This window comes from Nonomuraea sp. NPDC050547, assembly GCF_044457345.1.
GTDB lineage: Bacteria > Actinomycetota > Actinomycetes > Streptosporangiales > Streptosporangiaceae > Nonomuraea.
Window position 1 is genome coordinate 56,393 of the sequence record NZ_JBITGW010000025.1, and the last position, 113,625, is coordinate 170,017.

At 71.6% G+C, this 113,625-nt stretch carries 95 protein-coding genes (2 of these 95 only partly in view); 47 read left to right on the forward strand and 48 right to left on the reverse strand.

Annotated features, from left to right (window positions below; all coding sequences use genetic code 11):
- The 6 genes from ACIBHY_RS46695 to ACIBHY_RS46720 form a co-directional block, all read left to right on the forward strand.
- Positions 1-1,637 carry the 3' portion of a hypothetical protein gene (locus ACIBHY_RS46695; RefSeq protein ID WP_397257663.1) on the forward strand. It extends 262 nt beyond the left edge of the window, so the window shows 1,637 of its 1,899 coding nt (coding positions 263-1,899); the start codon falls outside the window, past its left edge; it ends in the stop codon at positions 1,635-1,637.
- A complete protein-coding gene (locus ACIBHY_RS46700) occupies positions 1,634-2,422 on the forward strand; it encodes an endonuclease/exonuclease/phosphatase family protein (RefSeq protein ID WP_397257661.1) in 789 nt (262 codons plus the stop codon). Before ACIBHY_RS46695 ends, ACIBHY_RS46700 begins: the two co-directional genes overlap by 4 nt.
- 44 nt (positions 2,423-2,466) lie before the next feature.
- The gene (locus ACIBHY_RS46705; RefSeq protein ID WP_397310120.1) at positions 2,467-3,054 is read left to right on the forward strand and encodes an RNA polymerase sigma factor; all 588 of its coding nucleotides are present in this window, start codon (positions 2,467-2,469) and stop codon (positions 3,052-3,054) included.
- A complete protein-coding gene (locus ACIBHY_RS46710; protein ID WP_397310121.1) occupies positions 3,051-3,644 on the forward strand; it encodes a hypothetical protein in 594 nt (197 codons plus the stop codon). Before ACIBHY_RS46705 ends, ACIBHY_RS46710 begins: the two co-directional genes overlap by 4 nt.
- 149 nt (positions 3,645-3,793) lie before the next feature.
- Entirely contained in the window at positions 3,794-4,186 is a 393-nt protein-coding gene (locus ACIBHY_RS46715) for a TetR family transcriptional regulator (protein ID WP_397310122.1), read from the forward strand.
- Positions 4,183-4,404 carry a TetR/AcrR family transcriptional regulator C-terminal domain-containing protein gene (locus ACIBHY_RS46720; protein ID WP_397310123.1) on the forward strand — a complete coding sequence of 74 codons (222 nt, stop codon included), beginning with the start codon at positions 4,183-4,185 and terminating at the stop codon, positions 4,402-4,404. The genes ACIBHY_RS46715 and ACIBHY_RS46720 overlap by 4 nt, the downstream gene beginning before the upstream one ends.
- A gap of 252 nt (positions 4,405-4,656) precedes the next feature.
- Here ACIBHY_RS46720 and ACIBHY_RS46725 read toward each other — a convergent pair whose 3' ends face one another.
- The 8 genes from ACIBHY_RS46725 to ACIBHY_RS46760 form a co-directional block, all read right to left on the reverse strand.
- The gene (locus tag ACIBHY_RS46725; protein WP_397310124.1) at positions 4,657-5,088 is read right to left on the reverse strand and encodes an ASCH domain-containing protein; all 432 of its coding nucleotides are present in this window, start codon (positions 5,086-5,088) and stop codon (positions 4,657-4,659) included.
- 191 nt (positions 5,089-5,279) lie between these two features.
- Positions 5,280-6,353 carry an SPFH domain-containing protein gene (locus ACIBHY_RS46730; RefSeq protein ID WP_397257655.1) on the reverse strand — a complete coding sequence of 358 codons (1,074 nt, stop codon included), beginning with the start codon at positions 6,351-6,353 and terminating at the stop codon, positions 5,280-5,282.
- A gap of 4 nt (positions 6,354-6,357) precedes the next feature.
- Entirely contained in the window at positions 6,358-6,789 is a 432-nt protein-coding gene (locus ACIBHY_RS46735) for an NfeD family protein (protein ID WP_397257653.1), read from the reverse strand.
- Between the two features lie 54 nt (positions 6,790-6,843).
- Entirely contained in the window at positions 6,844-8,037 is a 1,194-nt protein-coding gene (locus tag ACIBHY_RS46740) for an Ig-like domain-containing protein (RefSeq protein ID WP_397257651.1), read from the reverse strand.
- 73 nt (positions 8,038-8,110) lie between these two features.
- On the reverse strand, positions 8,111-9,223 hold the full coding sequence (fahA, locus tag ACIBHY_RS46745; RefSeq protein WP_397310125.1) for a fumarylacetoacetase: 1,113 nt from the start codon (positions 9,221-9,223) through the stop codon (positions 8,111-8,113).
- On the reverse strand, positions 9,210-9,965 hold the full coding sequence (locus tag ACIBHY_RS46750; protein ID WP_397310126.1) for a hypothetical protein: 756 nt from the start codon (positions 9,963-9,965) through the stop codon (positions 9,210-9,212). The genes fahA and ACIBHY_RS46750 overlap by 14 nt, the downstream gene beginning before the upstream one ends.
- Complete coding sequence (locus ACIBHY_RS46755) at positions 9,962-11,122, reverse strand: homogentisate 1,2-dioxygenase (RefSeq protein WP_397257646.1); 1,161 nt, start codon at positions 11,120-11,122, stop codon at positions 9,962-9,964. Before ACIBHY_RS46755 ends, ACIBHY_RS46750 begins: the two co-directional genes overlap by 4 nt.
- A gap of 77 nt (positions 11,123-11,199) precedes the next feature.
- Positions 11,200-11,829 carry an IclR family transcriptional regulator gene (locus ACIBHY_RS46760; protein WP_397257644.1) on the reverse strand — a complete coding sequence of 210 codons (630 nt, stop codon included), beginning with the start codon at positions 11,827-11,829 and terminating at the stop codon, positions 11,200-11,202.
- A gap of 90 nt (positions 11,830-11,919) precedes the next feature.
- Here ACIBHY_RS46760 and ACIBHY_RS46765 point away from each other — a divergent pair, with 90 nt between their 5' ends.
- On the forward strand, positions 11,920-12,549 hold the full coding sequence (locus tag ACIBHY_RS46765) for a hypothetical protein (RefSeq protein WP_397257642.1): 630 nt from the start codon (positions 11,920-11,922) through the stop codon (positions 12,547-12,549).
- Positions 12,550-12,590: 41 nt separating this feature from the next.
- Positions 12,591-13,697, forward strand: coding sequence for an NAD(P)/FAD-dependent oxidoreductase (locus ACIBHY_RS46770; protein ID WP_397310127.1), 1,107 nt, complete (start codon positions 12,591-12,593; stop codon positions 13,695-13,697).
- A 512-nt stretch (positions 13,698-14,209) separates the two neighbouring features.
- Here ACIBHY_RS46770 and ACIBHY_RS46775 read toward each other — a convergent pair.
- Entirely contained in the window at positions 14,210-15,457 is a 1,248-nt protein-coding gene (locus ACIBHY_RS46775) for an MFS transporter (RefSeq protein WP_397257638.1), read from the reverse strand.
- Between the two features lie 107 nt (positions 15,458-15,564).
- Here ACIBHY_RS46775 and ACIBHY_RS46780 point away from each other — a divergent pair, with 107 nt between their 5' ends.
- From ACIBHY_RS46780 to ACIBHY_RS46805, 6 genes are all read left to right on the forward strand, one after another.
- Complete coding sequence (locus ACIBHY_RS46780) at positions 15,565-17,187, forward strand: fatty acyl-AMP ligase (RefSeq protein ID WP_397257636.1); 1,623 nt, start codon at positions 15,565-15,567, stop codon at positions 17,185-17,187.
- Positions 17,180-20,032: an MMPL family transporter gene (locus ACIBHY_RS46785; protein ID WP_397310128.1), complete on the forward strand. Its 2,853-nt coding sequence runs from the start codon at positions 17,180-17,182 to the stop codon at positions 20,030-20,032. Before ACIBHY_RS46780 ends, ACIBHY_RS46785 begins: the two co-directional genes overlap by 8 nt.
- Positions 20,029-21,486, forward strand: coding sequence for an MFS transporter (locus tag ACIBHY_RS46790; protein ID WP_397310129.1), 1,458 nt, complete (start codon positions 20,029-20,031; stop codon positions 21,484-21,486). The genes ACIBHY_RS46785 and ACIBHY_RS46790 overlap by 4 nt, the downstream gene beginning before the upstream one ends.
- Positions 21,487-21,505: 19 nt before the next feature.
- On the forward strand, positions 21,506-22,699 hold the full coding sequence (locus ACIBHY_RS46795; protein ID WP_397310210.1) for a glycosyltransferase: 1,194 nt from the start codon (positions 21,506-21,508) through the stop codon (positions 22,697-22,699).
- Positions 22,700-22,750: 51 nt separating this feature from the next.
- A complete protein-coding gene (locus tag ACIBHY_RS46800) occupies positions 22,751-24,037 on the forward strand; it encodes a hypothetical protein (RefSeq protein ID WP_397310130.1) in 1,287 nt (428 codons plus the stop codon).
- 146 nt (positions 24,038-24,183) lie between these two features.
- Positions 24,184-25,038 carry a hypothetical protein gene (locus tag ACIBHY_RS46805; RefSeq protein ID WP_397257627.1) on the forward strand — a complete coding sequence of 285 codons (855 nt, stop codon included), beginning with the start codon at positions 24,184-24,186 and terminating at the stop codon, positions 25,036-25,038.
- Positions 25,039-25,098: 60 nt separating this feature from the next.
- Here ACIBHY_RS46805 and ACIBHY_RS46810 read toward each other — a convergent pair whose 3' ends face one another.
- Positions 25,099-26,196 carry an alpha/beta hydrolase gene (locus tag ACIBHY_RS46810; RefSeq protein ID WP_397310131.1) on the reverse strand — a complete coding sequence of 366 codons (1,098 nt, stop codon included), beginning with the start codon at positions 26,194-26,196 and terminating at the stop codon, positions 25,099-25,101.
- A 188-nt stretch (positions 26,197-26,384) separates the two neighbouring features.
- Between ACIBHY_RS46810 and ACIBHY_RS46815 the strand changes: the two genes are divergently transcribed.
- Together ACIBHY_RS46815 and ccrA are read left to right on the forward strand one after the other, a co-directional pair.
- Positions 26,385-32,183 (forward strand): SDR family NAD(P)-dependent oxidoreductase, encoded by a 5,799-nt coding sequence (locus ACIBHY_RS46815; RefSeq protein WP_397310132.1) that lies wholly within the window; start codon positions 26,385-26,387, stop codon positions 32,181-32,183.
- Positions 32,180-33,505, forward strand: a complete 1,326-nt coding sequence (ccrA, locus tag ACIBHY_RS46820; RefSeq protein WP_397310133.1) for a crotonyl-CoA carboxylase/reductase — start codon at positions 32,180-32,182, stop codon at positions 33,503-33,505. Before ACIBHY_RS46815 ends, ccrA begins: the two co-directional genes overlap by 4 nt.
- On the opposite strand, the gene ACIBHY_RS46825 is transcribed toward ccrA, so the two are convergent.
- Entirely contained in the window at positions 33,471-34,637 is a 1,167-nt protein-coding gene (locus ACIBHY_RS46825; RefSeq protein WP_397310134.1) for a helix-turn-helix domain-containing protein, read from the reverse strand. The two genes, ccrA and ACIBHY_RS46825, sit on opposite strands and share 35 nt — an antisense overlap.
- 63 nt (positions 34,638-34,700) lie before the next feature.
- Positions 34,701-34,901 carry an EF-hand domain-containing protein gene (locus tag ACIBHY_RS46830; protein ID WP_379618390.1) on the reverse strand — a complete coding sequence of 67 codons (201 nt, stop codon included), beginning with the start codon at positions 34,899-34,901 and terminating at the stop codon, positions 34,701-34,703.
- A 516-nt stretch (positions 34,902-35,417) separates the two neighbouring features.
- Here ACIBHY_RS46830 and ACIBHY_RS46835 point away from each other — a divergent pair.
- Positions 35,418-36,188, forward strand: a complete 771-nt coding sequence (locus ACIBHY_RS46835; protein ID WP_397310135.1) for a tyrosine-protein phosphatase — start codon at positions 35,418-35,420, stop codon at positions 36,186-36,188.
- Positions 36,189-36,492: 304 nt separating this feature from the next.
- Here ACIBHY_RS46835 and ACIBHY_RS46840 read toward each other — a convergent pair whose 3' ends face one another.
- Complete coding sequence (locus ACIBHY_RS46840) at positions 36,493-37,638, reverse strand: PucR family transcriptional regulator (protein WP_397257611.1); 1,146 nt, start codon at positions 37,636-37,638, stop codon at positions 36,493-36,495.
- 60 nt (positions 37,639-37,698) lie between these two features.
- Here ACIBHY_RS46840 and ACIBHY_RS46845 point away from each other — a divergent pair, with 60 nt between their 5' ends.
- Both ACIBHY_RS46845 and ACIBHY_RS46850 read left to right on the forward strand, forming a co-directional pair.
- Positions 37,699-39,039 carry an MFS transporter gene (locus ACIBHY_RS46845; RefSeq protein WP_397310136.1) on the forward strand — a complete coding sequence of 447 codons (1,341 nt, stop codon included), beginning with the start codon at positions 37,699-37,701 and terminating at the stop codon, positions 39,037-39,039.
- Positions 39,020-41,335, forward strand: a complete 2,316-nt coding sequence (locus tag ACIBHY_RS46850) for an alpha-L-rhamnosidase C-terminal domain-containing protein (RefSeq protein ID WP_397310137.1) — start codon at positions 39,020-39,022, stop codon at positions 41,333-41,335. Before ACIBHY_RS46845 ends, ACIBHY_RS46850 begins: the two co-directional genes overlap by 20 nt.
- Here the strand turns inward: ACIBHY_RS46850 and secD are convergent.
- Both secD and ACIBHY_RS46860 read right to left on the reverse strand, forming a co-directional pair.
- Positions 41,332-43,581, reverse strand: a complete 2,250-nt coding sequence (gene secD / locus ACIBHY_RS46855; protein ID WP_397310138.1) for a protein translocase subunit SecD — start codon at positions 43,579-43,581, stop codon at positions 41,332-41,334. The two genes, ACIBHY_RS46850 and secD, sit on opposite strands and share 4 nt — an antisense overlap.
- A 64-nt stretch (positions 43,582-43,645) precedes the next feature.
- Entirely contained in the window at positions 43,646-43,987 is a 342-nt protein-coding gene (locus ACIBHY_RS46860; protein WP_397257606.1) for a hypothetical protein, read from the reverse strand.
- A 37-nt stretch (positions 43,988-44,024) separates the two neighbouring features.
- Between ACIBHY_RS46860 and ACIBHY_RS46865 the strand changes: the two genes are divergently transcribed.
- The gene (locus ACIBHY_RS46865; protein WP_397310139.1) at positions 44,025-45,686 is read left to right on the forward strand and encodes an alpha-amylase family protein; all 1,662 of its coding nucleotides are present in this window, start codon (positions 44,025-44,027) and stop codon (positions 45,684-45,686) included.
- 48 nt (positions 45,687-45,734) lie between these two features.
- Positions 45,735-46,238: a hypothetical protein gene (locus ACIBHY_RS46870; protein ID WP_397310140.1), complete on the forward strand. Its 504-nt coding sequence runs from the start codon at positions 45,735-45,737 to the stop codon at positions 46,236-46,238.
- 78 nt (positions 46,239-46,316) lie between these two features.
- On the opposite strand, the gene ACIBHY_RS46875 is transcribed toward ACIBHY_RS46870, so the two are convergent.
- From ACIBHY_RS46875 to ACIBHY_RS46900, 6 genes are all read right to left on the reverse strand, one after another.
- On the reverse strand, positions 46,317-47,567 hold the full coding sequence (locus ACIBHY_RS46875) for an IS701 family transposase (protein WP_397310141.1): 1,251 nt from the start codon (positions 47,565-47,567) through the stop codon (positions 46,317-46,319).
- Between the two features lie 130 nt (positions 47,568-47,697).
- Positions 47,698-48,087, reverse strand: a complete 390-nt coding sequence (locus ACIBHY_RS46880; RefSeq protein ID WP_379618408.1) for a VOC family protein — start codon at positions 48,085-48,087, stop codon at positions 47,698-47,700.
- A gap of 3 nt (positions 48,088-48,090) precedes the next feature.
- Positions 48,091-48,828 (reverse strand): cytochrome d ubiquinol oxidase subunit II, encoded by a 738-nt coding sequence (locus ACIBHY_RS46885; protein ID WP_397310142.1) that lies wholly within the window; start codon positions 48,826-48,828, stop codon positions 48,091-48,093.
- 12 nt (positions 48,829-48,840) lie between these two features.
- Positions 48,841-50,094, reverse strand: coding sequence for a cytochrome ubiquinol oxidase subunit I (locus tag ACIBHY_RS46890; protein WP_397310143.1), 1,254 nt, complete (start codon positions 50,092-50,094; stop codon positions 48,841-48,843).
- Positions 50,095-50,192: 98 nt separating this feature from the next.
- On the reverse strand, positions 50,193-50,861 hold the full coding sequence (locus ACIBHY_RS46895) for a response regulator (RefSeq protein WP_397310144.1): 669 nt from the start codon (positions 50,859-50,861) through the stop codon (positions 50,193-50,195).
- Complete coding sequence (locus ACIBHY_RS46900) at positions 50,858-52,015, reverse strand: sensor histidine kinase (RefSeq protein ID WP_397257599.1); 1,158 nt, start codon at positions 52,013-52,015, stop codon at positions 50,858-50,860. Before ACIBHY_RS46900 ends, ACIBHY_RS46895 begins: the two co-directional genes overlap by 4 nt.
- Before the next feature lie 46 nt (positions 52,016-52,061).
- Here ACIBHY_RS46900 and ACIBHY_RS46905 point away from each other — a divergent pair, with 46 nt between their 5' ends.
- Complete coding sequence (locus tag ACIBHY_RS46905; RefSeq protein ID WP_379618418.1) at positions 52,062-52,280, forward strand: hypothetical protein; 219 nt, start codon at positions 52,062-52,064, stop codon at positions 52,278-52,280.
- A gap of 311 nt (positions 52,281-52,591) precedes the next feature.
- Here ACIBHY_RS46905 and ACIBHY_RS46910 read toward each other — a convergent pair whose 3' ends face one another.
- The 4 genes from ACIBHY_RS46910 to ACIBHY_RS46925 all read right to left on the reverse strand — a co-directional run bounded on the left by ACIBHY_RS46910 (position 52,592) and on the right by ACIBHY_RS46925 (position 56,516).
- The gene (locus ACIBHY_RS46910; protein ID WP_397257597.1) at positions 52,592-53,623 is read right to left on the reverse strand and encodes a fatty acid desaturase family protein; all 1,032 of its coding nucleotides are present in this window, start codon (positions 53,621-53,623) and stop codon (positions 52,592-52,594) included.
- 113 nt (positions 53,624-53,736) lie between these two features.
- The gene (locus ACIBHY_RS46915; RefSeq protein WP_397257595.1) at positions 53,737-54,945 is read right to left on the reverse strand and encodes an RNA polymerase sigma factor; all 1,209 of its coding nucleotides are present in this window, start codon (positions 54,943-54,945) and stop codon (positions 53,737-53,739) included.
- Positions 54,945-55,274 carry a YciI family protein gene (locus ACIBHY_RS46920; protein WP_397098625.1) on the reverse strand — a complete coding sequence of 110 codons (330 nt, stop codon included), beginning with the start codon at positions 55,272-55,274 and terminating at the stop codon, positions 54,945-54,947. Before ACIBHY_RS46920 ends, ACIBHY_RS46915 begins: the two co-directional genes overlap by 1 nt.
- 78 nt (positions 55,275-55,352) lie before the next feature.
- A complete protein-coding gene (locus ACIBHY_RS46925; protein WP_397257593.1) occupies positions 55,353-56,516 on the reverse strand; it encodes a low temperature requirement protein A in 1,164 nt (387 codons plus the stop codon).
- A gap of 98 nt (positions 56,517-56,614) precedes the next feature.
- Between ACIBHY_RS46925 and ACIBHY_RS46930 the strand changes: the two genes are divergently transcribed.
- Positions 56,615-57,889: an FAD-dependent monooxygenase gene (locus ACIBHY_RS46930; RefSeq protein WP_397310145.1), complete on the forward strand. Its 1,275-nt coding sequence runs from the start codon at positions 56,615-56,617 to the stop codon at positions 57,887-57,889.
- On the opposite strand, the gene ACIBHY_RS46935 is transcribed toward ACIBHY_RS46930, so the two are convergent.
- From ACIBHY_RS46935 to ACIBHY_RS46950, 4 genes are read right to left on the reverse strand one after another with little or no spacing between them, the layout of a single operon-like run.
- On the reverse strand, positions 57,826-60,792 hold the full coding sequence (locus ACIBHY_RS46935; protein WP_397310146.1) for a BTAD domain-containing putative transcriptional regulator: 2,967 nt from the start codon (positions 60,790-60,792) through the stop codon (positions 57,826-57,828). The genes ACIBHY_RS46930 and ACIBHY_RS46935 overlap by 64 nt on opposite strands.
- Positions 60,793-60,808: 16 nt before the next feature.
- Positions 60,809-61,939, reverse strand: a complete 1,131-nt coding sequence (locus ACIBHY_RS46940) for an amidohydrolase family protein (protein ID WP_397257587.1) — start codon at positions 61,937-61,939, stop codon at positions 60,809-60,811.
- A 44-nt stretch (positions 61,940-61,983) separates the two neighbouring features.
- The gene (locus tag ACIBHY_RS46945) at positions 61,984-62,613 is read right to left on the reverse strand and encodes an RNA polymerase sigma factor (RefSeq protein WP_397310147.1); all 630 of its coding nucleotides are present in this window, start codon (positions 62,611-62,613) and stop codon (positions 61,984-61,986) included.
- Between the two features lie 43 nt (positions 62,614-62,656).
- Positions 62,657-63,913 (reverse strand): FAD-dependent oxidoreductase, encoded by a 1,257-nt coding sequence (locus tag ACIBHY_RS46950; RefSeq protein WP_397310149.1) that lies wholly within the window; start codon positions 63,911-63,913, stop codon positions 62,657-62,659.
- A gap of 65 nt (positions 63,914-63,978) precedes the next feature.
- Between ACIBHY_RS46950 and ACIBHY_RS46955 the strand changes: the two genes are divergently transcribed.
- Positions 63,979-64,569, forward strand: coding sequence for a TetR/AcrR family transcriptional regulator (locus ACIBHY_RS46955; RefSeq protein WP_397257581.1), 591 nt, complete (start codon positions 63,979-63,981; stop codon positions 64,567-64,569).
- Positions 64,570-64,893: 324 nt separating this feature from the next.
- Here the strand turns inward: ACIBHY_RS46955 and ACIBHY_RS46960 are convergent, their stop codons facing one another.
- The 3 genes from ACIBHY_RS46960 to ACIBHY_RS46970 are packed head-to-tail and all read right to left on the reverse strand — an operon-like array spanning position 64,894 to position 66,102.
- Positions 64,894-65,106, reverse strand: a complete 213-nt coding sequence (locus ACIBHY_RS46960; protein ID WP_379618437.1) for a hypothetical protein — start codon at positions 65,104-65,106, stop codon at positions 64,894-64,896.
- Positions 65,107-65,145: 39 nt separating this feature from the next.
- Positions 65,146-65,493 (reverse strand): YybH family protein, encoded by a 348-nt coding sequence (locus tag ACIBHY_RS46965; RefSeq protein WP_397257579.1) that lies wholly within the window; start codon positions 65,491-65,493, stop codon positions 65,146-65,148.
- Between the two features lie 21 nt (positions 65,494-65,514).
- Positions 65,515-66,102: a hypothetical protein gene (locus tag ACIBHY_RS46970; RefSeq protein WP_397257577.1), complete on the reverse strand. Its 588-nt coding sequence runs from the start codon at positions 66,100-66,102 to the stop codon at positions 65,515-65,517.
- A gap of 258 nt (positions 66,103-66,360) precedes the next feature.
- Between ACIBHY_RS46970 and ACIBHY_RS46975 the strand changes: the two genes are divergently transcribed.
- From ACIBHY_RS46975 to ACIBHY_RS46990, 4 genes are all read left to right on the forward strand, one after another.
- Positions 66,361-67,107 (forward strand): GntR family transcriptional regulator, encoded by a 747-nt coding sequence (locus ACIBHY_RS46975; RefSeq protein WP_397310150.1) that lies wholly within the window; start codon positions 66,361-66,363, stop codon positions 67,105-67,107.
- Between the two features lie 22 nt (positions 67,108-67,129).
- On the forward strand, positions 67,130-69,181 hold the full coding sequence (locus ACIBHY_RS46980; RefSeq protein ID WP_397310151.1) for an FAD-dependent oxidoreductase: 2,052 nt from the start codon (positions 67,130-67,132) through the stop codon (positions 69,179-69,181).
- Between the two features lie 42 nt (positions 69,182-69,223).
- Positions 69,224-69,478 (forward strand): glycine cleavage T C-terminal barrel domain-containing protein, encoded by a 255-nt coding sequence (locus tag ACIBHY_RS46985; RefSeq protein ID WP_397310211.1) that lies wholly within the window; start codon positions 69,224-69,226, stop codon positions 69,476-69,478.
- A gap of 81 nt (positions 69,479-69,559) precedes the next feature.
- The gene (locus ACIBHY_RS46990) at positions 69,560-71,074 is read left to right on the forward strand and encodes a M28 family peptidase (protein ID WP_397310152.1); all 1,515 of its coding nucleotides are present in this window, start codon (positions 69,560-69,562) and stop codon (positions 71,072-71,074) included.
- 46 nt (positions 71,075-71,120) lie between these two features.
- Here ACIBHY_RS46990 and ACIBHY_RS46995 read toward each other — a convergent pair whose 3' ends face one another.
- The 4 genes from ACIBHY_RS46995 to ACIBHY_RS47010 form a co-directional block, all read right to left on the reverse strand.
- Positions 71,121-71,852: an SDR family oxidoreductase gene (locus tag ACIBHY_RS46995; RefSeq protein WP_397251907.1), complete on the reverse strand. Its 732-nt coding sequence runs from the start codon at positions 71,850-71,852 to the stop codon at positions 71,121-71,123.
- 353 nt (positions 71,853-72,205) lie between these two features.
- Complete coding sequence (locus tag ACIBHY_RS47000) at positions 72,206-72,820, reverse strand: bifunctional 4-hydroxy-2-oxoglutarate aldolase/2-dehydro-3-deoxy-phosphogluconate aldolase (RefSeq protein WP_397310153.1); 615 nt, start codon at positions 72,818-72,820, stop codon at positions 72,206-72,208.
- Between the two features lie 57 nt (positions 72,821-72,877).
- Positions 72,878-74,065, reverse strand: coding sequence for a DUF4437 domain-containing protein (locus ACIBHY_RS47005; RefSeq protein WP_397310154.1), 1,188 nt, complete (start codon positions 74,063-74,065; stop codon positions 72,878-72,880).
- Positions 74,049-75,503, reverse strand: coding sequence for a class I adenylate-forming enzyme family protein (locus ACIBHY_RS47010; protein ID WP_397310155.1), 1,455 nt, complete (start codon positions 75,501-75,503; stop codon positions 74,049-74,051). The genes ACIBHY_RS47005 and ACIBHY_RS47010 overlap by 17 nt, the downstream gene beginning before the upstream one ends.
- A 35-nt stretch (positions 75,504-75,538) precedes the next feature.
- Between ACIBHY_RS47010 and ACIBHY_RS47015 the strand changes: the two genes are divergently transcribed.
- A complete protein-coding gene (locus ACIBHY_RS47015) occupies positions 75,539-76,498 on the forward strand; it encodes a GNAT family N-acetyltransferase (protein WP_397310156.1) in 960 nt (319 codons plus the stop codon).
- On the opposite strand, the gene ACIBHY_RS47020 is transcribed toward ACIBHY_RS47015, so the two are convergent.
- Genes ACIBHY_RS47020 through ACIBHY_RS47030 form a run of 3 tightly spaced genes read right to left on the reverse strand, consistent with a single transcriptional unit; the run spans position 76,419 to position 80,280 of the window.
- Positions 76,419-78,110: an Hsp70 family protein gene (locus ACIBHY_RS47020; RefSeq protein WP_397251892.1), complete on the reverse strand. Its 1,692-nt coding sequence runs from the start codon at positions 78,108-78,110 to the stop codon at positions 76,419-76,421. The genes ACIBHY_RS47015 and ACIBHY_RS47020 overlap by 80 nt on opposite strands.
- A gap of 17 nt (positions 78,111-78,127) precedes the next feature.
- Complete coding sequence (locus tag ACIBHY_RS47025) at positions 78,128-79,960, reverse strand: dynamin family protein (protein ID WP_397310157.1); 1,833 nt, start codon at positions 79,958-79,960, stop codon at positions 78,128-78,130.
- Positions 79,957-80,280, reverse strand: a complete 324-nt coding sequence (locus tag ACIBHY_RS47030; RefSeq protein WP_397310159.1) for a hypothetical protein — start codon at positions 80,278-80,280, stop codon at positions 79,957-79,959. The genes ACIBHY_RS47025 and ACIBHY_RS47030 overlap by 4 nt, the downstream gene beginning before the upstream one ends.
- 15 nt (positions 80,281-80,295) lie before the next feature.
- Here ACIBHY_RS47030 and ACIBHY_RS47035 point away from each other — a divergent pair, with 15 nt between their 5' ends.
- The gene (locus ACIBHY_RS47035; protein WP_397310160.1) at positions 80,296-80,571 is read left to right on the forward strand and encodes a hypothetical protein; all 276 of its coding nucleotides are present in this window, start codon (positions 80,296-80,298) and stop codon (positions 80,569-80,571) included.
- On the opposite strand, the gene ACIBHY_RS47040 is transcribed toward ACIBHY_RS47035, so the two are convergent.
- Entirely contained in the window at positions 80,508-82,139 is a 1,632-nt protein-coding gene (locus ACIBHY_RS47040; protein ID WP_397251889.1) for a dynamin family protein, read from the reverse strand. The genes ACIBHY_RS47035 and ACIBHY_RS47040 overlap by 64 nt on opposite strands.
- Before the next feature lie 70 nt (positions 82,140-82,209).
- Positions 82,210-83,142, reverse strand: coding sequence for an endonuclease/exonuclease/phosphatase family protein (locus tag ACIBHY_RS47045; RefSeq protein ID WP_397310161.1), 933 nt, complete (start codon positions 83,140-83,142; stop codon positions 82,210-82,212).
- A gap of 320 nt (positions 83,143-83,462) precedes the next feature.
- Between ACIBHY_RS47045 and ACIBHY_RS47050 the strand changes: the two genes are divergently transcribed.
- From ACIBHY_RS47050 to ACIBHY_RS47080, 7 genes are all read left to right on the forward strand, one after another.
- Complete coding sequence (locus ACIBHY_RS47050; RefSeq protein WP_397251887.1) at positions 83,463-84,386, forward strand: slipin family protein; 924 nt, start codon at positions 83,463-83,465, stop codon at positions 84,384-84,386.
- Between the two features lie 291 nt (positions 84,387-84,677).
- Positions 84,678-84,767: a K(+)-transporting ATPase subunit F gene (gene kdpF / locus ACIBHY_RS47055; protein ID WP_184972245.1), complete on the forward strand. Its 90-nt coding sequence runs from the start codon at positions 84,678-84,680 to the stop codon at positions 84,765-84,767.
- A complete protein-coding gene (gene kdpA / locus ACIBHY_RS47060; protein ID WP_397310162.1) occupies positions 84,767-86,413 on the forward strand; it encodes a potassium-transporting ATPase subunit KdpA in 1,647 nt (548 codons plus the stop codon). The genes kdpF and kdpA overlap by 1 nt, the downstream gene beginning before the upstream one ends.
- The gene (gene kdpB / locus ACIBHY_RS47065) at positions 86,410-88,515 is read left to right on the forward strand and encodes a potassium-transporting ATPase subunit KdpB (RefSeq protein WP_397310163.1); all 2,106 of its coding nucleotides are present in this window, start codon (positions 86,410-86,412) and stop codon (positions 88,513-88,515) included. The genes kdpA and kdpB overlap by 4 nt, the downstream gene beginning before the upstream one ends.
- Positions 88,516-89,370, forward strand: a complete 855-nt coding sequence (locus tag ACIBHY_RS47070; RefSeq protein ID WP_397310164.1) for a potassium-transporting ATPase subunit C — start codon at positions 88,516-88,518, stop codon at positions 89,368-89,370. It begins immediately after the preceding gene.
- Positions 89,371-89,373: 3 nt separating this feature from the next.
- Entirely contained in the window at positions 89,374-91,914 is a 2,541-nt protein-coding gene (locus ACIBHY_RS47075; protein ID WP_397310165.1) for a DUF4118 domain-containing protein, read from the forward strand.
- Complete coding sequence (locus ACIBHY_RS47080) at positions 91,911-92,579, forward strand: response regulator (protein WP_379640196.1); 669 nt, start codon at positions 91,911-91,913, stop codon at positions 92,577-92,579. Before ACIBHY_RS47075 ends, ACIBHY_RS47080 begins: the two co-directional genes overlap by 4 nt.
- Before the next feature lie 304 nt (positions 92,580-92,883).
- On the opposite strand, the gene ACIBHY_RS47085 is transcribed toward ACIBHY_RS47080, so the two are convergent.
- On the reverse strand, positions 92,884-93,135 hold the full coding sequence (locus ACIBHY_RS47085) for an SAV_915 family protein (protein ID WP_397310167.1): 252 nt from the start codon (positions 93,133-93,135) through the stop codon (positions 92,884-92,886).
- A gap of 208 nt (positions 93,136-93,343) precedes the next feature.
- Here ACIBHY_RS47085 and ACIBHY_RS47090 point away from each other — a divergent pair, with 208 nt between their 5' ends.
- Positions 93,344-95,137 (forward strand): APC family permease, encoded by a 1,794-nt coding sequence (locus tag ACIBHY_RS47090; protein WP_397310168.1) that lies wholly within the window; start codon positions 93,344-93,346, stop codon positions 95,135-95,137.
- Here the strand turns inward: ACIBHY_RS47090 and ACIBHY_RS47095 are convergent.
- Positions 95,134-96,225 (reverse strand): epoxide hydrolase family protein, encoded by a 1,092-nt coding sequence (locus ACIBHY_RS47095; protein ID WP_397310169.1) that lies wholly within the window; start codon positions 96,223-96,225, stop codon positions 95,134-95,136. The two genes, ACIBHY_RS47090 and ACIBHY_RS47095, sit on opposite strands and share 4 nt — an antisense overlap.
- A 68-nt stretch (positions 96,226-96,293) precedes the next feature.
- On the opposite strand from ACIBHY_RS47095, the gene ACIBHY_RS47100 reads away from it, so the two are divergent.
- Complete coding sequence (locus ACIBHY_RS47100) at positions 96,294-98,918, forward strand: AAA family ATPase (protein WP_397310170.1); 2,625 nt, start codon at positions 96,294-96,296, stop codon at positions 98,916-98,918.
- Here the strand turns inward: ACIBHY_RS47100 and ACIBHY_RS47105 are convergent.
- Entirely contained in the window at positions 98,893-100,587 is a 1,695-nt protein-coding gene (locus ACIBHY_RS47105; RefSeq protein WP_397310171.1) for a hypothetical protein, read from the reverse strand. The two genes, ACIBHY_RS47100 and ACIBHY_RS47105, sit on opposite strands and share 26 nt — an antisense overlap.
- Positions 100,588-100,675: 88 nt before the next feature.
- On the opposite strand from ACIBHY_RS47105, the gene ACIBHY_RS47110 reads away from it, so the two are divergent.
- Positions 100,676-101,203: a hypothetical protein gene (locus ACIBHY_RS47110; protein WP_397251877.1), complete on the forward strand. Its 528-nt coding sequence runs from the start codon at positions 100,676-100,678 to the stop codon at positions 101,201-101,203.
- A gap of 15 nt (positions 101,204-101,218) precedes the next feature.
- Entirely contained in the window at positions 101,219-103,123 is a 1,905-nt protein-coding gene (locus ACIBHY_RS47115; RefSeq protein WP_397310172.1) for a hypothetical protein, read from the forward strand.
- Between the two features lie 170 nt (positions 103,124-103,293).
- Here the strand turns inward: ACIBHY_RS47115 and ACIBHY_RS47120 are convergent, their stop codons facing one another.
- Positions 103,294-104,010, reverse strand: coding sequence for an NUDIX hydrolase (locus ACIBHY_RS47120; protein ID WP_397251875.1), 717 nt, complete (start codon positions 104,008-104,010; stop codon positions 103,294-103,296).
- An 84-nt stretch (positions 104,011-104,094) separates the two neighbouring features.
- Between ACIBHY_RS47120 and ACIBHY_RS47125 the strand changes: the two genes are divergently transcribed.
- The 4 genes from ACIBHY_RS47125 to ACIBHY_RS47140 are packed head-to-tail and all read left to right on the forward strand — an operon-like array spanning position 104,095 to position 109,854.
- Positions 104,095-104,844, forward strand: coding sequence for a hypothetical protein (locus ACIBHY_RS47125; RefSeq protein WP_397310173.1), 750 nt, complete (start codon positions 104,095-104,097; stop codon positions 104,842-104,844).
- Entirely contained in the window at positions 104,841-106,037 is a 1,197-nt protein-coding gene (locus tag ACIBHY_RS47130) for a hypothetical protein (protein ID WP_397310174.1), read from the forward strand. The genes ACIBHY_RS47125 and ACIBHY_RS47130 overlap by 4 nt, the downstream gene beginning before the upstream one ends.
- Complete coding sequence (locus tag ACIBHY_RS47135) at positions 106,034-107,194, forward strand: OmpA family protein (protein ID WP_397251872.1); 1,161 nt, start codon at positions 106,034-106,036, stop codon at positions 107,192-107,194. The genes ACIBHY_RS47130 and ACIBHY_RS47135 overlap by 4 nt, the downstream gene beginning before the upstream one ends.
- Positions 107,191-109,854 carry an ATP-binding cassette domain-containing protein gene (locus tag ACIBHY_RS47140; protein WP_397310175.1) on the forward strand — a complete coding sequence of 888 codons (2,664 nt, stop codon included), beginning with the start codon at positions 107,191-107,193 and terminating at the stop codon, positions 109,852-109,854. Before ACIBHY_RS47135 ends, ACIBHY_RS47140 begins: the two co-directional genes overlap by 4 nt.
- 2 nt (positions 109,855-109,856) lie before the next feature.
- Here ACIBHY_RS47140 and ACIBHY_RS47145 read toward each other — a convergent pair whose 3' ends face one another.
- Together ACIBHY_RS47145 and ACIBHY_RS47150 are read right to left on the reverse strand one after the other, a co-directional pair.
- A complete protein-coding gene (locus ACIBHY_RS47145; protein WP_397310176.1) occupies positions 109,857-110,633 on the reverse strand; it encodes an ABC transporter permease in 777 nt (258 codons plus the stop codon).
- Positions 110,630-111,568 (reverse strand): ATP-binding cassette domain-containing protein, encoded by a 939-nt coding sequence (locus ACIBHY_RS47150; protein ID WP_397251869.1) that lies wholly within the window; start codon positions 111,566-111,568, stop codon positions 110,630-110,632. The genes ACIBHY_RS47145 and ACIBHY_RS47150 overlap by 4 nt, the downstream gene beginning before the upstream one ends.
- A gap of 49 nt (positions 111,569-111,617) precedes the next feature.
- Here ACIBHY_RS47150 and ACIBHY_RS47155 point away from each other — a divergent pair, with 49 nt between their 5' ends.
- Entirely contained in the window at positions 111,618-112,364 is a 747-nt protein-coding gene (locus tag ACIBHY_RS47155) for a TetR/AcrR family transcriptional regulator (RefSeq protein WP_397251868.1), read from the forward strand.
- Here the strand turns inward: ACIBHY_RS47155 and ACIBHY_RS47160 are convergent.
- Positions 112,357-112,881, reverse strand: a complete 525-nt coding sequence (locus ACIBHY_RS47160) for a DinB family protein (RefSeq protein ID WP_397251867.1) — start codon at positions 112,879-112,881, stop codon at positions 112,357-112,359. The two genes, ACIBHY_RS47155 and ACIBHY_RS47160, sit on opposite strands and share 8 nt — an antisense overlap.
- A gap of 99 nt (positions 112,882-112,980) precedes the next feature.
- On the opposite strand from ACIBHY_RS47160, the gene ACIBHY_RS47165 reads away from it, so the two are divergent.
- A protein-coding gene (locus ACIBHY_RS47165) for a PucR family transcriptional regulator (protein ID WP_397310177.1) crosses the window boundary here: on the forward strand, positions 112,981-113,625 show its start. 909 nt of this gene lie beyond the right edge of the window; 645 of the gene's 1,554 nt are visible here — the first part of the coding sequence; its start codon is at positions 112,981-112,983; its stop codon lies off the right edge, out of view.

A 113,625-nucleotide genomic window follows, 5' to 3' on the forward strand; every position in this document is an offset into this window, starting at 1 on the left:
ACCTCGGCTTCGCGCCCATGGTCTCCCCGCTGGGCGAGGCGGCCACGGCGACCGCCTCGTTCGCCTGCCCGGTCTGGCGCGACTGGCTGGCCGGGCACTACGGGCGTTTCTCCCGGCTGGGCTTCCGCGTGCTCTGGTTGGAGGACGACTTCCGCTTCCACAACCACGCCCCGCTCACCTGGGGCGGCGGCTTCGAGCCCGAGATGCTGGAGCGGTTCGCGCTGCTCGCGGGCGACAAGCCGACCCGCGAGGAGCTGGTCGCCGCGATCACCGCCACCGGCCCGCCGCACCCCTGGCGGGCGCTGCTGCAGCGCACCTGGCGCGAGGCGCAGCTGGAGGTCCTCGATCTGGTACGGCAGGCCGTGGCCGGCCGGGCCAAGCTCGGGCTGATGAGCTCCGGGCTGGGCGTGGCCTCGGTCGAGGGCCGGGACTGGGCGGCGTTCTTCGACCGGATCGAGGTGCACCGGCCGCACTTCGCGCCCTACGGGGACGCGCCGGGGCGGCGGCTGTCGTACTCGATCGCGATGCTGGAGCTGCAGCGGGGGCTGCGTCCAGCCGGGGTGGAGGTGGCGCCGGAGATCGAGAACTGGCCGCACACCGAGTGGACCAAGTCCGACACCCAGACGTGGTCGGAGATGGTGACGGCCCGGCTGTCCGGTGCGGGCGGATTGCTGCTGGACGTGCATCCGTTCGTGACCGGTGACCCGCAGCGCTATCCGCGCGTGGGCCGGATGTTGTCGCGGTCGCGCCCGGCCGTGGACCGGGCGTTCAGTCCGGATATTTCGGTTCATGGGGTGGGGGTGCCGTGGTGGCCCGACACCGCCGCCCACGTGTGGGGCGACGGCGGGCTCGACGGGCTGCGGGCCGACCCGCTGCGGGCGGCCGAGTACCTGCTGCCCTACGGGGTGCCCGTCCAGGCCGGGGTGGGCGCGGTCAACGCCGTGTTCGGCAAGGTCGCCTGGGGTGTGCCCGATGGCGAGGTGGAGACGTTGTTGTCCGGCGGGCTGCTGCTCGACGGGCACGCGGCGCTCGTGCTGGCCGAGCGCGGGTTCGGGGAACTGCTCGGGGTGCGCGTGGAGGAGGTGGCCGAGCGGGACGCGCCGGCGCGGCAGCCGTACAGCATGGAGCGGGTTCTGGACAGCGGGCAGTTGCTCAGCGTGAACGTACAGCCGGCCGTCGCGCGGCTCGCGGCCCTGCCCGGAGCCGAGACCTGGACCGAGATCCTCACCCCACGCGGCGAACACTGGGGCGACGGCCGCGTCGCCTTCACCAACCGCCTGGGCGGCCGCGTCGTCACCCTGGCCGCCTGCACCCCCGAGTCGCTCGGCCGCTGCGACGACGGACAGGCCCTCGCCCACCGCGCCCTCCGCTACCTGAACGCGGAGCTTCCCCTGGTCACCGGCGGCCCGCACCTGCTGCCGCACCTGGCCAGAACCGGCACGGGCTGGCGCCTGGCGATCGCCAACGGCTCGGCCGACCCCGCCCGCCCCGTCGCCGACCTCGACCGGGACGTCACCGCGACGCTCCTGGCCCCGCTCGCGGAACCCGTGTCCGTGCCCGTGCGGCGCGCCGAGGGCCGCGTCCACGTCGAGGCCGACGTCCCGCACCGGGGATACGTGCTGCTGGAGTGGCGTTGAGGGTCCTGTCGTGGAACATCTGGGACGGTGGCCGCGCCGACCTGCCCCTCATCGTGGAGCAGGTCGCCGCCGTCGCCCCGGACGTCTTCTGCTCCATCGAGACGTACGGCGCCGCCGAGACGATCCTGCGGGGTCTGCCCGGCTACACCGGAACCCGGATCACCGCCAGGGACCGCGACAACCTCTGGATCTTCAGCCGCCTGCCGGTGACGCACGTGTTCCCGCCGTCGTTCGACGACTTCCGCTTCGGCGGCATCCGCGTGAGCAGGCCCGGCTCGTCCGGTCGTCCCGGGTTGGCCGGCGGGGCCGAGGTCAATGTCTTCGTCACGTGGCTCAACTTCTCCGAGCCCTGGCTGGGTGACGTGATCGCCTCCGGCGCCGGGCCCGAGGCGATCCGGGAGGCCGAGCGGGTACAGCTGTCCGAGCTCGGCCGGATCGTCGGCGAGGAACTGCCCCGCCTGCTGGACGGCGACCCGTCACCGGTGGTGCTCGCCGGTGACCTCAACGTCCTGCCCGCCGCCGACTGGCCCCACCTGCGCACCACCCAGATCCTGGTCGACGCCGGATACACCGACACCTTCCGCGCCGTCTCACAGGACCCCGGCCACACCTGGAGCACCCAGCCCGACCGCGCCCACGTACGCATCCCCGAGCGCATCGACTACATCTTCGCCAAGGGCCTCAAGGCCGCCGGCTCCAGGATCATCACCGAACGCCTGCCCCACCACCCGCCGGGCCCGTTCTACTCCGACCACGCCGCCCTGGTCACCGACTTCCACCCCTGAACCCTGGAACCCCCGGACATCCACGGACAGTAAAGAGTGTGGATGTGACGACGCGTGCCCGGATCCGGGACGGAGACCAGCAGGCCTTCGGCAACCTGTTCGACGAGTTCGCCAAGGCCGTCTACAACCACGCCTACCGGCTGACCGGCGACTGGTCGGCCGCCGAGGACGTGGTGTCGCTGACGTTCCTGGAAGCCTGGCGGCTGCGGGAGCGGATCGAACCGGAAGGCGGTTCCCTGCGCCCCTGGCTCCTGGGCGTGGCCACCAACGTGGCCCGCAACCTGCGGCGTTCCGCCCGAAGACACCAGGACGCGATGGCCAGAATGCCCAGACCGGAGATCGTCCCCGACTTCGCCGACGAGCTGATCGAGCGGGTGGCCGACGCCCAGCGCCTGGACGACGCGCGCGAAGCCTTCGTACGGCTGCGCGAACACGAGCAGGACGTCCTCGCCCTGTGCGTGGGCGCGGGCCTCGACTACGCGGAGGCGGCCGAGGCGCTCGGCGTCCCCGTGGGCACGGTCCGCTCCCGCTTGTCGCGGGCCCGCAAGAAATGGGAACTCGCCGCCGCCCGCCGACAGGTAAGAGGTGACCGCGGTACCGCGGTCCGGTCCGTCAAGGAGAGCACCCCATGAACGTCTTCCCGGAGGAGCGCGACCTTCCCGGCGGCCGTCACCGTGACCTGAAGGAGTTCGTGATGGCAGAGATCCAGCCCCGGCCGCGCCGCAAGTTGTTCCGCCCGATGATCCTGGCCCCGGTGCTGGGCGCGGCCGCCGCGGCGGCCGTGGCCCTCCCGCTGGTCCTGGGCGGCGGCGCGCCCGCCCACGCCGTGGAGAAGAACCCCGACGGCACCCTCACCGTCACCATCAACGAGGCCAAGGACCCCAAGGGCCTGGAGGCCAACCTCAAGGGCATGGGCTACAACGTGGTGGTCGACTTCGTGCCGCAGGGCAAGCAGTGCAGCCCGAAGAAGCGCAGTGACAGCTGGGTGCCGCGGGAGCAGTCCAGGCTCACCGTCTTCCCGTCCACCGTGGACTTGAGCGACGACCCCGGCTTCCAGCTCGACCTCGCCAAGATCGGCCCTGGCCAGACGGGCGTGCTGATGTTCGCCGTGGGCAAGGACGAACGGCACGTGGTGGCCGGCATCTGGGACGGCATCTCCAACGGCCCCGTGACCCCCTGCGAACTGGTCGACAGCGACGGCGCCCCCCTCGAAGTCGACTGACGCGACCACTCCCCAGGCCCGCCGGCCCAGCACCCTCACCGGCTTCCGGATCTGGGCCTGGGGAGCCCGTCATCTGGGCGGTGTGATGCCACTCACTTGAACGACGTTCAGGATTGAACGGTGTTCAAGTTCCGTGTCACCCTCCCCGCATGCAACTGAAGCGTGCGGACGTCGTGACGGGAGCTCTGGCCCTCCTCGACACCGACGGCCTGGACGGGCTGACCATGCGCGAACTGGGCGCGCGGCTGGGCGTCCAGGCCGGCGGCATCTACTGGCACTTCAAGAACAAAGAGGCCCTGCTCGGTGCCATGGCCGACCGGATCATCGGCACGGCGACCGAGACCCCGCACACCCCCGGCCCGTGGGACGCCCAGCTGGCGGAGATCGCCCACCGCCTGCGCCGAGCCATGCTCGCCCACCGCGACGGCGCCCGCGTGGTCGCGGGTACGTACGTGACCGAGCCGAACACCGTGCGCGGCGGCCACCGGCCCTCAGTATCCTCACCGACGCCGGCTTCCCGCTCGACCGGGCCGGATGGGTGATCTTCACCGCCCTGTACTACGTGCTCGGCCACACCATCGAGGAGCAGGCCCAGCGCGAGGCCGGCGACTGGGAGCGGCGCGGAAGCGAACTGGCCGACACCGAACTGCGCCGCGCCGTCGAAGGTATGATCACCGCCGACCCCGAGGAACGTTTCGCGTACGGCCTGGAGCTCGTCCTCGGCGGTGTACGCCTCCGCCTGGCCGAGGCCCAGAGGTGATCCCCAAGGTCAAGCGGGCCAGAGGACGGCGTACCACCCCCTGAACGTCCTCGCCAACGTCCGGCTGAGCCCGTCGACCGGCACATCGAGAAAAGGGACATCGCCTTCATCGGCTACTGGCGCCACGGCCGCCCCAGCCCTGGCTGACCGACCCTCCCCACACCAGCCACCCTGCCTCTGGACGAACCCGCAGTGTTCGCCTTCCTCGCCACCCGACTCATCCTCGATACGAACGGCAACCCACGAATGCCTCTAAGGGGTGGCTTCGATGAGCTCGATCTCGATGGCCAGGACACCAAGGGCTTCCTTCTCGGGGCCGTAGATGCGGCGGATGTCGGCCAGCTGCTGCTCGCGCGAGCTGGTCGGGTTCACCTGCTCAGGCCCCTCGGCGTCCAGCATCTCCTCGAAGCTGGTGTAGCGGGCGACACGTGTGACGCGGGTGAGGGCGTCGTCGCGGCCGCACACGAACCGGATATGGTCGCCGGCCTTGAGCGTGCGCAGGTTGGGGTACCGCACGCGCACTTCGACGGTCTTGGAGCCGTCGGCGACCAGGTCGAAGTAACGGCGGTAGAGGTTCATCTCGCGGGCGCGCACGCCCGTCCTTGCCGAGGGGCGCGCGGTCATGATCCTGTCCAGTTCGGCGGAGTTATAGGAGCGGTAGAAGTGCTTGGGGTCGGCGAGCATCAAATGGGCTGCCTTCCAACGCGGAACCCACGCCGCCCAACTGGGTGGAGGGTGGGCTCCAACTGCCTGACCACCCAGATGGGCAAGGGGTGGGACCTCAGGAAGGCTGCCCGAGCGGAGCGAGGTCCTTCAGGGGTCGGGCCCCCGGCCCGACTGGAAGAACGCGCGGAGCGTAGCGGAGCTCCTTGCCTTTAGGGGTTGCGCGGTTGGGGGTCTTTTTCGAGGTCGGGGAAGGGGGATGGCTCCGGTACGGCCGCGCCCAACTGCCGGGGCAGCCCGGGCTTCTCGGCTTCCTGGGCGGAGGCCACGGCTTCGGCTGCCGCCTCCGAGGCCTTGGCCACTTCCTCATCGGCCGCCGACGCGTCCGTGATCTCGTCTCGGGTGGCGGCCGAGCGGGGCAGGGCTTCGGTGAACGCCTTGGACACGCCCTGCAGCGCGGAGGTCACCTCGCTGGGGATGACCCAGAAGGTGTTGCCTTCGCCCTGAGCGAGCTGCGGCAGTACCTGGAGGTACTGGTAGGCGAGCAGTTTGGGGTCGGGGTCGTTGCGGTGGACGGCCTGGAAGACCTGGTCGATGGCGCGGGACTGGCCTTCGGCTTCGAGGATGGCGGCGGTGCGCTGGCCTTCGGCGCGCAGGATGCGGCCCTGCTTGTCGCCTTCCGCGGTGAGGATCTGGGATTGGCGCTGGCCTTCCGCGGTGAGGATGGCGGCCCGCTTGTCGCGTTCGGCCCGCATCTGCTTCTCCATCGCGTCCTTGATGGTCTTGGGCGGGTCGATCGCCTTGATCTCGACCCGGTTGACGCGCAGGCCCCATTTGCCGGTGGCCTCGTCGAGGACGCCGCGCAGTTGGCTGTTGATGGTGTCGCGGGAGGTGAGGGTCTTCTCCAGGTCCATGGAGCCGACGACGTTGCGGAGGGTGGTGACGGTGAGCTGTTCGACGGCCTGGATGTAGTTGGCGATCTCGTAGGCGGCCGCGCGTGGGTCGGTGACCTGGAAGTAGAGGACGGTGTCGATCTCGACGACGAGGTTGTCCTCGGTGATGACCGGCTGGGGCCGGAAGGAGACGACCTGCTCGCGCAGGTCGATCATCGTGTAGACGCGGTCGACGTAGGGGATGACGAAGTTGAGTCCGGGTTTGAGTGTGCGGTGGTACCGGCCGAGCCGCTCGACGTTGCGGGCCCTCGCCTGCGGCACGATGCGTACCGCTTTGAGTACCGTGATCACCGCGAAGAGGGCGATGACCAAGCCGACGATCAGCAGCTCCATATGATCACTCCCGGGGATAGACGAGGGCGGTGGCGCCCTCGATCTCGATGACGTCGACGGTCGCCCCGGTGGGGATGACCAGCGTTTCGTCATAGGCGCGTGCGGACCATTCCTCGCCACCGATGCGCACTCTGCCGTCGCGGCCGGTGACCTCGGAGATCACGTACGCGGGCTTGCCGACCAGCGCCTCGATGCCGAAGCGCTTGAGCTGGGGCTGGCGGATGTGCCGCATGGCGATGGGCCGGACCGTGAACAGCCCGGCCGCCGACGACAGGGTGAAGACGAGCAGTTGAAGCGGAATGGGCAGGCCTAGTGCCGCGGTGGCGGCGGTCAAGAGAGATGCGACGCCAAGGATGCCCAGAGCGGCCGTGAGGGTGAAGATTTCCGCCACACCGAGCACGACGGCGAGGATTATCCAGATGACCCAATCTTCCATGCGTTGGCCCTCCTGACAGGTGAACGGGCCTAGGTCTGCTTGGTGTTCCCCCTCCTACGTTAAACCTGGAGCGGGCGCTTGTTGCACCCATCCGCCGCCGGATGCCGGATCGTGAAGTGCGCTGCCCAGCTGCCATTTCTCCCAGGAAAGCTGCCAGAAGCCCCAGCCGTTGTTCCATTCGAGTGGGCGGTCGGTGCCGGTGATGCTGACGGGGTCGCCGCGCAGGGAGTTGGCGAAGAACCAGGCTGCCTGGTCAGGGCGGGAATTGATGCAGCCGTGGCTGACATTGGCCCGGCCCTGGGCCCAGACGTTGTTCTTCGCATGCACGTATTCGCCGGAATTCGAGATGCGCACGGCGTGGTCGATCATCAGGTCGTAAAAGCCGGGATCGCCTTTCTTCCGTCCCGGGGACACCATGCGCACCGGGTTTCCCTTGTCCATCGTGAGATGGACTCCGCTGGTGGTCGTGTATTCGCGGGTGGTGGCCATGCCGGCGCTGATGGCCATGTTCTGGACGACCTGGCCGTCGCGCCTGACCACCATCTGGTGGGTGCGGGTGTCGACGGTGCTGGTCTGCTTGCGGCCCACGGTGAAGGCGAGTGTGTGGTCGCCGGTGCCGAAGACGCCGGGGGAGGCGCGTACGCCGGTCAGGTGGGCGGTGAAGGTGACCTTCTGCCGGGCCGGCCAGAAGCGGCTGGTGCGATAGACGACCTGGGTGTCGCCGGTCCAGCGCCAGGCGCCCTCGATCGGCTTGGCCGCGGCGACCTCCAGCGCGCGCTCGACGGCGGCCTTGTCGCGGACGGGGCCGTCGAAGGTGACGATGATCGGCATGCCGACCCCGACCTCCTCGCCGGGCAGGGGCGAGACGGAGGAGACGTTGAAGGCCCGGCCGGCGGCGCGGGTGCGGAAGCGGCCCATGGCGATGGACGAAGGACCGCCGGCGGTGGCGGCGGTCGCGGTCACCGCGTACTCGGTGTCGGGCTCCAGAGCCCACCTGGAACGCCAGGTGGTGCCGCTCGGGTCGAGGGCTCCGGGCACCGGGCGGCCCGCGGCGTACGCGAGGACCTGGCGCAACGTGCCGCCGCCGGCCTTGACCACGAGACCGCGGTCCGGCCGGGCGCGGTCGGAGTCGAAGGCCGGAAAGGTGGTGATCACCGGAGGCGCGGCCGCGGGCGTCTCGGCCGTGACCGAGGAGCACCCCACGGCCGTGAGCAGGACGACGAGACAGTACGCCGCGGCACGCCGCATCTCACTCCTGGATTCCTGGGGGCGGGGAGCTCCTAGAGTAGCGGTGAGTCACGACTTGAGCACGTTGAGTCACCTACCGGACAGTTCCGGAAACCTCCCCCAGGCCGAGCCCGCCGGCGGTGGCGGTGATGGTCACCGCGTCGCCGTCCTCCAGGAATGTGCGCACCGACCCGTCGGGCAGCTTGATCGGCTCGGTGCCGTTCCAGCTCAGTTCCATGAGCGAGCCGCGCTGTCCTGGCTCGGGCCCGGAGATCGTGCCGCTGCCGTAGAGGTCGCCGGTCCGCAGCGCCGCGCCGTTCACGGTCATGTGGGCGAGCATCTGGTCCGGCGTCCAGTACATGCTCCGGTACGGCGGCCGCGACACCACAACCCCGTTGAGCAGGACTTCCAGCTCGATGTCCAGCCCCCAGTCGCCCTGCCTGCGCAGATAGTCGAGCGGCGCCGGATCCTGCGCGCGCCCCGGCACCCGCGGCAGCGCCTCCAGCGGCGTCACCCACGGCGAGATCGAGGTCGCGAACGACTTGCCGAGGAAGGGCCCGAGCGGCTGCGCCTCCCAGCCCTGGATGTCGCGGGCGCTCCAGTCGTTGAGCAGCGTCACGCCGAACACGTGGTCTTCGAACGCCCCGGCGGGAGCGCCGATCGCGGACGGCGTGCCGACCACGAAGCCCAGCTCGGCCTCGATGTCGAGCTTGGCGCACGGCCCGAACACCCCGGCACGCAACTGCCCGCTGGGCCGTGTGACCGGCGTGCCCGAGACCACCACGGTCCCCGAGCGACCGTGGTAGCCGACGGGCAGGTGGCGCCAGTTGGGCAGCAGGGCCTCCGCGTTCGGCCGGAACATCTTGCCCATGTTGGTGGCGTGGTCGACCGAGGCGTAGAAGTCGACGTAGTCGGCGACCTCGACGGGCAGGTGGAGCGTGACCTGGTCGAGCGGGATCAGGTGTGGCTCGGCCAGCGAGAGGTCGTCGGTCAGCTTGGCCTGGATTAGCGCGCGGGTGTCGTGCCAGGCGTGCCGCCCGCGGGCCATGAAGGCGTTGAGGCTGCCGGTGGCGAACACCTCGTCGTGCAGAAACGCGGACAGGTCCAGGACGCGGTCCTCGAAGCGCACGCCCACGCGCGGGGCCTCGCCCCGGCGGGAGAACACCCCGTAGGGCAGGTTCTCGACGCCCCACCTACGCTCCGTCACTGATCACTCCTAGCGTCTTGAGGTCGTCGATGGGCGTGCTGGTGCTGCACGAGCCGTAACTGACCAGCAGTTCGCGGGCGCGCTTCGCGCTCTCCTCCGGTACGGCCAGCGCCAGCCGTACCAGGTGACCGACGTCGGTCGTGCGCAGGACGGGCACGGGATCGCGGTGCTCCACGGCCTCGCAGACGGCGAGCACGAGGTTGAGGAAGCCGTGCCGGTCGACGCCGAGCGCGGGGTCGAAGTGGCGTACGGCGTGGTGCAGCCCGGCCGTGGCCTTGAACGGGATGTCGTTGTCCACGCAGTGGGTGATGAAGGCGCCCAGGTGCTCGGCGGGCGGGAAGGCGTCGGCGGTCATTCCGCCGCAGCGCACCTTGAGCCCGGCTCCCTCGGGCAGGTCGGTGACCCGGGATCGGGGCGGTACCTCGATGAACAGGCGGACGCCGTCGGGCAGGTCCAGGCGGCCGGCTTCTTCCGGCGGCAGCCGTACCTCCACGAAGTCGATGGGGAGGTCGGCGAAGGCGGGCGGTTCGTCGGTGTCGAGGATCAGGCCCATGCGGGTGGGGCGGGGCTCGGCGCGGCGCAGTGTGTCGAGGCGGGAGGCCGGGCACAGGAAGCGGTGGGTGAGCAGGGGGCTGGCCGCTTCGAGGTCGCGCTGGTGGCGGGCGAGGGCCTCGTCCATGTGCAGCGAGGTCGGCGGGAACAGGCCGGCGTCGTCGACGAGGGCCGTGAAAAGGGTGTTCATCGTGCCCAGGTCCAGGCGTAGCCGGGGTCCTCGCACGACAGCGCGCCCTGGCCGAGGTCGAGCGGGCGGAAGGTGTCGACCATGACGGCCATCTCGCTGGTGTGGGTGGCGCCGGCCTCGATGACGGCTTCGACCGCTCCCGGCTGCGGGCCGTGGGTGAAGCCGGCCGGGTGCAGGGAGATCGAGCCGACGTCGATGCCGGAGCCCGCGCGGGCGGAGTAGTCGCCGCCGACGTAGAACATGAACTCGTCGGAGTCCACGTTGTGGTGGTTGTAGGGGATCGGCACCGCGTCGGGGTGGAAGTCGAGCGGCCTCGGCATGAACGAGCAGACCACGAAGCCGGGGCCCTCGAACGTCTGGTGCACGGGCGGCGGCGCGTGCGTCTTCTTCACGATCGGCTCGAAGTCGTTGATGTTGAAGGCGTAGGGGTAGAGGTAGCCGTCCCAGCCGACCACGTCGAACGGGTGGTTGCGGTAGACGAGCCTGGTCAGCCCGCCGCGGGTGCGGACGAGGACCGGGACCTCCTCGCCCTCGGCGGTGAAGGGCTCCTGCGGGGTGCGCAGGTCGCGCTCGCAGTAGGGGGCGTGCTCCAGGAACTGGCCGTACTGCGACAGGTAGCGCTTGGGCGGCCTGATGTGCCCGGAGGCCTCGATGGCGAGCACGTTCACGGTGCCGGACGGCACCCACCGGTGAATGGTGCCGGTGGGGATGACGACGTAGTCGCCCTCCGCGGCCTCGATGACGCCGTAGGTGGACTCGAAGCGCACGTTGCCGCGCTGGATGTAGACGCACTCGTCGCCCATGGAGTTGCGGTACAGCTCGCTGGGGCGGTCGCTGGTGGCGTACGACAATCGGACGTCTCCGTTGGCGGACAGCAGCATCCGGCCGGTCACCAGGTCTCCGGCGGAGGCGAGGTCCTGGGTGCGGAAGTGGCGCGGGGAGAGCGGCAGGTTCGCGCTGGTCGTGGTGGGCAGGAGCGGTTCGACCGCCTCGGCCTTGACGATCGCGGTGGGGAGATGGCGGTGGTAGAGCAGGGAGGAGTCGGATGAGAAGCCCTCTTCGCCCATGAGCTCCTCGGCGTACAGGCCGCCGTCCGGGCGCCGGAACTGCACGTGGCGCTTCCTGGGTACCTCGCCTACGAGCCGGTAGTACGGCATCTCTCTCAACTCCGTCCGGTTATCGGACACTTATGTCCTCTATGTGTAACTACCGTCCTTCATGGCGGGCCGTACTGTCAACCAAGGGCGGCGGCGAGTTCCCCGGCGGCCACCAGGACGCGGGGACCGGTGCCCTCGGCGAGTCCGCCGAAGCTCACCACCCCCACGGACGCCTCCAGCCACGGCAGTCCCGTGACCGGCGCGGCGATGCCGCGGGCACCCTCCTGGAGCTGGCCCTCCGTCACCTGATACCCGGTGTTGCCGCCGCGCATCGCGAGGATGGCCTGGCCCGCCGCGCCCTTGGCCAGCGGGTGCCGCGAGCCCTCGCGGTAGGCCACGTGCAGGTCGGTCCAGGACGGCTCGACGACCGCGACCGCGAGCCCGTCGTCGCCCTCGGCCACGGTCAGGTGCGCGGTGGCGCCCACCTCCTCGGCCAGGCGCCGCAGCGTCGGCAGCGCCGCCGCCCGCAGAAGCGGCTGTACGGCCTGCGCCAGCACCAGCACCCCGAACCCGAGATGCACCCGGCCCTCGGCGTCCCGGCGCGCGAAACCCTCGTTCATCAGCGTCGTGACCAGCCGGTACACCACCGGCCTGCTCAGCTCCAGCGAGGCGGCCAGTTCGGTGGGCGTGCGGCCCCCGTGCCCGTCGGCGAGCAGCCGGAGCAGGCGGAGCCCGCGCTCCAGGGTCTGGGCGGATTCTGCGGCCATGCTGTTGATTATGCGTGGTGCTGGTGTGACGCTCCGCACCGAAGCGGGTAAGTACCCGGTTAGTCGGACCGGGGGGTAAATATGCGGCAAATGTGGCTTGTCCTGATCGGCGGGCTGGCTATCTGTGCGTTGATCCCCGCTCTGCCTTCGGTCGGGGAGCGGGCGTCCTCCCTGATCCGCAGCAACGGCATGAGCCCGCCCCGGACATCCAAGCCCGGCCTGCTGGTCGAGACCACGTTCTACGCCACCCTGGGCATCGAGGTCGGCGAGCGGGTCCTGCCCTTCGACGAGCAGGCCCAGATCCGGCCCAAAGAGGTGGCGCCCGGCGTCCGGGTGGACGAGAGCGGCAGCCTGCAGGGCAAGCCGCTGAGACCCGGCACCTTCTCCTCGCCGATCGAGCTCTGCCGCGGGCGCACCTGCGCCGAGGACACGATCACGCTCATCGTCTATCGGAACGTTCCATGGGAGCCGCGCAACCTCACCTTCCCCGGCAAGGTCGGGGAGCCGATGAACGGGGAGATCTCGATCAACGGGGGCCCGACCGGCGTCCTGCCCACGTTCACCGTGACGGACTACGACAAGCTGCCTGAGGGCGTGAGCATCGGCCCTGACGGTCATGTCGGCGGTGTCCCGGCCGCGAGCGGGCACTTCGAGATCCCCGTGCGCATCTGCGTGGCGGGCAACTGCGCGGGCGTCGTGGTGAAGATGATCGTGGTCTGAGGGCCTTGCGGCGGGCGGCGTCGAGCGGCCACGGTGGTGGCATGAAATCGGTCATCGTGGTCGGAGCGGGTATTTGGGGTGCGTCGCTGGCATTGCGGCTGGCCGAAACAGGCTGGCAAGTGACGCTGATCGAACAGCACAAACCCGGGCACGTACGGCAGGCCAGCGCGGGCGAGACCCGGCTCCTGCGCGCCGCGCACGGCGACGGCGAATGGTACGCCCGGTCCTTCTGGCAGGCGCTCGACGGATGGCGCCGCCTGGAGGAACGGGCCGGTGAGCAGCTCTACCACGAGGCCGGGATGCTATGGCTGGCCCAGGATCCCGACGGGTGGGAGCAGGCCAGCGCCCGGATGCTGAAGAACCTGGACATCCCCTGCGAGGTGCTGGAGCCGTCGGAAGGGGGCAGGTTCTTCCCCGAGTTCCGGCCCGACGGGCTCAGCTTCCTGCTCTGGGAGCCGAAGGCCGGGGTGGTCAGGGCGCGGCGGGCCACCCAGGTGACGGCGGCGCTGGCCGTACGGGCCGGGGCGCAGCTCGTCAGGGCACGGGCGCTGCCCGCGGACGGCGGAGTCGTGATCGACGGGCGGAAGCTCACCGCGGACCGAGTGGTCTGGGCGACCGGGGCGTGGATGCCGGAGCTGTTCGACGCGCCGCTGACCGTCACCAAGCAGGACACGTTGCACTTCGCGGTGCCGGCCGCGTGGACCGTGCCGGGGATGCCCGCCTTCGTGGATCACAGCGCCTCGTTCTACGGGCACGGCGACGTGGACGGGGTGGGGATGAAGGCCACCTCCGACGTGGAGGGCGAGCCGTACGAGCCGGAGCACGGCCCGCGCACCGTGGACGCCGCCGGCGTGGAGCGGGCCAGGACGTATCTGGCGCGCAGGTTCCCCTCGCTGGCCGGCGCGCCGGTGCTGTTCAGCCAGGTCTGCCAGTACGCGCTCACGCCCGACGCGGAGTGGATCATCGCCGAGACCGCGCCGGGCGTGTGGCTGCTGGGCGGGGACTCCGGGCACGGGTTCAAGCACGCGCCCTCGCTGGCCGCGTACGTGGCCGGAGTCCTGGACGGCGAGCACGCCCCGGACGCCCGCTTCGGGCTGGGCGAACGGGTGCCGAACAGGGGCCTGCGGACCAGCGGAGAGTCCAGGTAAGGCCAGCCCTACCAGCGCTTCGGGGGAGTGCGGGGCAGATCAGGACGGTGATCGCGGCGGACACTTCGGGAAGGAACTCGGAAGGGAACGAAGATGTCTGCTCCGCACTCCGTCCGCACCGCCGCGGGCCTGTGGCTCACCGCGGTCGCGCTCGGCGCCGCCGAGACCGCGATCGCCGTCAGCGGTCCGCTGATCAGCGGCGAGGCGAGCGTGGGCGAGCTCGCCGGGGGTCTCGGCCTGCGCCTGGCGATCTACGCCGCCGCCATCTACCTCGCCCTGGCCCTGCGAAGGGGCAAGAACTGGGCAAGGCTCACACTGACCGCGACCCTGGGCGTGTTCGGCACGATCTCGCTGGTCATCGAGCCGATCCGGTACTTCATGGCCGGCGGCGGCCTCACGGAGGCCCTGACCTCGGCCAGCGCGGCCGACCTCGCCATGGGCGTGAGCCGGGTGCTCCACCTGACCGCGGTGCTGGGGGCGGTCGCGCTGATGTTCCAGCCGAGCGCCAACGACTACTTCTCGGGGAACTCCGGCGCCCGCAGGTTGCGTACACCCGGTGAGAGAAGGGCCGCGGCCGTCGACACCACGACCACGCCCGCGCAGACCAGCATGGCCGACCTCGCGTCGACCATGACCGCCAGGCGGCCCGCCAGCAACAAGCCGAGCGGCCCGAACATCAACGACCCCAGCGCGTCGTAGGCGCTCACCCGCGACAGCGCCTCGGGCGGCACCTCCCGCTGCAACGTGGTCTGCCACAGCACGCCGAACACGTCGAAGCAGATCCCGAGCAAGAAGGCCCCCGCCACCACCACCCACAGCGGCGCGTCCACCCCCAGCAGAAGGTACGGCAGCGCCGACGGGAAGCACAGCAGTGTGGCGACCAGGATGGGCCGCCTCGGCCGCAGCCGCAACGCCACCACCACACCGACCAGCGTGCCCACGGCCTCCCCTGCGAGCACGGCCGACCAGGCGCCCGCGCCGCCGAGATGCTCCTTGGCCAGCAGCGGCCCCAGCACTCCGTGGGCCGCCTGCAGGGCCATGACCATGACGGAGAACTGGGCCACCACCACCCACAGCCACTGCCGGGAGCGGAACTCCGTCCACCCGTCCTTCAGGTCGCGCAGCACCGAGGGCCGCGCGGCGCCGGCCCGCACGTGCGGCGGCAGGCGGAGGAACTGGATCAGCAGCCCGGAGACGCCGAACATCAGCCCGCTCACCGCCAGCGCCCAGGCCCCGCCGACCAGCGTCACAGTGATGCCGCTGAGCACCGCCCCGGCCACGCGGGAGGTGTTGGCGCCCAGGCCGAGCAGCGCGTTGCCGGTCTGCAGCCGGTCGGCGGGCACGACCTCGGGGATGATGCCGGTGAGGGCGGGGAAGAGCACGGCCATCGCGATGCCGCCGAGGGCGGCGGCGGTGGCCAGCGCGGGCAGGGGCGTCCAGCCGGTGAACAACATCGCGGCCAGCGCGGCGTAGGCGGCGCAGTTGACCCACTCGCCGGTCATCATGACGAGCTGCCGGGGGAAGCGGTCCGCGATCACCCCGCCGACCAGCATGAACAGCACCATCGGCAGCGACTGGGCGGTCAGCACCACCGACAGCGTGGACGCGTTCGCCCCGGGCAGCCCGAGCACGCCGAACGCCAGCGCCACCGGCGCGAAGGCGCTGCCGAGGACCGAGATAGTCCTGGCCGACAGCAGGAGGGTGAAACGGTGATCCCGGAGAAGCCCGAGATCCTGGCGAAAGCTCTGCACTCGCGCCATTGTTCCGCCTGCCTGCGGCATTTCTGTCGGCGGGTAACAAGACCGGCTTTGGAATGTGCAGGCGATTGGCAAGAAACGCGGTGCTATCTGCCGTAATTTGCTGGATCGTGAGCGTGCTGATACGGCGAGTCGCCCGATGGGCCAGGGAGATCCCCGACGCGCCCGCCTATACCTTCGTGGACCATCTGGGCGACGGGGCGTGGCACACGCTCACCTGGCGGCAGGTGGACCGCAGGGCCCGCGCGCTGGCCGTACGCGTGCGGGAGCTGGCCGGGCCGGGTGACCGGGTGGCCATCCTCGCGCCCCAGGGGCTCGACTACGTCGTGGCCATGATCGGGACCCTGTACGCCGGGGTCGTCGCGGTGCCGCTGTTCGCCCCCGACCTGCCCGGCCACGCCGAGAGGCTGGCCCGCGCCTACACCGACGCCGAGCCCGCCCTCACGCTCACGACCACGCCCGCGCTGCCCGGCGTGCGGGCCTTCGCGGACGGCGCGGCCGTACTCGCCGTGGACACCGTCTCCGACCTGCTCGCCGAGGAGTGGGACGAGGTGGCGCTCGGGCCTGACGACCTCGCCTACCTGCAGTACACCTCCGGCTCCACCCGGCAGCCCACCGGCGTGGAGATCACCCACGGCAACGTGGAGGCCAACGCCCTGCAGCTCTGGGAGGCCTTCGACGCCAAGCCGCGCTCGTCCGTCGCCGCGCTCTGGCTGCCGCTCTTCCACGACATGGGGCTGATCGCCACCATCGCGCTGCCCATTGTCGGGGGCAACCAGGTGGCGTTCATGGACCCGGTCGCCTTCGTCATGCACCCGGTGCGCTGGCTGCGGTTGCTCAGCGCGTTCGACGACGTCTACACCGGCGGGCCCAACTTCGCCTACGAATACACCGCCGCGCGGGTGAGCGAGGCCGACAAGGACGGGCTGGACCTGTCCGGCGTGCGGGTCATGCTCAACGGCGCCGAACCGGTCAGGCCCGGCACCGGCGCAGCCTTCCACGCCGCGTTCGCGCGCTGCGGGCTGCGGCCGCAGGCTCACACTCCCGCGTACGGCCTGGCCGAGGCCACCGTGTTCGTCTCGGCCGTCGGCTGTGACGAGGTCGCCAAGGTCACCGAGTTCGACCGGGAGGCGCTCGGGGAGGGGCGGGCGGTGGCGTACACGTCGGGTGCCAAGAGCACGCTCGTCTCCTGCGGGCGGCCGACCGGGCAGCTGGTCCGCGTCGACGCGCCGGACGGGCACGTCGGCGAGATCCGCGTCCAGGGGCCGAACGTCGCCCGCGCCTACTGGCGCGACCCCGAGCGCAGCGCCGAGGTGTTCGGGTCGGGCTGGTTGCGCACCGGCGACCTCGGAGTCATCCACGAGGGCGAGCTCTACGTGACCGGGCGGATCAAGGACCTGATCATCGTCGACGGGCGCAACCACTACCCGCAGGACATCGAGGCCACCGTTCAGGAGGCGTGCGAGGCGGTGCGGCGCGATCACGTGGCCGCCTTCGCGGTGCCGGGCGAGCAGGGGGAACGGGTGGTCGTGGTGGCCGAGCGTTCCCGGCGCGGGCTGGAGGCGGAACCGGCCGAGGTGACCAGGCTCGTACGGGCCGCCGTGGCCAGGAAGCACGATCTGGCCGTGCACGACGTGGTGCTGGCGGCGGCGGGAGCCGTACCGAGGACATCCAGCGGGAAGATCGCGCGGCGGGCCTGCCTGCGGGCCTACCTGGAGGACGCCTTTGTTTGAGTCGGCCGGGCGGATCGTCTATCGCGGCAGGTGGACGCTGCTGGTGCTGAGCCTCGCCCTGGCGGTGCTGGCCGCGCCGTTCGGCATGGAGTTGTTCGGGCGGATGGTGGACGGCGGGTTCGAGGACCCCAGGGCCGACTCGACCACGGCCGCGCGCTGGAACGACGCCTGGTACAGCGGCAACTCGCCCGACGTCGTCGTCCTGTACCGGCATCCGAAGGTCAGGGTCGCCGACCCGAGGTTCAAGAAGGCGGTGCACGACTCGCTGCGCCGCCTGCCCGCCGCGCACGTGCGCAAGCTCGCCACCTACTGGACCACCGCCTCCCCCCGGATGGTCTCCAAGGACGAGCACTCCACCTACGCGCTGATCACCCTGCGTGGCGGCCCGCAGACCAAGCAGCGCGCCTACGCCGAGATCAGGGACCGCCTCGCCGTCGAGAACCTTCAGGTCAAGGTGGGCGGTTCGGTGCCCCTGGTCAAGGAGCTCAACGACCAGACCGGCCGCGACCTGGCCAGAGCCGAGGCCATCTCGATGCCGGTGCTGCTCGTGCTTCTGGTGATCGTCTTCGGCAGCCTGGTCGCCGCGGGGCTGCCGCTGCTGGTCGGGCTGCTGTCCGTGCTCGGCGCGCTGGTCCTGCTGCGGCTGCTGACCGAGGTGACCGAGGTCTCCGTCTTCTCGCTCAACGTCGTCACCATGCTCGGGCTGGGGCTGGCGATCGACTACTCGCTGTTCGTGCTGAGCGCCTTCAGGGAGGAGGTACGGCGGGGCGCCACCAACGAGCAGGCCGTCGTACGCACGATGGCCACGGCCGGGCGGACCGTGGCGTTCTCCGGGCTCACCGTGGCCACCGCTCTGCTGGGGCTGCTGCTGTTCCCGCAGATGTTCCTGCGCTCGATCGGGCTCGGGGCGGCGGCGGTGGTGCTCGTGGCCATGCTGTCGGCGCTCGTGGTGCTGCCCGCGGTGCTGGGCGTGCTGGGGCGGCGGGTGGACGCGGTGCGGGTGGTCCCGGTCTTCACCGGAAACGGCACCTTCTGGCGAAGTATCGCCGCCAGTGTCATGAAAAGGCCCGTTATCTACCTTGTTGGGGTGATGGCGGTGCTGGTGGCGCTGGCCCTGCCGTTCGCCCACGTGAAGTTCGGCAACGTCGACCACCGCGTCCTGCCCGCCGCCGCCGAGTCCCGCCAGGTCGCCGAGGCCGTCGACCGCGACTTCGCCCGCAACTCCATGGCCGCCATCGACGTGCACGTCCTCATCGAACGCCACTTCGCGGCCGAACCCGTCACCCCCGGGCCGGTGGGGCAGGGGTACACGCCCGTCTCCGCCCTCACCCCGGTCAGCCCCCTGGACGCGAAGCCGTTCGCCGACCGCATCGACGCCCTCGACGGCGTCACCGGCGTCGACCTGGCCGGAGTCTCCCAGGCCAACGGCGCCGTCCGCCTGTCGGTCCGCTACGACGCCGACCCCATGTCCGCGCGCGCCCAGCGGATCGTCACCCTGATCCGGTCCATGGCGCCCGAGCCCAACACGCGCGCCGTCATCGTGGGTGGATCCACCGCGGCCCAGATGGACCTGATGGCCAGCCTCTCCGCCGTCCTGCCGTGGATGGCGCTGGTCGTGGGCGGGGTGACGTTCGCGCTGTTGTTCATGGCGTTCGGCTCGGTGGTGCTGCCGCTGAAGGCCCTGCTCATGAACGTCCTGTCCATCGGCGCCTCCTTCGGCGTCATCGTCTGGGCCTTCCAGGACGGGCACCTGGCCTCCGCGCTCGGCTTCACCCCGACCGGAACCATCGAGGCGACCGCGACCGTGCTGATCCTGGCGGTGGTGTTCGGGCTGTCGATGGACTACGAGGTGTTCTTGTTGTCCCGGGTGCGCACCGAGTGGCTGCGCACGGGGGACAACGCCGCCGCTGTGGCCCTCGGGCTGGAGAAGACCGGCGGGCTCATCACCAGTGCGGCCTTGCTGCTTCTTGTGGTGATCGGGGCGTTCTCCACGGCGGGGATCACGATCGTGAAGCTGCTGGGCGTGGGGATGTTCGTGGCCATCGTCGTGGACGCCACGCTGGGACGGGCGTTGCTGGTGCCCGCGACGATGCGCCTCATGGGCGGGGTCAACTGGTGGATGCCCCGCTGGCTCCAATCCCTCCACACCCGCCTCCCCGACCCCCATGGGGGCGAGTCGGCCGGTGGAGTGTCGGCCCGCTCGCCTGGAGCTTCGGGCGGTTCGCCGGGGGTGCTCGCCGGCGGCTTGGCCGGGGCCGGCCGGGGTGTGATGGCGGGGGTTGAGGGTGGGCCTCCCCGCGCTCTTGGCGCCGGGTCGGCGGGTCGGGACGGCGGTGGAGCTCGGCGCTCTGGTACGGCGGGCGCCGCGGGTCATGCGGGTGCCGCGGGTGATGGGGCACCGGCTCGGGTCATCCGGCCGAATCCCGACGGGCCCGGGTGGTATTGGGAGAGCACGGGCGAACCCGCGGCGGATGGAGCGGAGCGCGCCCCTGGTGACCGGGCTCTGGGTGACCGGGGTTTCGAGGGAGGGGTAAGCGGGCGGGTGGTGTTCGGGGCCGATACCGACCCTGAACCCGTGGCGGCGGAACACGAGCCGGAGCCCGGGGTGGCCGGGGGTGGGGCGGAGCTGCCGGCCGGGCGCGTACCGGGGTCCGGTGTGGCCGGGGCCGGGCGCGCGCAGGGGCCTGGGGTGGCCGGGCCCTCGCGGAAGTTGCCCTACTCGCGGAGGGAGGTTCCGGCGCCGGTCAAGGAGGTGGAGGTGGGGTGGGTCAAGGTTGCGGCCGGCCGTACCCGGGTGGTCAGGGCTGTGCCGGGTGGGTGGGTTTGGGTGGAGGTCGAGTCGTGACGGTCGCCGCCACCCGGGTGGAGGGGGCCTGGGCCGGGCTGTTCGGGGTGGTGGGGCTGGCGGGGTTCGTGACGACGCTGGACAACACCGTGGTGACGGTCGCGGTGCCCACGATACGGCGGGAACTGGGGGCGCGGCTGGCGGCCATGGAGTGGGTGGGCACGGGGTACGTGATCACATTCGCCGGGCTGATGCTCGCCGGGGGGCGGTTGGCGGATCTGTGGGGGAGGCGGCGGGTGCTGGTGGCGGGGATGGCGGTGTTCAGCGCCGCTTCGCTGGTCGCGGGATTGGCCGGGACCGTGGAGGTGCTGGTGGGGGCTCGGGTGGTGCAGGGGGTGGGGGCGGCGATGGTGTTGCCTGCCACGTTGGCCGTGCTGGCGGGTTGCGGGGAGCGGCGGCGGTCGGCGGGGATCGCGGTGTGGATGGCCTCCGGGGCGGCGGCGCTGGCGCTCGGGCCGGTGGTCGGCGGGTATCTGAGCGAGTACGCGCACTGGGGATGGGTGTTCCTGATCAACGTGCCGCTGGGGGCGGTGGTGATCGGGCTGGCGCTCGTGGCCCTGCCCCAGGATCCCCAACCCAACTCCGACTCCAGCTCCAGGACCGACGCCGGTCCCAGTCCGGGGTCCGGCTCCGGGAGCGATGGTGGTTCTGGTTCGGGTGGCTCGCGTTCTGGCACTGGGGGTGGGTTCTGGGGTGGGGTGGATGTGCCGGGGGTGGTGTGTTCTGGGGTGTTTCTGGGGGCCGGGACCTTTGTGCTGATCCACGGGGTTGAGTACGGCTGGGCCCGGCCGGTCATCGTCGCGGGCCTGGTGGTGAGCCTGGTCGCCGGGGTGGCGTTCGTGGTGGTGGAGCGGCGGGCGGCGCGGCCGATGGTGGATCTGGCGCTGTTCCGGGTCCGGAGCTTCAGCGGCGGCGTCGTGGCGCAGGTGCTCTGGGGGCTCGGGGTGAACGGGGTGTTCTTCTACACCGCGATCTTTCTGCAGGACGTTCTCGGGTTCACGCCGTCGGCCTCCGGGCTGGCGTTCGTGCCGCTGGCCCTGCTGGTGGTGGCGGTCGCGCCGCTGGTGCCGTGGGTGGAGCGGCAGGCGGGAGCGGGGCGTACCGTCGCGGCGGGTCTTTTGCTGGTGGCGGCGGGGATGGTGGTGGCGGCCTTTCTGCGGCCGGGGGACGGGTGGGGGGATCTGCTGCCCGCGGTCTGCGCGATCGGGGTGGGGTCGGCGTTGACGATGCCGCTGGGTTCGGCCGTGCTCGGTGCGGTGCCGGGGGAGCGGGCCGGGGTGGCGGGCGGGGTGTTCAGCGTGAGCCGGGAGATCTCCGGGCTGTTCGGGATCGCGGGGGTGGGCGGGGTGGTGCACGCCGTGGGGACGTTCGCCGCCGGGTACACCGTCGGGTTGCTCGCCGCTGCCGCGCTGGTCCTGGGCGGGGCGCTGGTCAGCCTGTCGAGCCTGCCGTGAGGGTCCGGTGAGGGTGGCCGTGCTGGGTCTGGGGTCGCGGGGGGACACGCAGCCCTGTGTGGCGCTGGCCCATGGGCTGGCCGGGCGCGGGCATGACGTGGTGGTCGTGGCGGCGCGGCGGTATGCGCCGCTGGTCAAAGACGGGGTGGGGTTCGCGGGGCTCAGCGTGGATCCGGTGGAGGTGGCCGGGAGCGCCGAGGGGCGGGCCTGGCTGGAGAGCGGGCCGCTGGGCTTCGTGCGGGGGTTCAGAGCCGTGGTCGAGCCGCTCGCCGAGACGCTCGTGAGCGAGGTGGACGCGGCCTGCCGGAAGGCCGATCTGGTGCTCGCTCCTGCTCTGGGCGCCTTCGGCAGGCATCTGCACGACCGGTACGGCATGCCGTACCGCATCCTGCATTTCCAGCCCGGCCACCCCACGACGGCCTTCCCGAACCCGCTCGTCCCCGCGCGGACCCTGGGCCGTCTCGGGAACAGGGCCAGCTACGCCCTGGTCGAGCGGCTCGGCTGGCTGGTGCTGGGCCGGATGGTGAACCGGCTGCGGGCGCGGACGCTCGGGCTGGGCAGGTTGCGGGGAAGTCCGTTCGCGGCCGATCGGCGGGATCGGGTGCCGGTTTTGTGTGGGTTCAGCGGGCATGTGGTGCCGCGCCCGGCGGACTGGCCCGACCAGGTGCGGCAGACCGGCTACTGGACGCGGGGCGGCGGGGAGCTCGGAGATGAGCTGACCGCGTTCCTGGAGGCGGGGCCGCCGCCGGTCTACGTGGGGTTCGGGAGCATGGTGCCGGGTGATCCGGCGCGGACGGCCGAGCAGGTTCGGGTGGCGCTCCGGCTGGCCGGGGTGCGGGCCGTGGTTCAGGGGCTGCCGGTGGAGCGGTCGGAGACGGTGCTGCCGGTGGGGGAGGTGGCGCACGAGGCGTTGTTCGCGCGGGTCCGGGCCGTGGTGCACCACGGTGGGGCGGGGACCACGGGCGCGGCGCTGCGGGCGGGGGTGCCGGGAGTGGTGTGCCCGTTCTTCTCCGATCAGCCGTTCTGGGGGCTGCGGGTGGCGGCGCTGGGGGCGGGGCCGCCGCCGTTGCCGATCTCGCGGTTGGTGGCGGGGGAACTGGCTGCGCGGCTGCGGGCCGTACCGCAATATGAGGAAAAATCGCAGCACATCGGGCGGTTACTGCGCGCTGAAAACGGAGTGAAGAACGCTGTGGATCTCATTGAAGAGAGCTGATCGTCCCAGTAGTGTGCTTCATGCCCCCTTGATCCTCCCAGAGTAGGTGCCATGCGACTTCGTCCGCTCATCGTCACCGGACTCGCACTGTCGATGCTGGGGATCGGGATCCCCGCCTGGTCGGCGGACGACCCCCGCAGCTGCAACGACCTCATGTCGAGCGACACGCCCGCCTACGTCATGTGCACGTGGCTGGCCACGCCCGAGGAGGCCGCCGACATCGCGAGGTTCTGGCTGGACAACGACGGCGAGAACATGAAGAACGCCGGGCCCAACAGCGAGGTCGGCGTCGACTGCAGCGAGGCCGAGAACGCCTGCGACCCCAACCTCGAAGGCGACGGCGAGATGCACGACGTCGGCTCGCCCGACGTGGACGGGGCCGAGGACGGCGGTACGCCGGACGCCTGCCCCGACGGCACCAAGTGCCACATCGACCCCGACGAGGTCTCGGCGACCGAGGCCGCCGCCGCCGAGAAGACCGCGGCAGGGCAGAGCGCCAAGACCGCGCGCACTGACGGCATGCGGGTGTGGATCGACGCCGAGCTCGCCGACGACTGGAAGGCCGGCAAGCTGGCCGAGGCCGCCAAGAAGGTCGCCGCCCTGGCAGCCCAGCCGGGCGTGGTGGGCGTGCGGTTCAGTTCGCAGGTCGGCTACAACAAGACGCTGCAGACCGCCGAGGAACTCGACAAGTTCCTCACCGAGGCCGCCCACGCGCTGCGCCAGGCCGTGCCCGGCAAGAAGCTGGCCATCCACACCGTCGTCCCGGCCCTGGGCTGCGGCGCGAACGAGGCCTGCAAGACGGAGATCGGCAAGAAGTACCCGCTGCTCGACCCCGACAAGGTCGGCGCCTGGCTGAAGGCGGGCCTGGTCGACCAGCTCGCCCTGGACAACGGCCACCTGTCCACCGAGTACGCCACCTGGCGGATCGACGCCGCCGAGGCCCAGCGCAACCAGTGGATCCAGGTACGGGCCCGCGCCTGGGACTCCCTGGCGCACATCGCCGCCGAGGACGCCGTCTTCACCGGTCCCGGTGCCTCCCAGCTGACCGCCGAGCAGGCCACGAAGACCATCACCGACCGCGTCGCCACCCCGCTGCAGGCCGACGCCGCCGAGACCGTCATCCTCTGGACCCGCTGGCAGGACGCCAAGGGCTCGGTCAACCGGGTCCTGGGCGACAAGCTGGCCGACAACGCCGCGTGGGAGCAGCTCAAGAAGCTCGACGCGGTCAAGGCGAGGCTGGCCACGATCTACGACCCGGCGACGCCCGAGGTCGACCAGGCCACCGACCTGAAGAAGCTCGCCGAGGTCTTCTCCACGGTGTACGTACGCGCCGCCTGAACCGCATCAGAATGAGCCCGCGCCCGGCGCGGGCTTTTTCTTTTCCTTTTCGGTGGCAAAGAGCGGACAATGGCCTTGCCTTCCTCGATTTCCTGACAGAAAGTCAGGGCGTCAAATGCACGGCCCGCGACCGAGGAGGTACCCCAATGGTCCGACGCTGGTTATCCGTCGCCTTCGCGATCTGCGCGACGGCGATTCTCGTGGCACCGCCGGCCACGGCGCTGGTGCTGCCCACTCCGCGGGCCTTCGTCTCCAACCTGGATCTGGACTGCTTCAAAACAAACCCGTATCAGCCGCCCGCAACCACCCTGACGCTCAGGCACCTCAATCCGCAACTAGGTGACCTGCCCATTCAGACGGTCACGCTCGGCGCCCGCGAACAATTATGTGTTCCGGTCGCGAAGAACAATGTGATTCCACCGGCCGGCGTACTCGACTTCGTCAGATTCGTCGACCTGTCCTGCTACCGGATCACCGGCCCGTCGATCAACAGGACCATCGTCCTCCACCACCTCAACCCGGTCCTGCAGGACCAGCCGCGCAAGCAGGTCGTGCTGAACCAGCCGCAACAGCTCTGCGTGCCCGTGGCCAAGAACGGCGTGGTCCCGTCCGCCGAGGTCCTTTCGGTGATCCGCCACATCGACCTCGAGTGCTACGGCTTCACCCCCAACCCGGTCATGAACAGGACGCTGAACCTCAGGCAGCTCAACCCGGTGCTGAGCAACATCCCACCGGCGAACGTGCAGGTCCTCGCCGCCCGCCAGCTCTGCGTGCCCGTGCAGAAACGCGGCGACAACATCCCCGCCGCGACGCTGAACATCGTGCGCTGGCTTGACCTGGAGAAGTACGACGTCAACGCCGCCACCACCGCGCCGGTGACGCTGAACCTGCGCCACCTCAACCCCGTGCTCGGGCAGCTTCCCGGCGAGACGGCGACGCTCACCGGCCGCTCCCAGCTGGCCGTGCCGGTGGCCAAGAACGGCCAGGTCCCGCCCGGGTGATCTCCGAAGGGGGATGACGCCGCACGGCGGATGCCCGGAGCCGGGCGGCGTCGGGCGGGGTCAACGACCGCTGGAGAGCTGCCAGCCGTCCTTGGCCCCGCCCTTCCCGATTCCCAGCGCGGCCAGGATCATCGGGAACGACGCCTTGAACTCCCTCGTCCAGTACGGCCATGTGTGCGTCCCGTTGGCGTACAGGTTGAGCGTGTGCCGGATGCCGAGCCCGTTCAGCCGCCGCGAGAGCGCCTTCGCCGTGTACGCCGAGATCGGCTCGCCCAGGTGGGCCGGATGCCAGGGCGAGCCGGGCGGGTCCAGCGGGCCGAGGAAGCTCGTGGTGCCGCTGGAGATGTACAGGCTCGTGCCCTTCAGGCCCGGCGCGAGCGCCATCGGGTCGTTCATCGCCCAGATCTTCTTGTCCTTGACCGGGTCGCCCCACAGGGCCTTCGGGTTCTGCTTCTCGCTGGCCTGCGCGTTCATGATGATCTCGGGGATGCCGGGGAGTTCGGTGGCCAGGATGCCGCTGTAGGAGCCGGCGAAGCGGAACATCCCGGGGTAGCGGGCCGCGTACTTCATCGCGCCGTAGGCGCCCATGGACAGGCCCGCGATGGCGCGCCGCGTGCCGCCCCGGTAGCCGATCTCCACCAGGCGGCGTACCTCGTAGGTGTGGAAGGTGGCCCATTTCGGGGTGCCGCCGCGGCCGCCGTTGTACCAGTCCGAGTAGTTTCCCGCCCGTCCCGCCTCCGGCATGACCACGATCGCGTCCACGTTCTCGGTGAACGCCGCGACGTCGGTCATCCGGGTCCAGGAGGTGTAGTCGTCGGCGCCGCCGTGCAGCAGGTACAGCACCGGCCAGGTCCGCTTCGCCGACTTCGACCAGCCTTTGGGCAGCAGCAGGCGTACCGGCGTCATCCGCCCGATCGACGGCGAGGAGATGAGGATGTCCAGCGTGCGCGGCCCGAGCCACCGCTCGCGCACCACCCGGGCGCTGCCGGGCAGCGCCTTCTGCCAGGGCACGCTTCGCTGGGCGCTCTCCGGTACGGCCGGCGCCTTCGTCGGCCCGCCCTCCGGCACGATCGACCAGTCGGGATCGGCCACCGCGGGCGTGGCGCCGGCGGCGAGGACGAACGTGATGGCCAGGGCCGTCAGGGCGCGCGATCGCATGGTGGGTTCCTCCGCCGGTGAGGCTAGGGCTCCGCGCGGGGGCGGGCTATGAACCCGCGGCAACGAATCGGCCCGCCAGTTGTCACCCGCGTGATAAATCGCTCCGGAGGAATGTTCGGCACGGGCCTGCCCCCGGCCCCGGCCTCCTGGGTAGGTTGGCCGATCACCCCGGCAGCATGGGAGCGCACGTGGACGTCCGTGGCTTTCTCCTTGAACGGCTCGCGGCCCGGCTGGCCGGCGAGGACGTCGATCCGGACCGGCCGCTGGAGGAGTACGGACTGTCGTCCAGGGATGCCGTGGCGGTGGCGGGAGAGCTGTCGGAACTGCTCGGCCGGGACCTCAGCCCCACCCTCGTCTGGGCGAGCCCGACCGTGAACCAGCTGGTCCGCGCCCTGTCCGAGCCTCCTCTACGAGAGCGACATGTTCGCGCGGCGGACGAGCCGGTCGCGGTGGTCGGAGTCGGGTGCCGGGTGCCGGGGGCGCACGGGCCGGAGGAGTTCTGGCGGCTGCTCATGGACGGGCGCGACGCGGTCGGGACCGTGCCCGGCTCTCGGTGGGCGCCCTTCGACGACGGCTCCGCCTCGGCCGGGGAGGCGCTGGCAAGGACGACCCGGCATGGCGGGTTCCTGGCGGACGTGGCCGGGTTCGACGCCGCGTTCTTCGGCATCGCGCCCGGTGAGGCGGCTGTCATGGATCCGCAGCACCGGCTGCTGCTGGAGACCGCTTGGGAGGCGCTGGAGCACGCCGGCATCGCGCCTCGGGGTTTGCGCGGGAGCCGTACCGGGACATTTGTTGGTATTTCCGGAAACGAGTATGCCTATCTGACCACCGTCGACCCCGCCAAGGTCGACGCCTGGACGGCGACCGGGGCGGCGTTGAGCATCGCCGCGAACCGCCTGTCCTACCTGCTCGACCTGCGCGGACCCTCCCTGGCCGTGGACACCGCCTGCTCGTCCTCACTGGTGGCGACCCATCTGGCGGTACGCAGCCTGCGCGCCGGCGAGAGCGACCTGGCGGTGGCGGCGGGCGTCAACCTGCTGCTGTCGCCGATCATCACCATGGCCTTCGACCAGGGCGGCGGTACCTCGCCCACCGGCCGATGCCGCGCCTTCGACGCCTCGGCCGACGGCATGGTCCGAGCGGAAGGCTGCGGCGTCGTGGTGCTCAAACGGCTCCCCGACGCGCTGCGCGACGGCGACCGCGTGCTGGCCGTGATCACCGGCACCGGCGTCAACCAGGACGGCCGCTCCAACGGCCTGGTCGCCCCCAACCCGCAGGCACAGGAGTCGCTGCTGAGACAGGTGCACGCCGGCCTCCCCGAACCCGCCTACATCGAGGCCCACGGAACCGGCACGTACCTGGGCGACCCGATCGAGGCCGCGGCCGTGGCCGCCGCGTTCCCCGGCGGGCCGGTGCTGCTGGGCTCGGCCAAGTCGAACCTCGGCCACCTGGAGGCGGCGGCGGGCGTGACCGGCCTCATCAAGACCGTCCTGGCGCTGCACCATGGCGTCATCCCGCCCAGCATCCACTTCACGACCCCCAACCCGCACATCCCGTGGGAGCGCCTGTCCGTCGTCACCGAACCCACCCCCTGGCCATGGCCTCGGGCGGGTGTGTCCTCGTTCGGCTTCGGCGGCACCAACGCCCACATAGCCCTCACCGCCGCCCCGCCCGCCACCGTCCTCGCGCCCGCCACCGTCCTCGCGCCCGACACGGCGAAGCACGTGTTCACGATCAGCGACGTCGGCGCGGACCGGGTGAAGGCCCACGCCGAACTCCTGGCGGAATGGGTCGTCGGCCAGGACCGGGTATGGGAGGACGTGGCGCACACGCTGGCCAGGCGGGCCGGACGCGGCCGGACCGCCGCCGCCGTCGTGGCCGCCACCTCCGGCGAACTCGCCCAGGGCCTGCGCACCGCCCGTCCGTTCGCCCTGCCACCCGTCTGCGCGGGTCCCGTGTGGGTCTTCAGCGGGTACGGCGGGCAGTGGCGCGACATGGGCCGCCACCTCTACGAGACGGAACCCGCCTACCGGGCCGCCCTCGACGACCTGGCCCCGCTCCTGAGAGCCGAGGCGGGCATAGACCCCTGGACCGCCCCCGAGGGCGTCGCCCAGGCCCAGCCCCTGATCTTCGCCACCCAGATCGCCCTCGCGAGGCTCTGGCGGGCCTACGGCATCCGGCCCGCCGCCGTGATCGGCCACTCGATGGGCGAGGTGGCCGCCGCGGTGGTGGCCGGTGGCCTGAGCCCGCGCGACGCGATCCGGGTGATCTGCCGCCGCGCCCGGCTCCTGGGCACACTCGGCGGCGGCGGCGCGATGGCGATCGTCGAGGCGGCGGCGGACGAGATCCCGGACACCCTTCACATCGCCGTCCACACCTCACCCCGCCAGACCGTGATCACCGGTGACCCGGGCCTGGTGGCGGAGTTCGCCGGGAAGATCGCCGCCTCGGGCCGCCTGACCAGGACGCTGACAGCCGAAGGCGCCGGTCATTCGCCGCAGGTCAAGCCGTTGTTGCCGCTGATCAGGGAGGAACTGGCCGGGATCGATCCGGGTAAGCCGGCGCTGCCGTACTACTCGACGGTCTTGGACGACCCGCGGGAGGTGCCGGTCTTCGAGGCCGCGTACTGGGCGGCCGGAGTACGCCGGCCGGTGCGCCTGGCCCAGGCGGTACGCGCCGCCGCCGACGACGGATTCACCGTCTTCACCGAAATCAGCCCACATCCCCTCCTCACCTCCGCCCTCCACGACACGCTCACCGGCGGCGGTGGGGTGCTGGTCACCCACTCGCTTCGCCGCGAGGACGATGGGGAGTTCTACGCTCAGGTGGCGACGGTGGCCGCCGCCGTCCCGCCGAGGACGGCCGGGCGGATCGTGGACGTCCCGCACGCGCCTTGGCGGCACGAGCGCCACTGGGTCGCGCCGCACCGCCGCGCCGCGGCAGCCGCCGACGGCGTTCACCGCCTGCTGGGCGCGCACGTGGAGACCCCTGACGGCCACGCGTGGAACACCACCCTGGACGACCTGTCCGACGCCCCGTGGCGCCTCGGCCCCGCCACCTGGCAGCGCCACGGCCGCCCGGTACTGCCGGTCACCGTGGTCGCCCGCCTCGCCCACGCGGCCGTCCGCGAGGTCTCCGGCGCGGCGCCGTTGCACGACGTGGTGCTGCACGCCCTCCTGCCGCTGCCCGCGCGCGTCACGGTGACGCTGTCCGACGGGGTCGTCCGGGTCAGTGCCAAGGACGCCGCCGGGATCTGGAAGGTGTACGGCACCGCCGCTCTCACGCCAGGCCCGGCGGCAGAGGGCGTGGAGAGGGTCCGGCGGGTGGGGGCGGACGGGACGTTGGAGGGCGTGGAGATCCGCGACATCCTGCCGCACGAGGTTCCGGCGCGGCTGGAGGACAAGCTGGTCGAGCGGGCCTGGGTCGAGGCGCCTCCTGGCGAAGGGGGCTCTGGGGCGCGCTCGGTGTTCGTGGTGCCGCGAGGGCTGGACCCGGCGGGTTCGCGGGAGCTGATCCTCCGCATCGCCCGCGAGGCGTCCCCGGGCGAACGGCTGACGATCGTGACCCGGCGGGCGCAGGCCGTTCTCGAAGGGGAGAAACCCGATCCCGGGCCCGCGTCGTTGCGGGGACTGGTCAGGGTACTGGCTCTGGAGCGTCCGGAACTGCGGGCCGTGCTGGTGGACGTGGACGACCTCGCCGTTCTGGACCGGGAGCGGGCCTGCGACGACGCCGAGGACGAGGTGGCCTGGCGGGACGGCACCCGCTACGCCGCCCGGCTCAGGCGTTTGGAACTGCCGCCCGCTCGGCCTGGGCGCGGGGATCCGGTGGTGGGGCCGGGGGCGTACGTGGTGACGGGCGGGTTCGGGCGGCTTGGGCTGGCGGTCGCGCGGTGGCTGGCCGGCCGGGGGGCCACGCGGATCGTGCTGAACGGCCGCTCGGCACCCGAAGCCCGGCTGCCGGCCGGTGCGGTGGCGGTCGTGGGGGATCTGGCTGAGGACGGTACGGCGGAGCGGCTGGTCGAGGCCGCTACCGAGGGCGGACTACGGCTGCGCGGGGTGGTGCACGCGGCAGGGGTGCTCGACGACCGGCTGATGGCCGATCTTGACGCTGACAGTCTCCACCGGGTGTGGAACGGGAAGGTCGCCGGCGGGCTCCGGCTGCACGAGGCCACTCGGGGGGCGGACTGGTGGGTGGCGTTCTCCTCGGCGGCCGCGTTGCTGGGTTCGCCGGGGCAGGGTGCCTACGCCGCCGCCAACGCCTGGCTGGACGCGCTCTGCCAGGTACGCCGGGCGGAGGGGGCGGTGGCCGTCTCCGTCAACTGGGGGACTTGGGCGGGGGCCTCCGCCTTGCCCGCTGTTGAGGCGCTCACCTTGGACGAGGGGATCGAGGCGCTGGAGGCGCTGCTGCTGCGGGGGTGTTCGGCCGGGGTGGTCAAGCTGGATGCAGGGGCGGCGGTGGCGGCGTTTCCCGGGGTTGGGCGCATGCCGTACTTCTCGGAGGTGGTGGAAGGGGAGGCGGAGGCGGGCGGGGACGTGTCCGCGCGGGTTCGGGAACGGGCGGCGGCGGTGCTGGGAGTTGACTCCGGGCGGCTCGACGACGGGAGCGTGCTCACCGAGCTGGGGCTGGACTCGCTGGCGGCCACGCGGTTGCGGGGGCTGATCGAGTACGACTTCGGGGTGGTGGTGCCGGTGGCGCCGCTGCTCAACGGGGGGACGCTCGGAGAGCTGGTCGCGGCGGTCACCGGGGTGCCCGCCCGGGTGATCGGGCCCCGGGACGCGGCCGAGCGGCAGGTGGTGCGGGTGCTGGCCGGGTTGATGGGGTACGAGCCTTCGGTCACCGACACCGTGCCGCCCGAGGTGGTGCCGGTGGCGTTGGACGTGCTGGGGCGTGAGGTGGGCAGCCGCGTCGTCACCGTCGGGACACCCGAGGCGCGGATCTGCGACCTGGCCGACGCCATCAGGGCGGTGGACTCGGTCGAGGCGGAACGCGCCCTCCTCCGCCCCCTCAACCACCACGCCCGAACCCACCCGGCGACCTCGGAAAACCCCGGGGAGCCCACGATGACGAGGGCGCCCGCGCAGCGGCCCGCGCCGGCCGGCCAGGAGGAGACCCGGGGAAACGCGGGGTGGGAAGAGGCGGCCGGGTGCAGCGCCGGGCAGTTCGGGCAGGTCGTGCCGAGGGGCGAGGTGGTCGGGGGAGGGGCGGGCCTGGGTGGGGCCGGGGTGGTTCGGGGGGCGTTGTTCTTGGGGCATCCGGCCGGGGGGACGACCGGGGTCTACACGTTGCTGGCGTCTCGGCTGGCTCGGCCGGTCTTCGGGCTGGAGCGAATTGACGATCCTGAGCTGGGCATTCCTGAGCGTGCGGCCCGGTATGCCGAGCAGATCCGGCGCACCGGGCCGGGGCCGTACCGGCTGGGAGGGTGGTCGTTCGGGGGGATTCTGGCGTTTGAGACGGGGCGGTTGCTGGGCGCCGACTGTGAGGTCGTGGTGATGATCGACTCCGGGCTGCCCGAGGTGGTGCCGGAGGAGGACAGGCGGCTGCTCCATGCCCGGAGATATGCGGACTTCGCGGGATACCTCGGGAAAACGTATGGGCTGCGGGTTCGGCTGGAGAGGCACGAGCTGGCCGCGCTGGACGAGCAGGAGCAGTTGGACCTGGCCGAGGCGCGCATCGCCGAGTCGGGCGTCCTGGGCATGCTCAGCCCGGCCATCCTCCGCCACCAGATCACCTCCCACGAGGACACCCGCGCCATAGAGCGCTACCGCCCGGGAGTCCACACCGGCCGCGTGGTCCTGTACCGCAGCACGGAACCCACCCCCTGGGCCGTGGAGGACCCGCGCTACCTGCACCACGACGACCCGGCCAGGGGATTCGCGCCGTTCAGCCCCGCCCTGGAGATCGTCGAGGTGCCGGGCTCGCACCATCTCAACCTTCTGGACCCGCCCCACGTCGAGGTCGTCGCCGCCCATCTGGAGGACCTGCTATGAACCTGGCACAGGCCGTGGCCGCCGGCGCGCCGCCCGAGGAACTGGCCCGCCTGGACGTGCCCCCCACCTACCGTGCCGCCTACGTCCACCGCGACGAGGTCGGCATGTTCAAGGCGGCCGCTCACACCAACGCCGACACCGACAAGGACGTACGGCTGTCGTTGCACGTGGGCCAGGTGCCGATGCCGGAGCTGGCCCCCGACGAGGTGCTGGTCGCGGTCATGGCCAGTGCGATCAACTACAACACGGTGTGGTCGGCGATGTTCGAGCCGGTCCCGACCTTCGCCTTCCTGGAACGGCTGGGCCGCACCGACCCCCGCCATGACCTGTCCACGCACGTCCTCGGCTCCGACGCGGCGGGTGTGGTCGTGCGCACGGGCGCGGCCGTACGCCGGTGGAAGGTCGGCGACCGGGTGGTGACCGGGCCCGCGTACGTGGACGGCGAGGACCCGATCGCCCAGCACGACGGGATGCTGGCCGCGGACCTGCGGGCGTGGGGGTTCGAGACGAATTTCGGCGGGCTGGCTGACTTCGCGGTGGTCAAGGCGACCCAGTTGCTGGCCAAGCCGCGGCATCTGAGCTGGGAGGAGGCGGCCTGCAACCTGCTGTGCGCCGCGACCGCGTACCGGATGCTGGTGGGGGAGCGCGGCGCGCGGATGCGGCAGGGGGACGTCGTGCTGTTGTGGGGGGCGACGGGCGGGCTCGGAGGGTACGGCGTGCAGCTCGTGAAGAACGGGGGCGGCATCCCGGTCGGGGTGGTGAGCTCGCCGGAGAAGGGCGAGCTGCTGCGCGCCATGGGGTGTGAGCATGTGATCGACCGGTCGGGGTTCGAGGATCTGGCCGACGAGAAGGACTGGCGGCGGCTCGGGGCCGAGGTGCGCAGGCTGGTGGGGGAGGATCCGGGGATCGTGTTCGAGCACACGGGCCGGGAGACGTTCGGGGCCTCGGTCTACGTGGCCAGGCGCGGCGGCGCGGTGGTGACCTGCGGGTCGTCCAGCGGCTACGACCACGCCTACGACAACCGGCACCTGTGGATGAAGCTCAAGCGGATCATCGGCTCCCACGGGGCGAACTACCAGGAGTGCCACGAGGTCAACCGGCTGATCTCGCTGGGGATGGTGCATCCGACGCTGTCGCGGGTCTATCCGCTGGAGCGGGCGGGGGAGGCGGCGCGGGCCGTACAGACGAACCGGCATGTCGGGAAGGTCGGGGTGCTCGCCCTCGCGCCCGGGGAGGACCTCGGGGTCGAGGATCACGCGCTGCGGGAGCGGATCGGGGAGGAACGGCTCAGGTTGTTCCGCCGAGCGCCTGCCGCGCCCTGAGCACGATCTCCAGCTCGAAGCGGATGTCGGGATCGGCGAGCTGGTCGCCGTAGAGCTCCTCCAACTGGCGCAGCCGGTAGCGGACGGTCTGCGGGTGCACGTGCAGCCGCGCGGCCACCTCGCCGGCGCCCCTGCCATGGCGCAGCCAGGCCAGCAACGTCTCGGCGAGGCGGTCCTGCTGGGTGGGCCGCAGGTGCGCCAGCGGCGCGAGCCGCGTCTCGGCCAGCGCGTCGACCAGCTCCTCGTCCTTGAACACGACCAGCGTCGCCATGTGGTCGGCGCACCTCAGGAGCCCGCGCGGCAGCACGCCGCGCGCGGACAGCTCCAGAGCCTCGCTGGCCCACCGTAGCGACGTCGGAGCCGAAGCAAGAGGTACGGCGGGCCCGATCGCCGCCTTCAACCCCCGCAGCGCGACGTCCATCGCCTGGCCCTGTCCGCGTGGATCGGGCACGAGCAGGCACGGATGGGCACGCTCAAGACCGGTGAGCACGTCGGGCGGCAACGCGGGCCGGCGGTAGGCGCCGTGCTGGTCGCCCAGCGCCACGCAGGCCACGGTCTTGGGCAGCCGCCAGCCGGCCGCCTTGGCCAGGTCGGCGATGGCCTCCTGACCGGCGGGAGGCCGGCTGAGCAGCAGGTCGAGCAGGCGGGTGCGGCGGCGTTCGATCTCTCCGGCGGCGTGCGCCTTCGCCTCGTCGAAGCCCTCCGCGGCGGCGTCGGCGAGCTGGTCGAGGTAGACGAAGATGGCCTCGCCCAGGTCGTAGAGCGACTGGGGGGACAGGCCGAGCGGCTCGGCGATCTCGGTGAGCCGCCGCCAGCCCACCCGGGCGCCGAGGCGCAGCGCGGTCTGCAGGGGTTCGAGGTTGCGGCCTTCGGCGGCCTCGCCCCGGCCGATCATGCGGAACGGCTCGGGGTCCCAGGCGGCGTCGGGGTTCTCGATGCGGTCGAGGAAGCCGTAGATGGCCTGCTCCACGGCCATCCGGATGACCTTGATGTACACCTCGTCCGAGGGGCGGGCGTACTCGGGGATGCGGGCCTGGATCTCCTCGATCACCTCGGTGGAGACCCGGCCGATGCCTTGCCGGAGTGTCGTCACGACGTCCGCGGGCGTCCGGGTGTCGCTCCTGATGGCCATGGTCCCTCCCGACGCCATTGTGACTTATGCGTCAGAAGAGTGGGTAGCAAGTGCTTGTTTTTGTCACCGTTCGAGGAAGGTGCCGAGCTCCCGCACGTTGATCAGCCCGTCGCCGTCGAGGTCCAGCTGCTTGACTGCCTCTTCGGCGCGTTCGAGCGTGACCGGCTGGCCCATGATCTCCATCAGCCGCACGAACTCCTCGGGCGAGATGAGCCCGTCGTTGTCGGCGTCGATCAGCTTGAAGGTCGCCTCGTAGTCGTTCATTGATGTTCCTCCTGTGTCGGGTCAGACCTTAGTGGCGAATCGGCGGAGCGAGTCGATAAATGCCACGACTTGCAGGCGTTTGTCGAGGGACCACGCCTACCCCACCGATCCCCCCTTCGAACACGCCACCACGGACACGATCGGGGCCCCGGAGGGCGACCAGAGAAGGGCCGCCTCCGGGCCGCCGTGGTCGAGTCCCGGCGCTCATGGAGAATCTCACCGCCGGCCGAGCCCCCCACCCGGACCCACCGGCCGAGCCCCCACCCGGGCCCGCCGGCGGGGGTGATGGACAAGCGCTCACCCGCCTCGGCAATCCCGGGCACGAGCCGGAACCCTCGGCGGGAGTGTAGGCACGAGCCGGAAACCTCGGCGGGGGCGTAGGCACGAGCCGGAAACCTCGGCTTGGGTCGCAGGCACAGGTCGGAAACGTCGGCCTGGGGTCGCGGGCGCAAGCCGGATTTGTCCGCCTGAAAATCGCGGGCGCAGGCCGGAAATATCCGGCTAGGGTCAGATCTCATGGGGGAAAATCTCGTCATCCATTCCGCGCCCAACCTGCGCGACGTCGGCGGCCAGGCCACCAGGGACGGCAGGAAGGTCCGCACCGGCTTGGCCTTCCGTGCCGGGGCCCTCGACCGGCTCGACGAGCAGGACCAGCGCCGCCTGCACGACGCCGGCGTGCGGCTCGTGTGCGACCTGCGTACCTCCACCGAACGCTCCGAGCAGCCCGACCGCCTGGCCGACGGCATCACCTACCTCGTGCTGGACGTGCAGCGCGGGGGCGGCCACGGGGCCGACATCGCCTCCCTGTTCACCTCACCCGACCAGGCGGAGGCGCTGCGCTCACCGCGGGCCGCGGAGAACTTCATCGTCGAGGTCTACCGCTCCTTCATCACCACCCAGGAGGCCCACGAGGCCTACGCCGACCTCCTGCGCGCCCTCGCCAAGCCCGGCACCCTCTTCCACTGCACCGCCGGCAAGGACCGCACCGGCTGGGCCGCCGCCCTGCTCCTCACCCTGCTGGGCGTGGACCGCGAGACCGTCATGGCCGACTACCTGGCCAGCAACGCCCACCTGGAGGCCCTGGCCGTGGGCGTCTACGCCCTGGCGGCCCAGCACGGCATCGACCGCGAACTGGTCCGCCCGCTGCTTGAGGTCCGCGAAGATTACCTCAACGCCGCTTTCGACCAGATCGAAGCCACATACGGCGATATTTCGGGCTATGTACGGCAAGGCCTCGGCCTGACCGACACCGACCTCCAAGCCCTCCACGACCTCTACCTCCGCTGAGACTCACCCACCACTGGAGCATGGTGTGGAAGCCGCGTGAGGGCTTGGCGCCGTAGCGGGCAGCTCCCGCAGGAAGATGTCGCCGGCTCGCGGACGGGAGCGTGTCCGGTGCGCCACCCGCTGAGACCGAGGACCCGTAGGGCGGGCAGCCGGCCGGAATCCGGCAGCGGGTCGCGCACCAGGCTGAGGCTGCCGCCGAGGTCGAGGTCTTCGAACCGGGTCAGCCTAGGCAGTGACACGTGAGGAAGAGCGTAGGTCCGCGCACAGACAATCCGGCGCGCGCGACAGGGTGCTGAAGCACGGCCTAGCGGCTCATCCTGGCCGCCAGCGCCGCCCCCACCCGCTGCACATGCGCGTCCCCGGCCGGATCCAGCCCGGTCAGCGCCGCCACCCTGCGCAGCCGGTAGTCCACGGTGTTGGGATGCAGGTGCAGCGCCTCGGCCGTGGCCCGGCGGGACCGCCCGTGACGCAGGTGGACCTCAAGCGTGCGCAGCAACTCCGGGTACGCGTCCAGCGGATCGAGCAGCGCGGCCAGCTCACGGGAGGCGGCGGTCGGCCGGGTGAGCTGGTACTCCAGCAGCACGTCCGTCAGCCGGTAGAGGCCGGGCCCGCGGCCGAACCAGCCCACGACGTCCAGCACCTCCCGGGTCTGCCGCACCTGCTCGGGCACCTCCGGGGGCGTGGCGTGGGCCGCCGCGGCGGTCACCGGCCCGCGGCCCGCCTCCGCCAGCCGTCCCACCAGGAGTTCCAGCCGCTCCCACGGCCCCGACCAGGGCAGCAGCGCGGCGCCCGCGGGCCGGTCGAAGAGCGTGCCGGGCGCGAACGCCTCCAGCTCACGCTCGATCCGGTGCAGCTTGCGCCGCGTGGCGACCGCGCCGCCCTCCCCGGCCGACAGCGACAGGACGGTGTAGGCGGGGGCCAGGCCGTCCACGTGCTCGCCGTTGAGCAGGGCCGACAGCAGGCGGTGCCGTTCGTCGCGCTCCTCGGCCGACAGGCGGCCGCGCTCGTCGAAGTAGGTGGAGGTGACCACCTCGGTGACCCGCCGCGTGTAGGCGAGGATCAGCTCGGTACAGGCCAGGACGTCGGCCAGGTCGCCGGGTTCCGCCCGAGCGGTCAGCGCCCGCCAGGTCTCGGCGAAGGCCAGGTGGTAGGCCTCGATGAGCGCGCCGGGCGGCATGCCCTGCTCGGCTCCCCTGATCGCGGTCTCGGCGACCCGGCCGCCCGGCTCGGCGGGCACCGTGCGCTCGCGCAGCGCCCGCGACAGCGCCAGGAGGTTCTCCTCGACGAGCGTGACGATGTCGTGGGCCACTTCCCCGGCGGGCAGGTCGCGGTAGTGCTCGACGTCGGCCAGCATCCGCGCGACGAGCTCGCGGGCCAGCCGGGCCCGCTCGTGCGCCAGCCGGCGGTGCACGCTCACGCCGCCGATCGTCAGCTCTTTGTCATCGGTCACAATGAACTCTGCGAATCGCTCCAATGGATTCCGGGGTCCACCCATTCAACTATGTAACGCATGACAACGCCCAGGGTAGGCCTCGCGGAGAAGGCCGGCTTCTTCGCCGGCAACGTGGGCAACATCGTGTTCAGCACGACGATCAACTCGTTCCTGCTGATCTACCTGACCGACGAGATCGGGCTGGCCGCCGCCGCGGTGGGCACGCTGTTCCTCGTCGCGCGCATCGTCGACGGCGTCAGCGATCCGGTGATGGGTTACGTGGTCGACCACCTGCCGGTCACCCGGTGGGGCAGGTTCCGTACCTACCTGCTGGTCGGTGGGGCCATCGGCGCCTTCGGCTTCGTCGCGCTGTTCCTGGCTCCGGCGCTGTCGCCGGCGCCGCTGGTGGCGATCTGGGTGGCGTACCTGCTGTGGGGGTTCGCCTTCGACCTCATGGACATCCCGCTCAACTCGCTGATCCCGGCCATGGCCACGCATCCTGGTGATCGCCGCCAGCTCTCGGGCATCAAGGCGTTCTCCTACCTGTTCGGCGGCGCGGTGGTGACCGCGGCGGCGCTGCCCCTGGCCGACCGGATCGGCTGGCCGGCGTTCGTGATCGGCCTGGCGGTGGTCTCGCTCCTGCTCACCTCGCTCGCCGCGACCAGGGTGCGCGAGCGGGTCACACCGGTCCGCCAGGACAGGTACGGCTGGCGCGACCTGGCCAGAATGCTCCTGGCCGACAAAGCGGTGATCATCCTGCTCGGCACGGTCATCGCCCTGACCGCGGCCGGCGGGGCACGCAGCGCCGGGATGGCCTACTACTTCACGTACTTCGTCGGCGACCGCGCTCTGATCGCCGTGGCCGCGCTGGCCACGGTCGTCCCGACGGCCCTCGGCACGATCGTCTTCCCCTGGCTGGCGCGCTTCTCCGGCTACAAGGCCACCTTCGTCGGCGCCCTGGTGCTGGAGGCGGTCGCGATCGGCACCCTGCTGGCCGTGCCCGCCACGGGCTGGCCGCTGGCCCTGGTCGCCCTCGGCGTGACCGCGTTCGGCGGCGGCGGCGCGCTCACCATGATCTACGTGATCGTCGCCGAGCTCGTGGACTACGTCGAATGGCGGCACGGCCACCGCGTCGAGGGCGCGATGGCCTCGCTCGGCTCGTTCGCGGCCAAGGCGGGCGGCGGAATCGGCGCGGCGCTGACCGGCTACACGCTCGCGATGACCGGCTACCTGGCCGGGCAGGAGCAGACCGCCGAGGGTCTGCGCGGCATCGTGCTGGCCCAGTCGCTGCTGCCCGGCGGCCTGGCGCTGCTGGCCGCCGCGCTGTTCGCGCTCTACCCCATCTCCCGGCAGCTGGCCATGCGCGTGGCCGGTGAGCTGGCCCAGCGGAGGGAGTCCGATGCGGTTTCCGCCCGGTAGGTGGCGCGGCCAGTGGATCTGGTCGCCCCGCCCCACGATCCGCCCCGCCGCGCGCGGTTCGCTGCTGCCGCAGGCGTATGACCGGCGGGTGCTGTTCCGGCGCGTGTTCACGCTGGACGAGGTCCCGGAAACCGCGCCCTTCCGGGTGACGGCGGACTCCCGGTACGTGCTCTACGTCAACGGGACGGAACTGGCCCGCGGACCGGTCCGGCACGGCCCGCGCACGCTGTACTACGACACCGGCGACGCCGCGCCCGCGCTACGCCCTGGCCGCAACGCCGTCGCCGTCCTGGCCCGCTTCTACGGCCACGCCACCCCCTGGTGGGAACCGTCGCCGCCGACCTTCACGCTCGGCGGCGGCTGCCTGGTCGCCGAGCTGCGGCTGGGCGAGGAGTGGCTGGTCACCGACGAGACCTGGTCGTGCCACGAACCGGCCGCCTGGACCCCCGCCGAGCCCAGCCACCACCTGCTCTCGCAGCTGCCCGAGGTCTTCGACGCCAGGGAACTCGACCCCGGCTGGACACTGCCCGACCACGACGACGGCCCCTGCCACGACGGCCCTTGGCACGACGGCTCCGGTCGGCCCGCCCACGACGACGGCTCCGGTCGGCCCGCCCACGACGACGACGGCTTCTGGCGGCCCGTCCGGGTCATCGAGGCGCGGGCGGTGGTCGGCGGCAACCCCGACTCCCACCCGCCCTCCGACCCGTTCGGCGCGCTGCGTCCCCGGCCGATCCCGCCGCTCACCTCCTCGGTACGGCAGGCCGACCTCGGTCCCGGCCTGGTGGCGGACTTCGGGCAGGTGGTCAGCGGGACGCTGCGGCTGGCCGTACGCGGGAAGGCGGGGGCGACGGTCGGCGGCGCGGTCGCCGAGGTCGTGACCCCGGCCGGGCTGGAGATCGCCAACCGGTTCGCCTACACGCTGCGCGGCCACGACGACGTCTTCGAGATGACCGACCCGGTCGGCGGCCGGTACGCGGTGCTGGAGGTCACCGGCGGGGCCGAGGTGGCCTCGGTCGAGGTGGTCGAGCGGCTGCGCCCGCGCCCGGCGGGGCCGTACTTCGCGTGCTCCGACCCCGAACTCGACGCCGTGTTCCTGGCGGCGCTGCGTACCGTGGACCTGACCGCCCACGACGCCTACATCGACTGCCCCACCCGCGAGCAGCGGGCCTGGACCGGCGACTCGGTCGTGCACCAGTCCGTGGACCTGGTCGCCAACCCCGACTGGAGCCTCGCCCGCCACCACCCGGCGCTGGCCGCGCAGCCTCGCCCCGACGGGATGCTGCCGATGGTGGTCGCCGGCGACTTCGCGGCCCAGGACCTGCCGACGATCCCCGACTGGTCGCTGCACTGGATCAGGTCCGTGCACAACCTCTACCGCTACACCGGCGACCGCTCGCTCGTCGCCGGGCTGCTGGCGAGCGCGGAGGGCGTGCTGCGCTGGTTCCTGCCGTTCCGGGGTGACGACGGGCTGCTGCATGACGTCACCGGCTGGGTGCTGATCGACTGGTCGCCCGTCCAGGTGCGCGGGACCAGCGCCGCGCTGAACGCCCTGTGGGGCCGGGCGCTGGCCGACTTCGCGGAGATGGCCGAGTGGCTCGGCGACCTCGGCCGCGCGTGGTGGGCGCGCGACCTGCACGCCGCGCTGGCCGGCGGCTTCGAGGTCTTCTGGGACGTACGGCGCGGCGCCTACCGCGACCACCTGCTCAGCGGGTCGGTCAGCGAGCACACGGCCGCCGCGGCGGTGTGCGCCGGGCTCGTGCCCGCCTCCCGGCGCCCGGCGGTCCGCGAGCTGCTCCTGGACCGGCGGGCCATGTTCACCCGCAGCCCGATGGGCGCGCGTGGCGCCGACCGCGACGGGCCGATCTCCACCGACCCGGTCAGCCTGCGCCCAGCCCCCGACTGGGACGTGGACCGGCGGGTCGTGGGGGCGCAGCCGTTCTTCCGCTACGTCGTGCACGACGCGCTGGCCCTGCTGGGCGCCGCCGACCGGATCGCCGGGCTCTGCCGGGACTGGACCGCTCTGACCGAGGCCGGGACGTTCCGCGAGTGCTGGGACGGCGGCTCCTACTGCCACGGCTGGTCCGCCACGCCCGCACGCGACCTGCTCGTCCACACCCTGGGGATCACGCCGGCCGAGCCCGGCTACACCAGGGTGCGGGTGGCGCCCAGGCTGGGTGAGCTGGCCTGGGCGCGCGGGGCCGTACCCTCGCCGCACGGTCTGATCGAGGTCGAGGTCCACGGCACGGAGATCAAGGTGGACGCCCCCGTGCCGGTGGAGATCGTGCGCCCTTAGACCACCGCGCCCGAACCCTCGCGGGCACGGCGGGCGCGAGGCTGCGGCGGCTGCGGCGGCGGCTGCTTGCTGCGGCGCTCCAGCGCGATGGCCGTGGGCCCGGCCACGAACGACGACGACAGCGTGCCCACCACGATGCCGATGAGCAGCGCGATCGCGAAGTCGCGCAGTGAGTCGCCGCCGAACACGGCCAGGGCCGCGAGGATGAACAGGGCTCCGAGCCCGGTGTTCACGGTGCGGGGCACGGTCTGCAGGATCGCGCCGTTCACCACCGTGGCGAAGGAGGTCTTCGGCTGGGCGGTCCACATCTCCCTGACCCGGTCGAAGACCACCACCTTGTCGTTGACCGAATAGCCGACGATGGTGAGCATCGCCGCCAGGAACACTCCGTCGATCGGCTTGCCCATCCAGGCGAAGGCGCCCAGCACAAGGACGGCGTCCACGAACAGCGCGCTCACCGCCGCCGCCCCGAACGTCCAGCGGAAGCGCACCGCCAGGTAGACGAGCTGCGCGGCCAGCGCCACGCCGAGCGCGATCAGCGCGTTGCGCCGCAGCTCCTCGCCGAGCGAGGGCCCGATCAGCTCGTCACGCTGCTTGGTGACCTCGCCCAGCGCCCCTTGGATCTTCGCCGCCTCGTCGGCGGAGATCTGTCCGGTACGCACGGAGATGGCGTCGTTCGACGACTGCACGACGGCGCTGGGGAAGCCGGCGTCGGCGACGAGCTTCCTGGCGGTGTCCGCGCCGACCGGCTTGCTCGTGGCGAACTCCATGATCCGCCCGCCGGTGAACTCCACGCCGAAGTTAAGCCCGCGTACCGCCAGCCCGGCGAACGCCAGCACCAGCAGCCCGCCCGCGACCGCCGTCCAGAGCTTGCGCCGGCCCATCAGGTCGGGGTTGCGCGCGGTGAGCCACAGCCGGATCCGGCCGACCGAGCCGAGCCCGGAGACCTTGGGCGGCACCCGGTCGATGATCCAGTGGGCGAGCACGCGGGTGATCAGCATGGCGGAGACCAGCGAGGCCAGCACGCCGATCGACAACGTCACGCCGAACCCCTTCACCGGGCCCGAGGCCAGCCAGAACAGCAGACCGGCGGCGAGCAGGGTGGTGACGTTGGAGTCGGCGATGGCGCTCCAGGCGTTCTTGAAGCCCCGGTTGAGCGCCTGGCCAAGACCGCGAGCCTTGGGGCCCTTGACGCGGGTCGCGCCGGCGGCGCCGTACTCCTCCCTGGCTCTTTCGAAGACCAGCACGTTGGCGTCGACGGCCATGCCGATCGCCAGCACGAACCCGGCGAGGCCGGGCAGCGTGAGGGTCGCGCCGAGCGCGACGAGGGCCGCGTAGGAGATCAGCGCGTAGGCGGCCAGGGCGAGCGCCGCCAGCAGGCCGACCAGGCGGTATATCACGATGATGAACAGCGCGGTGAGCGCCACGCCGACCACGGCCGCCTTGGCGCTGGCCGCGATGGCGTCGGCGCCCAGCGTGGGGCCGACCGTCCGCTGCTCGACGATCTCCAGCGGCACCGGCAGCGAGCCGCCCTTGATCAGCACGGACAGGTCGGTGGCCTCCTGGGCGGCGAAGTTGCCGGTGATCGAGGTACGCCCGCCGGGCATGCCGGCCCGGCACGGCGTCTCCTGGACCACCTCCGGCGAGGAGATGATCTTGTTGTCGAGCACGATCGCGACCCGGCGCTTGGGGTCGCCCATGGGTTCGCAGGCGGCGGCCCCGGTGAGCTGCTGCCAGGGCCCTGGCTCGCGGAAGTCGACGGTGACGAACCAGCCGGGCCCCTGCTGCGGATCGGTACGGGCACCGGCGTCCGTCACCCCCTCACCGGTGATGACCGCGGGCCCGAGCGTGAGCTTCTGCCCCGACTCGTCCGGCAGCCCCTTGCCGGAGGAGTCGAGGCCCCGCACCGCGTGGAAGGACAGCTGCGCGGTCCGCCCGATCACGTCGGCGGCCTTGCGCGGGTCGAGCACGCCGGGCAGCTCGACGATGATCCGCTTCTCACCCGAGCGGACCAGCGTCGGATCGACCACGCCGAGCGCGTCGGCACGGCGTTGCAACACCTGCAGCGCCCGGTCGGTGGCGGCGGCGTCCGCCTTGACGGTCGGCGAGTCCCTCGCCTCGAACACGAGCTGAGTGCCGCCGCGCAGGTCGAGCCCGAGCCGCGGCGACATGGTGAACGCCAGGAACAAAGAGGTCGCGATGACGGCCAGCGCCGCCACCGCGCGCCACAAGGGCGCACGTGACATGGGAGCCTCCACAGGCTTGACGCCGAGGCGGCACTACGGGCCCCTCGGCCGGGAAAAGGAAAGGTCAGGCGCTGTGGAGTGGCGGTGCGCGGGCGGGATGGGCGCGCGGGCGCTCGGCCGCGGGCACGTGGTGGTCGCCGCCGGTGCGGGCGAGGCCGCGCGCGAGCCGTGCCTCATGCGCTCTCGGCGGAGGTACGGCCAGCCCGCCGAACCCATGATGCGCACCGGTGTCGGCGGCGGCCTTCGGCTTGCCCGGCTGCGGCGCCGCCTGCCGGTGGCCGCTCTGGTCGGCCGGGGCGGCGGTGACCTGGGCGGAGATGGCCAGCGCGTGCTGCGCCGGCAGGCCGCCACCCAGGAAGAGCGTGGACAGCACAAGGAGGACGGCGGCGGACAACCGGCTCCTCATGCGTTCACCGTACCCCGGACCGGGTAGCGGGGAGCCCGTGAGACTGACCTACACGAGTGACCTCTGGTGGAAGAACGCCGTCATCTACTGCCTGGACGTGGAGACGTTCAAGGACGGGAACGACGACGGCGTGGGCGACTTCCGCGGGCTCACCCAGCAGATCGACTACCTGGCCGGGCTCGGGGTGACGTGCCTGTGGCTGATGCCGTTCTTCCCGACGCCGAACCGGGACGACGGCTACGACGTGACCGACTTCTACACCGTGGACCCCCGGCTGGGGACGCTGGGCGACTTCGTGGAGTTCATGCGCACGGCCAAGGACCGCGGCCTGCGGGTCATCGCCGACCTCGTGATCAACCACACCTCGGACCGGCATCCGTGGTTCGCCGACTCGCGCTCGGGCCGGGACGCGCGCCTGCGCGACTGGTACGTCTGGTCGGACGAGCCCGAGCCCGACGACCCGGAGCAGATCGTCTTCCCCGACAAGGAGGACAGCGTCTGGGAGTGGGACGAGGGCTCCGGGCAGTACTACCTGCACAGCTTCTACCGCCACCAGCCGGACCTGAACGTGGCCAACCCGGAGGTGCGTGACGAGATCGTGCGGGTGCTCGGCTTCTGGATGGAGCTCGGGCTGTCGGGGTTCCGGGTGGACGCGGTGCCGTTCGTCATCGAGAACGTCGCGCCCGAGCTGGCCGACCCGCATGACTTCCTGGCCGGCCTGCGGGCGTTCATGACCCGCAGGGAGGGCAGCTCGATCCTGCTCGGCGAGGTCAACGTGCCCTACCCCGAGCTCGTGCGCTACTTCGGGTCGGGCCTGGGCGACCAGCTGACCATGTGCTTCGACTTCATCGGCATGCAGCGGACCTGGCTGGCGCTGGCCAGATCCGAGGCCGCACCGATCGCCGAGGCGTTGCGCGAGCGGCCCAGGCCGCCCAAGGACTGCCAGTGGTCGGTGTTCCTGCGCAACCACGACGAGCTGACGCTCGACAAGCTCACCGAGGACGAGCGGCAGGAGGTCTTCGCGGCGTTCGGCCCTGAGGAGGACATGCAGATCTTCGGCCGCGGCCTGCGGCGGCGGCTGCCGGCCATGCTCGGCGGCGACGCGCGCCGGATCAAGATGGCCTACAGCCTGATGTTCTCCCTGCCCGGCACGCCGGTGCTCTTCTACGGCGAGGAGATCGGCATGGGGGAGGACCTCGCGGCCGAGGGCAGGATGGCGGTGCGCAGCCCGATGCAGTGGTCGGCCGAGGGCGGCTTCTCGCCCGCCGAGCCGGTACGCGAGATCCCGGAGGGCGCCTTCGGGCCGGAGCGCGTCAACGTGGCCGACCAGAAGCGCGACACCCGGTCGCTGCTGCGCTGGATCCAGTTGCTCATCGAGCGCTACCGGGAATGCCCGGAACTGGCCTGGGGCGAGTGCACGGTGCTGGAGTCCGGGCACCCGTCGGTCTTCGCGCACCGCTGCGACGCCGACGACGCCACGGTCGTGGTGGCACACAACCTCTGCGACGGCGCCACCGACATCCGCCTCCAGCTCGACGGGCTGGAGAACTACCTGCTCACCGACCTGCTGACGGACGGCACGCTGGAGATCTCCGGCGAAGGGCTGGCGGAGATCCCCATGGACCCGCACGGGTGCCGGTGGTTCCGGGCGGCGCCGCCCGAGGTCCCGCCGGAGGACGCCTCGGTCAAGGCGCAATGAGTAGGGGCTACTCATGCGGGGATACCGTTCTGGGCGCAAGCTCCTGCCATGGCAAAGATGTCCGTGAGCAAGGAATTCCTGCGCCTTCTGCGCCGGCGCGAGGAGTACGCGCCCGCACGAAAGATGTTCGCCGAGGCCTATGGCCCCGACCCGAGCCCCACCCTGGCGAAGATGGTCACCGAGGCCAACGCGGCCTACATCCTCAACCGGGTCATGTTCGCCGAGGACCGCAAAGAGGCCATGGCCGAGGTGTCCGGCTACCTGACGGAGATCGTCGACGACTGGTGCGGCACCCCGCCGAAGATCAAGTTCCCGCCGATCCCGTGGCCGATCTCCGGCCTGCCCTCGCTGTCGCGGCCGACGCTCGTCGAGATACGGAAGATGCGGCTGGAGCCGGCCGACTACGTGGAGGCCGCCATCGTGTACCAGGCGGTCAGCGACGATCTGGCGGGTGAGGCTCCCGAGCTCGCCGACCAGGTGTCGGCGATGGCCCAGGAGATGGCCGCCTTCGGCACGTCGCACATCGACATCTGCGTGCACGTGGTGGTCTGACCGGTCTGCGGTACGACCGGGCGGCGGAGGAGGGGGCCGCCCGGCCGTACCGGCTAGTACTCCAGTGACATTTTGAGATCATGGGTGGGGTCTTCGCTGGTAGTGGCAACGGCGGGCGGTCGCCTGATGCCGTCGGCGCCAACTCGACCAGTGCAGGACCTGCTCGATCGAGCGTGTGCGGGCGAGCACGAATACGGTCAGCAGGCGGCGGATCTCGGGCACGGTTAACGCGATGTGCTGGTTGTCGGTGGTGCGGGGCTGTTGGGCTGCCACGACGGCGAGGAAGGCTAGGGCGAGCATGGCCAGGGTGATGTGGCGGTGCCACGGGGTCCAACCCCGGACCTGGTAGTGGTCCAGGCCGACCTGGCCCTTGGCCGCCTGGAAGGACTCCTCGATGGCCCAGCGGATGCCGGCGATGCGCACCAGCGTCATCAATGGCTTCGGGGTGGGTGCGTAGCAGCGATAGAAGGCCAGTTCGCCGGTGGTCAGGTTGCGGCGGGTCAGTAGCCACCGCCAGCCGGGCCGGTGTTCGTCGATGCGGGCCCATGCCCAGGCATACAGGCGGTGGCCTTTGGCTCCTGCTCCGGCGCTGTAGCGGTGCCAGTGCTGGTCAACGGCCATGGCGGCGATCTGGGAGGCGGTCATCTCCGCCCCGTCCAGGATGGCCCGGCGGTTGGCGGCGATGGCCGGCACATAGCCGACCTGGCGCTCCTCCAGTGCCGCGCGCAGGCGAGGGTCTTGGCCGTAGACCTCGTCACCGCTCACCCAGGAGGTCGAGATCCCGGCGTCCAGCGCGGCGGTGATCATCGCCGTGGCCAGCGCGGGCTTGGTCGCGAAGGTGGTTGGGTCCGGGACTCCAGCCCGCCGGCAGCGCTCGGGATCGGCCAGCCACGAGTGCTCGGGCAGATACAGCCGACGGTCGATCAGGGCTCGTCCGGCACCGGTGGCATAGGCCAGGAAGACGCCGATCTGGCAGTTGTCAATCCTGCCCGTCGTGCCGGAGTACTGGCGCTGCACCCCGGCCGAGCCGGTGCCCTTCTTCTCGAAGCCGGTCTCATCCACGATCAGCACACCGCCCGGCCCCAGGTGCTCCACGACGTAGCTGCGGACATCGTCGCGGACCTCATCGGCGTCCCAGCGCGCCTGGCGCAGGAGGCGTTGCATGCCCTGCGGGCCGGTTGCTCCGGTTTGTTCGGCCAGGTTCCAGCAGTTCTTGCGGTCGATGTCGTCCAGCAGGCCGTGCACATAAGCGGCGGCGGTCCGACGTGGTTCGACGCGGCCGAATCTGGCGCTATCCGGGCGAGGCAGTCGTTGAGGGTGACGGTCCATCGGTCAGGGTCTACGCTGTCGCCCACGGCCACTGCGTGATCTTCGGTTGTTCTCACAAACTCCGCATGATCTTGCAGTGGCCGTACCTATGCGACCTCAACACCGAAGATCGCGAAGTGTCACTGGAGTACTAGGAGAGTTCTTCGAAAAGGGTCAGCTGGAGTCCGGCGGGGCCCTCCAGGCGGGAGTTCAGGGAGTCCCAGGGGGTTCTGGTCGGTTCGGCGACGAGGGTGGCGCCGGCGTCGGTCAGCTCGCGGGTGACGGCCGTCGAGTCGTCCACCTCGAAGGCGACCCTGATGTGCCCGGCCACGCGCCTGCCCACCTCGACCGCGTCGATGAAGTCCGCCTGGGCGGGGTCGGCGATCTCCAAGGTGGCCCGGCCGGCCTCCAGGATGGTCACGCGGCCGTCCGGCGAGGAGTAGGCGGCGCGCTCGGGCAGGCCGAGCGCGTCGCGGTAGAAACGGACCGCTTCCTCGTAGTCCTCGGCGGTCACGACAAGTCGCAATTCACGTACCTTCATGGGTCAAAGGTAAGACGGGCCGGTCACCCGGTGGCGGAAGGTCCACCACACCCACGCCTGGGAGGCCACCAGGAACGGGATCAGGACCAGGATCACCGGCGCCAGCCAGGCGTTCGCCGCCTCCAGGTGGAGGCCGGAACCGGCCAGGAGGCCGACCGCCGCCAGCGCGCCCGCGGTCAGCGCGTACGTGCGCAGCTCTCCGTCGCCGGGGGAGAGCACCCTGGCCCGCTCCCGCAGCGTCCCCTTCAGCCGCAGCGAGGCGAAGGCCAGCCCGTGCGTGCCGAACAGCGCCGCCACCGCCAGCGCCGGCAGGACCGCGGCCGGCCAGGAGATGTCCAGCAGCAGCCCGCTCAGCAGCGTGCCCCAGGCCAGCGCCAGCCCCCAGCTCCCCGCCACGATCGCGCCGTCCCAGAACGCCTGCCAGCGGGCTCCCGGCACCCGTCCGCGCAGCCAAAGGCCCATGTCGCGGACGATCCACGCGGCCAGCAGCCCCACCACCGCCAGGAAGCCGGGCCCGCCCATCAGCTCGCCCTCCACGTGCGGGAACAGCCCCGCCAGCACGCCGCCCGTCGCCACCAGCCACACCTCGTTGCCGAGGAAGAAGGGCGCGATCGCGGCGATCACCTCACGCCGCTCTTCAAGATCCCGGCCGAGGTACGGCAGCAGCATCCCGACCCCGATGTCGGCCCCGGCCAGGATCAGGTATCCGACGGCGAAGAAGCCCAGAATGAAGATCTCCATGATCGCGTCCTCTCAGAAGGTCAGGGCGGGCCGGACCACGGGAGACTGCTCGACGGCCCCGAGCGCGGCGGCGTCCGGGCCCCGGCGGGCCTGGCGGGCGAGCAGCCAGTAGTTGAGCAGGATCAGCACCCCGAACAGGCTCGTGAACACGATCAGCGAGGTCAGCATCTGCCCCGCGCTCGCCGGCGAGACCGCGTCCGAGGTCTTCAGCAGCCCGTAGACGGCCCACGGCTGGCGGCCCATCTCGCGGAAGATCCACCCGGCGATCATCGTGACGAACGGCACCGGGATCATCAGCGTCAGCATCCAGTGCCAGAGCCGGAACCCGCGCACCATCGGCCGGATCAGCATGAACAGGAAGCTCGCCGCCGAGAAGAACAACATCACCGCGAACAGGATCATCATCGTCATGCCCGCCCCCTGCACCCACCCGATCGGCGGCAGGTAGTCGCCGGGCCCGAACCGCGCGACCATGTCGGCCTGCGCGCGGGCCATGTCCTCGGCCGCACCCGACCAGACGGCCGCCTTCGCCGGCTGCAGCGTCTCGAAGCCCATCCCGCCGAAGGTCGCGGTGACCAGCGTCGCGGGCAGCGCCACCGCGACGCCGATCCGCAGCGACTTGCGGAAGAAGTTCTGCTCGGTGGTACGCCGCCGCAGGTGGTAGGCGCTCACCCCGGCCATGAAGAACCCGCCCACGACCATCGCGCCGCCCAGCACGTGCCCGAACGCCACCAGGGCCGCCGGGTTGGACACCAGCGCGCCGAAGTCGACCAGCTCCATCACGCCGCCGGTCATCCGGTAGCCGACCGGGTTCTGCAAGAAGCCGTTGGAGATCAGGATCCAGAACGCCGACGCGTACGCCGTCAGCGTCACCACCCAGATCAGCGCCAGGTGCGCCCAGCGGTTGAGCCGGTTCCAGCCGAAGATCCACAGTCCCAGGAACGTCGACTCGATGAAGAACGCCACCAGCGTCTCGATCGCCAGCGAGGCGCCGAACACGTTGCCCGCGAAGTCGGTCAGCCCGCTCCACGACAGGCCGAACTGGAACTCCATCACGATGCCGGTGACGATGCCCATCGCGTAGTTGATGATGTAGAGCTGGCCCCAGAACCGCGTCATCCGCATGTGGACCGGGCTGCGCGTCAGCGTCGCCCTGGTCTGGATCACCGCCACCAGCGTGGCCAGGCCCAGCGTCAGGGCGACGAACAGGAAATGCGCCCCTGCCGTGAGGGCGAACTGCAGCCGGGCGAGCTCAACGGTGTCCATGCCGAGGAGAATCCCGGTACGGTCACCGTCCCGGCGTCATGCTCCGGCGGGCACCTGGCCCGCAACTTTCGCGGTCCCCGGACGGCCCGGCGTACATCTCAGGGAGTAAGCCACCCCGGCGTGATCATGCCCGCCTCGTACGCCAGCACCACGAGCTGGGCGCGGTCGCGCAGGCGCAGCTTGGTCATGATGCGGCTGACGTGCGTCTTCGCGGTGGCCGGGCTGAGCACCAGTTTCTCGGCGATCTCGTCGTTGGACAGGCCCGCGGCCACCAGCACCATCACCTCGCGCTCCCGCTCGGTCAGCGCGTTGAGCTCGGGACCCGGCTCGGGACGCTTGACCCGCCCGGCGAACTCCGCGATCAACCGGCGCGTGACCGACGGCGCGATGAGCGCGTCACCCCTGGCCACGACCCTGACCGCGTGGATGAGCTCGGCCGGTTCCGTGTCCTTGACCAGGAAGCCGCTGGCGCCCGTCTTGAGCGCGCCGTAGACGTAGTCGTCCAGGTCGAACGTGGTCAGGATGATCACCTTCACCCCGTCCAGCCGGGGGTCGGTGACGATCTGGCTGGTGGCCTCCAGGCCGTCTAGCTCGGGCATGCGGATGTCCATGAGCACGACGTCGGGGCGCAGTTCGCGGGCTTTGGCGACGGCCTGCGCGCCGTTCGCGGCCTCGCCGACCACCTCGATGTCGTCCTCGTCGGTCAGAATCGACCTGAACCCGGCCCTGACCAGGTTCTGGTCATCGGCGAGCAGCGCGCGAATCATCGCTTTCCATCCTGTGCGTGAGCGTCCGTCGGACCCTCTTGGGTGAGGGGGAGAGTGGCGACGACCGTGAAGCCGCGACCGGGGCGGGGGCCGACGTCGAGGGTGCCGCCGAGTGCGGTGGCGCGCTCGCGCATGCCCTGCACGCCGAAGCCGCCGCCGTCGGTGTAGACCGCGCCCGGCCCGTCGTCCTCCACCCTGACCACGATATTTCCGGACGTGCGGGTGATGGTGAGGGTTGCTTGGTCTGTCCCGGAATGTCGGGTGACGTTGGTCAGCGACTCCTGGATGATGCGGGTGGCGGCCAGATCCACCTGCGCGGGCAGTCCCGACACCTCGCCCGCGACCGTCGCCGCCACCTTCAGCCCGGAACGTTTCACCAGCTCGTCGAGGCGATCCAGGCTGTCGGCAGGGGCGGTGGGCGCTTCCTCGTCCACCTGCCGCAGCACGCCTAGCGTGGTCCTGAGCTGTCTGAGCGTCTCCTTGCTGGTGTCCTTGATCGTACGCAGCGCGGTCTCGGCGTCCTCCGGCCGCTTCTTCAGCCCGTGCAGCGCCGACCCGGCCTGCACGTTGATCAGGGAGATGTTGTGTCCCAGGACGTCGTGGAGCTCGCGGGCGATGCGCAGGCGTTCCTCGGTCTCGCGGCGCCGGGCCTCTTCCTCCTTGGTGTGCTCGGCGTCGAGGGCGCGTTGCTCGGCCTCGTGCTGGAAGGCCCGCCGGTTCTTGGTCACCCCGCCGAACGCGATGGCGGCCACCACCCAGCCGCCGATCATCACGAACTGCGAGTCGTCCACGTGCCGGGCTTCGCCCAGCTCCCCGATCCCCATCCCGAGCACGGAGGCGGCGCCGGTGGCGATCGCGGCGATCAGGTGCCCCTGGTCGGCCGCGTTGTACAGGGCGACCAGGAAGACCAGCAGCAGCGGGCCGTCGAGGCGGGCGTACGGATAGTAGAGCGCCGTGCAGACCGCGGTCACCAGCAACGCGGCCACCGGAAAGCGGCGCCGTAGCAGCAGCGCGCCGCAGGCGATCGCGGGCAGCGCGAAGTCGAGCGCGTTGGGCGGGACCTCGGGCCGCATGCGACCGGTGAGCACGGTCCCGGCGATCAGTGCCGCGATCACGGCGATCGACGACCACGTGCTCGGCTGCAACCTGGGCATACGCCCATTGTGTACGGCTTCGCCCTCTGGTGGGTAAGTGAGGGGAATGACCATCAAGGATGAACTCCAGCAGGTAGACGATGATCTGGCCAGGTTGCGCCAGTCGACGCTGGAACTGCGGGAGCAGATCGGGGACATGGGAGCGACCGACCAGGTCGAGCGTTCCCAACTGCTGGAGATGGCCGACGGCCAGGACCGGCTGATCGTGGAACTCCAGGGACGGCGCGACGATCTCGCGCGCCGCCTGCGGCAGGAGACAGGCTAGAACGCCCGCCGACAACGTCCGGGGATCAGCCTCTCCGGGGCATCCCCGGACCGGGGGGAGAACAGGTCCGGACCGGAACGGGGCAGCAGGGGCCAGGGCGGTTTCGAGGCCGCGATGGCCGGGATGGCAGGGGGCGGCGCGGGCCGCCGGGGAAGCGTCGGGTCCCCGGTGCGCAGGCAGGAGACCCGGCGGAGGAGCCAGGCCGGGGCAGCGGAGGGGCGGGGGCTCGGCAGCGGAGGGTACGGCTGGGTGGGGCTGGGGGTTGGCCCGCTTGTGGTGAGGCTGGGCGGGCCGAGTTCAGGGGTTCGGGGTCACGGGTGGACGGTGGCCTCGGCGTGGGGCTTGCGGAGCGGGGCGCCGACCTCGTGCAGGTGGCTCAGGGCCTGTCCGTAGGACTCGATGAGGCCTGTCGTCAGGTAATCGACGCCGATCTCGGCGCAGTAGCGCTCGACGATGGGCTGGGCGTGCCGCAGGTTGACCGCCGGCATGTTCGGGAAGAGGTGGTGCTCGATCTGGTAGTTGAGCTGGCCGGTCGCGATGTCGGTGAACCAGCCGCCGTGTACGTTGCGGGAGGTCAGTACCTGCTTGCGCAGGAAGTCGAGCTTGTCGTCGCTGGTCAGGATCGGCATGCCCTTGTGGTTGGGGGCGAAGGTGCAGCCCAGGTAGATGCCGAAGACGCCCTGGTGGATCACGAGGAAGAGCAGGGCCTTGCCGACCGGCAGGATGGTGAAGATCAGGCCGAGGTACCAGGCGCAGTGGGCCAGCAGCAGCGTCAGCTCCAGGGCGCGGTTGCGCATCGTCGGCTTGGTCAGCGCCTTGAAGCTGGCGATGTGGAGGTGCCAGGCCTCCAGCGTGAGCAGCGGAAAGAACCAGAAGGCCTGATACTTCGCGATAAAACGGGGCAAGCCGCGGCTGCGTTCCACCTGCTCCGTCGACCAGACGATCACCGCGGGCGAGACGTCGGGATCGTGGTCCTCGTGGTTGGGGTTGGCGTGGTGCCGGTTGTGCTTGTCGGTCCACCACGCCCAGCCGAGGCCGACGCCGAGGTTGCCGATCAGCCGTCCGGCGATCTCGCTGGGCTTCCTGGTCCTGAACACCTGCCGGTGCCCCAGGTCATGGGCCAGGAACCCGATCTGGGTGAAGACCAGCGCGAGCAGGACGGCGACTCCCATCTGCCACCATGAGTCGCCGACCCACACGAACAGGGCCCACCCACCGAAAAAGGCGAGGCCCACCAGGCTGCCCCGTACGGCGTAGTACACGAGCCGACGGTCGAGCAGACCGGCTTCCGTGATCTTGCGAGCCAAGCGCGCGAAGTCGCTTCCTCTGATCTCTGTAGTCACGCCCCAACAGTGGCCTATTCGCGGCACATAGGGAAGATCATCGCCGGTCGGACCGTCTTTCCGCAGCTAGAGAACCGATGCGCGCGCGTTGGCACACGGACGTTTCCCGGGGGTCAGAGGTCGGCGGCGCGGGCCAGGAGGGCGAGGCGTTCCGACTCGCTGTGCGTGCTCTCCGCGGCCCGCCGGAACAGTACGGCCGCGCGCTCCCGGTCACCCGCGCGGGCCGTCAGGTCGGCCTCGGCCGCCACCAGCAACGCGTAGTCGCCCAGCGCCCCGCCCGACCGCAGCGCGGCCAGCAGGGCCAGGCCCGCCTCCGGCCCGAAGGCGTACCCGTGCGCCACCGCCCGGTTCAGCTCGATGACCGGGCTTGGCTGCAGCCGTACCAGATCGTCGTAGCAGCCGGCGATCAGCGGCCAGTCGGTCGCTTCGAGGGTCGGGGCGGTGGCGTGGCAGGCGGCGATCCGGGCCTGCACCGTGTAGGGGCCCCCGTGGCCGAGCCCGGACAGGATGTCGGTGGCCTCGTGGATCGCGAGGTGGTCCCAGCGGGTGCGGTCCTGCCGGTCGAGGGGGACGAGGCGGCCTTCCCGGTCACGGCGGACGTCGCGCCGCGAGTGCTGCAGGAGGAACAACGCCAGCAGCCCCGCCGCCTCCGGCTGTTCGGGCATCAGGCCGGTCAGCAGCCGGGCCAGCCGGATCGCCTCCTCGGCGAAGGCCGGCTCCCCATCGGCGTTGTACCCCTGCGTGAACAGCAGATACAGCACCGCGAGCACCCCGGGCAGCCGCTCGCCCAGCGCCTCCCCGTCAGGCACCCGATAGGGGATGCCCGCCTCTGAGATCTTGGTCTTCGCCCTGGTCAGCCGCCTGGTCATCGTCGACTCGCTGACCAGGAAAGCCCGCGCGATGTCACCCGTCGGCACCGCGCAGATCGTCCGCAGCGTCAGCGCCACCCGTGCCTCCAGCGCCAGCGCCGGATGGCAGCAGGTGAAGATCAGCCGCAACCGGTCGTCCACGACCTCCTCCTGAGGCTCCTCCTCGGTGGCGGCGGTCAGCGCGAGCACCGCCAGTTCCTTCAGCTTGCGCCGCTCGACGGTGGCCCGCCGCAGCACGTCGAGCGCGCGGTTGCGGGCCACCGTCATCAGCCAGCCGCCGGGATTGTCCGGTACGCCCTCACTGGGCCAGCGCCCCAACGCCACGGCCAGCGCCTCCTGCGCGCTGTCCTCGGCCAGCGTCCAGTCGCCGGTGATCCGGATGAGCGCCGCGACGATCCGCGGGTACGCCTCGACGGCGGCCTCGGAAGCGGCACGGGCGGCGGCGTCGTCCATCAGAGGTCGATCAGCGGCCGGAGCTCCAGGCGGCCGTTGCGTGCCATCGGGTGGGCGCGGGCGACCTCGATCGCCTCGTCCAGATCGGCGCACTCCAGCAGGTCGAACCCGACGATGACCTCCTTGGTCTCCGCGAACGGCCCGTCGGAGACCAGCAACTGCCCGTCGCGCACCCGCACGGTGGTCGCGCTGGCCGGAGCCGCGAGGGCGGAGCCGTCCAGCCGCCGTCCGGCCGCGTCGTTCTCCGCCACCCACACCTCGATGTCGGGCTCGGGGGTGGTGTCGGTGTCGGGCTCGGTGTCGCTGCAGACGAACATCATGTACTTCATCGTTGGCCTCCTTGGTGTGACTTCACCATGGTGACGAGCGGCGGCGGCCGTACCGGACAGCGGGCCCGAAGATTTTCCTCACGCCGCCATCTGGAGCCCGCGGTAGTGGCGGGTGTCCCAGACGGCGACCACGACCAGGATCACCAGGGACCCGGTGCTCAGGAGCAGCGGCGGTACGACGGGCACCAGGATCGCCAGCACGGCGAAGACGCACAGCGCGCCGATCGCGGCCAGGCGGGGCGCCGAGAACGTCCCGAAGACGATGTACTTGAACCAGGTGTGACCGGCGAGGTAGAGGGCGGGTCCGCCCAGCGCCATCAGCACGGTCGCCACCTCGGCCCGGCCGCCGGGATGGGCGATGACCAGTTCGTCGCCGACGGCCGAGACGATGATCCCGAGCACCATCGGGATGTGCGCGTAGGTGTACGCGGACCGGCCCAGCCTGCCCGGATCGTCGGAGGACTCGATGCGTTCGGCGGCCAGGTCGGCGGTCAGGTCGAAGTACACCCACCACATGGCGACGCTGCCCAGCAGGCAGATCGTGAACGCCGCCAGCGTCAGCGCGTCCGGTTCGGCCCCGGCCAGCGTGGCCCCGGTGACCAGGATCGACTCGCCGAGGGCGATGATGATGAACAGCTGGCACCGCTCGGCCATGTGCGCGCCGTTGATCTGCCAGTCGTGGGTGGACGTGCGGCCGATGACCGGGGTGGGGAAGCGGATCATCGGCGCGCCGTAGTCGAGCAGCAGCGCGATGATCCACAGCACCACCTGGAGCGACCCGCCCAGCCAGGCGCCGGTGATCCAGAACACCGCGGAGATCAGGAACCAGAAGCCGACCCCGATGAAGACCTTCCGCAGGTCGCTGCCCGAGGTGGCCCAGATGACCACGGCCGTCCTGCCGCACTGGATCGCCACGTAGGCCAGCGCGAACCACATAGCCCGGTCTCCGAACGCCTCGGGCACCGACGCGGCCATGATCAGGCTGGCCAGCATGAGGCCGCCGAGCATGATGCGGATGACCGGGTGGTTGGGGTCGCAGTAGTTGGTGGTCCACGTCGTGTACATCCAGGCCCACCACACGGCGAGCGTCAGGAACAGCGCCTGCGCGGCGCCGCCGACGGTCAGGTGGGCCAGCAGCAGGTGCGACAGCTGGGTGATGGCGAAGACGAAGACGAGGTCGAAGAAGAGCTCGAAGGGGGCGACCCGGGGGCCCTCGGCGCTGTGGTTCCTGATGGCTCTCATCACGGGCCCTCCACAGCGGTGAACAGCGGCGACATGCGGACACCCTAGTGACAGCGGCTGACAGAGCCATGACAGAGGGCCGCGGGAGCGTGTCCGGCATGAGAAACGTACTGATCGTGGGCGCCGGGCCGACGGGACTGACCCTGGCCATCGAGCTGGCCCGCCGCGGGCTGGCCTTCCGCATCATCGAGAAGTCGGCCGCCCATCCGGCCGGGGTGCGGGGCAAGGGATTGCAGCCGCGGACCCTGGAGGTCTTCGACGATCTCGGGGTGGCCGAGGAGATCCTGGCCAGCGGCTCGACCTATCCGCCGATCCGCAGCTGGGCCGATGGGGAGGTGGTCTGGGAGGGGCGGATGAGCGAGATCAGGCGGGCTTCGGCGGCGGTGCCGTACCCGAATCTGATCATGCAGCCGCAGTGGCGGACGGAGCGGATCCTGCGCGAGCGGCTGGCCGGGCTCGGGCACGAGGTCGAGCTGGGCACCGAGCTGGCCGGGTTCGAGCAGGACGAGGAGGGCGTGACGGCCACGCTGCGCGGGGGCGAGCGGGAGCGGTTCGGCCATCTCGTCGGCGCGGACGGGGGCAGGAGCTTCGTGCGCAAGCACCTCGGCGTCGGCTTCGCGGGGGAGACGTTCGACAGCGAGCGGATGCTGGTGGCCGACGTCCGGGCGAAAGGTGTGGATCGCGAGCACTGGCATGTCTGGGGGGACATGGCGAAGAAGACGCTGAACTACAGCCTGTGCCCGATTCCCGGCACCGACGTCTTCCAGTTCACCGCGCCGGGCGCGACCGAGTTCCCGGAGATCGTCGAGGAGGTGCTCTGGCAGTCGGAGTACCGCGTCAACATCAGGATGGCCGAGCGCTTCCGCGTGGGCCGGGTGTTCCTGGCGGGCGACGCGGCGCACGTGCACTCCCCGGCGGGCGGCCAGGGGCTCAACACCGGCGTGCAGGACGCCTACAACCTCGGCTGGAAGCTCGCCGCCGGCGACGACACCCTGCTGGACACCTACGAGTTCGAGCGGATGGCCGTCGCCGAGCACGTCCTCGGGCTCAGCACCAGGCTGCTGCGCACGGCCGACCTCAAGCGCGACGAGGAGACCCAGCAGCTCAACCTCGCCTACCTCGGCTCACCGCTCTCGCGCGGGCCGCGCGGCGGCGAGCGCTTCGGCGCGCTGTTCGAGGAGCGGCGCGGGCCGCACTTCCTGCTGCTCGCCGATACCACGCGGGAGTACGGCGAAGCCGTCCGCGTCCACCCGCCCCAGGAGGGCCAGGAAGGTGTGATCCTGGTCCGCCCCGATGGATACGTCGGCTATCACGGGGACGAGAGCGAGCTCAGCGCGTACCTCTCGGGGTTCGACATCGCCACCTCATCCTGACAGGCGGACAGGCCGAGCTCGGCCAGCAGCCGCCGCGTGACGGCGGGGACGTCACGCAGCGCACCGGCGGCGCCGGCGATCCTGGCGACGACCGCGGGCTCGGCGCTGCCGGAGAGCGCGCGGGCGGCGGCCTCCAGAACGGTCGCCCGCACGGTCCGGTCGTCGCCGCCCTCCATGAGCTCCAGCGCCCGGCGTAGCGGCGGGCCGGGTTCGTCGGCGACCCGGGCCAGCTCGACGTTGACCAGCGCCTCCAGCTGGGGCGGCACCGGCGTGGTCGCGGCCAGAGCGAGCGCCTCGCGCAGCAGGGCGCGGGCCCGCGCGGGGTCGCCGGACAGCCTGGCCAGCTCGCCGTTGGCGTGCAGGACACGGACGATGCCGAGCGGGTCACCGGTCTTGTGCGCCGCCTCCCACGCCCGGCCGGCCACGGCGGCGGCCCCGTCGAGGTCGCCGGAGCGGGCACGGAGCTGGGCGAGCCGTACCAGGAACATGAGGGGGCCGGGCAGCGCCTCCAGCCCGCCGATCTCGGCGGCGGGCCGCTCGGAGCGCTCGGCGAACTCCAGCGCGGCGGCGTAGTCGCCGCGGTTCTCCGCGGCCAGCGACAGCCAGTAGAGCGCGAACGCCAGCCCCCAGCGGTCGCCCACGGCGCGGAACCCGTCGAGCGCGGGCAGCAGGAGCTCTTCCGCCTGACCCGACCGGCCGTACTCGAAGCGCACGATCCCGGCCATGAGCCGCGCCGCCGCCCGCGTCCACGGGTCGGGATGGCAGGACAGGCGGGCCACGGCCGTCTCGGCCAGCTCGACCACGCCGCTCGGCGGCCCGAGCCGGTCGGCCAGCGCCCACGCGGCCAGCGCCGCCGGATGGTCGGCGGCCAGCACCGCGGCGGAGGGCGGCTCCCCGGCGATCACCGCGGCCAGCCCGTACGCCAGCTCGCCGTCGGCGGGGGTGCTGCGGCGCAGTACCTCGGCGGCGCGTTCGCAGGCCTCGCGCCGCCGCCCGCGCATCACCCACGGCCACACCCGGGCCAGGAACAGCCGCAGCGGCTCACGGGTGTGCTCCAGCGCGGCGTCCAGGTTGGCCTGCTCGGCGTCCAGCACCGCCAGCCTGCTCACCTGCTCACCCGTCCTGAGGTACGGCTCGCAGCGCTCGGCCAGCTCGGTGTAGTAGCGGGCATGCGCGTCGAGGGGCGGCTCGCCGCTCTCCCCGGCGTAGCGCCTGATCGTCTCCAGCATCGTGTACCGCTCACCGGACAGCCCCACCAGCGACTTGTCCACCAGCGACGACAACGTCGCGACGTCCGCGCCGCACACCTGCCGCGCCGCCTCCAGCGTGGCTCCTCCGGCGAACACCGACAGCCCGCGCAGCAGCTCCCGCTCGGCCTCGTCGAGCAGCTCCCAGCTCCAGTCGATCACCGCGCGGAGCGTGCGGTGCCGAGGCTGCGCGGTACGCCCGCCGCGAAAGCTCAGCCGATCGCCCAGCTGCCCGACCAGCACCGAGATCGGCATCGTCCGCAGCCGGGCGGCGGCCAGCTCGATCGCCAGCGGGATGCCGTCCAGCTCGGCGCAGATGCGCGCGACGTCGGCCCGGTCGCCGGGACCGATGGCGCCCGGCCGGGCCGCGGCGGCCCGCTCGGCGAACAGCGCGACCGCCGCTTCGTCGTCCAGCGGCGCGACGGGATGCGTGCTCTCGCCGGAGATGTCCAAGGGCTCGCGGCTGGTTGCGAGGATCCGCAGGTCGGGAACCTCGGTGAGCAGCCACTCCGCGACCCGCGCGGCCTCCTCGACGACGTGCTCGCAGTTGTCCAGCACGAGCACCGATCCCGTGCCGCGCAGCGCGTTGACCGGGTCGGCGGTGTTCAGCGCACGCCCCAGGGCCGCCCGCACATCCGACGCGCGCCCCGGAGCCGCCCGCACATCCGGCGCACCCCCCCGAGCGGCCCGCGCACCGGACGCGCCTTCCAGGGCGGCTCGCGTACCGGAGCTGGGGGCGGCGAGTTCGACCAGCCGTACGCGCCGGAACCCCGACGCCGTCTCCAGCGCCAGCCGGGTCTTGCCGACGCCGCCGGGACCGGTCAGCGTCACGAGCCGGTGCCCGCCCGCCAGCAGCGCGCGCAGCCGCGCGAGGTCCTCCGTGCGGCCGACGAAGCTGGTCAGCGGGGTGGGCAGACTCGGCTGCTCGTTGGGCTCGGTGTCCCGTAGCGCCGCCAGGTGCGCTTCCTTGAGCTCGGGTCCGGGATCGGCGCCGAGCGTCTCGTCGAGCAGCGTTCTGACGCGCTCGTAGGCGGCCAGCGCCTCGGCCCGGCGGCCCTGCCCGGCCAGGGCGCGTACCAGCAGCGCGTGGAACGGCTCGCGCAGCGGATGGGCGGCGACCAGTCCTTCCAGCTCGGCCAGCACGTCCGCGGCGCCTTCCACCGGGCCGGCGACTCCTGTCAGGTGGGTGGCTTCTGTCAGGTGGGTGGTTTCTGTCAGGTCGGCGGTGATGCGGGTGGCCAGAGCCTGCAGGCGGAGTTCGTCGAGCCGGGCGGCGGGCGGGGCGGCGAACGGCAGGTTCTCGGCGTCGGCGAGAGGCCGTCCGCGCCACAGGCCGAGCGCGGCGCGGGCCCGGCCGGTGCGGACGAGGCGCTCGAAGACCCACACGTCCACCTCGTCGGGGGGCAGGTCGAGCAGGTAGCCGGAAGGGTGGGAGGCGATCAGGCCGGGCGCCTCGCGGCGGGCGCGGGAGACCAAGGACTGCAGCGCGGCCTGCGGGTGCGCGGGCGGGTCGTCCGGCCAGAGGTCGGCGGCGAGCCGGTCGGCGCCCACCACACGACCCGGGTCGAGCGCCAGCCTGACGATCAGCGACCGCACCCGCGCGCCGCCGATCTCGGCCCCGGACACCAGCAGCGGCCCGAGCATCGCGATCCGCACCCGCCCACTTTAGCGATCAGGCGACCTTCCGCCCCATGCGGTAGACGGCCAGCGGGCGGCAGAGCGTGGTGACGTCGGCCAGCGGGTCGCCCGCCACGACCAGCAGGTCGGCGTCGAACCCGGGCGCGATCCGGCCCTTCCTGGCGCCGACCCGGCAGACCCCGGCCGCCACCGAGGTGACGGCGCGCAGCACGTCCAGCGGCGCGTACCCGGAGTCGACCAGCATCTGCACGCCGTGCGGCAGCAGGCCGTGCGGCTTGATCGGGGCGATGCCCGCGTCACTGCCGATCACGAACGCCACCCCGGCCGCGTACAGGGTCCTGAGCACCTCGATCATCTTCGGCAGCCGGGCCCTGATCTCGGGCGGCGGCGCCATGCCGGGCACCGGCACGATGCCCGCGGTCAGCGAGACCACGACCGGCGAGTCGGCCAGCGCGGCGATGATGAGCGGATCGGGCTCGACCCCGTCCTCGGTCCAGAAGCCGCAGTGCTCGATCGTGTCGAACCCGGCCCGCAGCGCCTCGGCGATGCCCTCCGGGCTGTGGGCGTGGGCGGCGGCGGGCAGGCCGGCGGCGTGCGCCTCGTCCACGGCGGCTTTCAGCTCGGCCGGGCCGTACTGCATGAGGTGGGGTGCCGAGCCCTCGGTCATCTGGCCACCGGTGACCATCACCTTGATCACATGGGCGCCGCGCGCGGCCCGCTCGCGTACGGCGGCGCGGACCGCCGCCTCGCCGTCGGCCTGGCCGCCGAGCCACCAGCAGTGGCCGCCCGAGGTGGTGATGGGCGGGCCGGAGGCCAGGATCTCCGGGCCTTCCGTGGCGGTCAGGCCGAGGCCGAGCGCCAGGTAGTCGCGGTCGCCGAGGTCGCGCACGGTCGTGACACCGGCGTCCAGGTGCCGGCGGGCGGCCTGGCGCATGCGGGCGGCCAGGTCCGGCCGGTCGAGGTGCGCGACGGCGTCCTCGCTGGCGTCGAAGGCCAGGTGGACGTGGCAGTCGATCAACCCCGGCAGCAGCGTGGCGGTTCCGAGGTCGAGGTCGGCGGGCCCGGGGCCGGAGACCGCGGCGATCCGGCCGTCGTGGATGGTGACCACCCGGTCTTCGTACAGGTCCTGGCCGTCGAACAGGCGGCGTGCCCGCATGGTGAACATGCCCTCACCATGGCACCGCGCACGCCGCCTGACCTGAGTACCCCTTACTCAACCGTCGGCGGCGCCGGCTTCTCGTCGGTCCAGCCGGAGGCGAGCACGGTCTCGATCCGGTCGCCCTTGCCCGGCATGCCGGTGACCTGGTACGACGTCACCATCGAGGTTTCCGGGTCGATGATCACCCGGACCTGGGTGGGCTGGCCTTCCTGCAGGCGGAACTCGATCGCGGTCCCCGCGTTCTCGACGCCTTCCACGATCTTCACGTGCGGCATGCCGGCCAGCGCCCGGTAGGCGGCGGCGGCGATGGCCGCCGCGAGCGCGGGCCGCAGGCTCTGGGCGCTGACCGAGGCGGTCACGCGCTCCTCATGGCCCGGGGAGTCGGGCGCGGCGCCGTGACGGTTCATCGCGCGAAGGGCTCTGATCTCGGTACGGCGGTGCTTGCCGACCAGGTTGGTGGCGATGCCGTACAGCCAGGAGCGCAGGGCCGCCCGGCCCGGGTCGAAGCGGGCCCGCTTGCGGAAGGCGGTCAGGAAGGTCTCGGCGACCACGTCGTCGGCGTGGTCGGGGCCGAGCCGCTGGGCCACGTAGCGGTGTATCTCGGGGAAGTAGGCGTCGAAGACCGCGTCGAAGTCGTCGAGTGACGCCTCGGGAGGTTTTTCGACGTGAGTGGCTGCCATGCTGAGTATCACCCGATGTGCGGGAAAGCTTTCCCTTCCGGGCTCAGGAGAATACGCGTGACTTCAGCGACGGGAAGCGCTGGACCGTGCGCAGGAAGGTCTTGAATCCCGTCCTGGCCAGCCGGTTGTCACCCACGAACTGCTTGGCGGCCCTGAGGGAGTCGCGGACGGCGGCGAAGCCGTACCCGCGCATCTGCTCCTCGTATGCGGCGATGGCGGTGATCTCGTCGCCGTCGCCGGTCAGCGCGTGGCAGAGCAGGCGGGCGTCGCGCAGCGCGGTGTTGGCGCCGATGCCGCGCATCGGGGTCATGCTGTGGATGGCGTCGCCGAGCAGGGTGATGTTGCTCGCCGGCCAGGCCTCGATCGGGATCGAGGTGCGGATCGGCAGCAGGGAGACGGTGTCGGGGTGGGAACGTTCGACCATGGCGCGCAGGTCGGGGTGCCAGCCGGAGATCATGTCGCCGACCGCGGCCCGGAGCTCCGTGCCCGGCAGGTCGGCGACGTCGGCGGGGAAGCGGCCTTCGGCGGCGCCGACGGCCCACAGGATGTAGCTCGCGGCGTTGTCCATGAGCGCGCCGTCCCGCTCGGTGGCGCCGATGCCGTCTACGGGGGCGGCGTCGCCGAGGTCGTGCGGGGCGCAGAACAGGCCGATGCCCCGGGGCGGGATGACGTTGTTCGGGCCGTCGGTGAGCCGGCGGGCGAGCAGGCCGCGGGTCTCGTCGGTCAGCAGGAACTTCCCGGCCACCGTGGTGATGCCGGTATCGACGCGTTCGGCGTGCGGGAGGTACTGCTTGCGCACCCGTGAGTTGCCGCCGTCGGCCGCGACCACGATGTCGGCCACGGCGCTGTCGCCGTCGGCGAAGTGCAGGCGGACCCGGCCGTCCGGCAGCCGTTCGTAGCGCTCGAAGGACTTGCCGAAGCGCACCACGTCCTCCAGGCCGGCCAGCAGGACCTGCCGGAGCGTGATGCGGCTGACCGAGTGGTGGTCGGCGGCGGGGTCGGCGGCCTTGGGCGTCTCGATCAGGGCCAGCACGTCGAGTCGCTCGGTCAGGAAGCCGAAGTCCTGGCCACTGGTGCCGGTGGTGTCGAGGAAGGCCCGCCACAGTTCGGGCGGCAGGCAGTCGCGCAGGGCGCGGGCTCCGTGCGGGTCGATGTGCACCCGGTAGCCCTGCAGGCGGTCGGCGGGTGTGCGGTCGCGTTCGTAGACGGTGACCCGGACTCCGGCCTTGTGCAGTCCTTGGGCCAGGCAGAGCCCGCCGATGCCGCCGCCGATGATCGCTACATGCTTCTTCGTCGTCATGCGCTCCACTATCAACCGTCTGGATGATTCTGTCAACCAAACGGATGGATGATAGTGTGCGACGTATGAGACGTGCACCGGAGGAGAAGCAGCGCGACCCCGAGCGCACCAGGGCGCGCATCCTCGACGCGGCCCTGGCGGAGTTCGCCGCCAAGGGGTTCGCCGGGGCCAGAGTGAGTGAGATCGCCGCGCGCGCCGGAGTCAACAAGCAGCTGATCTCTTACTACTTCGGGGGGAAGGAGGGGCTCTACAAGGAGCTCACCGGGCGGTGGCAGGCGGAGGAGAGCGCGTTCGCCGATCAGGCGGCTTCGCTGGCGACTCTCGTCGCCGGGTATGCCAGGGCCAACTCCGCGCATCGCGAGCTGGGGAAGCTCATGGTCTGGGGAGGGCTCACCGAGGGGGTGCCGGCCGACCCCGCCTTCGTCGAGAACGTACGCCGCGATGTGGCCGAACTGGGCAGGCGGCGGGGCGACGGGGAGTTTCCCCAGGATGTGGATCCGGGGATGTTGCTGGTGGCCTGCTTCGCCATGGCGGCGGCGGGGGTGTCCTTTCCGCAGCTCGTCCAGGCGGCCACCGGGCTCGACCCGGCCTCGGCTGAGTTCGGGGAGCGTTACGCCGAGCAGGTCGCGCTGATCGTCGGGCGGCTCGGGTCCTGATCCTCCGCCTTTGGCTGGTCTGTCCGTGTGCGGGGTCTGTCCGCGTGTAGCGGGCTGTTCGCCCGGTCTGTGGCCGGCTGTCAGCGTGTGGCGGCCTGCCCGTCCCGGTCCGCGGGCGGCCTTACCGTGTGGCGGCCGGATCCGGCGCGTGTAGGGCGGTCTTTCCGCCTGTGGCGGGCTTTTCGCGTTCTTTCGGGTTCCGCGTTCTGCTGGTTCTGCGGTCTCTCTGGTTGTGCGGTCTCTGGTTGTGCGGTCTCTCTGGTTGTGGCGGGCCCCTTTTCGGGGTCCCCGGGAGCCCCCTGATCCCGGGGCGACCGACGGGGGCTATCTGGTGACGAGGCGTTCGAAGAGGTCCAGGGCGGCCTGCCGTACCTCTGCGGGGGCGAGGCCGTCGAGGGTGTTCCTGGCGTGGTTCGTGTCGCGGGTCGTGGCCAGCGTGATGGCCACGGACGAGGCCGCCGCGCGGCTCACCGAACCGGCCGGCGCGTTGTCGGCGAGTTCCTGGGCACTGGCGGCGAGGTCGAGGTTGTCAGTCAACGGGGCTCCTCGGCATGGTGGCGGCAGAGGCTCATTGCATCATCTGGGGTGGTGTTCCATCCACCATTCGGTGAATTCCCGGCATCGGCCGTCCTGGCCGAATCTGATCACCCAGAGGTTGCTGAACGTCCGGTCCGGATACACCGTCGTGCCCTGCACGATCGCCAGATCTCCGGTCACCGTCAGCGGTTGCCAGGTGAAGGAGGTTTGGCCGGGCTCGTCCTGGTTGGCGAGCCAGCCGGCCACGATCGCGTCGCGGCCGTGCCATGGCTGTGCGTGGGGCTCGGTGTAGTAGGACGCGTCCTCGGTGAAGAGCGCGGCTATGCCGGCCGGGTCGTTGGTGTTCCACGCCCGGACATAGTCGGCGATCCACTGTTCGAGGTTCATGTCCTACCAGGGTAGACCGCCTCAGGCCGCGAGGATGTGGCGGCCCTGGAGCGGCGTGGCGGCCGTGCGCGCCAGGGGGATGAACGACACCAGCAGGCACAGGGCGCCGAGCGGCATGAGGTCCTTGTTCATCAGGGGCAGCATGAAGTCGAGCATGACCAGCACGGGGGTCCAGTACTTGACCTGCTTGACGACGGCCAGGTGGGTGACCAGCACGAACTGGGCGATGTAGAAGAGGAACGGCCCGCCCTGGTAGACCAGCAGATCGACGCCGGGCACCTCCTGGACCCGGTCGAACAGCACGCCCATCCCGGCGTGGTCGGCGGCCATGAAGCCGACGATCACGTCGATGACGAACTGGGCCATGGCGCAGGCGATGCCGGCGATCCCGGCGACGACGGTGACGGTGGGCAGGACGCCGCCGCCCAGCCTGCGCCTCATGTCCAGAAAAATCGGGATAAAGAGGGCGAGGGCGGCGATGAAGGCCAGGTGGCCGGTCGTCCAGGCGATCCCGGGGCCCCGTGAGCCGTCGAGGCCGTCCAGGATGCGGATGACGCCGTAGGCGAGGACGAGGAGCGGGGTGGCGAGGTACGCGGTGCGCAGGTTCATGCCTCAATCCTGGGATTTCGCGCCACGAAAGTGATCGCCGGTGCGAGCGATCTCGCCCCTCCCTCGCACGGGGGATCCGGCCCCTCGAGGACCGGACCGCCTCGAAGGGATCGGACCGCCTCGAAGGGATCGGACCGCCTCGAAGGGGATCCGACCGAGCGGGGGGATCGGACCTCGCGGGGGGATCCGGACCCCTCTTTCGTGGGTCCGGATCCCCGGACTCCCCTTAAGGTACGGTCCTTTGGCTATCCTGGTCGGATGCTCGGGCGGATAGACCTCGACGAGGACGGCGGCGCCCTCTACATGCAGATCGTCGACGCCGTGGTGGCAGCCGTCGCCCAGGGCCGGCTGAGCCCCGGTGACCGGCTGCCGGCGGAGCGCGACCTGGCCGCGGAGATCGGCGTCAGCCGCGACACCCTGCGCCAGGCCCTGCGGGAACTGCAGAGGCACGGCCACGTGGTGCGTACCGTGGGAAGGGGTGGCGGCACGTTCGTGGCCGAGCCCAAGGTGCGGCGGAACCTGTCGCGCTACTCCGGTCTGGCCGACGAGCTGCGCGAGCAGGACATGAAGCCCGCGGCTCGGGTGCTGTCGGCCCGGGGCCGCTCGGCCAGCCCGGCCATCGCCGCCGCTCTCGGCGTCGAGCCGGGCGAGCCGGTCCACGAGATCGTCCGCGTACGGCTGGCCGACGACCGCCCGGTCGCCCTGGAGCACACCTACTACGCGCTCGCCCTGTTCCCCGGCCTGCTCGACCACCCCCTCGACGGCTCCATCTACGAGCTGCTCAGAGCGGTCTACGGGCACACCCCGGTCCGGGCGGTGGAGTACCTGGAGCCGATCCTGGCCGGCCCGGAGGAGACGGCGGCGCTGGACGTCGAGGAGGGCGCCCCGCTGATGTACATCGAGCGGATCGCCTACGACGACGCCGACCGGCCGGTGGAGTTCGGCAGAGACGTCTATCGCGGCGATAGAACACGCATGGTGGTGTGGGGATTGTCCGAAAGGTAGGCAACCATTAGCGTCGGACGCCGTGACCCACCACGAGATCGTGATCATCGGCGGCGGCGTGATCGGCTGCAGCATCGCCTACCACCTGGCCCTGCGCGGCAGGACCGACGTCATCCTGATCGAACGGCTCGGCCTGACCCACGGCGCCACCTGGCACGCCGCCGGCCTCGTCGGCCAGTTGCGCGGCTCCGGCAACCTCACCCGGCTGATGCGCCACGGCGCCGAGCTCTACCGGGACTTCGGCGACGAGGCCGGATGGCACGGCGTCGGCAGCGTCAGAGTCGCCGCCACCGAAGACCGATGGCGGGAACTCAAGCGCGCCGCCACCGCGAGCAAGGGCTTCGGCTTCGACGTGCACCTGGTCTCCCCGCGCGAGGCCGCCGAGCTCTTCCCGCTGCTGGACCCGGCCGGGATCGCCGGCGCCGCCTGGATCCCCTCCGACGGATACGTGGACCCGAGCCAGCTCACCCACGCCTACGCCCGTCGCGCCCGCGCGGCCGGAGTGAAGTTCGTCCAGAACCGCCGGGTCACCGCCCTCGAACGCGACGGCCGCAGGATCGTGGCGGTCGTCACCGAGCAGGACCGGATCGAGGCCGACGTGGTGGTCAACGCCACCGGCATGTGGGGCGCCGAGACCGCGGCGATGGCCGGTTCCGCGGTGCCGGTGTGCGCCCTGGAGCACCAGTACCTGGTCACCGCCAAGTCCGGACACGTCCCCGCCGGCCTGCCGACGCTCCGCGATCCCGACGGGCGCTTCTATGTCAAACCCGAGGCTTCCGCGCTGGCCGTCGGCGGCTGGGAGGACGGCACCCGGCCGTTCCACGTGACCCGCGACTTCGGGCCGGAGCTGCTGCCGGCCGACTTCGAGCGGTTCGAGCCGCTGGGGGAGGCGGCGATGGCACGCGTGCCGTGCCTGCGTGAACTCGGCGTGCAGACGATGATCAACGGGCCGATCCCGTTCTCGCCGGACGCCGAGCCGATCATGGGGCTCAACGGCGAGCTCGACAACCTCTTCCACTGCTGCGGCTTCTCCTCCGGCATCGCCGCCTCGGGAGGGGCCGGGCTCGCGATGGCCAACTGGATCGTGGACGGCGACCCGGGGATGGACCTCTGGCCGTTCGACGTGCGGCGGTTCGGGCGGGCGCACACGGTGTACGGCGCGCTGCACGAAAGAGCGGTCGAGTCCTATGCCCGCTACTACGCCATCGGCTATCCGGGGCACGAGGCGCGGGCGGCGCGCGGGCAGCGGCGCAGCCCGCTCTACGACCGGCTGCTCGAACGCGGGGCCGCCTACGAGGCCAAGGCCGGGTACGAGCGGCCCGGCTACTTCGGCCCGCCGGAGACGCCGGGCTTCGGGCGGACGGAGGCGTGGCCGTACGTGGCGGCCGAGCACCGGGCGGTCCGCGAGGGGGTGGGCATCGTGGACATGAGCTCACTCGCGAAGTACGAAATTTCCGGACCTGGGGCACTCCCGCTTCTCCAGAAGCTGGCCGGAGCCGAGATGGACGTCCCGGCCGGGACGATCGTCCACACCCAGCTGCTCAACGTCCGCGGGGGCATCGAGGCCGACGTCACCGTCACGCGGCTCGCCGGTGACCGCTTCTACCTGGTGACCGGGGGCGCGTTCGGGGAGTACGACACCGCCTTTCTGCGGCGGCATGCCGTACCGGAAATGACGATCACGGACGTCGGATCCGCCTACGCGGTCGTCAATGTGTGCGGGCCGCGCTCGCGCGGCCTGCTCGGCGCGCTCAGTCCCGCCGACCTCGGCGACGCGGCCTTCCCCTACCTGAGCGCGCGGCACATCGACGTCGCGCACGCGCCCGTGCTCGCGCTGCGCACCACATGCGTGGGCGAGCTCGGGTGGGAACTGCACGTGCCCGCCGAGTACGCCCTCGACCTCTACGAACGCCTCGTCGGGGCCGGGTTCGGCGCGGTCGACGTGGGCTACAGGGCGCTTCGATCGCTGCGGCTGGAGAAGCACTATCCGGCCTGGGCGGCCGACATCAGCGCCGACGACAACCCTTACGAGGCGGGCCTCGCCGTCCACGCCAAGCCCGAACTGCTGGCCTGACCCGCCCTGCGCACCATCCGTGACCGGGGGCCCGCGCGGCGGCTGACGTGGTTCACCGCCAGTGGCGAGGTCGTCATGCACGGTGGTGAATCGCTCGTCCTTCCTGACGGCAGGTTGACTCCTGTGAAAAGTGCCGGTTTTGGACACACGGTGGGAGAGAACATCTTCTGTGCCTACGTTCCGGCGCAGGTGGCCGCATCTTCCGAGTTCGTGGTGGAAATTATGGGAAACCGGCACCCTGTCCGGCATCACACCGCGCCTCTTGACGACCCGCCAGGTGTAACAATCCGTGCCTAGGCGGGTCGATCATCACCTGTTACGTTCCGAGGGCGACGCGCACCATCGGGGAAATTCTCAGACAAAACCTAGGAGTCCCGTATGCGTACCTCCCTGCGCAGAGGGATCACCGCGATCATCGCGGTGATCACCCTGCCGGTGGCCCTGGCCACCCCGGCCCAAGCCGGGGGTGGTTTGGACGACATCATCGCCAAAGTGATGGTGAAAAAGGTCAAGGGCACGAACGTCAAGAAGCACCTCGACGCACTCCAGGCCATCGCCACCGCCAACGGCGGCACCCGCGCCACCGGCACACCCGGTTACCCGGCATCGCGCGACTACGTGGCCAGCAAACTGCGCAAGGCCGGCTACAAGGTCACCCTCCAGCCGACCGACTTCGTCGAAGGCTGGGTGGAGAACAGCCCGCCCACCCTCAACCTGACCGCGCCCGGCCAGAAGACCTACGTGCCCAACGAGGACTTCTTCACGTTCCAGCCGTCGCCCCCCGGCGACGTGACCGCGCAGGTCCAGGGCGTCGACCTCACGCTCCCGCCGACGCCCACCCCCACCTCCACCAGCGGTTGCGAAGCGGCTGACTTCAACGGCTTCGTCGCCGGCCGGATCGCCCTCATCCAGCGCGGCACCTGCGCCTTCGCCCAGAAGATCCGCAACGCCGGCCGGGCCGGCGCCTCCGGCATCATCGTCTTCAACGAGGGCCAGCCCGGACGCACCGACGCCTTCCCCCTCGACATCGGCGAGTGGCGCGGCGGCGTGCCCATGGTCTTCGCCGACTTCGCCGTCGGCAACGAACTGGCCTCCACCCCCGGCGCCACCGTCCGCCTGAAGGTCGACGCCACGCTCACGCTCGGCAAGAGCGACAACGTCATCGCCGAGACCCGCGGCGGCGACCCGCGCAACGTCGTCATGGTCGGCGCGCACCTCGACAGCGTCGAAGCCGGGCCCGGCATCAACGACAACGGCTCCGGCAGCGCCGCCATCCTGGAGACCGCGCTGCAGCTCGCGCACTTCCCGGTCAAGAACAAGGTCCGCTTCGCCTTCTGGACCAGCGAGGAGATCGGGCTGCTCGGCTCCGACCAGTACGTCGAACGGCTGAGCGCCGCCGAGCGCAAGCGCATCAGGGTGTACCTGAACTTCGACATGGTCGCCTCGCCCAACTACGCCTTCAAGCTCTACGACGGCGACGACTCCGACGCCACCGGCTCGCCCGCCGGGCCTCCCGGAAGCGCCCACATCGAGAAGCAGCTCGACAAGTTCTTCAAGTCCCGCAACCTGGCCACCGTCGGCACCGACTTCGACGGGCGCTCCGACTACGGACCGTTCATCGCGGTCGGCATCCCGTCCGGCGGCATCTTCACCGGGGCCGAAGGCATCAAGACCCCGGCCGAGGCCGCGCTGTTCGGCGGGCAGGCGGGCGTCGCCTATGACGTCTGCTACCACCTGGCCTGCGACACCATCTCCAACATCAACATGACCGCCCTGGACGTGGACGCCGACGCCATCGCCGACTCCACCGCCCGGTACGCGTTCAACCTGAACGGCATCCCGCAGCACAGCGCCGCTGCGGTCGCGCCGGTGGCGGTGACCACCGCCGGATAGTCCCGGGGCCCGGACTCCGCCGGAGTCCGGGCCTTCTCCACGGCGTTCAGGGGAACCGAGCGCTCATCCCGCCGTCCACGGCCCACTCCGCCCCCGTGACGAAGCCGGCCGCGTCCGAGGCGAGAAAGCAGACCACTTCGGCCACCTCGTGCGGCGACCCCATCCGCCCCATGGGATGCAGCCCCTCCACCCTGGCGCGCTCACCCGGATCGGGGTGCTTGTCCAGGTACTCCTCCACCAGCCGGGTGGCGGTCCAGCCGGGGCTGACCGCGTTGACCCGCACACCATGCGGCCCGACCTCCAGCGCGAGACTGCGCGTCAGCCCCACGAGACCGGACTTGGCCGCCGCATAGGGGAACATCCCGCGCGTGGTCAGCCGGGCGTGTATGGACGCGACGTTGACGATCGCCCCACGCCCCGCCGCCTTCATCCCCGGCAGCACCGCCTGCGACATCATCCACGCGGCCTTCAGATCGATCGCGAACACCTCGTCCCACTCGGCCTCGGTCATCTCGACCGGGTCGTAGTAGGCGTTGCGCCCCGCGTTGTTGACCAGCACGGAGATCGCCCCCAGCTCGTGCGCGATCTCGGCGACCGCCGACCTCACCTGCTCACCCGACGTGATGTCCGCCTGTACGGCGAAGCCCCGCCCAGCCGCCAGCACATCCACCACCCCGACCCGCGCCCCTTCCCTGGCAGCCACCTCCACCACGGCCGCCCCGATCCCCCGGGCACCCCCGGTAACCAGCACCACCTCCCCCTCAAGCCGCCCACCCATCACGCCACCCACCTCTCATCAGCCACACCACCCACCCAACACCCACAACCCCACACCTTCACCCCAAACCCCACACCCTCGCCCCCGAACTCCGCGCTCCAGGCCCCAAATCCCGCGCCCCACGCCCACGACGGCTCGCCCTGCCACACCCTCGCTCTTGCCCTGCGACCCTGGCCCTCGGTTCCGGCCCCGTCACCGGACCCGCCCCAGACCCGCGATCCGAGGCGCCCTGGTTCCCGGTCGGCGGCCTTCGGTTCGGCCCCGGCCATCCCTCGGCCCCTGGTTTCCGGCTTGCGCGGCACACGGCGCGAGGCCCCGGAGGCGCGAGTGGGACGGGGGTCGCCCCATCGGGGTTAGGGGGTGGGGTTGAGGGTGGTCAGGAGGGTTTTGACGGTGGTGGTGTCGCCGGAGGTTATGGCGCTGCCTATGCCGCAGGCCACGGCGCCGGCGGCGATCCAGGCCGGGGCGTTCTCCACGGTGATGCCGCCGGTCGGCACCACCGGGGCCTGGGGGAGGGCCTGGAGGAGGTCGCGCAGGACGTCGGGGGAGGAGGCGCGGGCGGGGAAGAGCTTCACGGCGTCGGCCCCCGACTCCAACGCGGTCACGATCTCCGTCGCCGTGGCCACGCCGGGCAGTACGGCCAGGCCGTACCGATGACCCGTGGACAGGACCTGCCGGCTCAACGAAGGGGACACCAGGAAGCGGGCGCCGGCCAGGGCGGCGAGACGGGCGGTCGGTTCGTCCAGGACGGTGCCGGCGCCGATCACCGCGTCCGGGCGGGAGCGGACGATCTCGGCGATGGCGTCGAGGGCGCCCGGCGTGGTCAGGGACACCTCGACGACGTCCAGGCCGGCGTCCACGGTGGTGATGGCAGCCTGTACCGCCGTCTCGGCGTTGATGGCGCGGACGATGCCGACGATGCGGCGTTCGGCGATCCTGTTCATGACCTGCCAGCGATACATGCTCATCTCTCCACCCATGCGCTCAACCGAATCGGTTCATCATCCCCGGTTCGGTGGGCCGGCCTACATTCCGTCGCCGTCCCAGCGGCCTCGGGAGCGGGAGCGGACGGGCAGGCTGGAGACGATCGGCGCCGGGATCGGGTCGCCCGGTTTCCACACCCGCCCGGTGCCCCAGTTGTGCGCGCCCGCGTCCGTGCGCTCGTCCGGATGCTCCAGCGAGGCGGGGTCGGCGCCCCAGTCCATGGCCTCTTCATCGGCTTCATCGGCGTGGTGGGTGTGGCCGCCCTGGAGGCGGGCGGCGTCGCGGGCCTTGGCGATGGCGAGCAGGCTGTGGTCCGTTCCCTGGCCGTGCGGGACGTAGTCGGCGTCCGTGGCGCCCGTCTGCCGTGAGTAGTCCAGCGACGCCCGCAGCATCGCCAGTTCCTCCTCCGCCCGCAGCCCCACCCCCAGGTCGTGGCTGGACTGCGACCACCGCCCGGCGGGCCCGTAGTTGAGCGCCTCACCGCCCCACCGGACCCACTCGTTCTGCGTGTACCAGTTGAACAACTCCCCGTCCGACCGCAGCAACCAGGTGGCCCCGCCCTCCATCGAGGTGAAGTGCCCATGTTTCACCCGGGCGGGCCGGAAGAAGTACGTGCCGAGGTCGAGCGTCCCGAAGTTGTACTCCATGTGCCCCTGAAGCGTGTACGCCTCCTCGTAGCAGGGATGGTGAGCGAGCCGGTGGTCGGCCCAGCCTTCCTGCGCGTGCACCAGCCGGGTGTAGAAGCCCGTCAAAGGGTCCACATGGAGGTATTTGATAAAAAGTCCGGGCATGGGGCCGGGGTTCGGCACCGCGTCCCACTCCATCGCCGCCGAGTCCATCACGATGACGTCCTCCCGGGCCTCCGCCCAGCGCGCGGCACCGGCGTCGAATCCGGCGTCGCCGTACTCGCGGTAGTGGAGGATCCTCGTTCCCTCGGCGAACGTGATCGCCTCGACCGGCACCCCCTTCGGCGCGTACACGTAGCCGCCCTGGCCGAGGCGCCGCCCGCCGTACGTCATCGAGCCTTCGAGCACGTAGAACTCGCTGTCGGCATGATGCACGCCCGGCCCGCGTCCCCAGCCGGTGTGGAAGTCGACGCGCAGCGACGACGAGCCGTCCTCCTCGTCCACGGACAGGCGCCGCTCGCTCGCCCGCCCCTCGCCGCCGACGAGTTCGGCCGCGTGCCAGATGTAGTCGTCTTCTTGGATCACTTCAACGTGGGGACGCATGCCACTCCTTCAGCTCGCGCTTGAGGATCTTGCCCGCCGCGTTCCGTGGCAGCGCGGGCACGAACTCGATCTGCCGCGGCAGCTTGGCGCCCGACAGCCGCCGGCGGCAGTGCTCGACGAGCCGCGCCGCCTCGACCGCCGCGCCCGGCGCCGTGACCACGAACGCCGTCACCCGCTCGCCCCACCGCTCGTCCGGCAGTCCGACGACGGCGGCCTCGGCCACGCCGGGGTAGGCGGCCAGCGCCTCCTCGACCTCGCGCGGCGCGACGTTGACGCCACCCGAGATGATCATGTCCTTCTTGCGGTCGACGATGTAGAGGAAGCCCTCCTCGTCGCGCTCGACGAGGTCGCCGCTGGTCATGAAGCCGTCGGCGGTGGTGCACGCCGCGGTGGCGTCGGGGTCGCCGAGATAACCGTTCATGAGGTACGGCGAGCGCGAGAACAGCTCACCCTCGACGATCCTGACCTCGGTCATGAACCAGGGCGTCCCCACCGACCCGATCTTGCGCCGGGCGTCGGCGGGGCGGCAGTCGCTGATGATGCCCGCCTCGGTCGAGCCGTAGAGCTCGTGCACCCCGACTCCGGGAAAGGCGTCGAGCACCCACTCCTTGAGCGTGCGCGGCAGCGCGGCGGCGTTGAAGAAGAGCGTGTCCAGCGAGGACAGGTCGTGCTCGCCGAGCCCGTGCGCGCGCAGCATGTGGGCGTGCGCCGGGACCAGGAACACCGACTGCGCCCGCGTCCCGGCGATCATGGCGAGCAGGCGTTCGGGGTCCCAGGCCCGCAGCATCGCGACGGTCCCGCCGGTGTGGACCGGCGCGTACCCGAAGGCGAAGCCCGCGCCGTGGTACATGGGCGCGACCGCGATCGTCCGGCGTCCCGGCCCGAGCCCCCACTCCAGGGCGGCGGCGTAGAAGGTGAGGGCGCGCGAGCGGTGGCTGATAACCACGCCTTTGGGCCGCCCGGTGGTGCCCGAGGTGTAGGCGACGCAGAACGGCTCCCGCTCGTCCACCTCCACCCGCGGGTCGGTACCCGGCGAGGTGGCCAGCACCGCCTCGTAGGACGGGCCGAGCGACAGAACGGTACGCGGCAACCGGTCCACGGCCCCGGCGAAGGCGTCGTCGAGCACGATGGCCCGAGCCTGCGAATGATCGAGGATGTACGCGCTCTCCGCGGCCGTCTGCCGGGGATTCATCGGCACCATGACCAGCCCGGCCTTGGCGATCCCGCAGGCCACCTCCGGGTACTCCAGCCGGTTGCCCATCAGCACCGCGACCCGTTCGCCGGTGCGTAACCCGGCCTTGAGCAGGGCGTTGGCCAGCCTGCTCGACCGATCGTCCAGGGCGCGAAAGGTCAGCTCCCGCCCGTCGTCGGCCACCGCGACGGCGGCCGGCGTCGCCGCGGCGAACTCACGCACGCCGCCGGCGATCGAGAGCTGCATGTTTCGCATAGTGAAACGCCTTTCCAATACATAGCATGATCCCCGCCTCCGGCAACGTCAACGACAATGGGCGGATGCTGACCATGCGCCCATACACGGACGCCGACCTGCCCTGGATCCAGGAGACCGTCGCGGAGTGGATCGCCGGCGCGGGCCGCTGCGCCTATGACCACATCGGTGAGCTGCCCCACCGCATCTACGAGAACATCAGGGGCCGTCGCCCGACCGGAGAGGTCGTGCACGTCTGGGAGGACGGCGGCCGCCTGGCCGGGCTGACGGTCAACACCCGCTTCGAGAACGCCTTCGACGTCTTCACCGCCCCTGACCTGCGTGGCACCCAGGCCGAGGCCGACATGATCGAGGCCGCCTGCGCGACCACCGGCCGGGGCGAGGACGAGGTGCTGACCGACGTCTTCGACTGCGACACGGCCAGGATCGAGGTGCTGGAGCGCCTGGGCTTCACCCGGTTCCGTACCTGGGACGACGTCAATGAGGCCGCACTCGCCGACCTGCCCGCGCCGAGCCCGCCCCCGGGCTTCACGCTGCGCGCCGCCCGGCTGGCCGACGCCGACGAACTGGCCCGCGCCCGCAACAGCGCCTTCGACTCAGAGTGGACCGGCACGCAGTACCGCGACGAGGTCATGCTCAAGCCCGGCTACGACGTCGACCGCGAGATCGTCGCCGAGTCGCCGGACGGCCGGATCGCCTCGTTCCTCGTGTACTGGGTGGACCGGCGCAACGCCATCGGCCACTTCGAGCCGGTCGGCACCCACGCCGACTTCCACCGCCTGGGCCTGGCCAGGGCGACCATGCTGCACGCCATGCACCGGATGCGCGCCCTCGGCCTGACCACCGTCACCGTCAACCACAACGCGGAGAACGTCCCGGCGAGGAGGCTCTACGCCGCGCTGGGCTTCAAGAAGACCCACGAGACGTACGGCTATCGCCGCTCGACCCGACGAGCGTCGCGAGCAGTCCCATCACCCCTCCACTGACCACCGCTCCCACCGCGTTCGCGCCGTCGCCGATCCAGAATCCGGCCGCGCCCAACGCGAAGAACCCGCCGCCGGCGATCATGAAGTACCGGTCTTCCCCGCTGGTGAGGCCCGCGCCCCACCAACCGGTCAGCGCGGACAGGAGCATGCCGCCGACCATGACCACGTCCGCGTCCGACGCGGGCCGGAACTCCGCGACGATCGCGGCCACGACGGGCGCGACCGCCGCGACGACCGCCATGAGCAGGCCCGCCTCGGGGTCCCGCCGGTCGAGCGCGTCCCCGGCCAGACCGAGCGCCACCACCAGCGCCGGCAGGAACATGAGGATGAGCAGAAGGACCTGCCAGGCGCCATTGAGGTGGGCACCGGTCAGGTAGATGACCGCGCTGAGCAGCCAGACGAAGCTGAGCGCGAGCATCTGCCCGGGGACCACCGCCTGCGTGCTCGGCACCCGCACCGCCGGAGCCGGCGCCGCGGCCGGCGCGGGCGCCGGGGTCTCCTCCTCCCGCGGGAGCACCTGTGCGTCCCGTATCTCCATCGCGAGGTGCACGGCGCCGCGTACCACGGCCAGTTCCGGCTCCTCCACCTTCAGCACCGTCACCCCCGACCGGCGGGAGATCTGCGCGTGCACCATCGGCAACCGGCTGCTCCCGCCCACCGGGATCACCTTGGTCACGTCGTCCCAGGCCAGCTCCTGGTCGCCGAGCAGCCGGTCGCACTCGTCCACGGTCTCGGCCAGCGGCTTGTCGAGGAGTTCGCCCAGTTCGTCCCGCGTCATGGTGAACAGGACCGGCGGGTCGAGCTCGGACAGCAGCGCCCGATACTCCTCCCGCTCCGACAGCGCGTGCTTGATCTTCTCGCAGGTGTCCCTGAGGCCGAGCCGCCTGCGCAGCACGGGCACGTCCGGCTCGGGGTCGGCGAACAGCGCGTCCACCTGCTCGGGGTGGCGCTCCCTGATCGCGGTGAGGATCTCCCGGTCGAAGTCGATCCCGCCCAGCGTGGGGATGCCGCCCGGCCGGCCCACGTCGCGAAAGCCCGCGTCCGTGGTGCCCTTGGTCAGGGCGCAGTCGAAGGTGCCGCCGCCCAGGTCGTAGAGCAGGATCGTCTGCTCGTCGAAGAAGCGCTGCCCGGTGACCGCGCCGCGTACCCCCGCGACGGGCTCGGACACCAGCGTGACCGTCGCCGGGTCGAACCCCGCCAGCTGGGCGGCCTGCTTCATCAGGTCGTGGTTGCCGGCGTCCCAGCTGACCGGCACGGTGATGACGACCGTGCCGGGCTCGCCCGGGGCCACGCGCCGCGCCTGCGCGCGCAGGTACCGCAGGACCTCGGCGGCCAGCTCGTGCACCTGGTAGCGGCGGCCGTCGAGGTGGACGGGCGCGTCGTCGCCGAAGTCACGCTTGAACTCGGTCCGGTAGTTCTGGATGTAGGCGGGCCCGAGCCGTTTCGCGGCCGTGCCCACGTACAGCCTGCCGCGGGTCGCGAGCACCGCGGTCGGGATCTCGGCCGCGCCCCGCGTCTCCGGATCGGGCACCACGACGACCCGCCCGTCCGCCAGCCCCACCATGATCGAGGAGTTGGACGTGCCGAAGTCGATGCCGTAAACCACTCCCACCGCTGCTGATCCCTCCGTCAGTGACCGAGCCGCCGCACACGCTCGCGCGCCGCGGTCAGCTCCCCTCGCACCCGCTCGTACTGCCCCGCCGTGATCGTGAGCTCCGCCATCCGCCGCTTCCGGTCCCGCGCGCTCGCCTCTCGCAGTACGGCCAGCCGTTCGATCGACCGGTCGAGCGCGTCACGCGTCTGGCGCAGCACGTCGTCGAAGTGCTCCAGCATGAGCACCTTGCAGTCCTCGACCGCCTCGGCGAGGTCTTTCTCCGCCTTGGCGGCGTTCCGCTCGACCATGGGCAGCACGGCCTGGCTGAACTGCGCCGACCGCTCTAGTTTGACCTGTGTGAGCACGCGGTGCCGGTGTTCTTGCAACCCGGCCATGACGCCGAGGGCGCCGAGCGCGATCGCCGCGACCGCGCCGATCGCGATGCCGATGCCGGGCAGCAGCGCGCCGGCGCCGGTGAAGATCGCGGTGCCGACGGCGCCGGCCACGGTCACGCCGGAGTTGACCGACGACAGCCGTCCCTCCCTGGCGTGCTTGCGCAGCATGATGGCGGAGACGTCCAGCCTCGGCTGGTAGCCGGGCACCGCCGCGTTGAGCACGCCTATCGGCAGCCGGGTGGCCGCGGCGGTCTCCTCGCCGGTGCGGTCCACGGCGGCAAGCAGGTCGGCGCGGGCGGTGTCCAGGGCGTCGGAGAGTGCCCGCGTGGTGGCGTTGATGAGGCCCTCGGCGTCGTCGACGACCGCGCGCGAGTGGATGTGGCCGAGGAAGCGGTCGCGGATCGCCTGGTTGCGCGCGGCCAGCCGTTCGACGACGGGCGCGGCGGCCTCGTCGAACGAGGCCACCAGCGCCTCGCGCCAGACGGCCCGGCCGGCCAGCAGCTCTTCTGCCCGCCGCCAGTTCTGCCGCAGCTCGGCGGCGATCCTCTCCAGTTCCTCGCCGGCCACCAGCGCGGCCAGCTCGTTGGTGACCGGGGCCTCGGCCGCGGCCTGCACCTCGTCCAGGAGGTCGAGGGCACGTTCCAGGTACCGGGCGCCGCAGGTCGCGGCCAGGCGATCGCGCAACTGCCGTTCCAGCTCCGGCAGACCGGACTCGCCGGGCGACTCGGGGCGGCCCTGCCGGAGCGCCCGCAGCCTGCGATGGGCGGAGACCGGCAGCACGACGAGGTCCTCGGGCGCCAGTCCCGTCGCCGCGGCGATCTTCCGGCGGGCGACCCTGACCTCGTGGTCCTGGTCGAAGACCGACTCCACCTTGGTGATCGCGGTGACCACGACCGGGCAGGCGGCGAACGCCTTCTCGACGTGTGCCAGTTCGTTGACGCTCAGCGTCTCCTCGCTGCTGCCGACATAGAGGATCGCGTCCGCCCGCGACAGGGAGGCGTAGGTGGCGTCGCTGTGGGCGTTGTTCACGGCGCCGATGCCCGGGGTGTCGACCAGGACCAGCCCGTCGCGCAGCAGCTCGGCCGGCGTCTCGACGGTGACGACGTGGTCGACGTTCGCCCGGTCGGCGACGTGCCGGTCGAGCTCGCCGAGCGGGATCTCGCGCCGCTCGCCCGAGCTCTCGGTGACGAACGCGGCCTCACGCTCGCCCCAGCGCAGGACGGTGACGACGCAGGTGGTCACGGCGGAGTTCACCGGCAGGAGTCGCTCGCGGCCGAGCAGGGCGTTGATCAGGCTGGACTTGCCGCGGCTGTACTCGCCCATGACGACGACCTGGTACGTCCCGGTCTGGACCCGCTGGACGCTCTCTTCGAGCTTGGCCCGCAGCGCCTCGGTGAGTTCCAGGCCGGCGACCAGGCGCTCGTGCAGGGCGAGGACGTCGGCGCGTACCCTGGCCAGCTCCTCGTGGCTCATCGCGCCGGCTCCTCGACGTAGGCGAGCACCTGCTGGGGCCGCAGGACCAGCCCGCGCCACTGGTAGCCGGGGCGGACGGTCTCGGCGATCGTGCCCGGCAGGCCGGGCTCCGCCGTGGGGCGCACGCCCACGACCTGGTGCCGCTCGGGGACCAGTTCGCCGCTGTCGTCCAGCGGCTCGACCTCGCCCTCGCGCAGCATCAGCGTGAGCTGGTCGGCGACCCAGTCGACCAGCCTGGCCGGCGGCTCCGGGCCGGTGGCGAGGTCGCGGCCGCGCAGCTCGTCCAGGCGTTCCGCGAGGTCCACTAGGGCGTTCACCATGCGCGGGGGAGGTTCGTGCGCGCCTTCCGCGCGGCGCAGGCGGTCCAGTTCTCCGCGCAGCTCGCGCTGGGTCCGTTCCAGGGTCTCGACCTCGGCCAGCGCGTGCTCCAGCAGGGCGGCGGTGCCGAGGTCGGGTGGGTCCTGGCGGCGGCCGGTGAGGGCGGCCAGCCGTACCAGAAGCTGCTCGGCGAGTTTGCGGGGTTTGACCAGGGGGTCGACCAGCCTGCTCAGCAGGTCTCTGGGTCGAGCAGGCGCTGGGCCACCTGGAGACGATCCATGATCCGCTCGTAGCTGCGCACCATCGTGTGGGCCGTCTGCTTGTCCACCCTGCCGGTGAGGGGGTCGTTCATCCGGGTGTTCCATTGGTGCGCTCGCTCCTTCGCTCGTCGCATCATCCGGCTGACCGGCTGGTCGTCCTCGAAGCCGAGCCGGGCCGCGCATGAGGTGCCCTTCTCGCCGGTGACCTGCAGGAGCTGCTCCGCCTCCGCCGGTCGCAAACGGGTGGCGCCCTGGTAGTGGGCGGCGAGCGCGGTCAGCTCGGCGAAGCCGTGCTCGGAGCGCTGGAACCGCTCGACCCGCTTCGCCACCTCGTCGGCGGCCGCCTTGGCGGCGCCGTCCGGCGGCAGGCCCTCGCGGCAGCTCGCCAGCGCCGCCCGTACCGAGATCATGGCCTGGTCCAGCTTGATGAGTCCGGCGCGGTTGCCGAAGTGCCCGCTGATCAACCGGCGCAGCCCGCCCACCCCGCTCTCCTCGACCAGGTGCTCGGCGAGCTCCCCGGGGTCCAGGCCGTCGCGCAGCGCGCCGCACGCCAGGTGCACGCCCCAGGCGCCGAGCAGCTCGACGAGCTCCTTCCGGTACGCCGGGCGCAGCGGACCGGCGGCGTGCTGGAACTCACGCAGGTCGCCCAGCTCGCCGGCCAGCTCGGCGGGGGAGACGGCGGCCAGCGCACGCAGCCACCCGAGATGGTGTTCCTTCATCGCCTGCGCGCCGGCGGCGACCTTCGCCGCGATCGGCACCACCAGGTAGAACAGGCGGCTCAGGTCGGTGGCGCCCCGGTAGACGTCGATGACCTGGCTCGCGCCGTCGCGCAGCGGATGGAAGGCCAGCGGGTCGCCGAGCACCGGCGGCCAGCTCTGGTCGCACCTGCTGAGCACGCCGAACGCCTTGAACGGCGTCAGCATGCCGGCCCGGTCGCCGAGGAAGGCGGAGACCGCGGCCACGTCCTGGTTGCTGACGTCGCGGCTGAACAGGTAAAGGACGGCGTCGGCCTGGTCGAGCTCGTCGATGCTCTCCTGGTGGAGGGTCTGCGGGTCGCGGCCCAGGAGCTCCAGCACGCCGGGGTCCTGGACGCCCATCGTGGCCAGGGTGTTGGCCGAGTCCCGGCCGTACACGCTGCCCAGGCCGGGGGTGTCGACGAGGTGGAAGTCGTTCAGGAAGGGGTTCGGAAGGCCGTACTCCACCTTGCGTACGCGGACGAGGTCGGCCAGGTGCGTCTCGTCGCGGACGGTCCAGTGCGCGAACTCCGACGGCGCGACCGGTCGCGGCGGGCCGTCGCGGAAGTGCACGGTCAGGCTCGGGCGCGGGGCGTGGACCAGCTCGTTCACGTTGAACGTCAGCTCCTCGCGGCCGGTCACCGCCACCTGTTCGCCGAGCAGCGCGTTGACCAGCGTGGACTTGCCGCGTTTGATCTGGCCCGCCACGGCCAGCCGCATGGGCTCGGCGAGCCGGGCCGCGGCGGTGCGCAGGGCGTCGGCCAGCGGGGCGAGTTCGGGGGTTTCGTCCGCCTGGAGCGCGCACTCGCGCAGGATCGTTCCCGCGCGCGCGACCGCGGGCACGAGCAGATGTTCGGGGGGTTTCATCAGGCGCATGTTTAGCGACCGAGAGTGACTCCGTCCACCTCTCCCGGGAAAGGACACGCGAAACTAGAAGTTACGGTTGTCCGATACTGAGGTCCGCGAAGACCGCCCGGTGGTCCGTGCCGGGCACGTCGACGATCTCCGCCCGGCGCACGCCGATGGAACGATCGACCAGGATGTGGTCGATCGTGATGATCGGCGGGATCGCCCGGCCGCGCGGCCACGTCGGGACGAGCCCCTTGCCCACCTGGGCGGCGGCGTCGGTGTAGCCCCGGTTCAGCAGGGCCCGGAAGGCTTGGTGGTCGAGGCTGGCGTTGAAGTCGCCCGCGAGGATCCGCCCCGGCGCGGCATCCGGTAGCGCCGCCAATGAAACGTTCCATTCCGCGTAGAGGCGAGGCAGGGGCGGATTCGGGTGCACCGCCACCACCTCGACCGGCCCGGACGGCAGTGCCACCCTGGCCGCCGGCATGTGGTGCCCGATCGGCGTGAACAACCCCTCGATCTTGGTCAGCGGGTAGCGCGAGTAGATGCCGCTGCCGGCCGGGCCTTCCGCCTCCTCCAGCACCGTGTACGGCAGAAGCCGCCCCAGCCCCGCCGCCTCCAGCGCGGCGACCTGGTGGGGTCTGAGCTCCAGCGCGCTGAGAACGTCCACGTCAAGGCGCGTGACCAGGTCGACGATCGCGGCGGGGTCGGCCCGCCCGAACAGGTTCGACGAGAGGACGCGCAGAGCGGTCCCGCCTTCCGGAGCCGGATCCGAGACCACCCTGGGCACGATGACGGCGACCATCGCGGCGGCGGCGGCCAGGGCGACCAGCGCGGCCAGCCGGTCGCGGAAGAACAGGACCGCCGCCGAGAGCAGCGCGAGCACGGCGCCGAAGGGTGTCAGCGTCATCAGCTGGGTGAGCGGCCAGCCCGCCTCCAGGCCGGTCAGCCGGACCAGCGCCCAGGCGGCCAGGAGCCCCGCCACCAGCCACGACATCAGGCGCGGGCGCCGCTTCTTCGTCACCGGCTCCGTGGTCGTGTCCAAGGCCACCCGCCCGTCGGTCTCTAGGTTTGACTGAACTTTAAACCGTCTCGGCACAGTGGCGCGCCCGTTGACCCGTCCGTATCCGGACATTAATTGCCGTTACACAATTGCGATATACGGATGACCGCCTTAGACCGGGCAACCAGTGCGCCGCTGGTCCGGGGCGGCGCCACACGAGCCCCGTCAGCCGCACGGCGCTCGCCTGACACCGGCGCGGCCCGGCGATCGAGGCCGGGCCGCGTCCCCTTCTTTCCGTGGCGCGCGGACGGATCTAGCCTCGAAGAGGAAGGGACACCGCCATGGAATCCACCATCATCCTGCTGGGGCTCGCCGCGTTCCTCGTCCTGCTGGTCCTGGTGACCGGGTTCAGGGTCGTCAACCAGGTGGAACGCGGGGTCGTCTTCCGCCTGGGCCGGGCGCAGCAGCGGGTACGGCAGCCGGGGCTCCGGGTCCTGATCCCGCTCGTCGACCGGATGACCAAGGTCAACGTCCAGATCGTCACCATGCCCGTCCCGACGCAGGAGGGCATCACCCGCGACAACGTCTCGGTCCGTGTGGACGCCGTCGTCTACTTCCGCGTCCAGGACCCGATGCGCGCCTCGATCGAGGTGCAGAACTACCTGTTCGCGATCGAGCAGGTGGCCCAGACCTCGCTGCGCAACATCATCGGCAAAAGCGAACTGGACGACCTGCTGTCCAACCGCGAGGAACTGCACCGGGGCCTGGCCCTGATGATCGACAGCCCGGCGCTGGGCTGGGGCATCCACATCGACCGCGTGGAGATCAAGGACGTTCAGCTGCCGGAGTCGATGAAGCGCTCGATGTCACGCCAGGCCGAGGCCGAGCGCGAACGGCGATCCCGGGTGATCGTGGCCGACGGCGAACTGCAGGCCGCCCAGAAGCTGGCCGACGCCTCGGGCATCATGTCCCAGACGCCGGGAGCGCTGCAGCTGCGCCTGCTGCAGACGGTGGTGGAGGTGGCGGCGGAGAAGAACTCCACGCTGATCATGCCGCTGCCGGTGGAACTGCTCCGCTTCTTCGACAAGGCCGCCCAGGCCGCGACGCCACCGGACAAGCAGGACACGGCCACGGAACCCCGGGCGGTCGGCGAAAGCGAGCGGCCCGCGCTCGACGAGGGACAGCGGCGCGCGCCCGAGGCCGCGGGAACCGGCCAGGCGGACGGCGTGGCGGAGAGAACCACGTCCGACGTGAGAAGCGCCTGACGATCGGGCGGTACCGGGGCGGCGGGGGGAGTGGGCGGAGGCTTGCCGTAACGGAGGGGAGGGGTTGTTCGCCCTGACGGGAAGCGATCGTCGTCGGGATGGTGTCAAGAGGCGGCTTGTGGGCGTATGGAACCCGTCAAGAACGGCAAAAACGCATAAATCTCCCGCTTTGCTTACGGAGCAAGCAACTTTCCGGAGCTGAGGAGTGGGGATGGCCGACGTCATCTTCGTCGCCCTGACGATCGCGTTGTTCGTGATCCTGGGGCTAGTGGTGAAGGCGGTGGAGCGCCTGTGAGCGCGATCAATGCCACCGGCCTTGTCGTGGCCGTCGGCCTGGTGATCTTCATGGTCGCGGCCCTGCTGTTCCCGGAGCGGTTCTAGTGGGCTGGATCTTCATCGCTTCCCTCGTCCTCGCGCTGGTCATCACGCACAAGCCGCTGGGCGACCACATGTACCGCGTGTACACGAGCGTCAAGCACAACGTGGTGGAGCGCTTCATCTACCGCCTGCTCGGCGTCCAGGCCGACTCCGAGCAGCGCTGGGCCGTCTACGCGCGCAGCGTTCTCGCGTTCTCGGTCATCTCCCTCCTCGTCCTGTACGGCCTGCAGCGCCTCCAGGACAAACTCTTCCTGAGCCTGGGCTTCGACCCCGTCCCCGACCACATCGCCTGGAACACCGCCGTCAGCTTCGTCACCAACACGAACTGGCAGGCCTACTCCGGCGAGTCGACGATGGGCCACCTGGTCCAGATGTCCGGCCTGGCCGTGCAGAACTTCGTCTCGGCCGCGGTCGGCATGGCCGTCGCGATCGCGCTGGTCCGCGGCTTCGCCCGCAGGGGCACCGACACCCTCGGCAACTTCTGGGTGGACCTGGTGCGCGGCACCCTCCGCATCCTGCTGCCGATCGCCTTCGTCGGCGCGCTGATCCTCGTGGCCGGCGGCCTGGTGCAGAACTTCACCGGCCCGCACGAGATCGCCGGCCTGACCGGTCCCACGAACATGACCGGCGGCCCCGTGGCCAGCCAGGAGGTCATCAAGGAGCTCGGCACCAACGGCGGCGGTTTCTACAACACCAACTCGGCGCACCCGTTCGAGAACGCCACCAGCTGGACCAACTGGTTCGAGATCTTCCTCATCCTGCTGATCCCGTTCGCGCTCCCGCGCACCTTCGGCAAGATGGTCGGCCAGATCCGCCAAGGCTACGCGATCCTCGCCGTCATGGGCGTCATCGCGCTGGTCAGTGTGACGCTGACCAACGTCTTCGAGCTGGCCGGCGACGCCACCGTCCCGCAGGCGATCGGCTCGGCGATGGAGGGCAAGGACGTCAGGTTCGGCGTCGCCAACTCCGCCACGTTCGGCGCGGCCACCACGCTGACCAGCACCGGCGCCGTGGACTCCTTCCACGACTCCTACACGCCGTTCGGCGGCATGATGACGATGTTCAACATGATGCTCGGCGAGGTCGCCCCCGGCGGCGTCGGCGCGGGCCTGTACGGCATGCTCATCCTCGCCGTGATCACCGTGTTCGTGGCCGGCCTCATGGTGGGCCGCACGCCCGAGTACCTGGGCAAGAAGATCGGCGCCCGCGAGATCAAGCTGGCCTCGATGTACTTCCTGGTCACCCCGATCCTCGTCCTGGTCGGCACCTCACTGGCCATGGGCAACGAGGCGGGCCTGGCGGCGATGCTGAACAGCGGGCCGCACGGCTTCTCCGAGATCCTCTACGCCTTCACCAGCGCCTCGAACAACAACGGCTCGGCCTTCGGCGGCGTCACCGTCAACACCCCGTGGTACGACGTGGCGCTCGGCCTGTGCATGCTGCTCGGCCGCTTCCTGCCGATCATCTTCGTACTCGCCCTGGCCGGTTCGCTGGCCAGGCAGACCCCGGTCCCGGAGACGGCGGGCACGCTGCCGACGCACCGTCCGCAGTTCGTCGGCATGGTCGTCGGCGTGACGATCATCCTCGTCGCCCTGACCTTCCTCCCGGCGCTCGCGCTGGGGCCGCTCGCAGAAGGACTCCTGTCATGACGACCCAGACGGTCGAGACCCCCAAGAGCACCGGCAAGGTCGGTGGGGGCCTGCTCGATCCCCAGCAGATGGTGCGGTCCCTGCCGGACGCGTTCAAGAAGCTGAACCCGGCCACGCTGTGGCGTAACCCGGTGATGCTGATCGTGGAGATCGGCGCGGTCTTCACCACGGTCCTGGCGCTCCTGCGGCCCTCCTTCTTCGCCTGGGCGACCGTGGTGTGGCTCTGGCTGACGGTGATCTTCGCCAACCTGGCGGAAGCGGTCGCGGAGGGACGCGGCAAGGCCCAGGCGGCCACGCTGCGCAAGGCCAAGACCGACACGGTGGCGCGCAGGCGGTCCGGCGAGACGGTTCCGGCGACGGAGCTCCAGCAGGGTGACATCGTGGTCGTCGAGGCCGGGGAGATCATCCCGGGCGACGGCGACGTGATCGAGGGCATCGCCTCGGTGGACGAGTCGGCCATCACCGGTGAGTCCGCCCCGGTCATCCGCGAGTCAGGCGGCGACCGCTCGGCGGTCACCGGCGGCACCAAGGTGCTGTCGGACCGGATCGTCGTCCAGATCACCCAGAAGCCCGGCGAGAGCTTCATCGACCGGATGATCGCCCTCGTCGAGGGCGCCAACCGGCAGAAGACGCCCAACGAGATCGCGCTGAACATCCTGCTGGCCGCGCTCACGATCATCTTCCTGGTCGCGACCGTCACCATGCAGCCGATGGCGATCTGGGCCAAGGGCCAGAACCCCGGCATCCCCGACTCCCTCGCCCTGACCGGCGACGGCGTCAGCGGGATCGTGCTGGTCTCGCTGCTGGTCTGCCTGATCCCGACCACGATCGGCGCGCTCCTGTCGGCCATCGGCATCGCCGGCATGGACCGCCTGGTCCAGCGCAACGTCCTGGCCATGTCGGGCCGCGCGGTCGAGGCCGCGGGCGACGTGTCCACGCTGCTGCTGGACAAGACGGGCACGATCACGCTGGGCAACCGGCAGGCGTCGGAGTTCGTCCCGGTCGCCGGCGTCACCGAGCAGGACCTCGCCGAGGCGGCGCAACTGTCCAGCCTCGCCGACGAGACGCCCGAGGGCCGCTCGATCGTGGTCTTCGCCAAGGAGAGGTACGGCCTGCGCGAGCGGGACGTGCACAACGCGTCCTGGGTGCCGTTCACCGCCCAGACCCGCATGTCCGGCGTGGATCTGGCGCCGGACCCGGGCGCATCGGGCTCTGACGGCCGGGAGGTCCGCAAGGGCGCGGCGACCGCGGTCATGAAGTGGGTACGCGACGGCGGCGGCCACCCGACCGACGAGGTCGGCCACATCGTGGACGGCATCTCGGCCAGCGGCGGCACCCCGCTGGTGGTGGCCGAGAAGGGCCGCGTCCTGGGCGTCATCCACCTCAAGGACGTCGTCAAGGCGGGCATGCGCGAGCGCTTCGACGAGATGCGCCGCATGGGCATCCGCACCGTCATGATCACCGGCGACAACCCGCTGACCGCCAAGGCGATCGCGGACGAGGCCGGCGTGGACGACTTCCTGGCCGAGGCGACGCCCGAGGACAAGCTCGCGCTGATCAAGCAGGAGCAGGAGGGCGGCCGGCTGGTCGCCATGACCGGTGACGGCACCAACGACGCCCCCGCGCTCGCGCAGTCGGACGTCGGCGTGGCCATGAACACCGGCACCAGCGCCGCCAAAGAGGCCGGCAACATGGTCGACCTCGACTCCAACCCGACCAAGCTCATCGAGATCGTCGAGATCGGCAAGCAGCTCCTCATCACCCGCGGGGCCCTGACCACGTTCTCGATCGCCAACGACATCGCCAAGTACTTCGCGATCATTCCCGCGATGTTCGCAGCGGTGTATCCGGGCCTGGACACGCTGAACATCATGCGCCTGGCGAGCCCGCAGTCGGCGATCCTGTCCGCGGTCATCTTCAACGCGATCATCATCGTCGCGCTCATCCCGCTGGCCCTGCGCGGCGTCCGCTACCGGCCGTCCAGCGCCTCGAAGCTGCTCAGCCGCAACCTCTACGTCTACGGCCTGGGCGGCATCGTCGCCCCGTTCATCGGGATCAAGATCATTGATCTCCTCATCCAGTTCCTTCCGGGGATGTCTTAAATGGAACGTCTGCCCAGCTGGATCCGCCAGCACCTCGCGGCTGTCCGCGCGGTCGTCGTCCTGACCCTGGTCACCGGCGCGATCTACCCGCTCCTGGTGACCGGGGCGGCGCAGGCCGTGTTCAACCACAAGGCCAACGGCTCGATGACCGACAAGGGCAGCGAGCTGATCGGCCAGAAGTTCACCGACCAGGACGGCAACCCCGTCAAGAAGTACTTCCAGAGCCGCCCGTCGGCCGCCGGTGACGGCTACGACATGCTGTCCACCGCCGCGAGCAACCTCGGCCCCGAGGACGTCCTGGACGTGCTGCCCGACCCGAACGGCGCCGACGACGCCGCGAAGGAGGGCAAGCAGTCGCTGCTCACCCAGGTCTGCGCCCGCTCCAACGCGGTCGGCGAGCTGGAGGGCGTCAGCGGCGCCCGGCCGTTCTGCACCGCCGACGGCGTCGGCGCCGTGCTGAAGGTCTTCCCGGCCATCGGCACGCCGGCTCGGGCGGTCAGCGTCAACCAGGCCTGCCCCGCCCAGCCCTTCGTCGCCGAGTACCAGGGCGTCAAGGTCGAGTGCGGCAAGCCCGGTGAGGACTACGCGGCCGGCCGTACCGTGCCGGTGCGCGGGAACGTCACCGACGTGAAGGTCCCCGCTGACGCGGTCGCGGCCAGCGGGTCCGGCCTGGACCCGCACATCTCGGTCGCCTACGCGCAGCTGCAGGCGGCCCGCGTGGCCAAGGAGCGCGGCAAGCCCGTCGAGGCGGTCAGGAAGCTGATCGCCGACAACACGACCGGCCGCGCGCTCGGTTTCATGGGCGAGCCCGGAGTCAACGTGCTCATGCTCAACCTGGCACTCGACAAGGAGTAGGGCATGCCACGCGGCCGGCTGAGGGTCTACCTGGGCGCCGCACCAGGGGTGGGGAAGACCTTCGCGATGCTGGGTGAGGGCCGCCGGGCGCTGGAGCGGGGCAGGGACGTGGTCGTGGGTCTCGTCGAGACCCACGGCCGTCCCAACACCGAGGACCTCCTGGACGGGCTGGAGGTGATCCCCCGCAGGACGATGGTCCACCGGGGGGCCACCTTCACCGAGCTCGACGTGGACGCGGTCCTGGCCCGCGCGCCGAAGATCGCGCTCATCGACGAGCTGGCGCACACCAACGTCCCCGGCTCCAGGAACGCCAAGCGCTGGCAGGACATCGAGGAGATCCTCGACGCCGGCATCAGCGTCATCTCCACCGTGAACGTGCAGCACCTGGAGTCGCTCAACGACGTCGTCCAGCAGATCACCGGTATCCCGCAGCGGGAGACCGTCCCCGACGAGGTGGTCCGCCGTGCCACGCAGATCGAGCTGGTCGACATGTCACCGGAGGCCCTGCGCCGCCGGATGGCTCACGGCAACATCTACGCCCCGGAGAAGGTCGATGCCGCCTTGTCCAACTACTTCAGAGTCGGCAACCTCACCGCTCTGCGCGAGCTGGCGCTGCTGTGGGTCGCGGGAAAGGTCGATGAGCAACTCGACCGCTACCGCAGCGACCACGGCATCAAGGGCACCTGGGAGGCGCGCGAGCGCGTCGTCGTCTGCCTGACCGGCGGTCCCGAAGGCGACACTCTGGTACGGCGGGCCGCCCGCATCGCCGCCCGCACCAAGGGCGCCGACCTGCTGGCGGTCCACGTGACCAGGGCCGACGGCCTGTCCAGCGGCGATCCGGCCAGCCTGGCCAGGCAGCGGTCCCTGGTCGAGAGCATGGGCGGCACCTACCACCAGGTGGTCGGCGACGACATCCCGCGCGCGCTGCTCGACTTCGCCCGCGGCGTCAACGCCACCCAGCTGGTGCTCGGCGCCTCGCGGCGTGGCAGGTTCGCGCAGATCTTCTCGCGCGGCGTCGGCGTGGACACCACGGCACTGTCCGGATCCATCGACGTGCACATGATCACGCACGAGGAGGCGAAGAAGGGCCGCCGTCGTCCCCAGCGCACCAGGGCGGCGCTCACCCGCACCCGGCGGTCGATCGGCTGGCTGACGGCCGTGCTGGGCATGCCGTTGCTGACGGCGGGGCTGATCCCGTTCCGCGATGATCTGTCGCTGCCGAGCGAGATCCTCTTCTTCCTGGTCATGACCGTCGGAGTGGCGCTGATCGGCGGCATGTGGCCGGCGATCACGGCGGCGGTGGGCGGGTCGTTGCTGCTCAACTTCTTCTTCACGCCACCGGTGGGCGAGTTCACGATCAGCGATCCGGAGAACCTCTTCGCGCTCATCGTGTTCGTGGTGGTGGCGGCGGCCGTGTCCACGATCGTGGATCTGGCGGCCCGCCGTACCAGGGAGGCGGCGCGCGCGAGCGCGGACGCGGAGGTGCTCTCGACGCTGGCCGGGCACGTGCTGCGCGGGGAGTCCGCGGTCTCGGAGCTGCTGGTGCGGGTGCGGGAGACGTTCGGGCTGACCTCGGTCACGCTGCTCGAACGCCTGCCGGACACCGGCAGGGCGCCCGACGACCACACCGACCCGGCGGCCTGGCGCATCGTCGCCACGACCGGCGGCACGCCGTGCACGACGCCGTCCGGCGGCGACACCGACGTGGTGATCGAGGAGGACCTCGTGCTCGCCGCGCGGGGCGGGCTGCTGGACGCCTCCGACCGGCGGGTGCTGGAGTCGTTCGCCGCGGAGATCGCGGTGGCGCTGCGGCAGCAGCGGCTGGAGGAGGAGGCAGAGCAGGCCAAGCCGCTGGCCGAGGCGGACAAGATGCGCACCGCGCTGCTGGCCGCGGTCAGCCACGACCTGCGTACCCCGCTGGCCTCGGCGAAGGCGGCGGTGGAGAGCCTGCTCAACGACGAGATCGACTGGAGCCCCGAGGACCGCAGCGAACTGCTGGCCACGGCCGAGGAGTCGCTGGCCCGCCTCGACCGCCTGGTGGCGAACCTGCTCGACATGAGCCGCCTGCAGGCCGGGGTGCTCGGCGTCGGCCTGCAGGCGGTGGCGCTCGAAGAGGTGGTGCCGCGGGCCGTCGACGACCTGGGCCCGCTGCGCGAGCGGGTCGAGGGCGACATCTCCATCGAACTGCCCGAGATCATCGCCGACCCGGCGCTGCTCGAACGCGTGCTGGTCAACCTGATGTCCAACGCGGTCCGCTACAGCCCGCCCGGCAAGAAGGTGATCATCACCGGGAGCTGGCACGGCGACCACGTGGAGATCCGGGTGATCGATCGCGGTCCCGGCATCCCGCCCGATGCCCACGACCGTGTCTTCCTGCCCTTCCAACGACTGGGTGACCGCGACAACCACACCGGTGTCGGACTGGGCCTGGCTCTCTCCCGGGGCCTGGCCGAGGCGATGGGCGGCACTCTGGTCCCCGACGAGACACCAGGGGGAGGTCTCACCATGATCCTCACGATGCCCATCAAGGAGCCGGCGGCATGACCAGGATCCTCGTCGTCGACGACGAGCCGCAGATCCTGCGGGCGCTGCGCATCAACCTGGTCGCCCGCCACTACGAGGTGGCGGTGGCCCACGACGGCGGCTCGGCCCTGCGCGAGGCCGCCGACTGGCACCCCGACCTGGTCATCCTCGACCTGGGGCTGCCCGACCTGGACGGCGTGGACGTCATCCACGGCCTGCGCGGCTGGACCACCGTCCCGATCATCGTGCTGTCCGGCCGGGCCGGCAACCAGGACAAGGTCGACGCCCTGGACGCCGGCGCCGACGACTACGTCACCAAGCCCTTCGGCATCGACGAGCTCCTGGCCCGCATCAGGGCCGTCACCCGCCGTACCACGCTGCACGAGTCGGAGCTGGCCCGCGTCAAGGTGGGCGAGCACCTGGTCGACCTGACCAGCAAGACCATCTCGGGCGAGGTACGGCTGACGCCGACGGAGTGGCACATACTCGAACTCCTGCTGCGCAACCCCGGCAAGCTGGTCAGCCAGCGGCAGATCCTCACCGAGGTCTGGGGCGTGAAGTACGTCAAGGAGACCCACTACCTGCGCCAGTACATGGCCCAGCTGCGCCGCAAGCTGGAGCCCGACGCCGCCCACCCCGCGCACCTGATCACCGAACCCGGCATGGGCTACCGCTTCCAGCCCTGAACACGCCGGAGCCGCGCTCGTGAGTTCACGAGCGCGGCTCCGGTATTGCTAAGGAAGAACCTCCACAAGGAGGGTGATCGCCGCTGCGATGGCGATCAGTACGAGGAGCCCAAGCGTTTCGGGGCGCGGCTTCTGCGACCGCATCATGCTCCTTCCGACACGGGTGGGTAGATATTCCGGTATGCCCATCAGAGCCCCACTTCACGCAGGAACAGGTCTTTCGGCTCCTCGCGGAAGAGCGTCGTCGACGGCCGGGGGGTCCGGGTCTCGGTCGTGGCGGCCAGGTCCTGGCCGAGGGCGCGCATCAGGCCGCTCCGGCGGTGGCGCGGGCCATGACGCCCGCGGGGTCGATGACGACGCCGGTGACGTCGAGGTCGCGGAGCATGCCGCGCAGGGCGGGCTCGCTGAGCCGTACCCAGGTCTGCTCGCTGCCGAGCACCGCGGCCAAGCGCAGCGGCGAGCTGAAGGCCACCGCCGTCGCCCTTCCCGAGGCGGTGCGGAACAGTCGCAGCGAAGCGCTGAACCGGCCCTGATGGACCGGGACAAAGAGTGACATTTCATCTCCTGGGATGCGTCGTACGACAGTGACGCTAAGTCGGAGACGAGTCCCCGGGGGCGTTCGCTACGCGATCCCGACGCGACAGGCCGCAACGTTGACGCGACGCGCCCCAGGTGTCAACGACGCGCAGCTATCCGGGCAGAAGCCGTCGCGAACTCGTCAATGACGGTTGTGTGAAATGTCCCGATAGGGCTCGTATGGGGCCGTGAGTCGTGAAGTAGAACATTCCGGTGACCGGCATCGGCTGAGCGTCATCGGCGGGCTGGCCGCGCTGTCGCTGGACGCGATGGCGTCGGTCGCCTACGGTCCCGAGGCGATCGTGCTCGTCCTGGCCCTCGCCGGCGGCGCCGGCCTCGGGTTCACCATCCCGGTCACGCTGACCATCGCGGCGCTGCTGGCCGTACTGACCTTCTCCTACCGGCAGGTCATCGCCGCCTTCCCGCAGGGCGGCGGCGCGTACGGCGTGGCCAAGGCCCACCTGGGACGCGGGGCCGGTCTGGTGGCCGGGGCCTCGCTCATCATCGACTACGTGCTCAACGTGGCCGTTTCCGTGGCGGCCGGCGTCGCCGCGCTCACCTCGGCCTTCCCCGGGCTGCTGCCGTACACCGTGTGGCTGTGCCTGGGGGTGCTGGCGCTCATCACCGCGATCAACCTCAAGGGCATCGCCCACAGTGCCCGCGCGTTCATCGTGCCCACGCTGATCTACATCGGCTCGATCATGCTCGTGATCGTGGCCGGGCTGGTCCGTGGCGAGGCCGCCGTCGACCCCGGCCATACCGTCACGAGCCTGCAGACGGTCGGCGTGCTCCTGCTGCTGAAGGCGTTCGCGAACGGCTGCGCCTCGCTGACCGGCGTCGAGGCCATCGCCAACGCGGTGCCCTCGTTCAAGCGGCCCAGGGTCAGGCGGGCGCAGAACGCCGAGGTCGCGCTGGGCGTGCTGCTGGCCGTCATGCTGATCGGCATCGCGGCGCTGATCGAGAAGTTCTCGATCGCCCCGGCCGAGGGGGTGACCGTGCTCGCGCAGGTCACGCGGGCGGCGTTGGGCGACGGGTGGCTGTTCTACCTGGTGCAGTTCTCCACGGTCGTGCTGCTCGCGCTGGCCGCCAACACCTCCTTCGGCGGCCTGCCCGTGCTGGCCCAGTTGCTGGCCGCCGACAACAACCTGCCGCATCTGTTCGCGCTGCGCGCCGACCGCCAGGTCCACCGGTACGGCATCGCCTTCCTCACCGTCACCAGCGCCGTCCTGCTGATCGCCGCCCAGGGCGACATGAACCTGCTCGTGCCCCTGTTCGCCATCGGCGTCTTCGTCGGCTTCACGCTCTCCCAGACCGGCATGGTCCGCCACTGGCTGGCCGGGCGCCCGGCGGGCTGGCGGTGGCGGGTGGCGCTGAACGGCTTCGGCGCCCTGCTGACGTTCGTGGCGGCGATCGTGGTGACGGTCTCGAAGTTCACCGAGGGCGGCTGGCTCATCGTGGTCGCCCTGCCGCTGATGGTGGCGGCGATGACGTGGGTCAACCGCTCGTACGCGCGGATCGGCGAGCGGCTCGAACTCGGCCGCACGCCCACCCCGCCGCGCCCGCGCCGCTCGCTGGTCGTGGTGCCGGTCCACGCGGTCAACCGGCTCAGCCGCGACGCGCTGGCCGCCGCCCTCTCGCTCGGCGACCGCGTGGTGGCCGTCAACATCGCCCACCCCGAGGACGAGGGGGCCGCCCACCTCTTCGTCGCCGACTGGGAGCTCTGGCATCCCGAGGTGGAGCTGGTCCAGCTCTTCGACGCCCGGCGCCGCCTCGACGACCCGCTGGTCACCTACCTCAAGCAGGTGCCGGAGGCGCACGTGTTCGTGCTGATCGCCGAGGTGGAGCCGGAGCACGCCTGGCAGCGGCTGCTGCAGAACCAGCGCGGGGCCGTCCTGGCCAGGGCGCTGCGCAGGCGTACCGACGCGGTGGTGTGCCGGATGCGCTTCCGCCTGACCGAGCCGGTCGAGGGCCAGGACGTTTAGCCGAAGAAGGCTCGGAGGTCGGCGACGAGCAGGTCGGGCTGCTCCAGCGCCAGGTACGCGCCGCCGCGGTCGAACTCGGTCCAGCGTGCCACGTTCGTCTCCTGCTCGGCCAGGCCGCGTACGGTCACGTCACTGGCCGCCACCGCGAACGCGGTCGGCACCGTGATAGGCGCCTTCGGGCCCCAGGCGTTCGGGTCCTCGGAGACGTCGCGGTAGCTCTGCGAGATCGAGCCCTGGGTGCCGGTGAACCACTGGGTGCTGACCTCGGTCAGGATGCGGTCGCGGGAGAAGGCGTCCTCGGGCAGCTCGGCGCTGCCGTCCGTCCACTCCTTGAACTTCTCCACGATCCACGCGGCCTGGCCGACCGGGGAGTCGTGCAGGCCGTGCGAGATGGTCTGGGGCCGGGTGGTCATGATGATGTTGAACCCCATCCCGTCCTGCATGAAGCGCTGGATGAGGCCCAGCCGCCGCTGCTCGTCCTCGTTCAGCTCGGGCAGGTCCCCGGCCGGGATCGTGACGTAGGCGTTGACGTGGATCCCGGCCAGCCGCTCGGGAACCTGGCGGCCCAGCTCCATGGACAGGTTGGCGCCGCCGCCTCCGCCGTGGGCGCCGTAGCGCTCGTAGCCGAGGCGCGCCATCAGCTCCGCGAACACCCCGGCGGTACGCGGGACCGTCCAGCCGGTGCCGGCCACCGGTGTGGAGAAGCCGAAGCCCGGCATGGTCGGCGCGACGATGTGGAAGTCGCGAGAGAGCGGGGTGAGGACGTCGAGCAGGCCGATGACGCCGCCGGGGTTGTCGTGCAGGAGCAGCAGCGGCAGCGCGTCCTCGCGCTCGGCGCGGAGGTGCCGGAAGTGCACCGTCTGGCCGCCGATCTCGGTCCGGTACTGGGGCCACTGGTTCAGCTCGGCCTCGGCCTTGCGCCAGTCGAAGTCGTTGGCCCAGTAGTCGGCCAGGCCCTTGAGGTAGTCGACGGGTACGCCGCGTTCCCAGCCGGCGCCGGGCAGCTCGGGCGACCACCGCGTACGGAGCAGTCGTTCACGCAGGTCATCGAGGGCTTCTTGCGGGATCTCGATCCGGAAAGGCGTCATGGCCGCGACATTAGTTCCCGGGCGAAATGTGGTGAATGAGTCATCTCATAGGTAATAGGCTGCGACTCGTGCTGTGGGGGCGCGACGGCGAGCAGGCCGCGTTGAGCCAGTTGCTGGCGGAGGCCCGTGAGGGCGCCGGCGGCGCTCTGGTGCTGCGTGGCGACCCCGGCATCGGCAAGACCTCTCTCCTCGACCACGCCGCCTCCGTCGCGGGACCGATGCGCGTCCTGCGCGGCGCCGGTGTCGAGGCCGAGGCCGAACTGCCTTACGCCGGGCTGCACCTGCTGCTGCAGCCCGTGCTCGGCCATCTGCCGTACCTGCCGCCGCCCCAGGCCGACGCGCTGCGCGGCGCCTTCGGCCTCGGTCCCGCCGCCGCCGACCGCTTCCTCGTCGGGCTCGGCGTACTGTCCCTGCTGTCGGAACTGGCCGCGGACGGCGGCCTGCTCTGCCTGGTCGACGACGCCCACTGGCTCGACCACGCCTCCGCCGACGCGCTGCTCGTGGCCGCCAGGCGCCTGGACGCCGACGGCGTCTTCCTCCTGTTCGCCGCCCGCGAGCCCGGCTTCCCCGCGCCCGGCCTGTCCGAGGTCAGGCTCGGCGCCCTGCATCCCGCGGACGCCGCCGGCCTGCTCGACGCCACCGCCGGCGACCTGCCGTCCGAGCTGCGCCATCGCGTGCTCGCCGAAGCGGGCGGCAACCCGCTGGCCCTCGTCGAACTGCCCAAGTCGCTCGGCCTGCACCCGCTGACCGGGCGGCTGCAGGAGGCGTTCCAGCACCGGGCGGACGCGCTGCCCGCCGCCGCCAGGACACTGCTGACCGTGGCCGCCCTCGACGGCACCGGCCACCTCGACGTCGTGCTGGCCGCCGGTCGCGAGCTGGGCGGCACCACCGCCGACCTGGCGGTGATCAGGGAGAGCGGGCTGATCACGGTCGAGGGGCGCCGCCTGGGGTTCCGGCATCCGCTCGTGCGGGCCGCCGTTCAGGGCGCCGCCGGTGACGAGGTACGGCTGGCCGTACACGCTGCCCTGGCCGGAGCCCTGACCGACCCGCGCGACGCCGACCGGCGGGCCTGGCACCAGGCGGCCGCCGCGACCGCGCCCGACGAGAAACTCGCCGACGAGCTGGAGGGCACGGCCAAGCGCGCGGCCGAGCGCGGCGGCGGAGCGGCCGCCTCCGCCGCCTACCAGCGGGCCGCCGAGCTCAGCGCCGGCGCGCACGACCGCGCCAGGCGGCTCACGCTGGCCGCCGAGGCGGCCGAGTACGGCGGGCGCTTCGACCACGCCCGCGCCATCGCCGAGCACGCCACCGGCGCCTACGCCGACCCGGCGCTGGCCGCCCGCCTGATCCGGGTGCGCGCCTGCGCCGACTACGGGCTCGGACTGCTGCCGAGCGCCCACGCGCAGCTGTCGATCGGCATCGACCGCCTCGCCGGCGACGATCCCCGGGCCGCGGTCTGGCTGCTGCTCGACGCCTCCTCGCTCGTCTGGCTCGACGGCGACCGCGACATGGCCGCCAGGACCGACCGGCAGCTCGCCGGCCTGCGGCTGCCGGAGGACGATCCGGTGACGCCGGTGTACCAGCTGTGCCGGTGGTTCGCCGCGCTCGCTTTGCGCCGTCCCGCCGAAGGGCTGCCGCCGCTGCCCGAGGTGGTGGCCGCCGGGCGCGAGCTGGCCGAGCTCGACCGGCGGGGGTTGCTGCTGGTCGGGGCGCTGGGGCTGGCCCAGCCCGACCGGCAGACCCACGACCTGGCGACCCGGGCCACCGCCCAGGCCAGGGAGGAGAGCCGGGTCGGCCTGTTGCCGCAGTCCCTGACGTACCTGGCGAGCACTCAGCTCGCGCTCGGCTGGCACGCCGACGCCCGCGCCCACGCCGGCGAGGCGGTGCGGATCGCCCGCGACACGGCCCAGCCGCAGTGGGCGACGCAGGCCGGCGCGCTGCTGGCCTACCTGGGCGCGATCGAGGGCGACGCGAGCGCGTGCGCGGGATTCGGCGAGGCGCGGGCGCTGCTGGACCTCGGTCTCGGCCGCGCCGAGCCGGCGCTGCTCGCCTTCGAGGACCTCCTGTACGGCAGGGCCCGCAACCAGATCTCCGCCATGCGCGTCGTCCCCGACCTGGTGGAGGCGGCGGTGCGCTGCGGCCGGCCGACCCGGGCGGTCGAGCCGCTGGCCAGGTTCGCCGAGTGGACGGCCATCCTCGACCAGCCGTGGGCGCACGCGCTCGCCCACCGCTGCCGCGCCCTGGCCGAACCGGCGGAGGAGCACTTCACGCGTGCGCTCGCGCTGCACACGCGCCCGTTCGAGCAGGCGCGCACCCAGTTGCTCTACGGCGAGTGGCTCCGCCGGGCCCGCCGGCGCGTGGACGCCCGCCCGCCGCTGACCTCCGCGCTGCAGACCTTCGATCGGCTCGGCGCCCACCCGTGGTCGGCGCGGGCCAGGGCCGAGCTCGACGCGGCCGGATGGTCCACCTCGCGCTCCGGCGCGCGCGACCCGCTGGCCGCGCTCACCCCGCAGGAGCGGCAGATCGTGCAGCTCGCGGCGCAGGGACTGGCCAACCGGGAGATCGCCGCCCGGCTCTTCCTCAGCCCGCGGACCGTGGGCCAGCACCTCTACAAGGCCTTCCCCAAGCTGGGCGTGAGCTCGCGCACCGAACTGGCCGCGCTGCCGGAGTTCAGTCCTGCCAGGGACGCACCCTGACCCAGCCGGACGCGTCGCCGGTGGCCAGCAGCCCGTCCGGGCTCATGACCAGGCGCCGGTACCCGCCGCCGCCGGGCAGGAAGGGCGCGTCGCCGCGGCTGTTGACGTCGAGCTGGAGCACCTTGCCCTTGCTCATGTGCAGCAGCCGACCGCGCGGGGTGCACACCAGGCTCATCGCCTCGGGGAAGAACTGGCTCCACAGGTCCCCGCCGCCCGACCTCGGCATGATCGGCACGCCGCGCTCCACGTCGAAGACGCCGGCCCAGCGCGCGGTCATGCCGCCGAGCATGGCGCCGTCGGGGGACAGCGCGATCTGCAGCGCCATGCCGGCCGCCTGGTGAAGCTCGATCGGCGGCCCGGTGGGCACGGGGGCCTGGCCGGGCCGCAGCCGGTAGACCTGGACGTGCCTGCCGCCGCTGACCAGGCCCTTCGCGACGGCAAGCGTGCTCTCGTCGGCTGAGATCGAGGCCGCGACGGCGGTGAAGGAGAGCAGGTCGGTGCCGGTCGCGGTCGAGCGGAGGCGGAAGATCGTGGCCCAGGACAGCAGCGCGTAGGAGGCGGTGCTGGCGAAGTAGAGGTCGCCGGGGTAGGTGACACTGCCCAGGGAGATCGGCGGGTGATCCGGCTCGTCCGGGCGCAGGGCGAGCAGCTGGTAGCCGTCGCGGACCACGACCGGGCCGCCGCCGGGGGAGGCGGCCACGCGTACGCCGTAGCGCGGCGGCATCCAGGTGGCCGCGTGGATCGGGGGCAGTTCCTCGCCGTCGTCGAGCCGCCAGCGGCGGATAGGCCCGCTCAGCGCGGCGGCCAGCAGCGTACGGCCGGGCCCGAAGCACAGGCTGGTGACCGCGCCGCCGAGCCTGGCCGCCAGGATCTCCCCGCCGAGGTGGCCGGGCACGGGCTTGACCTTCTTGACCTTCTTGAGCGTGGCGGCGTAGGCGGTGATCAGGGCGACGGCGAAGGCGGCGGCGTTGGCGGCGGCGCGCTCCTGCGAGCCGCCCGCGTCGGCCGCCTGCTTCCGTTCGTCGGCGCGGTCGCTGATGCCGCGGATGGCCAGCGCGTTGGTCTCGCGCTGCTGCGCGCTGATGGCCACGCCCGCACCCTCCATCTCGATGGCCACCGCGTCCTCGAAGCGCTCGTTCAGCAGGGCGGAGAGCGGGCCGACGCGGCTGGCCAGCAGCGTGTCGCCGGAGGCGATCGGCTTGTGGTGCACCCGCGGCGCCTCGCCCGGCCAGTCGACGTCGAGGTCGTAGGTGAGGGCGAGGAGGCGATACCCCGCGTCCCACGTGCGCGGGCGCGACAGCAGCCCGTCGGCCGTCTCCTTGCCGCCGGAGTAGCAGTGCACGCGCTTGGCCACGACGACGTCGCCGAGCTCGACGCCGTCCTTGAGCGCCCCGGCCACGCCGACCAGCAGGACGGCGGCGGGCCGGAACGTCTCGATCGCCCGCTCGGTGATGATCGCGGCCTCCTTGGTGCCGTCGCCGGTGATCCCGAGCACGACCTTGGTCCGCACGTCAGGCAGCTCGCCGACGTGGAAGACCGTGCCCGACGGGTGCGTGCTGCGTTCCACGTCGCGCATCCGGCGGCGGACCGCGTCGGCCTCCAGGGGCAGTGCCGTCAGCACGACCACCAGGTCGCGCGGGGACCCGTCCTCGCCCAGCCACCACGTCATCGGCTCGCCTTTCGCTTTAAAGGTCACCTTGACCTTATCGTACGGCATTCCTTATAGTCGAACTGACCTAAAACGGGAAGGAGGCTGCATGCGGGACGACTCGGGCCTGCTGCTCCTGGAGTACGAGCACCTCAAAGAAGAGCAGCGGCTGCGCATCTCCACCCGCGACAACCTCGTCTACACCTCGCTCGGCGCGTTCGCCCTGGTGATCGCGGGGGCCATCGAGACGGGCGCGTCCGCCATGCTCACCCTGCTCCCGCCGGTCTGCATGATCCTCGGCTGGACCTATCTCATCAACGACGACCGCATCACCGCCATCGGACGGCACATCCAGCACGCGATCACGCCCGAGCTGGTACGGCTCGGCCACCCGCCCGACGGCGTGTTCACCTGGGAACACCGCCACCGCGGCGACCCGCGCCGGGGGCAGCGCAAGATCCTCCAGCTCGCCGTGGACCTCACCCTGTTCTGCCTCACCGCCTTCATAGCACTCTCGGTCGCCTGGATGAACGCCCCGCACTCCGCCGGACTCATGATGCTCATCGCGGTCGAGGCGAGCGGAACCCTGATCCTGGGCGCCCACTTCATCAGAAACACCATGAACGGGCAGGTCTGATGCCTACGATCGACCATGTCCGCGGACAACGCTGACCCTCGTCCAGGCACGGGCCGCGCCTACGCGCCCGCCGTGACCTTCGCCCAGGCAAGGTCCGCCGCAAGAGCCGTCCGCGCCGCCGAACACGGCCGCCAGGTCCGGCGCACCGTCCGGCCGCGCGGCATCTCCGGCGCCATCCGCTCCCGCACTCCGCTGTCACTCCAGCTGTACGGCGCCGCCCTCGAAGGCCGCCTCGTCTGGCGCGGAGAGAACGAGTTCGCGGTGCTGGAACCCCCGCTGGGCCGCCGCCCGCCCCCCGGCACCAGAGGCGGGTGGTTACGCCGGGCCGACCGGCGCTGGGACCTGCTCGTCGCCTTCGTCCTGCCCGCGGTGATGATCGTGCTCAGCCTGGCGTTCATCCCGCTGGTGGTGGCCCAGCGCGGGTTGACGGTGGTCGTGGTGATCGCCCTGCCCGTACTGGCCGTCTGCCATGTGGCCGTCGTCATGCTGGCCATGACGATCAACCTGCTGTGGAAGGCCGTACGCCCGGTCGTGGAACGCGGCCGCGACCACCGCGTCACCACCGAGGAACTGCGCGACGAGCACTGGTCCGTCGCGCTCTGCCACCAGGCGCGGCCCGAGCACGCCGAGCTGCTGATCAGGCAGATCGTGGACCGTCTCGCGGCCCTGCCCAAAGGCTGGGGCGACGACCGCGGCAGCCTCGTCTGCGTGCTGAACGGCGTCACCACGGACGCCATGCGCGCCGCCTTCCTCACCCGGGCGCGGCACGCCCGTCTCGACGACCAGGGGGACGGCCTGGCGTTCCTGATCTCCCTGCCCCGGCCGCGCCCCCAGGAGCCCACCGAACGCGACGCCGCCTCCGGGTTCCTGTTGTACGTGTTCGCCGGCATCACCGTCGTGCTCTGCGGGGCGCTGCCGGTGGCCGACTTCGAGGCCGAGGCCTGCGGGAACGACTGCGCCGGCCGTCCCGCCACCTACTGGGCGGCCGTGCGCTGGCTCTCCCAGCGCGTCCTGCTGACCGACCCGCCCGGCCTGAGCCCCCAGACGCCCCAGGCGGTCGTCGTCGGCTGGCTCACCAGCGTCATGGCCCTCGCCGGCGTCCTGGTCACGCTGACCGCGGGCCGCTGGTACCTGGCGGCCCGCCGCCGTCGCCGCGCCAACCTCGACAAGGAGCTGACCGCGATGGACGCCACGACGAAGGTACTGCTCCTGGTGGCCACCAGCGTGGAGTACGAGCAGGTCAAGGCCGTGGTGCGCGTACACACCGAACACGCGCCCGAGGTGGACTTCCGTGGCCCGCACGTCGTCTTCAACCTCGGCGTGGTCAGCAAGGCCACCATCCTGCTCGCCCGATCCGAACCCGGCACCACCGCCACCGCCGGCGCCATGCTCACCGCCCAGACCCTCATCGAGGACCTGCGGCCGGACTACGTCATCCTCACCGGCATCTGTTACGGGCTGCGCAAGGGCCCGCAGCGGATCGGCGACGTACTGGTCGCCGGCCAGCTCCGGGTCCTGGACCTCAAGAAGATCGTCGACGGCGAGTCGGGCCCGGTCGAGATCCCGAGGGGCGCCCGCGCGGAGCCGTCGGTCAAACTGCTCAACGCCTGCTACGCGGTGGACGCCGTGAAGCCCCACATAGGAGTCATGCTCTCCGGCAACACGCTGCTCAACTCCGAGGAGGAACGGAACCGCCTGATCGCCGCCCACCCCGACGCGCTGGGCGGCGAGATGGAAGGCGCCGGGGTGTACGCCGCCGCCGCGAAACACCGGGCCGACTGGATCGTCATCAAGGCGATCAGCGACTGGGGAGTGGGCAAGACCAAGCGCCACCAGGCGAGGGCGGCCCGCAACGCCGCCGAGTTCGTCCTCCACCTGATCACCCTGGGCGCCCTGGACACCCCACCCACCCCCACCTGACCCGGGCGGCTTAGGGGTGCCGGCCGCGGAGTACACGGAGCAGGGGGTCGGGGCGGTCGCGAGGGTGGCCGGGGCTGGGAGCGGGCGCTCCCGGGCCGGTGGCCAAGGCGGGAGCGGTGGCCGGGGTGAGGTGTCGCTGGTGAGGGGGCAGGTGGGTGGTGTGTTGTGGGTCAGGTGGGGGTGGGTGGGGTGGTGGTGCGGACCATGGGGGGGTAGAGGATTTCGGCTCGGCCTCGGCGGTACAGTTCGGCGGGCCGGCCCACCTCCGGAGCCCGGAACGCCCCGGTAGGCACCACGAAGTCGTCGGCCTTCAAAACCTTGCGCCGGAAGTTGCTGGGGTCGAGGTCCAGGTCCCACACCACCTCGTACACGTGCCGCAGGTCGGCCAGCGTGAACGGCTCCTGGCAGAAGGCCGCCGCCACGGTCGTGTACTCCAGCTTGCCCCGCGCCCGGTCCAGCCCCTCCCGCAGGATCGCCTGGTGGTCGAAGGCCAGCTCGACCGACGGCGACAGCGCCTGGGCCACGGGCATCCAGCGGGCGTGGGCGGCGTCGGTGCCGGCTACGGGGGCGGGCAGGTCGGGGCCGAGGGCCAGGTAGGCGACGGTGAAGGTGCGGACTCTGGGGTCGCGGCCCGGGGTGCCGAAGGTGCGGAGCTGCTCCAGGTGGAGCTTGCCGCCGTCGACCCCGGTCTCCTCGCCCAGTTCGCGCAGCGCGGCCCCGCGCAGGTCCTCGTGATCGCGGACGAAGCCGCCCGGCAGCGCGAGCCCGCCCATGAAGGGTGGCTTGCCGCGCTCGATGAGAAGGACCTGCAGGGCGGATTCGCGGAGCGTGAAGATCACCAGATCGACCGTCACCGCGACCGGCGCCGTCCCGTCGTACTTGGACACCCTAAGAGAATACCTAAGGTCACCTTGACCTAAACATCGCCCGATTGATAAGGTCACATCGACCTAAAGTTAGAGATAAGCCTGATGGGTGATATAGGTGACACGGCGAGCTGGGCGGGCCCTCCCGAGGAAGCCATCCCCTACCCGCCGGAAACACGGCGCGCCGACCAGTCCGCGGGAAAGCGCGACGGCCGGCGCAAACTTCTGGCCGAGCTCCTGCGCCACGTGGCCGAGAAGGGCGAGGACGGCGCGCCCGCACCCGAGACCGCCTACCTGGCCATGCTGACCAGCGAGGCGCTCGAACGCATCGCCGCCGAGCGGGTCGCCAGGGACGACGAGCTGGCCAGGCTCGGCGAGCTGCACGGCCAGGCCGTGGCCGCCAAGGACGCGCTGGCCAGGGAGCTGGAGGAGGCCAGGCGCCGGCTGCACCTGGCCGTGGAGGAGGGCGCACGGCCCCTGACCGAGGACGACCTGCGCAGGGGACCGGCCGAGCTCGACCCGCTCACCCATCCCGACGCGCTGATCGAACGGCGCCGCCGTACCGCACGAGAGAACACCCGGCTACGGGCGCTGCGCGCCTTCGAGGACCTGCACGCGCGCCTCGACGAGCAGAGAGAGCGGGCCGTCTCGCTCGCCGAGCGGCAGGCGCTGCGGCCGAGTGTGGCGCGGGCACGGGCGCTGCGCGTGCACGAGCACTTCCGGCGGCGGCGCGCGGTGTATCTGACCGGGCTGCTGGCCCGGCATCCCGATCCCGGGCTGCTCAACCTGCTGCTCAAGCTGAGCGCGCCAGAACTGCCCGAATGGATCCGCGACGAACCGACGGAGAGCGCATGAGGGTGTTCCAGACGCTCAGGCGGTGGTGGCTGCGCAGGCGGGACCTGCGCATCACCGGCCTGGGCGGCATGCCGTTCCAGGAGGCGCACGCGCCGCCACCGCCCCGCAACAGTTTCCGGCCGACGCCGGTCGACCGGGCGGGACATCTGGTGCTGACCCAGTCGTACGCCGACCGGCTGGCGCCCGGCACCGACGAGCTGACCGGGGGAGCGCTCGACAACCTGATCAACGCCTGGCACGAGACGTGGCAGCACCAGGCCGCCGCCGAGTACGCGGGTTTCCAGGTGGAGAGCGTGGTCAGGCTCAACACGATCGAGCCGGCCCTCGCCCAGTACGAGAAGAGCGACGCCTACCTCCAGCGCCGCCTGGCCGACGCCAGGACCGCGGTGGACTCGGCCAGGGACCGCCTGGCCGGCCAGGATCCTGCGCGGCCTGGGTTCGCCGATCCGCCGTTGCTGGCCGGGCGCTCACCGGCGACGTTCCTGCACGTGGTGGCGCTGGTGATGGCCGCGGGCGCGGACGCCGCCGCGTTCTGGCAGGTCATGCAGATCCTGCTGGCGGACCTGCCCCCGATGGCCGGGGCGCTGATCGCGGCCGGGCTGACCACCACCGCCCTGTACCTGAGCCACCAGATCGGCGTCCAGGCCCGCGAGGCGAGCGCCGGGACCAAGCGGAGGATCCGATGGGTCGTGCTCTGCTTCCTGGTCTGGCTGGTGCTGGGTGTGGGCGCCGCCGCGCTGCGCTACTTCTTCGGCGACGCCGGCGAGCCGCCCGCGATCGTCATCGGCGGCCCCGCCGCCGCGCCCGACCTGCCCGCCGCCCTCGGGACGGCCGGCGTCTTCCTCGCGCTCTACCTGGCGACCGGCCTGGTCGCCGCGCTCGGCGGCTACCTGACCACGCATCCGGCCCGCTCCGACTACGCCCGCGCGATGCGCAACCTGCGCACGGTCACCGAGGCCGCCGCGGCCTCCAGCGCCCGGCTGAGCAGGGCGCAGAGCGAGCGCACGCAGTACGCGGAGGAGTTGCGCGAGGCCAGGCAGCGGCATCTGGCCGAGATGGGGACCCGCGCCGCGCTCGCCGAGGAGCTGAAGCAGATGGTCCGGGTCCACCACGCGGCCTACCACCAGGATCCCAGCGCCACCAACGCGATGTTCCAGTCCGACCACCGCCCGCACTGGAAGAAGGACCCATGAGAAGAACCGTGCTCGCGGGCGTCGCCATGACGGCCGCGCTGACCGCGTGCGGCGTGGACCAGCCGCCCGCCAAGCCGCTGGCCTGCGTGGGCGACGGCGGCTCGCTGGCGCTGGTGATCGGCGCCCGGTCGAACTCGCCCGCGCCCGTGATCTCTCCCGAGCTCAACGCCCTCATCAGGAAGGTCCTCATGGCGCGCCACAGCGTGTACGCCGTCCGGCTCGACGGGGACCCGCAGCCGATCTACTCCACCCGGTTCACCTCCACCGCCGCCAACACGCCCGCGCTGGAGGCGAGCGTGAACCGGCGCGTCACCGACATCTCCGCCGCGATCAACGCGCAGGCCAGGGCCGTGAAGGCGGAGGCGGACGTGCTCAAGGCGCTGGAGGTGGCCGCCCGCATGGCGGGGGAGGGCGGCAGCGTCGTCGTGGTCGACTCCGCGCTGGCCACCATGGGCGACCTGGACTTCACCCAGGACGGCGTGCTGGACGCCGACCCCGACGACCTCACCGACCATCTCGTCGGCGGCAAGCTGCTGCCCGACCTGACCGGGCGGCGCGTGCTGTTCGACGGGCTGGGGCTGGCCGCCGACCCGCAGATCGACCTGCCGCCGAGGGTGAGCGAGAACCTGGGCGAGATCTGGACCAAGGCCGCCACGGCCGCGGGCGCCGCCTGCGCCGAGATCACGACGGGCCCCGGTCAGCCCTCGGCCATGCCGGGACTGCCCCCGGTCGCGACGATCGCCATGCCCACGCCGACGCCGATACGGCCCTGCGGCGACGTCGTCCTGCAGAACGCCGGAGACGTCGGCTTCATCCGCGGCAGGGCGGACTTCCGCCACCCCGCCGCGGCCACGGCCACGCTGCGCGGGCTCGCCCCCGACCTGGCCGGCGCCGCCCGGCCCGTCGAGCTGATCGGCACCACCTCCTCCGAGGGCGGCGACGCGATCAACCGCCCGCTCTCCCAGGCCAGGGCGGACAAGGTCAAGCAGATCCTCGTCTCCCTGGGCGTCCCGGAGAACAAGATCACCGCCAGGGGCGTCGCCACCGACTGGCCGGACCACGTCGACGACACCCTGCCCGACGGCCGGCTCGACCCGGCCAAGGCCAACCAGAACCGCAAGGTCGTCATCCGGCGGGAACAATGCCAGAAACCATGAAACCGCTCGCCTACGACGTGCGTACCCGCTGGAGCGACTGGTGGCACGGTCTGCGCGACGGCCTGCGCCAGATCCCCGACCGTCCGAAGGTCCCGCGGCCCCAGCCGATCAGCTCGCCGCACCGCGACGTCATTATCGGCGAGGCGCAGCAGGTCTACCACCAGGAGTACATCCGCCACCAGCGCCAGGTCGCGCCGCTGCCCGGCCTGATCGCCGAGGCCGGCTCCCGTGAGGCGGCCGCCCGCGAGACGTGCCGGCTGGCCGACGCCAGGGTGGCCGCGCTCGAACGTCCGCTCACCGCGGAGGAGGAGCGTGAGCGGCGTCCCGGCGACACCGGGCTCGACGACGCCGCCGTGCGTGAGCGCCGCCGCCGTTATCGCGCCCGCCGGCTCGCCGCCGCCCGCGAGGCGGCCGCGCGCGCCAGGGCCGCGCTCGACGCGGCCACCGCCGACCTGGTGCGGACCGAGGCGCTGCGCGAGCAGTCGCTGGAGGTCGCCTCTGCCCGGGTACGGCTGGCCGAACGCCTGTACGGCCGCAGACTCGACGCCTACCTGCGTTCCCTGCTGCGCTTCCACCCGGACAAGGCGTGGGTCGCCGACCAGCTCCGCTTCGGCGGGCAGGCGCCGGCCTGGGTCAGGCGGGCGGCCACGGTGGCGCCGCCGGTCGAGGTGGAGCCGGTACGCCCGCCGGCCTTCCGCATCGCCCTGCGGCCGGGGGACAACGTGTTCGGGGCCGACGCGGCGCAGCCGTACCGGCTGGGGGAGCCTTATGCGGCGCCCAGGCACTTCCGCCTCGCCCGCGACGGCGAGCACCTGCGGCTGCGCGACTTCGGCCGGGGCAACGGCCCCTACATCGGCGGCGGCGCGGTACGCGAGGCGCTGCTCGCGCCGGGCGACCACTTCGACTTCGGCGAGTACCGCTACTACGTGCTGCCCGGCCTCGACGCGCTCGACGTCAGCAGGCTCGGCGAACGCAAGGTCGTCGCACTCGGGCTGGAGGCGAGCACCGACCGGTACTACCGGATCAGGGACATGTCGTTCGTGCAGCCGGAGAGCACGCTGCTGGCGATACTCGGGCCGTCGGGGGCGGGCAAGAGCTCGTTGTTCAGCGCGCTGCTGGGTGAGCTGCCGCTGAGCGCGGGCGAGCTGTACTTCGAGGGGCTGTCGCCGGCCGCGCACGGGCCGCAGATCAGGGAGCGGCTGGGGTTCGTGCCGCAGGGCACCGACCTGCTCGCCACGCTCACCGTCGACCAGCTCCTGCGCTACGCCTACCGCCTGCGCGGGCCGGGCCGCCGCGCCGGGACGCGCGTGGGCGAGGTCTGCCGCGACCTCAAGCTCGACGAACGCCGCCACTACCGCGTCAGCGCCCTGTCGGGCGGCCAGCAGCGCCGCGTGTCGATCGCGATGGAACTGCTGAACAAGCCGACACTCCTGCTCCTCGACGAGCCGACCTCGGGCCTGGACCCCGGGCTCGACCACGAGGTGATGACCTTCCTGCGCGACTACGCCGAGACCCACGAGGCCACCGTCATGATCGTCACACACGCCATCGAACACCTCGGCCAGGCCCACCAGGTCCTCGTCGTGGTCAAACAGGGCAGGCCCGTCTTCTACGGCCCGCCCGAGCGGGTCCTGCCCGACCTTGAGCGCGAGCGCTGGGCCGCGCTGATGAAGGACCTCGACGTCCAGGCCGACGCCTTCGCCCTCCGGTACGGCAGCCGCCACGCCGACGCCGAAGCCCGCGACGCCGCCGCCCACATCCGGGCGAGCGGCGCCGATGCCCGGCCGGGCCCGCGTGTCAAGCGCAGACGGTCGCCGGCCACGTTCACCCGCCAGTGGCGCGTGCTGCTGTCGCGCCAGGTCGCGCTGCTGGCCACCCGCGGCGTACGGGCCGGTTCGACCGGGCCGGTCAGGAGATGGGCGGTGGCGTTGATGCCGTTCCTGGTCGCGGCCGGTTCCGCGGCGCTGGCCGCCTGGGTCACCGGCCCCGACGGCCTCGGCAAGGGCGCCTCGGGCGACGCGGTCACCGCGATCAGCCTGCTCACCACGCTGGCGATGCTCAGCGGGCAGGCGCTCACCTACAGCGACATCGTCGCCGAGATGGGCACGATCACCCGCGAACACCGCACCGGTGTCCTGGTCAGCGCCGTGCTCGTGGCGAAATGGCAGGTCTTCGCCTCCGTGGCGATCCTGCAGGCGCTGATCATGACACTGGTCTTCACCTGGATCCGCCCGGGACCGGCGGCGTCCCTGTGGACGACGCCCACGCCGGACCTCTTCGTGGTGCTGGCGGTGCTGTCGGTTTCGGCCATGTCACTCGGGCTGCTCATCTCGGTCTCGGTGCGCAAGCTGGAGCAGGCCGTGCTCGCCGTCACCCTCACCTCGGTCGCCCAGATCGCCCTGAACGGCTCCACCGCGGACCTGTCCGGCGGCGGCGCGCTCGCCGTGACCGCCGCGCTGCTGCCCGACCGCTGGGGCCTGGCCGCCGCCGCCTCCCTGACCGGCCTGCCCGGCAAGCGGGAGGCCCTGTGGGCGCACACCTCCGGGCAGTGGTTCTTCGACCTGGCCATGTGCGCCGCGCTGGCGGTCGCCTACTCCCTGGTCGCCGTCGCGGTGCTCTCGGCCCGCCTCACCCCCGGACGCGGCGTCGGCTGGGGGTGAGATCACCTGGCGGTCCGCCGCCTGAACAGGACGGCCGCGATCGGGATGCTGACCGCGACCGCGCCCCCGAGCCAGGCGGCCGCCACCGCCGCCGACGAGCCCATCGGCAGGTCCAGGAGCAGCGCGCGCAGCGTGTCCACCACCGACGTGACCGGCTGGTGGGTGGCGAAGGCGCGCAGCACCGGCGGCATCGTCTCGGCCGGGACCACCCCGTTGGACAGGTACGGCAGGAACAGCACGACGAAGCTGAACGCCCCCGCCGCCTGCGTCGAGCGCACGGCCAGCCCCCAGATCACCGCCAGCGACGACATCGCCAGGATGTACGCCGCCACCAGCGCCAGCACCAGTGCCCACTCGGCGAGCGAGGCCGAGGGCCGGAAGCCGAGCGCGACCGCGGCGGCCAGCGCGATCGCGGACGCCACGACGTTGCGCGCCATCGAGGCCACCACGTGCCCGGCCGGCACCGTCCAGCCGCTGATCGGGAGCGTGCGGAAGCGGTCGATCATGCCCCCGGTCATGTCGTCGGCTATGGCCACGGCGGTGAGGGCGGAGCCGTACCCGCAGGACATCAGCAGGACGGCGGGCACGACGAAGTCGATGTAGTCCAGCCCGCTCGACCCCGTGGTGATCGCGCCGCCGAACACGTACACGAACAACACCATGATGATCACCGGCAGCGCGATGTTGACGATCAGGCTGTCCGGCGTGCGCAGCTCGCGGCGCAGGTCGCGGGTGACCAGGCGGCGCAGGTCGGCCACGGCGGTCAGGGGCGCGCTCATGCCGCCACCGCCGTGAGCTCGAAGAAGACGTCGTCGAGGGTGGGCGTGCGCAGCTCGACGCGGTCGACGGGGATGCCCGCCCGGTGTAGTTCGTCCAGGGTGTGCCTGAGGTGGTCGGGCCCCTGGACGGCCAGCGTGATCTCGGCCGGGTCCGCCCCGCCCGGAGCGGACAGCAGGGCGCTCGCCCGCGGCACGTCCGCCGGCGCCAGGCGCAGTACGAGGCGCTCGGCGCCCACCTGGCGCTTCAGCGCCTCGGGGGGTCCGTCGGCCACGACCCGGCCCCGGTTGATCACCGCGACCCGGTCGGCTAGCTGGTCGGCCTCCTCCAGGTATTGCGTGGTCAGCAGGATGCTCGTCCCCGCGGCGAGCAGTTCGCGGATCACCGCCCACAGCTCCACCCGGCTGCGGGGGTCCAGGCCCGTGGTCGGCTCGTCGAGGAAGAGGATGCGTGGCGCCGACACCATGCTGGCCGCCAGGTCGAGGCGGCGGCGCATGCCGCCCGAGTAGGTGCCTACGCGGCGGTTGGCGGCGTTGGCCAGGTCGAAGCGCTCCAGGAGCTCCTGCGTCCGCCGCCGGCCCTGGCGGCGGCCGAGGTGGTAGAGGCCGGCGAACAGTTCGAGGTTCTCCCTGCCGGTGAGCAGGTCGTCCACGGTGGCCTGCTGGGCGGTCAGGCCGATGGCCCGCCGTACGGCGACGCCGTCGCGCACCACGTCGTGTCCGCCCACGATCGCGCTGCCGCCGTCCGGAGCCAGCAGCGTGGTCAGGATGCGCACTGTCGTCGTCTTCCCCGAGCCGTTGGGCCCGAGCAGCGCCAGCAGCGAGCCCGTGGGCACGGTCAGGTCGATCCCGCCGAGCACCCGCGTGTCCCCGAACGACTTCACCAGGCCCCGCGCCACGATGGCATCTGTGAATGACGTACTGTGTATGACGTTCATAGTTTTAAGATAATGCAGAATCCTAGGAGTGAGTCAAGGGAGGACCTCGATGGACCAGGAACGGTCACTGCCCCCCGTCATCGGGCGGATGTGGGGCCGCGAGCCCGCGCCCCGGCGGGGGCCGCGGCCACGACTCGACCTGGCCATGATCACCGCCGCCGCCATCGAACTCGCCGACGCCGACGGTATCGGCGGAGTGTCGATGGCGAGCGTCGCCTCACGCGTGGGGGTCGCGGCGACCGCGCTCTACCGATACGTCGGCAGCAAGGAAGACCTGCTCACCGCGATGGCCGACGCCGTGGCTCCGCTGCCGCCCGACCCGGCGGGGCGGCCATGGCGCGAATACCTCGCCACCTGGACCCGTGCCCAGCGCGGCATCATCCTCGAACACCCGTGGGTGCTGGCGATCAGCCCGTTCGTGCCGCCGATGGGCCCGCGCCGGCTGCTCTGGCTCGACCGCGTCCTGGTCGCCCTCGACGGCACCGGGCTGGACGACGGTGAGCGGGTCAACGTGGCCAGCACCCTGACCGGGTACGCGCTGACCGACGCCGCCGTGGTCTACGGGGCCGGCGACCCCGCGTACGAGAAGGCCGGGATCTCCGGCGCCGACGAGTTCGGCGCCGCGCTCGCCGAGGTCCTCGACCCGGCGACCTACCCCGCCCTGTCCGCCGCCGTGCGCGGCGGCGTCTTCTCCGGCGCCGAGGGCTGGGTGAACGACGACGACTTCCTGTTCGGCCTCAACCTGCTGCTCGACGGCGTGGAACAGCTGATCGCCCGCCGGGGCGGCGTCAGCTAGCCGCGCGCAGGATGCGGACGTACCCCACTTCTGCGACGTTCTTCGTCAGCTCCACGATCAGCCATCCGGCGACGCCCGCCATCGTCTGGCCCTGCCCCCAGGGCAGTTTCGCGACCTTGTCGCCGGAGTCGAGTTCGGCGTCGGTGAGCCCGAGCAGCCCTTCGCGCCAGGCGTCCTTGAGCCCGCGCAGCCACTCGGCCGCCTCGGCGGCGCCGCCCGGCCAGACGATCTCCTCGCGCTCGGGAGCGCCGTCACCGAAGCAGTGGCCCAGCGTGGTCGTCCACCAGTAGCCCATGTGCCACATCACCCAGCCGGCCGACATCGCCGGCACGGGGTCCGGCTCGCTGTCGGCCCAGTCGGCCACCCAGTGCCCGTCCGCGCCGAGCCGGACGTTCCAGCTGTGGGCGGCCGGCTCCCAGAGCGCCACCTCGTCGTCCAGCCCGTCAAGGTGGTACTCGAACAGCGCCCAGGCGATGTCGAGCTGATGGACGAGCAGTTCCGCGCGTTCGGTGACCATGGTCAGCGATCCTAGACACGCGCCCCGCGCTCGCCAACGGGATAAAGCGTTGGCCGATTCGACGATGAAGCATCCTCACCCCTGGCCGATACTTCAAGGATGGAGCAGGTCGAATATCTGGAGCCGTCGCTCGCCCAGGTGATCGAGCGGATCGGCCCGCAGTACGTCACGGTCGTCGAGGCGCCGCACGGCGTGGACGTGCCGGTGTCAGGGCCCGCCATCCTGGACCCGGTGCTCGACGAGGCGCCCCGCCCGGGAACGCTGGTCCTGCTCGTCGGCCTGACCGCCGGCTCGCCGGACGCCGAGGCGACGCTGCACGGTCTGACCGGAGCCGCCGCGGCGGTCGTGCGCGCCGACGTCGCCGACGCGAAAAGGCTGGCGCCCGCCGCCCGCGCGGCCGGGATCGCCCTGGTCGCGCTGCACACGCAGATGCCGTGGAGCCTCCTGCACACGATGGTCGAGGACGCCGTGCTGCTCGGCGACAGCCTGATCTCCGCCCCCGGCCTGCTCGAAGCGCCCGGCCGCGACCTCGGCAGCGTGCCGCTCGGCGACCTGAACGCGCTGGTCAACGTCATCGCCGAGACCTTCGACCGGCCCGTGGGCATCCTGGACACCGAATGGCGGCTGCTGGCGTACTCGGCCGTGCCCGGCCAGGTCAACGACGAACTCCAGCGCCAGGTCATCCTCACCAAATCCGTGCCCGCCTCCAACGCGCCGCGCGAGACCCGCCGCCTGCTCCTCACC

What these genes read in the sequence shown, in the direction of transcription:
- ACIBHY_RS46755 (WP_397257646.1), bottom strand. Translation starts at nt 11,122, where the DNA reads ATGCCGTACTACCGGCTCGTAGGCGAGGTACCCAGGAAGCGCCACGTG.
- ACIBHY_RS46945 (WP_397310147.1), bottom strand. Translation starts at nt 62,613, where the DNA reads ATGGCAGCCACTCACGTCGAAAAACCTCCCGAGGCGTCACTCGACGAC.
- ACIBHY_RS47040 (WP_397251889.1), bottom strand. Translation starts at nt 82,139, where the DNA reads ATGAAACCCCCCGAACATCTGCTCGTGCCCGCGGTCGCGCGCGCGGGA.
- ACIBHY_RS46900 (WP_397257599.1), bottom strand. Translation starts at nt 52,015, where the DNA reads ATGCCCAGGTTGCAGCCGAGCACGTGGTCGTCGATCGCCGTGATCGCG.
- ACIBHY_RS46750 (WP_397310126.1), bottom strand. Translation starts at nt 9,965, where the DNA reads ATGAACACCCTTTTCACGGCCCTCGTCGACGACGCCGGCCTGTTCCCG.
- ACIBHY_RS46860 (WP_397257606.1), bottom strand. Translation starts at nt 43,987, where the DNA reads ATGAGGAGCCGGTTGTCCGCCGCCGTCCTCCTTGTGCTGTCCACGCTC.
- ACIBHY_RS46890 (WP_397310143.1), bottom strand. Translation starts at nt 50,094, where the DNA reads ATGGACACCGTTGAGCTCGCCCGGCTGCAGTTCGCCCTCACGGCAGGG.
- ACIBHY_RS46730 (WP_397257655.1), bottom strand. Translation starts at nt 6,353, where the DNA reads ATGGAGCTGCTGATCGTCGGCTTGGTCATCGCCCTCTTCGCGGTGATC.
- ACIBHY_RS47130 (WP_397310174.1), top strand. Translation starts at nt 104,841, where the DNA reads ATGAGGGTGTTCCAGACGCTCAGGCGGTGGTGGCTGCGCAGGCGGGAC.
- ACIBHY_RS46940 (WP_397257587.1), bottom strand. Translation starts at nt 61,939, where the DNA reads ATGTTCACCATGCGGGCACGCCGCCTGTTCGACGGCCAGGACCTGTAC.
- ACIBHY_RS46740 (WP_397257651.1), bottom strand. Translation starts at nt 8,037, where the DNA reads ATGCGGCGTGCCGCGGCGTACTGTCTCGTCGTCCTGCTCACGGCCGTG.
- ACIBHY_RS46880 (WP_379618408.1), bottom strand. Translation starts at nt 48,087, where the DNA reads ATGAAGGTACGTGAATTGCGACTTGTCGTGACCGCCGAGGACTACGAG.
- ACIBHY_RS46800 (WP_397310130.1), top strand. Translation starts at nt 22,751, where the DNA reads ATGCGACTTCGTCCGCTCATCGTCACCGGACTCGCACTGTCGATGCTG.
- ACIBHY_RS46805 (WP_397257627.1), top strand. Translation starts at nt 24,184, where the DNA reads ATGGTCCGACGCTGGTTATCCGTCGCCTTCGCGATCTGCGCGACGGCG.
- ACIBHY_RS47015 (WP_397310156.1), top strand. Translation starts at nt 75,539, where the DNA reads ATGATCCCCGCCTCCGGCAACGTCAACGACAATGGGCGGATGCTGACC.
- ACIBHY_RS47125 (WP_397310173.1), top strand. Translation starts at nt 104,095, where the DNA reads ATGGGTGATATAGGTGACACGGCGAGCTGGGCGGGCCCTCCCGAGGAA.
- ACIBHY_RS47105 (WP_397310171.1), bottom strand. Translation starts at nt 100,587, where the DNA reads ATGACGTGGTGGCTGGGCGAGGACGGGTCCCCGCGCGACCTGGTGGTC.
- ACIBHY_RS46725 (WP_397310124.1), bottom strand. Translation starts at nt 5,088, where the DNA reads ATGCTCGCCGACCCCAAGCACTTCTACCGCTCCTATAACTCCGCCGAA.
- ACIBHY_RS46830 (WP_379618390.1), bottom strand. Translation starts at nt 34,901, where the DNA reads ATGAACGACTACGAGGCGACCTTCAAGCTGATCGACGCCGACAACGAC.
- ACIBHY_RS46990 (WP_397310152.1), top strand. Translation starts at nt 69,560, where the DNA reads ATGCGTACCTCCCTGCGCAGAGGGATCACCGCGATCATCGCGGTGATC.
- ACIBHY_RS46770 (WP_397310127.1), top strand. Translation starts at nt 12,591, where the DNA reads ATGAAATCGGTCATCGTGGTCGGAGCGGGTATTTGGGGTGCGTCGCTG.
- ACIBHY_RS47095 (WP_397310169.1), bottom strand. Translation starts at nt 96,225, where the DNA reads ATGACGCCTTTCCGGATCGAGATCCCGCAAGAAGCCCTCGATGACCTG.
- ACIBHY_RS46925 (WP_397257593.1), bottom strand. Translation starts at nt 56,516, where the DNA reads ATGAGAGCCATCAGGAACCACAGCGCCGAGGGCCCCCGGGTCGCCCCC.
- ACIBHY_RS47025 (WP_397310157.1), bottom strand. Translation starts at nt 79,960, where the DNA reads ATGAGCCACGAGGAGCTGGCCAGGGTACGCGCCGACGTCCTCGCCCTG.
- ACIBHY_RS47085 (WP_397310167.1), bottom strand. Translation starts at nt 93,135, where the DNA reads ATGTCACTCTTTGTCCCGGTCCATCAGGGCCGGTTCAGCGCTTCGCTG.
- ccrA (WP_397310133.1), top strand. Translation starts at nt 32,180, where the DNA reads ATGAACCTGGCACAGGCCGTGGCCGCCGGCGCGCCGCCCGAGGAACTG.
- ACIBHY_RS47075 (WP_397310165.1), top strand. Translation starts at nt 89,374, where the DNA reads ATGCCACGCGGCCGGCTGAGGGTCTACCTGGGCGCCGCACCAGGGGTG.
- ACIBHY_RS47155 (WP_397251868.1), top strand. Translation starts at nt 111,618, where the DNA reads ATGGACCAGGAACGGTCACTGCCCCCCGTCATCGGGCGGATGTGGGGC.
- ACIBHY_RS46965 (WP_397257579.1), bottom strand. Translation starts at nt 65,493, where the DNA reads ATGAACCTCGAACAGTGGATCGCCGACTATGTCCGGGCGTGGAACACC.
- ACIBHY_RS46905 (WP_379618418.1), top strand. Translation starts at nt 52,062, where the DNA reads ATGACCATCAAGGATGAACTCCAGCAGGTAGACGATGATCTGGCCAGG.
- ACIBHY_RS47140 (WP_397310175.1), top strand. Translation starts at nt 107,191, where the DNA reads ATGAAACCGCTCGCCTACGACGTGCGTACCCGCTGGAGCGACTGGTGG.
- ACIBHY_RS47135 (WP_397251872.1), top strand. Translation starts at nt 106,034, where the DNA reads ATGAGAAGAACCGTGCTCGCGGGCGTCGCCATGACGGCCGCGCTGACC.
- ACIBHY_RS47080 (WP_379640196.1), top strand. Translation starts at nt 91,911, where the DNA reads ATGACCAGGATCCTCGTCGTCGACGACGAGCCGCAGATCCTGCGGGCG.
- ACIBHY_RS46970 (WP_397257577.1), bottom strand. Translation starts at nt 66,102, where the DNA reads ATGAACCTGCGCACCGCGTACCTCGCCACCCCGCTCCTCGTCCTCGCC.
- ACIBHY_RS47115 (WP_397310172.1), top strand. Translation starts at nt 101,219, where the DNA reads ATGTCCGCGGACAACGCTGACCCTCGTCCAGGCACGGGCCGCGCCTAC.
- ACIBHY_RS46975 (WP_397310150.1), top strand. Translation starts at nt 66,361, where the DNA reads ATGCTCGGGCGGATAGACCTCGACGAGGACGGCGGCGCCCTCTACATG.
- ACIBHY_RS46775 (WP_397257638.1), bottom strand. Translation starts at nt 15,457, where the DNA reads ATGGCGCGAGTGCAGAGCTTTCGCCAGGATCTCGGGCTTCTCCGGGAT.
- ACIBHY_RS46885 (WP_397310142.1), bottom strand. Translation starts at nt 48,828, where the DNA reads ATGGAGATCTTCATTCTGGGCTTCTTCGCCGTCGGATACCTGATCCTG.
- ACIBHY_RS46930 (WP_397310145.1), top strand. Translation starts at nt 56,615, where the DNA reads ATGAGAAACGTACTGATCGTGGGCGCCGGGCCGACGGGACTGACCCTG.
- ACIBHY_RS47000 (WP_397310153.1), bottom strand. Translation starts at nt 72,820, where the DNA reads ATGAGCATGTATCGCTGGCAGGTCATGAACAGGATCGCCGAACGCCGC.
- ACIBHY_RS46765 (WP_397257642.1), top strand. Translation starts at nt 11,920, where the DNA reads ATGTGGCTTGTCCTGATCGGCGGGCTGGCTATCTGTGCGTTGATCCCC.
- ACIBHY_RS46760 (WP_397257644.1), bottom strand. Translation starts at nt 11,829, where the DNA reads ATGGCCGCAGAATCCGCCCAGACCCTGGAGCGCGGGCTCCGCCTGCTC.
- ACIBHY_RS46825 (WP_397310134.1), bottom strand. Translation starts at nt 34,637, where the DNA reads ATGGCCATCAGGAGCGACACCCGGACGCCCGCGGACGTCGTGACGACA.
- ACIBHY_RS47010 (WP_397310155.1), bottom strand. Translation starts at nt 75,503, where the DNA reads ATGCAGCTCTCGATCGCCGGCGGCGTGCGTGAGTTCGCCGCGGCGACG.
- ACIBHY_RS46835 (WP_397310135.1), top strand. Translation starts at nt 35,418, where the DNA reads ATGGGGGAAAATCTCGTCATCCATTCCGCGCCCAACCTGCGCGACGTC.
- ACIBHY_RS46950 (WP_397310149.1), bottom strand. Translation starts at nt 63,913, where the DNA reads ATGACGACGAAGAAGCATGTAGCGATCATCGGCGGCGGCATCGGCGGG.
- ACIBHY_RS47160 (WP_397251867.1), bottom strand. Translation starts at nt 112,881, where the DNA reads ATGGTCACCGAACGCGCGGAACTGCTCGTCCATCAGCTCGACATCGCC.
- ACIBHY_RS46710 (WP_397310121.1), top strand. Translation starts at nt 3,051, where the DNA reads ATGAACGTCTTCCCGGAGGAGCGCGACCTTCCCGGCGGCCGTCACCGT.
- ACIBHY_RS47145 (WP_397310176.1), bottom strand. Translation starts at nt 110,633, where the DNA reads ATGAGCGCGCCCCTGACCGCCGTGGCCGACCTGCGCCGCCTGGTCACC.
- ACIBHY_RS46810 (WP_397310131.1), bottom strand. Translation starts at nt 26,196, where the DNA reads ATGCGATCGCGCGCCCTGACGGCCCTGGCCATCACGTTCGTCCTCGCC.
- ACIBHY_RS46915 (WP_397257595.1), bottom strand. Translation starts at nt 54,945, where the DNA reads ATGGACGACGCCGCCGCCCGTGCCGCTTCCGAGGCCGCCGTCGAGGCG.
- ACIBHY_RS46735 (WP_397257653.1), bottom strand. Translation starts at nt 6,789, where the DNA reads ATGGAAGATTGGGTCATCTGGATAATCCTCGCCGTCGTGCTCGGTGTG.
- secD (WP_397310138.1), bottom strand. Translation starts at nt 43,581, where the DNA reads ATGTCACGTGCGCCCTTGTGGCGCGCGGTGGCGGCGCTGGCCGTCATC.
- ACIBHY_RS46920 (WP_397098625.1), bottom strand. Translation starts at nt 55,274, where the DNA reads ATGAAGTACATGATGTTCGTCTGCAGCGACACCGAGCCCGACACCGAC.
- ACIBHY_RS46850 (WP_397310137.1), top strand. Translation starts at nt 39,020, where the DNA reads ATGCGGTTTCCGCCCGGTAGGTGGCGCGGCCAGTGGATCTGGTCGCCC.
- ACIBHY_RS47050 (WP_397251887.1), top strand. Translation starts at nt 83,463, where the DNA reads ATGGAATCCACCATCATCCTGCTGGGGCTCGCCGCGTTCCTCGTCCTG.
- ACIBHY_RS46845 (WP_397310136.1), top strand. Translation starts at nt 37,699, where the DNA reads ATGACAACGCCCAGGGTAGGCCTCGCGGAGAAGGCCGGCTTCTTCGCC.
- ACIBHY_RS46870 (WP_397310140.1), top strand. Translation starts at nt 45,735, where the DNA reads ATGGCAAAGATGTCCGTGAGCAAGGAATTCCTGCGCCTTCTGCGCCGG.
- ACIBHY_RS46895 (WP_397310144.1), bottom strand. Translation starts at nt 50,861, where the DNA reads ATGATTCGCGCGCTGCTCGCCGATGACCAGAACCTGGTCAGGGCCGGG.
- ACIBHY_RS47070 (WP_397310164.1), top strand. Translation starts at nt 88,516, where the DNA reads ATGGAACGTCTGCCCAGCTGGATCCGCCAGCACCTCGCGGCTGTCCGC.
- ACIBHY_RS47005 (WP_397310154.1), bottom strand. Translation starts at nt 74,065, where the DNA reads ATGCGTCCCCACGTTGAAGTGATCCAAGAAGACGACTACATCTGGCAC.
- ACIBHY_RS47110 (WP_397251877.1), top strand. Translation starts at nt 100,676, where the DNA reads ATGCGGGACGACTCGGGCCTGCTGCTCCTGGAGTACGAGCACCTCAAA.
- ACIBHY_RS46715 (WP_397310122.1), top strand. Translation starts at nt 3,794, where the DNA reads ATGCAACTGAAGCGTGCGGACGTCGTGACGGGAGCTCTGGCCCTCCTC.
- ACIBHY_RS46875 (WP_397310141.1), bottom strand. Translation starts at nt 47,567, where the DNA reads ATGGACCGTCACCCTCAACGACTGCCTCGCCCGGATAGCGCCAGATTC.
- ACIBHY_RS46995 (WP_397251907.1), bottom strand. Translation starts at nt 71,852, where the DNA reads ATGGGTGGGCGGCTTGAGGGGGAGGTGGTGCTGGTTACCGGGGGTGCC.
- ACIBHY_RS46955 (WP_397257581.1), top strand. Translation starts at nt 63,979, where the DNA reads ATGAGACGTGCACCGGAGGAGAAGCAGCGCGACCCCGAGCGCACCAGG.
- kdpB (WP_397310163.1), top strand. Translation starts at nt 86,410, where the DNA reads ATGACGACCCAGACGGTCGAGACCCCCAAGAGCACCGGCAAGGTCGGT.
- ACIBHY_RS47150 (WP_397251869.1), bottom strand. Translation starts at nt 111,568, where the DNA reads ATGAACGTCATACACAGTACGTCATTCACAGATGCCATCGTGGCGCGG.
- ACIBHY_RS47030 (WP_397310159.1), bottom strand. Translation starts at nt 80,280, where the DNA reads ATGGTGAACGCCCTAGTGGACCTCGCGGAACGCCTGGACGAGCTGCGC.